Source organism: Ferrovibrio sp. (assembly GCF_002796975.1).
GTDB lineage: Bacteria > Pseudomonadota > Alphaproteobacteria > Ferrovibrionales > Ferrovibrionaceae > Ferrovibrio.
Genome location: NZ_PEKV01000004.1, coordinates 988 through 82,224, shown reverse-complemented (window position 1 = coordinate 82,224; position 81,237 = coordinate 988). Strand labels below are relative to the sequence as shown.

Genomic DNA, 81,237 nt, shown 5'->3' with positions numbered 1-81,237 from the left:
AGCAATTCAGCAGCCAGTTTCTGGCCGATAAAGCCGGCACCGCCGGTAATGACGACATTGAGCATGGATGACCCCAGAAAGACCCTTCGGGAGCATCCACGCTAACCAGCCTGCATCGCTGAGACAAGCGGTGCAGGCTGTGTCGTGAATGGTTCGGCTGGTCTTAGTGACGCGGCGACGGAGATGGGGGCGGCATCTCGTCGCGCTTCTGCTTGGAGCCGTGGCGCAGCATGCGCTCGGCAAATTCCTGGCGCTGTTCCGGCGTCATGGCATCGGCAGCCGCAAGCATGCCGGCCTGCATGCCGGCCTGCAGCTGGTCGAGCCGGCGGCGGTGCTCGTCCAGCACGGCGGCCAGGCGGTTATGGTCATAGGGCTTGGCGCCCAGCGCTGCCGAAAGATCGCGGCGCATTTGATGATGCGAAACATTGCCGCCCTTGCGGCCTTCCTCGAAGGCCTGGCGGAAGGCCTGCCGGGCATTGTCAGGCAAGCGGCGCGCCACCTGGTCCTCGATCTGCCAGCCGCGGCGTTCAGCGAATTCGCGATACTTGAAATAACGCACCGCACCGAACCCGGCGAAACCGAGGTTGATCGCCACCGAGGCGATCAGCGCGACAGCGAGCCAGCGGTTGACCCTGGACTTGGCGGGAGGTGGGGTGACGGTCTCGGACATGGCTTTAGTCCTCACTCAGGAATGGCGTGGCAGATGCAATCTGCACGGTGACGAGGTCGGCCTCCTGCGCATCGAGCAGGCCGAAATTGACGAAGCCGGCGCTGACACCGATCGTCAGCGCAAGGGCCAGCGCAGCAAACTGCGGCATGCGGCGGCCGGTCGGGAACAGCAGCGCGAGTGCTTCGGTCACCTGGGCACGCCAGTCGGTGGCGGGCGCGGCGATCGCCGGCGGCAGGTTGGCGACCTGCGCCAGCACGTGTTGGCGTAGAGCATCGCTCGGCTCGATCTCGGGCAGGTTGGCGCGCAGCAGTTGGGCATCCACCGCGGCAGCGCGACGCTGCGCTTCGCGGGCATCGGAACGGGCGGCAAGAAATCCGGTGGCGGCGGCCTGTTCATTCTGTGGCCAGCGGTCGAGATCGGCGCCATGGGCATCGAGCAGATCGAGGAAGCGTTCGAGGTTCATGGTGTTACTCCCCAGGAGCATTTGGCGGACCGAGCGCGGAGCGCAGGTCGTCGCGCAGCGTGCGTTTGGCGCGGATCAGCAGGGATTCCAGAGCGCCGACGCTGATATCCAGCGCCTTCGCGGCGTCGATATTGCTTTCGCCCTCCCAGAAGCAGAGCAGAATGGCGGCGCGCTGCCGTTCGGGCAGCTTGTGCAGCGCCAGCGCCACGCGGTCGCTGGTCTCAGTCGCCAGCCGGTCTTCATAGGGCGTGGCGCGATCCTCATCGACAATCTCGACCTGGTCGTCCAGCGCGGCCATGCCCGGCCGGCGCTTGCGGTCGATGCACAGATTGACCACCACGCGGTTCAGCCAGGTCTTGAAGCTGGCACCACCATCGGCGCGCCAGCGTGCGGCATGCCGCCAGACGCGCAGGAAGGCTTCCTGCGCCACCTCTTCGGCATCGTTGCGGTTGAACAGCACGCGATAGGCCACGGTGACGGCATGGCGCAGGTATTTGTCGACCAGCAGGCGATAGGCCGCATGGTCGCCGCGTGCGACCCGGTGCATCAGTGCGGTATCGATATCGCTCATGCTGCGGTCAGCCGGGATGGTTTCCAGCCGGGGCAGGGCGAGAGAGGCGAACATGCGGCGATGTCCTGCTCATCGTTGATCTCGATACCCTACACGGCGTCATGGCTGGATTCCTGCGCGGCAAAAGCGGCGGAATTCAGGCCGAAAAAGCAATATCGGCAGGGACAGGAGGTCGGATCAGGCCCTGCCGGCGGCTTCCAGGGCCTTCAGCTCTTCGGTCAGGCGGGCGATTTCGGCGCCGACCGCTTTGGCCATGTCCGGTGCATCCCAGTCGCGGTACTGGCCCTGCTTGTAAGCCAGGGCATTGCGGTAATACAGATAGGCATTCAGGCGGCAGCGCACGTAGTTGTTCTGCGTCTTGATCACTTTGCCGGGGCTGCCCACCACCACCGAATTGTCGGGGACCACTGTTCCCTCTTTAAGGAACGTGTGCCCGCCGATGATGCAGTTGTTGCCGATCACGCAGCCGTCCATGATCGTCGAGCCGATGCCGATCAGGCAGTTGTCGCCAATCGTGCAGCCATGGATCGTGCAGTGATGCGTGACCGAGCAATGCGCACCCACATAGGTGCCGGTCTGGCTGCCGACATGCAGCATCGAGAAATCCTGCACATTGGTGTAGGCGCCGATGACGATTTCGTAATTTTCGGCCCGCGCGGCCACATTGATCCAGACCGAGCTGCCTTCTTCCAGCCGCACCTTGCCGTAGATCTGCGCGGTATCGTGGATATAGGCGGGATTGTTCAGCACCACGTCGGGGCCGTAAACGGGCATCGCTTCCTCCATCTCTGCCCGGCGACCTTAGCCAACCGGGCGAGACGGAGGAAGAGGGGGCTGTGACAGCCCGGCTGGACTGTTACTTCGTTGCGTCCTTGAGGTAAGCGATCAGGTCGGCGACTTCGGTTTCCCGCTTGATGCCGGGAAAGACCATCTTGTTGCCCTTGATGAAGGACTTCGGGTCGGCGAGATATTGCGCGATAGTTTCGTCATTCCAGGTGACGCCGGAATTCTTCATCGCGTCGGAATATTTGTACCCCTCGGCGGTCCCCGCCTTGCGGCCGAACAGGCCCTTCAACGAGGGGCCGACGGCATGTTTGCCGGCATCGAGTTGATGGCAGGCGCGGCATTTGGCGAAAGTCTTGCGGCCTTCCTCCGGGTTGCCGGCGGCCTGGGCGCTGCTGACAGTCAAGGTCAGGGACAGGAGGGCGAGGGCGGAGAGAACGACTCGCAGCATCTGGGAGGCTCCTTAAATATCGGCGTTTTTTGTGTCTGGCAGATCGAATTGTGCTCGGACGGACCGGGAATCCGGCCTGCCAAAAAAATAGCACAGCGACTCGCTCGAACAACCGTGGCGCCTTGTCGCATTTACCACCGCTTAACAGGGCGGCTGCTTAACTGCCCCGCCTGAGTACAGGAGAGCGGTTTCGATGAATATGATGGCCAATCCGGGGACGGTCCGGCTGCAGACAATGGTGGCGGCGGGCGGCGAAGTGTTGAAGATCCAGCAGGATCTGGCAGCCAAGCGCAGCAACTTGGTGGCCGAACTATTGCGCGGCGAGGAGGATTTCTTCGAGCAGCAGCATTACCCCGCTGGCGACGTATTCGATCCGCAGACCGGCGCGCAGTATTACTATCATGCCCATCGCAACGACGGCCGCGAGCATGGCCACTTCCACATCTTCCAGCGCCCGCAGTTTCTGGGAGAACAGTTCGAGCCTGCCCGCTATGTGAAGACAGGCGTCGGTCGCTGTTCACCGAAGCAGAAGGTCGGCGAACACTGGCCGCGCGGTGAACAGGCGCTCGCCCATATCGTCGGCGTGGCGATGGACCATTATGGCCAGCCGATCCGGCTGTTCACCGTCAATCGCTGGGTGACCGACGAAACCTGGTTTGCTGCGCGCGACGTGATCGCCATGCTGGAACGTTTCGAATTGCGCCACACCTGGCCGTCGTCGCCGGTCAACCGCTGGCTCAACGGCCTGTTGCGCCTGTTTCAGCCCGAAATCATCGATCTGATCCGCCGCCGCGACGATGCCGTAGAAGCTCGCGGTCGCGCCAATCCGCGCGGCGATGCGCTGGAAGACCGCAGCCTGGAAGTGACCGCCTCGATCGATATTTCGGTGGAGCGCCAACTGCGCCAGCTGCGCCGCTCTCTCGCCGCTTAGGGCAGGTAGCCGCGTTACGGTAGATAGCCGAGGCCGCGCCATTCGGCGTAGGACTTGCGGAAGCCGTGAAATGACTCCCACACCTTCTTGAATTCCGGGTTGGCGGCACTTTCTTCCTTCACCACCTGGATCCACGAGGATTTCAGCGCATCTATCACCGGCTTGGGCAGGGTATGGACCTTGACCCCGCGCTGGCGGATTTCCTGCAACGCCTGAACCTGCTGTACTTCGCCTTCTGCCAGGCTTTCGCGGATATTGTCGCCGCAGGCATTGTTGATCGTGGCGCGCTGGGCATCAGTCATGCCCTCCCACACCTTGGTGTTGATCAGCATGGTGATCAGCGAACTCTGCTGATGCCAGCCGGGGAAGTAATAGTGGCTGGCGGCCTTGTCGAAACCGTATCGCACGTCGACGAAGGGCAGGGAGAATTCGGCTGCATCGATACTGCCGGTCTGCAGGGCCTGGAAAGTATCGCCGCCATTCAGCGCCACGGTCTCGACGCCCAGCCGGCTGATCACCTTGGCGCCGATGCCCATGAAGCGCATCCGCAGGCCCTTGAGATCTTCCACCGTATTGACCTCCCGGCGGAACCAGCCACCTGATTCCGGCGGCAGCACGGTGCAGACGATCGGCTTGATGTTGAAGCGGGCGAATGTGCCGTCCATCAGTTCCTGGCCGCCGCCATANNACCGAATCGCGCTGGGCAAAGAAATTCGGCGAGGACCAGACGGCATCGATCTCACCATTCGACACCTTGTCGAACAGCTCGGCATTCGGCGCCAGCACATTGGGCTCGAACAGCTTGACTTCGATATTGCTGTCGGAGGCGATCTGCAGCTTCTGGACCATTGTGACTGCCATCGTGCCGATTTGCGGCGCTGATGTAGGCGCTGCACTGGCCATGCGGAGGGTGATGCGCCTGCCTGGAGCCTCGACGACGGCGGGGGCAGCCGTCTGCGCGGTATCGGGTTCTTTGATGGCACGCGCTTCAGGCACCTGCATCGCGCGGTCGAGCGAGACTGCGCCGATGCCGATCAGAATGCCCAATACGAGAGCCAGGCCAGCCACTGTGACCAGACGCGCCAAGCTGCAATCCCTTTATTCCGCGGCGGACCCACCCACCGGTTTCTGCCGGCGCCACAATAGGCGCAAGCCTATGGGCCGTCTACGTATTCAGGCAGTAACCTAATTCTTCGGAAACTCGCCTGGGACGGGCCACCTTGACCTTAGTTACAGTTGTAACTAAACAGGACGCAAGGCAAAATGCCATACTGAACATATCGTCTGGGAGGACGCATCGTGCCAGTCAAATTAACCCGTCTGATCGGCAAATGGGCGCCGGCCGCACTAGCCGTTTCGCTTTTCGCAACCGCAGCATTTCCGACGATGGCGCAGGAAATCGAGCTCAAGATGAGCCATTTTCTTCCGCCCGGCCATGGCATGCATCGCGACTGGTTTGTGCCCTGGGGCGAAGAACTGGCCAAGCGCACCAACGGCAAGGTCAAACTGACCATCTTCCCGGCGGGGAGCGCCTTCGGCAATCCGGCGCGCCAGCTTGAGCAGGCGGTGAGCGGTGTGGTGGATATCGCGCATGGCCTGCGCGGCGTGCCGGCCGGCCGTTTCAACCGCATGGGCATCATCGAATTCCCGTTCCTGGTCGAAACGGCGAATGCCGCCAGCCGTACGCTGTGGGAGATGTATCCCAAGCATTTCGCGAAGGAATTCCCCGATACGGTAAAAGTGCTGGGTCTGCATGCGCATAACGCCGGCCTGATCCATACGCGCGAGAAGCAGGTCAAAACCATGGATGACCTGAAAGGGCTGCGTATCCGTTCCCCCAGCCCGCAGATCAACGCCATGCTGCAGCAGCTGGGTGCCACGCCGGTCGGCCTGCCGCCGGGCGACGTCTACGAGAACCTGCAGCGCGGCGTGATCGATGGCGCGGTTTTCCCGTGGGATCCGATCAACTCCTTCCGTCTCTTCGAGGTGACCAAGTACCACCTCGATGCACGTTCCTATACGGCCAGCTTCTATTTCGTGATGAACAAGCGGAAATACGACAGCCTGCCGGCCGACGTGAAAAAAGCGATCGACGATACCACGGGGTCTGCGCTGACCGAGCGCTTCGGCGACTGGTGGAACCAGTGGGATGCGCCGGGTCTTGAGGCGGCGACCAAGAAGGGTAACACGATGACGTCGCTGAGCGCCGCAGAACGTGCGCGCTGGCGCGATACGCTGAAGCCGACCACCGAGAAGCTGCTCACCGATCTGGAAGGCCAGGGCGTGAAGGATGCCCGCGCCATCTATGCCGAGATGCAGCAGCGCATTGCCAAATATGAAGGCGCCAAAAAGTAATCAGCGCCGATCCTGTACGATCCCGCCGCCTGTCAGGCGGCGGGATATTTTTGTAGTCCCATATTTATCCCGGCGGACCTGTCGATGATCGCTCTTTACCGTCTGGCGGAACGGGCTGCGTCCTGGGCCGGCAAGATCGGCGCTTTTTGCGCGCTGCTGGCCGGTCTCTTCACCTGCCTCGACATCGCAATCCGCAATTTCGGCGGGCAGGGCATTCTCGGCACGGTGGATATCACGCAGCTGATGATCGTCGGCTGCGCCTTCCTCACCATTCCCTATGGCTTCATGAGCGACAGCCATGTCGCGGTCGATATCGTCACCACTCGGTTGCCGTTACGTGCTCGCGCGCTTTGCCGCGCCTTCTCGGCGTTGTTGGGTGGCGCGCTGATGCTGGCCATCGGCTGGTTCGGCATCGGCCAGGCGCAGACGGTTGCCATGATGGGCGACAAATCGCAAACCATCGCATTGCCGATGATCTGGTTCTGGTATCCGCTGCTTGCCGGTGCCTTCTTCACGGTCGCACTGATTGTGCTGATCGTGCTGCGCCATCTGGCGGTCGTATTCACCGGCCGCGAGGTCATCGCGCCGATGGAACAGCAGGCGGAGGTGCTGTGATGTCTGCCGCCTGGCTTGGTGTGATCGGCTTCGGCGTCGTGCTGCTGCTGATGTTCGTGCAGGTGCCTGTTGCGGTGGCGATGGGCGTTGTCGGTGCGGCCGGCTTCTTCTGGTTGCAGGGTTGGGACGGACTGGCCTATGTGATGGGTTCGTCGCCGTTTGAATCCGTCATTCCCTATAGCCTCTCCATCGTGCCGCTGTTTGTGATGATGGGCGTGTTCGCCACCTACGCCGGGCTCTCGCGGCAGCTCTATGACGCGGCCTATGCTTTCGTTGGCCACTATCGCGGCGGGCTGGCGCTGGCCACCATCGGCGCCTGCGCGGCCTTCGGCTCGATCTGTGGCTCTGCGATTGCCACCGCTGCTACCATGTGCCGCGTGGCGCTGCCCGAGATGCGTCGGCACGGTTATGCCGACAGTCTTGCTTCAGCTACCATCGCAGCCGGCGGCACACTCGGGATTCTAATCCCGCCCTCAATCATCCTGCTGATCTATGCGCTGCTCACCGAACAGTCGCTCGGTAAACTCTACGTCGCAGCCCTGCTGCCCGGCCTGCTGGGGACTGGCCTTTACATGCTGGCAATCACGGTCGCAACGCGGTTCAATCCTGCCATCGGCCCGGCAGGCGAACGCATGCCCTGGTCGCAGCGTCGCCGTACACTGAAAACAGTCTGGCCGGTCTTCCTGCTGTTCACCATCGTGATCGGTGGCATGTTCATCGGGGTCTTCTCGCCCAATGAAGCGGCGTCGGTTGGCGCAGTCGGTGCATTGCTGTTTGCGCTGGTCAGCCGTTCGATGACGCTTGGTCGTTTCCGCGACTCGCTTCGCGAGACCGCGGCGACCAGCGCCATGATCTTCCTGATCCTGATCGGTGCCGGCCTGTTCAACTTCTTCCTCGAAGTGACCAATGCGCCGCAATTCGTGGTGCAGCAGATCCAGGCACTGAATCTCAACCCCGTGCTGTTCCTCATTCTGCTGACCGGCTTCTACGTCATCCTCGGTGCGCTGATGGATGACCTGGCGATGATGCTGCTGACGCTGCCCTTCGTTTTTCCGCTGGTGCAGGCGCTCGGCATCGATCCGGTGTGGTTCGGCATCTACATGGTCACCATCGTCGAGATCGGCATGATCGTGCCGCCGGTCGGCATGAACCTGTTTGTCATCCAGGGTGTCGGCAACGTGAAGCTGGAAACCGTGATCCGCGGCATCCTGCCCTTCGTGCTGGCCGATCTGGTGCGCGTCGGCCTGCTGATCGGCTTCCCGGCGATAGCGCTCTGGCTGCCCAGTCTTATGGATTGACCGGCTTCTTCGGCGGCACGACGCCGTAGTCTCTGATCCAGCCGAGACTGTCCACCGTGCTGCCGGCAGGACGATATTCGCAGCCGATCCAGCCGTCATAGCCGAGCCGGTCGAAGGTCTCGAAAATATGGCGGTACTCGATTTCGCCATTGCCCGGTTCCCGGCGGTCGGGTGGGTTGGCGATCTGAACATGGCCGATCCAGGGCATCTGCCGCTCGATGCGTTTGGTGAGATCGCCATGCGTGATTTGCGCATGATAAACGTCGAATTGCAGACGCAGGTTGGGGGCGCCGATATCGGCGATCACCTTCTCGGCGAAATCGAAATCGCTGAGGAAGAAGCCCGGATTGTCGCGCTGGTTGAGTGGCTCGAGCATCAGTATGAGACCCAATCCCGAAGCCTGCTCCGCCGCCCAGGCAAGGTTATCCATGAAGCAGGCTTCCATGGTGCGACGGTCGACACCGGCCGGCTGCATGCCGGCCACCACATGGATACGTGGGCAGTTATAGGCTTCGGCATATTCGAAGGCGCGGGCCATGGCGGCGCGGAAATCCTGCCGCCGGTTGGGCAGGGCAGCCAGTCCGCGCTCACCCTTGGCCCAGTCGCCGGCCGGGGTGTTGAACAGCGCCACCTGCAGTCCGGCGGCCTTCACGGCCGAAGCGATGGCGGCGGCCGAATGATCGTAGGGGAACATGAACTCCACCGCCTGAAAGCCCTGGTCGGCAGCGGCGGCAAAACGGTCGAGGAAGGGCTCATCCTGGAACAGGAAGCTGAGGTTGGCGGCAAAGCGCGGCATGGTTTCCCCCCTCGGATGATGCCCCTGGACGGGCGGTATAGCCGACCTGTCATCGGGCATCGGTTTTCCCAGACTGTCATTTCTGCTAACTGTTCGGCAAGGCTTCTTCTTTCGCGTTTCAGGGACATATGGCCGACGGAAAGCTGCAGGCAGGACGGGATGGACGGACGCTTCGGTTCCGCCTGACAGGCGACTGGACGCTGGCGCATGCCAGTGCGCTGCTCGCCCGGCTGGGCGGCCTGGCGACGGCCGGGCTGCTGCGCGACCATCTCCGCGACGGCGGCGAGCAACATGCCAGGCTCGATACCGGGAACCTGAACCGGCTCGACACCGCCGGGGCTTTACTGCTCGCCCGTCTGCACCGCCAGTTGGAGGATCAGGGCTTTTCGGTGGAATGGCCCGAACCGCGGCATGAGCATCGCGCGCTGGTCGATTATGCGCGCGGCTGCGGCGAAGCGGTCACGGTCTGGCCCAGGATCGACGGCGGCTTTGCGGGCTTTGTGCGGCATCTGGGCTGGCTTACCATGTTCTTCGCGCGCGAGGCGCGCCGTTTCACATCCTTTATCGGCGAAGTGACCGAGACCGCGATTCTCACCGCTTTCCGGCCGGGGCAGATGCGCTTCACCTCCATGGTCCATCACATGGAGGAGACCGGGCTCAAGGCGCTGCCCATCGTCGGGCTGCTGTCCTTCCTGATCGGCATGGTCATGGCCTATCAGGGTGCCAGCCAGCTGCAGAAATTTGGCGCACAGCTTTTTGTCGTCGACCTGATCGGCATCTCGGTGCTGCGCGAACTCGGCGTGCTGCTCACCTCGATCCTGATCGCCGGCCGCTCCGGCAGTGCCTTCACCGCCCAGATCGGCACCATGAAGGTGAACGAGGAAGTCGCGGCGATGCGCACGCTCGGGCTCGACCCGGTGGTGGTGCTGGTGCTGCCGCGCATGTTCGCGCTGATTTTGACATTGCCGGCGCTGACCTTCTTCGCCGACATCATGGGGTTGGCCGGCGGTGCGCTGATGGCCTGGAGCACGCTCGGCATCAACCCGGATCTGTTTTTCGGTCGCCTGCATGATGCGGTCGGCCTGCGCACCTTTGTGGTCGGCATCGTCAAGGCGCCGGTCTTCGCTGCCCTGATCGCGCTGGTCGGCTGCTACGAAGGCCTGCGGGTGAAACGCGATGCCGAAAGCGTCGGCCGGCTGACGACGCGGTCGGTGGTGCAGTCGATTTTCCTGGTGATCGTGTTCGATGCGTTGTTTTCCATCATGTTCAATTTTCTTGGAATCTGAGCATGGCCGAGAACACACTGCAGGATGTCGTGATCAGCGTGCGCGGGCTGGTGAACCGGTTCGACGACAATGTGATCCACCAGGACCTCGATCTCGACGTCTATCGCGGCGAGGTGATCGGCGTGGTCGGCGGATCCGGCACTGGCAAGTCGGTCCTGCTGCGGACCATCATTGGCCTCAATCATCCCGTCACCGGCAGCATCCGGCTGCTGGGCACTGACATGATCAACGGCAGTCCGGAAGACCTGCGCGCGGTGCGCCAGCGTTTCGGTGTGCTGTTCCAGGATGGTGCGTTGTTTTCCTCGCTGACGGTGGCGCAGAATATCCAGGTGCCGCTGAAGGAATTCTACGATCTGCCGCAGGACCTGCTGGACGAGATCGTGGCTGCGAAGCTGTTTATGGTCGGGCTATCGCCTGATGCCGGTGCGAAATATCCGGCCGAACTGTCGGGTGGCATGCGCAAGCGGGCGGGGCTGGCGCGTGCGCTGGCGCTCGATCCCGAGGTCGTGTTCTTCGACGAACCGACCGCCGGACTTGACCCGATCGGCGCGGCGGCTTTCGACCAGCTGGTGCGCGACCTGCAGCGCGCGCTCGGTCTGACGGTATTCATGGTGACGCATGATCTCGACTCGCTGCATGCCATTTGCGACCGTATCGCCGTGCTGGCCGAGAAGAAGGTGCTGCTGACCGGACCGATGGATGTCATGCTGAAGGCGCAGCATCCCTGGCTGGTCGAGTATTTCCATGGGCCGCGGGCCCGGGCTGCCGCCATCACGGCGACGCTGGACGAGAGGATGTGAGATGGAAACGCGGGCGCATCATCTGCTGATCGGCAGCTTCATGCTGGCCTTCCTGGTACTCATCGTCGCCTTTGCGCTCTGGCTGGCGAAGACCGAGGTCGACCGCGAAGTCGGGCGCTACAATATCTATTTCAGCGGCTCGGTCGCCGGCCTCGGTGTCGGCGGCGATGTGCGCTTCAACGGTATCAAGGTCGGCAGCGTCTCGCAGATCCTGATCGACCGCGTGGATACCAGCCGCGTGCGCGTCATCGCGGAAGTCGCCGGAGATACGCCGATCAAGGAAGATTCGGAAGCCACGCTGCAGCTGCAGGGCATCACCGGCGTGTCGTTTGTGCAGATTTCGCCGGGCAGCCGCGAGGCGGCGATCCTGCCGGTGGTGGCCGGCCGTGACATGTCGAAATACCCGACCATCCGCTCGCGCACCTCGGCCATCGAGGCGCTGTTCGAGGCCGCTCCCGATCTGGTCACGCGCGCTGCGCAGGTGTTGAGTGACGAGAATCTGCAGAATCTCGGCGGCTTCATTGCCGACCTGCGTTCGCTGTCGCAGACCCTGGTGCAGCGCCAGGATGCGATTGCCGGTGCGGTCGACAGCTTCTCCAAGACCAGCACCGACATCGCCAAGGCGGCCGCCGCCGCCGAGCAGATCGCCGCCAAGCTGGATCGCGTGATGGACCAGGCCGAGGGCACGCTGAAGACCACCAACCGCTTGCTGGAAGGCGATGCCACGGCGGCGGCGCAGGATGCACGCAAGGCGATGGCGCAGCTCAACGAGGTGCTCGCCATGGCCACGGTGATCATGGAAGAGAATCGCGTGCCGCTGAACGCCATGACCAGCGATGGTTTCGGCGAATTCCGCCGCCTGATGGCGGAAACCCGCCTGCTGGTCTCCAGCCTGGCGCGGGTGGCACAGCGGCTGGAGGATAATCCGAGCGCGGTGCTGTTCGGGAACCGCGATGCCGAATACCGCAATGAAGGGGGGAGTGGACGCCGATGAGCAATACCACCAGACGCAGCCTGCTGCTGGCCGCTGCCGCTTTACCCTTGGCTGACTGTGGCGGCCTGATCCCGCAGGCGCCACCGTCCAACATCTATAACCTTTCACCCAAGACGACCTTCCCGGAAAGTCTGCCGCGCGTCGACTGGCAGCTGGTGGTGGAGGAGCCTTACGCGGCCGGCGGCCTGGATAGCCACAAGATCGCGATCTACACCAATCCTTACGAGGTGAAATATTACGCCGAAGCCCGCTGGGCCGAGCGGGCGCCGCGCATGGTGCAGACCCTGCTGGTCGAGAGTTTCGAAAATACTGGCAAGATCGTCGCCGTCGGTCGCCAGTCGGTCGGTCTGCGCTCGGATTTCAACCTGAAAAGCGACCTGCGCGAATTCCAGGCCATGCTGAAAGACGGCCAGACCGCGCCGGAAGTGGTGATCGTCCTGCAGGCGAAGATGATCGCCCAGCCGCGCCAGCAGATCGTGGCGTCAGCCACCTTCGAGCGGCGCGCCACGGCGAAGTCGGCGGGGATTCTGGACGTGGTCGAAGCCTTCGATGACGCGCTGGGCAAGATCCTGCGCGACACTGTCGCCTGGGCGATGACGGCGGCGAAGAAGCAGAACTAGCGGCCGCTGCGCAGTTCCACGATCGGCTTCGACATCACCGCTTCCATGTCCCAGGGGAACAGGATCCAGGTGTCCTGGCTCACTTCGGTGATGTAGCTGTCGACCATCGGCCGGCCTGAGGGCTTGGCATAGATGGTGGCGAAATGCGCCTTGGGCAGCAGCTGGCGCACGGCCTTGGCGGTGATGCCGGTATCGACCAGGTCGTCGATGATCAGCCAGCCTTCGCCCTGGTCGGGCATGGCGGCAGTAGCATCCTTCAGCACATTCACCTTGGTGCCGCGTTCCAGCTCGTTGTAGGTGGAGCAGGAGATCGTCTCGATCACGCGCACGTTCAGCTCGCGTGCCACGATGGCGGCGGGCACCATGCCGCCGCGGGTGATCGCCACCACGCCTTTGTAGATCGTGCCGTTGTCGAGCAGACGCCAGGCCAGCGCCTTGCAGTGACGGTGCAACTCCTCCCAGGAGACGGGGAAGAATTTGGTATAGCTGTGGCTCTCGGTCATGCTGCGGGTTCCGTGACTAGGCTGTCGTTGCCTGGCGATAGGTTTCGATGGGGCCGCGGATACGCTCCGGGATTTCCACCGATTTCAAAATCTTCTCATCGACGATGCAGGAGATATGTGCCGCCGTGAAGCAGACTTCACCGGCCGCGTTGCGTCCCTTGAAATCGTAGGTGATGGTGGAGCGGCTCAGCTTTTCCACGCGCAGCTCTACCGTGAAGGGCTCGCCGCCCTTCAGGGCGCGCTGGAAATCCAGCTTGGTGCTGACGGTGGGCGAGCCGTAGCCGAGTTCCTTGTGCAGGCGAAGGAAGCTGAAACCGATCACGTCGCGCCAGAAGGCCTCCAGCGTTTCCATCACATAGTCGAGGAACTGCGTGGTGTAGACCATGCCGGCAGGGTCGCATTCGCCCCATTGCACGATACGGGGGCAGGAAAACGGGCGGTCGGGGCTGAACTTGGCTGAATCGGTCATGGCCGGATGATACGGAGCCGGCCCCCAAAAAAGAAGAGCCTGAAAAAAGGGCGTCCGAAGGGGATTCGGACGCCCGGATCAGTCTGGGAGGGAACTGGGACCGCCTTAAGGGCGGACGTATTCGAAGTCGGTCGGCTGGTTGTTGATGCCGCGGGCGGGGGGGGCGATCCAGCCGGCATATTTACCGATCTCGGTCACCGGCTTCATCAGGCTGATCACATAGAGGCGGTCGTCTTCGGTCGGCAGCCAGTCGTGATGCCTGGCGTCCCATTCGGCCTGGCTGACGATCTTGCCTTCGGGGCTGACCTTCAGTTCGGCGAACTGGCCGATCTGGCGGTTGAAGGCGCGATGCGGCAGCGTCAACTCGAAGTCGATGCCATGGCGTTTGATGATCTGGTTCCAGCGCATCACGCCGCGGGCGCAGTCGGCGACATAGTCATCGCGCAGGCGTTCGTTGAGCGCGGTCAGGGCCGAGGCTTCGACTTCGCGGAAACCATCGCCATGCGCTTCCAGCACTTTATACGACGCGTCGGTCAGCTTGTGGTCGTCGCCGATGCGGTTCTCGTCGAAGCGGCCCTTGATGCCCATCGTGTAGTAGTTGGCGGCATTGGTGGAGATCTCAGAACCGAACAGATCGACCGATACCGAGAAGTGGAAGTTGAGATACTTCTGCAGCGTGGGCAGGTCGACCGCACCGTGCTTGCGCACGTCGTCGGTCTTAAAATCGCGCATGATCTCGCAGGTGCGCTGGATCACGCGGCTGATGCCGGTTTCGCCGACGAACATGTGATGCGCTTCTTCGGTCAGCATGAAGCGGCAGGTGCGGGACAGCGGATCGAAACCGCTCTCGGCCAGCGAGGCCAGCTGGAACTTGCCGTCGCGATCCGTGAAGAAGGTGAACATGAAGAAGCTGAGCCAGTCCGGCGTCGCCTCGTTGAAAGCGCCGAGGATGCGCGGCTTGTCGTCGTCGCCCGAGCGGCGCTGCAGCAGGGCTTCGGCTTCCTCGCGGCCATCGCGGCCGAAATAGGCATCAAGCAGATAGACCATGGCCCAGAGATGGCGGCCTTCCTCCACATTGACCTGGAAGAGGTTACGCATGTCATAGAGCGACGGGCAGGTCTGGCCGAGCAGGCGCTGCTGCTCCACCGAAGCCGGCTCGGTATCGCCCTGGGTGACGATCAGGCGGCGCAGCACGCCGCGATATTCGCCGGGCACTTCCTGCCAGGCGGCTTCGCCCTTGTGGTCGCCGAAATTGACCTTGCGGTCGGCTTCCGGCTCGGCGAGGAAAATGCCCCAGCGATAGTCGGGCATCTTCACATAGTCGAAATGCGCCCAGCCCTGGCTGTCGACGCTGATCGCGGTGCGTAGATAGGCCTCGCGCGCCTGGAAACCGGCCGGGCCCATATCGCCCCACCAGTCGAGGAATTTCGGTTGCCATTCTTCCAGCGCGCGCTGCAGGCGGCGGTTGTCGGAGAGATTGACGTTGTTGGGGATGCGAGAATTGTAGTCGATCGCCATGGTGCTTCTCCCTGACTCGATTAAACGCGTTTGCGGTCGTAGCCGGCGCGCTGACCGGTGCCGTAGAGCTTGAGCGCACCTTGATCGCCAACGGCGTTCGGGCGCTGGAAAATCCAGTTCTGCCACGCCGTCAGCCGACCGAAGATCTTGGTTTCCATCGTCTCGGGACCGCCAAAGCGCAATGAGGCTTCCATGCCGGTGAGGGCGTCGGGCGAGAAGGCGGCGCGCTCCTCGATGGCGATGCGCACTTCGTCTTCCCAGTCGATGTCGTCCGGCGTGAAGGTGACAAGGCCGACCTCGTCGGCGGCTTCGGCATCCAGGTCGTTGCCGATCAGCTTCTTCATTGCATCGGTGCGCGACGGATCGTCGAGATTGCGGCTGGCGATACGGCTCAGGCCGTTGCCCATCGGATAGGCGCCGAAATTCATCGACGTCATGCGCACAGTCGCTGCCGGGCGGTTGTCGCCTTCCATCTGGCCGTCCAGCATATACGAGCGGTCGCTTGCCACGACAAGTTCGAGCAGCGTGCCGGTGAAACAGGAGCCCGGCTCGATCAGCGCGAAGGTGGAACGCGACGACACGTCGATGCGCTTGAACACCCGCTTGAGGAACAGGCGGATCTCGCGTACCAGCCAGTGGGCCTTGTGCTGTTCCAGCGCGGCGTCATAAGCCGCGACCTTGTCGGCATCGCCCTCGGTGCGGAACACCCACATGCCGGTGGTTTCTTCGTTGGTGCGCAGATGCAGGATCAGGTCGTCCAGTTCGCGCGCCAGCGCCAGCGACCAGAACTTGTCGCCCTGCGCCTGGATCGCCTCGACGGAAGCGGGCGGGGCTTCCTTCGGGCCATGCACGGTGATCTCGCAGATGCCCTTGGCGCGATCCAGCTTGGCCTCGACATGGCTGTAGCTGATCCTGTCGCCATCGATCTTGCGCTCCAGCTTTGACAGCGCAATGCCCTGGGCGTCAGTGGGGCGGTCGGACTTGGCAGCGAACTTCTGCGCGGTTTCCTTCATCGCATCCGCCAGCTTGGTGCGCGGCACGACCTCGTCGACCAGGCGCCAGTCGACGGCGCGTTTGCCCTTGATGCCTTCCTCGATGGTGCAGAAGAAGTCGGCGCGGTCGCGGCGCACCATGCGCTTGTCGACCAGCCGGGTAAGACCACCGGTACCGGGCAGCACGGCGAGCAGCGGCACTTCCGGCAGCGAAACCGAGGTGTTGCCGTCATCGGCCATCAGGATGTAGTCGGCGGCGAGCGCCAGTTCGTAGCCGCCACCAGCGCAGGGGCCATTCACGGCGGCGATATAGGTCTGCTTCGACTCATGCGTGGCATCTTCGATGCCGTTGCGGGTCTCGTTGGTGAATTTGCAGAAGTTCACCTTCCAGCCATGCGCCGACTGGTTGAGCATGCGGATATTGGCGCCGGCGCAGAAGATGCGCTCCTTGGCGGAGGTGAGGATGACCGAGCGCACTTCGGGATGCTCGAAGCGCAGGCGCTGCACGGCATCATGCAGTTCGATATCGACGCCGAGATCGTAGGAATTCAGCTTCAGCTCATAGCCGGGGCGGAGGCCACCGTCTTCGCGCACATCCATCGCCAGCGTGGCGACGGCGCCGTCGAGACTCAGCTTCCAGTGCTTGTACTGGCTCGGCTCGGTGCGGAAATCGACCGGCGCGTGGCTGCCGTTGATCTGTTCGGCCATTGGGGCAATCCTCCCTGAAACTGTATGTGCATTATAATGCAGTTTCGGGTCGATGCAAGAATTATCTTGCAGCTACTGCCTTACTCAGTGGCCTCTCATTCGGCTGCTTCTCTGGCCAGCCATGCCGGATGGGCGCGCAAAGCCGTCGCCAAATCGGCGGCAGCCTGGGTCACGGCCTTGCCGGCTGTGTCGAAACTCATGTCGGCGCGGGTATAGAGCGCCTCCCGCTGAGCCAGGATGCGCTTCAGGTCAGCCATGGCTTCGGACTGGCCGGCAATGGGCCGCATGTCGCCCTGCGCCACCACGCGACCCATATGTTCCTCGGGCGAAGCCTTCAGCCAGATGGTGAAACAGTGCGACAGCAGATGCGCATAGGTCGCCGGTTCGGACGGCAGACTGCCGCCGGTGGCGATCACCTTCGGCGCAGGATCGGCGGTGACGCGCTCCAGCGCGCGGCGCTCGAAGCGGCGATAGGCCGCCTGGCCGTAAAGATCGAAAATCTCATTCAGCGACAGCCCGGCCTCGATCTCGATTTCCTTGGCCATTTCGATGAATTGCAGGCCGAAAGCCTGCGCCAGCAGTTGGCCCAGCGTGGTCTTGCCGGCGCCGCGCAGGCCGATCAGCGCGATATGGCGCTTCACGCTGGCGGCCACGCCGAAACGGTCGCGCACGAAACCCTGCAGTTCCTGCAGTTGCTCGGGCGAAAGATCTTCGATCTGGCGCAACAGCAAAGCCTGATCGACGCCGAGCGGGGCGCGGTCGCCGAGGAAATCGGTGATCGGCAGATCCATGGCGCGCGCGATCTGGCGCAGCAGCAGGATCGAGATATTGCCGGCCCCACCTTCAAGCTGCGCCAGATAGCGTTCGGAAACGCCGGAATCCTTTGCCAGAATCTTGCGGCTCATGCCGCGGCGGGCACGGGCATTGCGAACGCGCTCGCCCACTGTCTGCAGAAAGGCGGTATCTTCGGGGGCGGTTTTGTCCCGTGTCTCGCTCATGAAGTGCATTATAGTGCAATTTCTTCTGGAGCGCCAGCGAATGATGCGTTATAGTTCGGGCTCACTACCAATTTGAAGCGTTGAGGAGCTGTTCATGCAGGTATCCATTCTGGTCGGCACCATGACCGGCACGGCTGAGCTGGTGGCGGGCGACGTCAAGAAGGCGCTGGAAGGCAAGGGCCACAGCGTCGACATCCTGCTGATGGACAACCTGAAGGCCGACGTGTTCCAGCGTCCCGGCGCCTTCCTCATTGTCACCTCGACCTATGGCCAGGGCGATGTGCCGGACAATGCGCGCGACTTCATCGCCGACCTGCTGGCAGTGCGCCCCGATCTCAGCGGCAAATATATCGGCGTGATCGGCCTGGGCGACACCACCTATCAGGACACTTTCAATCATGGCGGCAAGCAGTTCGAGGATGCGCTGCGCAGCCTGAAGGCCACCATGATCGGCGACCGCATGCAGCATAACGCCTCGGGCGGTTCGCTGCCGGAAGAAGACGGCGTTGTCTGGGCATTGGAATGGGCCGAGCAGGTCGCACCGCTGGCCAAGGCTGCGTAACCGCCTGCTTCCATAGCGGGCGGCATAACAAACAAAATTTTCCGGGAGGATCCCATGCCGCGCTTTCTGGAGCTGCCGCGGCGGTATAACGCCGCGACCCATTTCATCGATCGTCATATCGCTGAAGGGCGCGGCGGCAAGACCGCCTTCATCGACGACAAGGGCAGCTACACCTATGCCGAGCTGGCGGCGCGCGTGAACCGTGCCGGTAACCTGCTGAAGGCGCAGGGCGTGAAGCCAGAGCAGCGCGTGCTGCTGGCGATGCTGGACAGCATCGACTTCCCGACGATGTTCTGGGGCGCGATCAAGATCGGCGCCGTGCCGGTGCCGGTGAACACGTTGCTCACCACGCCGGATTACGACTTCATGCTGCGCGACAGCCGCGCCGTCGTGCTGTGTGTGTCGGATGCGCTGATGGAGCGCTTCCGCCCGATCATTTCCGGCCAGCCCTATCTGGAAAAGGTGCTGATCTCCGGCCAGGTGCCGCCGACAGTCGCGCCGCTCGCCAAGCTGCTGGAGGAACAGTCCGACCAGCTTGAAACGGCTGCGACGACGCCGGACGATATCGGCTTCTGGCTGTATTCGTCGGGCTCGACCGGTTCGCCCAAAGGCACCATGCATCTGCACAGCGACATCGTGCATACCTGCGTGCTCTATGCCGAAGAGGTGCTGGGTATCCAGGAAAACGACGTCGTCTTCTCGGCGGCGAAACTGTTCTTCGCCTATGGCATGGGCAATGCCATGACCTTCCCGCTGCATGTCGGCGCCACCGGCGTGCTGATGGCCGAGCGGCCGACGCCACAGGCAGTGATGAAGCGGCTCAAGGATCATCAGGCCACCATCTTCTACGGCGTACCGACGCTGTATGCGGGCATCCTCGCCGATCAGAACATCGGCAAGGACAGCGGCTCGGCAAAGCTGCGCCGTTGCGTGTCGGCGGGTGAGGCGCTGCCGGAAGATATCGGCAAACGCTGGGAAAAGACCTTCGGCGTCGAAATCCTCGACGGCATCGGCTCGACCGAGATGCTGCATATTTTCCTGTCGAACCGTCCCGGCGCAGTGCGCTACGGCACCACCGGCAAGGCCGTACCGGGTTACGATCTGCGCGTGGTCGGCGATGACGGCAAGGATGTCGCGCCGGGCGAGATCGGCGAGCTGCTGGTCAGCGGGCCGAGCTGCGCCGTTGCCTACTGGAACAACCGCACGAAAAGTCTTGCGACTTTCCACGGGCCATGGACGCGTACCGGCGACAAATACATCTGCGACAAGGATGGCTACTACACCTATGGCGGTCGCAGCGACGACATGCTGAAGGTCAGCGGCATCTGGGTCTCGCCGTTCGAGGTCGAGTCTGCACTGCTGGCGCATCCCAAGGTGCTGGAAGCCGCCGTGGTGGCGCATGCCGATACCGATGAGCTGGTGAAGCCCAAGGCCTATGTGGTGCTAAAAGCGGAGTTCACGGCGGAAGAAGCACTGATCGGCGAGCTGCAGATGTTCGTGAAAGACCGTCTCGCGCCGTACAAATATCCGCGCTGGATCGAATTCGTGCCCGAGCTGCCAAAGACGGCGACCGGAAAGATCCAGCGCTTCAAGCTGCGCGCCTGATCGGCATGGCCGGAGTTCAGTTTGTCGACACGCCGGCGGGCCGCATCGAGTATCGCTGGGCAGGTTCCGCGCTTCGGGATGCTGCGCTGCCGGTGCTGGTCTTCCTGCATGAAGGCCTGGGTTGCGTCACGCTGTGGAAGGACTTCCCGGATCAGGTGGCGCAGGCGACCGGTCTGCCGGCGCTGGTCTACAGCCGCATCGGCTATGGTGGTTCGAGCGCTTGCGCCTTGCCGCGACCGATCACCTACATGCATGACGAAGGCGAAGCGGGACTGCCCGATCTTCTTGCCGCCCTTGGCATCCAGTCGCATATCCTGATCGGCCATTCCGATGGCGCATCCATCTCGCTGATCTATGCGGGCGCAAAAGAGCGCGACGGATTGCAGGGCGTCGCCGTGATGGCGCCGCATGTCTTCTGCGAAGACGTTTCCGTCCGCTCGATCCGCGCCGCCGACAAAGCCTATGCCGAGGGTGACCTGAAGGCGCGGCTGGCGAAGTATCATGGCGACAATGTCGACTGTGCGTTCCGCGGCTGGTGCGACTCCTGGCTCAACCCGGAGTTCCACCACTGGAATATCGAAGCCTATGTCGACCGCATCAAAGTGCCGGTGGTGGTAATCCAGGGCGAAGACGACGAATACGGTACGGCTGCCCAGGTCGAGAGCATTCGCCAGAGGACGGCGGCTGAAACCCTGCTGATTCCCGGCTGCGGTCATTCGCCGCAGCGCGACCAGCCCGCTGCAACGCTGAAGGCGCTGACCGGCTTCATCCACAGCCTTGGGTTTTGATCGCCCGGCTTTTCTGGCGATAAACGCACAGCGATGTGACGGGAATACGCATTCCCGTGGAAAAGAGGGCGTTCCTTTGCCACTGCAATATGGCATGCTGAACTGGTTATGACTGACAACACCTCCCCAGCGATTCCCGCGGCAAGGCGGATTCTCGTCGTCGACGATCATCTCGACTTCGGCAACTTCGTGCGGCGCGTGGCTGAGAAGGAGGGCTTTCACGTCGATCTGGTCGACACCGCGGCCTCCTTCCGCGACGCTTACCGCCAGGCGCAGCCGGCCATCGTCTGCCTCGATATCGTGATGCCGGAAGAAGATGGCATCGAACTGATCCAGTGGCTGATCGGGCAGCAGTGCAAGGCGGCGATCTATGTGATCACCGGCCATAACCCGTCCTATGCACGGGCGGCACTCGAAATCGGCCGCAGCCAGGGGCTGAACATCGCCGGCGTGCTGCAGAAGCCGGTCTCGCTCATCACCCTGCGCGACGTGCTGTCGGCGGCCGGTGAGGGCCGCACGGCCATAGCTGCGGACTAATAGGGCAGCCGACTAATTCCTGACGGCAGGCAGTAAAGCTTCGATCTTCGCCAAGAGGCGCGGCATGTCGACCGGCTTGGTATCATAGTCGGAACAGCCGGCCTCCAGGCTGCGCTCGCGGTCGGTCGCCAGCGCATGCGCGGTCAGCGCGATCACCGGCATGCGTGAGGTCGCCGGGATATGCTTCAGCCGCCGGGTGGTTTCCAGCCCGTCGATGCCGTCGCCCAGGCCGATATCCATCAGCACCAGATCGGGCAGTTCGCGCTGTGCGATGTCGAGTGCGGCTTCGCCGGTTTCGGCGTAGCACAGCGTATAACCGCGATTCTGCAGGCGGCGGCCCAGCATGTCGCGGTTGTGGGGATTGTCTTCGACGATCAGCAGCTTGGTCATGGCGTCAGTCCGCGGCTACGGCAGGTGCGGTGTCGGCGATATGGGCAGGCAGGCGGATGGCGAACAGCGAGCCCCGGCCGGCCGCCGAGTCCAGGATGATGTCGCCGCCGAGCAGGCGGATCAGGCGGCGGCTCAGCGCAAGCCCTAAGCCGGTGCCGCCATGATGACGCGCAGTGTTGCTGTCGCCGCGATGGAAATCCTCGAAGACGGCGGCGTGGTATTCCGGTGCAATGCCGACGCCGGTATCGCGCACCGCGATCTCGACCCACTCGGCGCCGTTGTGCCGGTAACCGCGCGTGGTCAGCGCGATCTCGCCGTCCTTGGTGAATTTGCCGGCATTGCTGAGCAGATTGATGATGGCCTGCCGCAGCTTGGTGACGTCGGTGTCGACAAAGGTCAGCGTGCTGTCGAGTTCGATCGCCAGCTTGTTGCCGTTCTGCGTGACCTGACGGCGGCAGACCGCCAGCGAGTCATCGATCAACTCGCTCAGGCGCACGCGGTCGACGGCGATTTCCATTTTGCCGGCCTCGATCTTGGCCAGATCGAGGATATCGTTGATCAGCGCCAGGATATGCCTGCCTGACGAGCGGATGATCTCCAGATCGCCCTGGCCGTCCTTCTGGCCTTTCGCCTCGGATTCCTCGATCAGCAGCTCGCTGTAGCCGATCACGGCATTCAGCGGCGTGCGCAGTTCGTGGCTCATGCTGGCGAGGAAATCGGTCTTGGCGTTGCTGGCGCGTTCGGCGCTCTGCTTGGCCTTCAGCAGTTCGATGGTGCGTTCGGCCACCATCGCTTCCAGCTTCTCGTTCATGTGGCGCAGCCGCAACGCCTCGGCCTGGGCGCGATTGGCCAGCGTCTCGTCGAACATTGCTGCGACCAGGGCGAGGAACAGGATGCCGAAGGAGGCCGATGCCACCGCGATGGCGAGGATTTCGGAGGAAACGCCTTCGGCCGGTGTCAGCGCGCCATGCAGCGGCGTGTAGCTGGCCGCCGCCATGCCGGTGTAATGCATGCCGGCGACGGCAATGGTCATCAGCACCGAGGCGATGAGCTTGGACCGCAGCGTGCGCGAATTGAACGAGAGCCACAGCGCTGCCACCGAAGCGGCGATGCCGATCGCCACCGACAGTGACACCAGGTTCCAGTCCCACTGGATCAGGGCGCCCATCTGCATCGCATCCATGCCGGTATAGTGCATGGCGCTGACGCCGAGGCCGGTGACGGTGCCGGCGATCGGCAGGCTCCAGCGGCTGTCGGGCCGGATGGCGACGATGGCGAGGCCGAGCGCCACCACCGCCACCGAGACCAGGAAGGACACGATCGTCATGCCCGGTGCGTAGCGCACCGGCATGCCCATATCGAAAGACAGCATGGCAACGAAATGCATGGCCCAGATGCCGCCGCCCAGCGCGATGGCGGCGCCAAACAGCCAGCCGGTGCGGGTGCGGCCGGTGCTGGTCTGGAAACGGCCGGCCAGGGTGAGGGCGGTGAAGCCGGCGAAGAAGATTACCGCCAGGCTGAGCAGAATCAGGCCGGGCTGATAGGTCTCGCGCAGCGGGTCTGCCAAGTAGGGCATTGAATCATTTGCCAGCTTTGAGGTGTCAGCTTCCCGCTGAATACCCCAGCTTCGGGCTGGCATGCACGTTTTTTGTCCGTAACTGGATGGAAAACCCTCTCCGGACAGGGATTTCGATGAGGTATATGTGATTTTTACTCTGCGTTGCAGTCGCAACAAGCCGGTGCTACATATCGTTTGCAAGTCATTCGCAGAAACACCTTCCAGGAGCCATTTATGCTCGCTCGCTTCGTTACCGCTTCGCTTTCCCGACGCTTACTGCTGCTCGGCTTCGCTGCCGGCGCCACGGTCATCCTGCCCCAGGTAGCTGCCGCGCAGGACAAGGTCGTGAATCTGTATTCCTCGCGCCACTACGACACCGACGAGGCGCTGTACGAGAATTTCACCAAGCAGACCGGCATCAAGATCAACCGCATCGAGGCGAGCGAGGATGCGCTGCTGCAGCGCATGCGCGCCGAGGGTGACAAGAGTCCGGCCGACGTGCTGATTACCGTGGATGCCGGCCGCCTGTGGCGCGCGCAGCAGAACGGCCTGCTGCAGCCGATCAGGAACGCCACGCTGGAGAAGGCGATCCCCGCCAATCTACGCGAGCCCGAAGGCCACTGGTTCGGCTTCTCCAAGCGTGCCCGTGTCTTCGTGGTCAACAAGGACAAGGTGAAGCCGGGCGATCTCGCCCGCTACGAGGATCTCGCCGATCCGAAATGGAAGGGCCGCCTGCTGATCCGTTCCTCCACCAACGTGTATAACCAGTCGCTGGTCGGCTCGATGATCGCCACGCTCGGCGCGCAGGCGACCGAAATCTGGGCCAGGCATGTGGTTGCCAACCTGGCGCGTGCGCCGAAGGGCGGCGACACCGACCAGCTCAAGGCAGTCGCAGCCGGCGAAGGCGATGTGGCGGTGTCGAACACCTACTACTTCGCGCGCCTGATCAACTCGTCCAAGGCGGACGAGAAGGACGTGGCCTCCAGGCTGGCGGTGATCTTCCCGAACCAGGGCGACCGTGGCACCCATGTGAACATCTCCGGTGCCGGCGTGGCCAGGCATTCGCCGAACAAGGCGAATGCCATCAGGTTCCTCGAATACCTGGCCTCGCCCGAGGCACAGAATTACTTCGCCAAGGGTAATTACGAGTATCCGGTGGTGGCCGGCGTGCCGCTGCACCCGGTGATCCAGGCCTGGGGCAACTTCAAGGAAGATCAGATCAGCGCCGCTGTCTTCGGCCGCAACAACGAAGAAGCGCTCAAGCTGATGGACAGGGCTGGTTGGAAGTAATTGGCCGGCTGGACGTAACAGCCGGAGATACCGACGACACGAAGGGCGGGGAAAACCCCGCCCTTTTTGTGCCTGCAGCACCCGGCGATTAGACTGGAAGAAAATTTAGTCCGTAGCAGTCAGCTTGCGCAGGGCCGCGGTCACCACGGCGTTGCGCTGATCCATCTTCTGCAGATGCTGCAGCAGCACGGCGCGCAGCGAGTCTGCATCGCTGGTTTCCAGCGGCGTCCAGAAGCGGCGGCTGGGGCGGAAGAAGCCCACTTCGTCCAGAAAGGACACGCCGAAGTAATAGGCCTCGGCCGGACTCGTATAAGGCTCGTCGTCGAAACGGCCGTCTGAGCGGATCGAGATATTGAGCGAACGTGCGACCATGACGGTGAGTTCGGCGGTTGCACGCGCCTGCTGCTCTGCCGTCATATACGGCCAGGTACGGCGCAGCAGGCGGGCGACGTCATAGGCATGATGGTTGTTCTGCTTGCCCTGGTCGCGCCAGCCATAGGGATAGCGGTCGGCGCGCATGGCAAACAGCGTATCGGCCAGTTCGCGCATATGCGGCGGGTCGTCCGAGCGGTAACTGATGGCATGGAAAGTGATGCTGAGATCGTTGGTTTTCTTCAGCTCGCCGTCGATCGTGTACCAGGCACCCCAGAAGCCGGTTTCCGGATTCTGTGCCTTGTTGTCGAGGAAATCCTGCAGCGTGGCGGCCAGTTTCTTCACCGGCGTGCCGTCGGGCAGCAGTGCGGCGACCTTCGGCTTGAACAGGATCTGCGCCAAGCTGGTGATCGCGTAGTTGAGTTCCTTGCGGTTGTCGACCCCGGTTGCCTTGACGTCCGAGATCAGCAGGCTGTCCAGATAGCTGCGCATTTTTTCCGGCGTATTGACCGGTTCGAAGAAGCGCAGCGGATGCGGCGGGCGTTTCCCGGCCTCCACCAGTTCCTTCATCGGATCGACGCTGGCATCGAGCCGCAGATACCAGGCTTTGTAGCAGCCACCCCAGGAGCCATCCTCGGCCGACTGCTCGTAGGCATAATCCTGGTTCGGCTGGCTCAGCGTCGCACGCAGGTCGTCCAGTCGGGCGCGCACGGCCGCGGCGTCATTGGTGTAGTTCATCAGGTCGCGCGCTTCGCCCAGGATCTGCGTCGAGCAGATCGGTTCATGGCCGGTGCTGTGCATGTCCATGACATGGCGGCGCAAATCCTGGATCTCGTCGCGGAACCGGCCGTTCATCTCGCGCTTGAACGGAGATTCCGGGATGAAATTCGGAATCTGGCGAGGGTGGAGCGTGGTCTGCTGGCTGACGGTCATGATCGGTATGGCGCTCCGTTCCGGCAAAGCGACCGGCGCCGGGAACAATACTGGGGCGCCGGTCGCTGCGGACTGCAGCGCCGAGCGTGTGAGCCTGAGCGGATCAGGCGCGGCGGGCGAGCACCATGAAGCATGGCACCGGCTGCCCCATCTCTTCGCGGCCGTGCGTCTGATCGAAGCGCAGAAGGCTGAAGCCGGCCTGCTCCAGCGCCTGTTTCACGTAGGCCTCATCATGCTGGTAACGCCCGGTCGGGCCAAGGCGATAGCCCTCCGCGACATGCATGCCTTCCGGCATCGCCTCGACCGTGAAGCCGAACACGCCTTGCGGGGTCATCTTCGCTGCGAGCGCCGTGAAGCTCGGCGTCAGCGCGCCGAAATAGCAGAACACGTCGGCTGCCACCGAAACGTCGTAACGGTCGCTTGTCTTGGCGAGGAACACGCCCAGTTCGGTTTCGTGCAGGGAGTCGTAAATCTTGCGGGCGCGCGCCTTCTCCAGCATGCCACCGCTCAGATCGACGCCGACCAGCGACTTTGCCGTCGGACGCAGGAAGGGTGCGCAGAGTCCGGTGCCGCAGCCGGCATCCAGCACCGACAGGCCAGTGCGGCCCGGCATTTCATCCTTGATCGCGGTGCAGAGCAGTTCAGGCACGCGATAGCCGAGGCCACCCAACACAGTCTCGAAATCGGCGGCGAACCGGTCGAAGGTCTCGCGCACATAGGTATCGCCGGCGCGCTCCGGCACCTGGCCACCGAGCACGGCCGAGGCCATATGCTGCGCCACCGGGTCGTCCGGGAAAGCAGCTTTCCATTGCGCGGCATGCTCACGCGCCTTGGCTTCGTCGCCGCTGCGCATCAGGCCGTAGAGCATTTCGCCCATGTGATACTGGAAGATCGTGTTGTCGGGCAAAGCATTGAGGGCAAGCAGGGCAACCTGCACGCCTTCGGCAAAACGGCCGAGCTTGTACAGTGACATCGAGACGTTGCGCAGGGCGTCGGGCTGATGAGGGTCCAGCTTCAGCGCAGCGAAGCCGGCTTCCAGCGCCTCGAGATGTTTCTCCTGCGCCGCCAACATGCCGCTGAGGTTGACATATGCACCGGTATAGTTGGGCTGTAGCGCGATGGCGCGGCGATAGCTGGCTTCCGCTTCCTGCAGCTTGCCGCTTTCCCGCAGGGCGTTGCCCAGGCTGAAATGGCTCGGCGCGTAATTGGGGTCGAGAGTGATCGCCGCATTGTAAGCGGCAATCGCCATGGCGACATCGCCCAGCTGCTTCAGGGCCACGCCGTGATTGAAATGCAGCAGCGCATAGCCGGGATGGAACTTCAGGCCTTCGCGATAGGCCTGCGCCGCCTGGCTCGGACGACCGTGGCGCAGATAGGTATTGCCCAGATGCACATGGCCTTCAGGAGCCTGCGGCATGATGCCGACGGTACGCTTGAAAGCCTGGATAGCCGGCTTGAACTCGTTGCGCGAGGCATGAACCTGGCCAAGACGGAACCACGCTTCGGCATGCTTCGGCGTGCGCTTCAGCACATCCTGCAGCATCTGCTGGGCGGCATCGAGATTACCTTGATTGGCAATGGCCACTGCCGCTGCCACCGGGTCGGTACCAACCCCGGCCTGCTGCATAAGCATGTCACTGACTGGATTACTCATGATCTCGAACCCTGCAACTGTTGCGTGATCGGCGGATGTCGCCGGGAGGCCACCTCAGGCCGAATCGCCCGGACGAGATCGCGCCACCACCCTATGCAGCCAGATTACGGGAATCAGGCTCACCGCCACAATGATCAGGGAGCCGGTGGAAGCCTCGGCCAGACGCTCGTCACTGGCCAGTTGGTAAACCCGGACGGCCAAGGTGTCGAAATCGAACGGCCGCACGATCAGGGTGGCTGGCAGTTCTTTCAGAACGTCGACGAAAATCAGCAGGGCGGCGGTCAGCAGGCTGCCGCGCAGCAGCGGAGCATGAACACGGCGTACGACGCCCAGCGGCGTTTCGCCCAGCACGCGGGCGGCCTGATCAAGGCTTGGCCGTATGCGGTGCAGCCCGCCATCCACCGCGTTGAAGGCCACCGCCAGGAAGCGCACCAGATAGGCATAGAACAATGCCGCGACCGTGCCGCTCAGCAGCAGGCCGGAGGAAATGCCGAACAGCTTTTCCAGCCAGTGGTCGATCACATGATCGAACGCGGCGAGGGGCAGCAACACCCCGATGGCGATCACCGAACCCGGTACGGCATAGCCCATGGTCGCGAGACGGATCAGCCAGTTGGCGGCACGATTGCTGGTGATGCGATGCATGTAGGCGAGGCCGAGCGCTACCACGATCAGCAAAACTGCGGAAACGCTGGCGAGGATAAAACTGTTGGCCGTGAAACCGGCGAGCCGGCCAAAGCTGAAGCCGTCGCCTTCCTCCCACGCCAGATGCACCAGCCAGCCGCCCGGCAGCAGGAAGCCGAGCAGGATCGGCAACAGGCAGGCCAGAATCGCCAGCGTCGCCTGCAGCGGCGGCAGCGGGCGCAGCGGCAGCGGTCGCGTGCGTGCCGATGTATGGTGGAAGCGCTTGGCCTGCCGGCTGGCGCGCTCCAGCATGACCGCGGCAAGCACGAAGATCAGCAGTACGGCGGCCAGTTGCGCTGCGGCCGTCACGTCGCCCATGCCGAACCAGGTGCGATAGATCGCAGTGGTGAAGGTTGGGACGCCGAGCCAGCTGACGGCGCCGAAATCGGCCAGCGTTTCCATCAGCACCAGCGCCACGCCGCCGGCGATCATCGGCCGCGCCAGTGGCAGGGCGATGCGCCAGAAGCGCGTCCACGGTCCGAGGCCGAGCGTGCGGCCCACTTCCAGCACGCAGACCGACTGATCGAGGAAGGCGGCGCGCGTCAGCATGAAGACGTAAGGGTAGAAGCCGAAGATGAAGAGCGCGATGGCGCCCTGCAGCGACATGAAGTCGGGGAACCAGTAGTCGCCGCGCTGCCAGCCGAAGGTTTCGCGCAGTGTGGTTTGCACAGGTCCGGCAAACTGAAGCAGGTCGCTGTAGACGAAGGCGCTGACATAAGCTGGCATGGCAAGCGGCAGGAACAGCGCCCAGGACAGCAGGCGCCGGCCGGGGAATTCCGTCATCGTCACCAGCCAGGCGCAACCGGTGCCGATGGCCATCGCACCCAGCCCGACGCCGACCATCAGCAGCACCGTATTGCGCAGCATCTCGGGCAATACCGTCGAGACCAGATGCTGCCAGACATCGGGCGCCGGCCGGCCGAGGTTGACCAGGATGGCCAGGATCGGCGCAGCAATCACCAGGGCGACGAGCGCAGCGAACGCCAGCCAGGTCGCCGTCTGGCGGTTGCGCAGCAGCGGGGCGGTCACGGGGGATGGGGCGGCGGTGTCGGTCACCGCCCTGCTTTAAGCCATATGCGATCCGTTCGCAAATGTTGGGGCACTGGGCCGGGCTGGTGTTGCCGGCCGGGCGGCGCATCACATAGGATACAGCCGAGCAGGAGGGGGCGATGGCCGATAACAGCCGGTTCGTTCGCATGGCTCAGGGCAAGCCGTCGGATGCGCAATTGCGCTATCTGCGTCGAGGCCTGCGCCAGCCGGGTGGAAAACTGCCGCTGTTCGATGAGCACGGCCAGCAGATCAGCGCCCATACCATCGAATCCTGCATCAAGGCCGGTTGGGCCGAACCCTGGTTCGAGAATCCGATCAAGCCCGACTGGCTGGTCTGCAAGCTGACTCCCACGGGCCGCGCGCTGTTCGACATCAGGCATTGAGCATGTTTTTCGGTTTTTCCCGTCGCGCCCGCTTGCTGGCGCTGTCGGTTTCCGTTTTCGCCCTGCTGCTGACCGCTGACGCCGTCGCGCGGCCCAGCGACCGTTTCTCCACGCCGCAGGCGCCTCCTTCCGTGGCACCCGTCGACGATCTGCCCGCCCTGCTGCGGCGGGCCGAGGCAGGCAATGCCGAGGCCCAGTATCAGGTCGGCGTGATCCATCAGTTTTCGCTCGGCGTGCCGCGCGACGATGCGGCTGCCCGCGGCTGGTTTGCCAAGGCTGCGGCGCAGGATCATCCGCGTGCCCTCGGCAGCCTGGGCTATATGCTGATAGCCGGTGCCGGCGGTCCGCCCGATGCTGCAGGTGCCGAACGGGCGTTGCGGCGTGCCGGCGAACTGGGTGAAGCAACCGCCTGGGCCAATCTGGCCGAACTGATCCTGCAGAGCCGCCCGGCAGAGGCAAAAGAGGCCATGGCGTTGCTGGAGCGTGCCGTCGCTGCAGGTGCCGTCAATGCGCGCTACCGGCTCGGGCGCCTGCTGACCGAAGGCGAGGTCGTGCCGGCCGATCCGTCGCGTGGTCGGAAACTGCTGGAGAGCGCCGCCGAGGATGGCAACCCGTTTGCCGATGCCTATCTGGCGTATGTCGTCCTCGAGGCACGCGATGAGGCGCAGGCGGCACGTGGCTTTGCCTGGGCGCGCCGCGCCGCTGCGGCTGAGCTGGCGGCCGGGCTCAACGAACTTGGGCGCTATTATATGGCCGGTTTCGGCACGCCGCGCGATCCGAGCCGCGCTGCGACTGCTTTTGCCGCCGCGGCTGCGCAGGGCGAGCCGAGCGGCTGGTACAATCTCGCGCTGCTGCATAGCGGTCCGCAGTACGGCCTTCTCAACCTGGCGCAGGCGCGTCAGGACGCGATCCGCGCCGCCGATATGGGGCATATCCCTGCCGCTGCGCTTGCCGGGCAGATGCTGTTCAAGGCCGAGGGCGGTCCGCGCGACCGTGCCGGCGCACTGCCTTATCTGCGGCGCGCCGCCGAGGGCGGTATCGACAACGCGCAGAACCTGCTGGCCAGCATTCTGTTCAATGGCGAGGGCGTACCGGCGGACCAGACGGCGGCGATGGACTGGTGGGAAAAAGCCGCCGCGCAGGGGCATGGCGCCGCCGTGAACAATTTTGCCACTTATCTGGCCACCGGACGCGGTCGCCCGGCGGACCCGGCACGGGCGCAGAAGCTGATCGCGGCCCAGGCCGAGGCGGGTTATGCACCGTCGCAGTTCCGCTGGGGGCTGTGGCAGGAACTGGGCTGGCAGGGCACCAGGAAGGATCTGCCGGCGGCGATCGGCTGGTTCCGCCGCGCGGCCGAGAACGGTCATGCCTCGGGCGCTTTCAAATACGCCGCCTATCTGGAGGCCGGCGAGGGTATCGCGGCCGATCTGCCGGCTGCCCGGCACTGGTATGGCGTCGGGGCGGACGGCGGCAATGCGGACGCCCAGTTCCAGCTGGCCCGGATGCTGGAGGCCGGGGAGGGCGGTGCGGCCGATCCGGCCGCGGCGCGGCGCTGGCTCGAACGGGCGGCCCTGCAGGGGCATCCCGAGGCGCTGTTCGTGCTCGGCGACCTGACCTATCGCGGCGAGGCCAATATCAGCGGGGGCCGGCCGGCCGATCCCGTCCGGGGCTGGGCCTATCTGCGGCTGGCCGAGGAGTTCGGCATGACCGAGGCCGCCGGGAACCGTCGTTACATCGAAAGCCGGCTGCTGCCGTCAGAACTGGCCCGGGCGGCGGCGACGGCGCAGCAGCTCGCTGCGGGCATCCGCCGCGAGCGGGAGGATGAATGATGATGCCCTTGATTCTGGCCGCCCTAGCCTGGGTGCTGCTGCATGTCGTGGTGGCCGGTCCGCTGCGGCCGGGACTGGTCCGTCGGCTTGGCCTGCCGGCCTACCGGGGGTTGTTCTCGGTCCTGAGTGCCGTGGCGCTCGCCGCCCTGATCTGGACCTATGTCCGGGCGCCGTATGTCGAATTCTGGCCGGCCAGTTCGACCCTGGCCCTGGTCCCGCTGCTGGTCATGCCGGTGGCCGTGCTGCTGCTGGTCGGCAGCCTGCGTCCCAGCAACCCGACCATGGCCGGACCGGACATGGTCCTGAAAGGCGAGCTGCCGGTGCGGGGCTTCACCAAGATCACCCGCCATCCGATGCTCTGGGCGTTCAGCCTGTGGGCTGGGACTCACATGGTGGCCAACGGGGACGTGGCGCATTGGCTGCTGGCCGGCGCGATCCTGGTGACAGCCGTGAATGGCATGTTTTCCATCGATCGCAAGCGTGCAGCACAATTCGGCGAGCAGTGGCAAGTATTTAGACAGAAAACCTCAATCTGGCCGCTGCAGGCGGTTGTGCAGGGTAAAGTGCGGCTGAAGTGGTCGGATATCGGAATCGTCAATCTTGTAATATCCGCAGTTGTTTATGCAGTGTTCTTGTATGGACATGAGAAGCTTCTTGGGGTACCGGTATTTCATCCATGACCTCAGAAAGTTAAATTACAGATCATGAAAGCATAAATAATATCAATATATTATATTTCTTAAATAATCTGAATTGTGAGATCTGATGGCGCGGCGCGCGGCAGGACGGTTTATTGGCTGGTTCAGGCCCACCAGAGGACCCGGCGATGCCAGCCTGCAGGAGCAGTTATACGCCGCGATCCGCAAGGCGGTGCTGGCCGGGGAATGGTCGCCTGGCGAACGTCTGGCCTCCAGCCGAACACTGGCCACCGAACTGGGGCTCGGCCGCAACACCGTGATGGCCGCCCTCGAACGTCTGGTGGCGGAGGGTTACCTGGAAAGCCGGCGCGGCGCCGGGCTGTTCGTCGCCGCCGACCTGCCCCCGGAAGGCATCGGCGACACGGTCGCCAGACCGGCCGAACCGGTCCTCTCCCGCCGCTCCGACCGGTTCGGCCGGATACACGCGGAAGGCGAGTCTTTCCCCGGCCAGTTTCCGGCGAAGCCCTTCGCGACCGGGCCGCTGGCACTGGATGAATTCCCGCTCGACCTGTGGCGGCGGCTGACCGCCCAGACCCTGCGCGGCCGGGACAGCCTGCGTCTGCTGGCCAACGGGCCGGCGCAGGGACTGCAAGACCTGCGGCAGAATTTGTCAGGTTACCTGACAAATTCCCGCGGCGTCGCCTGCACGCCGGAGACCATCGTCATCGTCTCCGGCGCCCAGCAGGCGCTCGATCTGATCGGCCGGCTGCTGCTCGATCCGGGTGATGCCGTGGCGGTGGAAGACCCCGGCTATGTCGGCCTGCGCGAGGCGCTGGCCGGGGTGGGGGCCAAGCTGCATCCGGTCCCGGTCGATGCCCAGGGCTTCGACCCGGCCGCCTTGGCCCGGCTGCAGCCGACGCCCAAGCTGGTGATGCTGACCCCCTCGCACCAGTTCCCGCTCGGCATGACACTTCCTCTGGCGCGACGGCTGGCCCTGCTGGCGGAAGCGCGCGCCCGCCGCCTTTGGATCGTCGAGGACGATTACGACTGCGAGTTCCGCTATGGCGGTCCGCCGTTGCAGGCCCTGCAGGGGCTGGATGGCGGCGAACGCGTGCTCTATGTTGGCACCTTCAGCAAGGTGCTGTTCCCCGGCCTGCGGCTTGGCTATGTCGTTTTGCCCCCGGCGCTGGTGGAGGGTTTCCTGCGGCTGAAGGCGACGGCGGACGGTTTCGCACCGCCGGCCTCGCAGGCGGTGCTGGCGCGCTTCATCGCCGAAGGCCATCTCGCCCAGCATGTGCGGCGCATGCGGGTGCTGTACCGCAAGCGCCGTGCCGCCCTGCTGGATAGTCTACAACGCCACGCCGCCGACCTGTTCGAGATCGGCGCCACCGAGGCCGGCCTGCACCTGGCGGTGGGCTTCCGCGATGGCCGCGATGACCGTGCCGCCGCTGACGCTGTTCGGGCGGCGGGCCTGAGCGCGATGCCGCTGTCGCGCTATGCCATCGCCCGGCCGGTCAGCGGGCTCGTATTGGGCTTTGCCGCTTTCCCGGAAGACGAGCTGGAGGCCGCGGTTCAGCGGCTGGTCAAAGCCCTGAGGTAGTCCGGGAAGGCCACGCTGGCGGCCAGCTGCGGATCGGGCACCGGGGCCGCGAAACCCTGCGCGAAAGGCAGCACACCGGCCCAGGCCGGAACCGCCATATCCTCCGCGTCGTCCTTCGGCGGACCGCTGCGGATCTTGGCCGAGGCCTCGGTCAGCGGCAGGCGCAGCACCATGGTACCCTTCATCTCCTGCCGGTTCGGCGCGCGGATATCCGCCCAGCGGCCGGGTGCGACGCGTTCGGTGAAAGCTTCCAGCGCCGCCATCTTGTGGTCGTCGGGGATCTTCTCGAACACCCCCATCGCCACCACCGAGCGATAATTCATCGAATGATGGAAAGCCGAGCGCGCCAGCACGAGACCATCCAGCAGCGTGACCGCGACGCTGGCCGGGATGCCGGCAGCCAGTGCTATGGCCATGCGGCTTCTGGTCGAGCCATGGATGTAGAGGTAGTCGCCCTCGCGCCAGTAGGCGGTCGGGATCACCAATGGCTGGCCGTCCTGCACGAAGGCGACGTGGCAGACATAGCCGGCATCGAGGATCGCATGCAGCGTGGCGGCATCGTAATGGCCGCGGTCGCCAACACGCACGACGCGGCTGCGCCGGCTGGGGGCAGGGGTCGGTTTGGGGGTAACCTGGTTCATCTGGAACTCCTTGTCTGCCAATGGGATAGCTTCCATCAGGCCCTAGGATAAGCGCCAGATTTCGTAATAGTGATGGAGCCAGAATGACTGGGGCAGTGTTTGCGCCTCCGGCAGCGGTATGCTACAGGCCAGCACTGCATAATTGTCCGCCGGAACCAGAGCCCGGACGGGCGGCGTTTTTCATCTCTCGGAGTTCGATGCGGTGTGGGACAACCTGCTGATGCTGGGCAAGGGCATTGTGGCAGGGTTCATCATCGCTGCGCCGGTCGGTCCGGTAGGGGTGCTTTGCGTGCAGCGGACGCTGCACCAGGGCCGCATCGCCGGCCTGATGTCTGGCCTTGGCGCCGCCATCGCGGACGCGGCCTATGGCTGCGTCGCCGCTTTCGGCCTCAGCCTGGTTTCGAACTGGCTGCAGGCGCATGAAGCGACATTCCGTCTCTGCGGCGGTCTGTTTCTGCTGTTCATGGCCTGGCGTATGCTGCGCGCCGCGCTGCATCCCGAACCTGCCGTCTCCGCCGCGCGCACCTATAACGAGCGGCCGATCGCCTGCTTCGCGTCCACCTTCATTCTTACCGCCACCAATCCGATCACCATCGTTGCCTTTCTCGGCATTTTCGCCTTTTTCGGCATCGGCGCTTTCGGGCTCTCGAACGCGATGGCCCTGTGGCTGGTGCTTGGCGTTTTCGCCGGCTCGTCGGTCTGGTGGCTGTCGCTGGCCGGTCTGGCCGGGGCCTTCCGCGAACGGCTTGGCAATGGCGGCCTGAAATGGATCAATGGGACTTCCGGTTTGCTGATGCTCAGCTTCGGTTTGTATGGCATTGGCAGTTTTTTACTGAGGTAAAGACAGCAGCATGACGAGTCAGCATCTGGAACTGCCCCCGATCGAAGTGATGCCGAAGGATCTGTCGGCCTATCGCGCCGGCAATCGCGGCGTCGATTACGTACATACCTTCGACTCAGGCCGACCGGGCCCGCATGTGGTCGTGAATGGCCTGACGCATGGCAACGAATTCTGCGGCATGGTGGCGGTCACCCATCTGTTCGAGCAGGGCATTCGCCCGCTGCGCGGCAAGCTGACCCTGGCATTTGCGAATGTGGATGCCTATCACAACTTCGATCCGGCCAGGCCGTTCGAGTCCCGCTATGTCGAACGCGACTTCAACCGCGTCTGGGATGTCGACACACTGGAAGGGCCGGATGCCACCGTGGATGTGAAGCGCGCCCGTGCGCTGAGGCATATCTATGCCGAGGCCGACGGCCTGCTCGATCTGCATTCCACCTCCTATGCCGTGCCGTCGATGCTGATCTACGAGCCGCATGCCAAGCTCGATCCGCTGGTGCGCCACCTGCACGCACCGCTGCATCACGTCATCCTGCCGGGCGTGAAGCATTCCGGCCGGCCGCTGATCCAGTACGGCGCTTTCGGCAATCCTGACGCGAGTCCGCTCGCAGTGGTGGTGGAGTGTGGCCAGCATTTTGCGCGCAGCAGCGGCGAGATCGCCATTGCCGTCGCCATGCGCTTCCTCGACTTCTATGGGCTGATCCCGGCCGATCTTGCGGCGCAATACAAAGCCGAAGCCGGTGCGCCGAAGCGCTATGAAGTGACTGACGCAATGGTCGCCAGGACCGATCATTTCCGCTTTGCCGGCGATTTCATCGGCTTTGAAGAGCTGCCCGCCGGTACCTTGATCGCCACCGATGACGGCGAGGAACTGCGTGCACCCGACGGAGGCTGCACGCTGGTGATGCCGGCTCGCCGGATCGTGAAGGGCAGGGACGCTGTGCTGCTGGCCAGGAGACTCTCCTAGGCCGCTATCATAAGCACACCCGCATTTACCATGTCGTGCGGTGGCCGGAATGTGAACCATTCCGGCGCAGATTGGTCCATTTCCGCACCGCGTTAATCCCGCTTGCAGATGCCTTAAGGGCAGGCACGGGGCCGGTTTTTTGGCTCTGGCGTTTCTACAGTAGCTGTAGACGTATATACGTCCTGCCGCCTATGATCCGCCCAGCGCTGCAGGCACCGCGGGGGCGGGCCTGTCAGCATACGGCCTGAAAAATACAGGTCGATGTCATTCGTTGGGAGAAGGAATAGGGGACGATGCAAAGCAAGTTCTTCAAGGCGTCGCTGGTTGCAGCGGTTGCCACGGTCGCTCTGCTCGGCGCGCAGCCGAGTTCGGCCAAGACGTTCAAGTGGGGCAATGACGGCGACGTCAGTTCGATGGATCCGTACGCCCGCAATGAGACGTTCCTGCTCACCTTCATGGCCAACGTCTACGAGCCGATCGTGCGCCGCGATCGCAACCTGAAGCTCGAGCCGTCGCTGGCGACGAAGTGGGAAAACAAGAGCCCGACCCTGTGGCGCTTCGAACTGCGCCAGGGCGTGAAGTTCGCCGGTGGCGAGGCCTTTACTGCCGACGACGTGGTGTTCTCCTACAATCGCGCGATGGGCAAGGGCTCGAACCTCGGCGGCAACTTCACTTCGGTGAAGGAAGTGCGCAAGGTCAGCGACTTCGTCGTCGAGATCGACACCAAGTATCCGGATCCGCTGCTGGCCGACAAGCTGGCGCTGATCGGTATCATGTCGAAGGCCTGGGCCGAGAAGAACAACGCCCAGTTTGCTGCCGACATGACGAAGAACGAAGAGAACTTCGCTACCCGTAACTCGAACGGCACCGGTCCCTTCGTCGTGAAGACCCGCGAGCCGGACGTGCGTACGGTTCTCGAGCCGAACAAGGGCTGGTGGGACAAACCGGAACATAACCTCACCGAGGTGATCTTCCAGCGCATCGCCAACGACGCCACCCGCGTCGCCGCCCTGCTGTCGGGTGAGATCGACATGATCTACACCGTGCCGCCGCAGGACGTGGAGCGTATCCGCAAGACCGCCGGTCGCCGCATCATCGAAGGCCCGGAAACCCGCATCGTCTTCCTCGGCTTCAACCAGCAGCTCAACGAGCTGCCGGATTCGAACGTCAAGGGCAAGAACCCCTTCAAGGACAAGAAGGTCCGCGAAGCGTTCTATCGCGCCATCGATATCGAGGCGATCAAGCGCACTGTCATGCGTGGCCAGTCGCGCCCCAGCGCCCTGATGGTGGGCCAGGGCCTGAACGGTTACGACAAGGAACTCGACGTGCGTCCGAAGTACGATCCGGCGCTGTCGAAGAAGCTGCTGGCCGATGCCGGTTATCCGAACGGCTTCGAAGTCGGCATGGACTGCCCGAACGATCGCTACGTCAACGACGAAGCGATCTGCCAGGCGTCGGTTGCCATGCTGGCGAAGGTCGGCATCAAGGTGAACCTGCTGGCCCAGACCCGTTCGAAGTATTTCGCGAAGATCCTGCGCACCGCGTCGGATATCGAGAAGTCGCCGAATACCAGCTTCTACATGCTGGGCTGGTCGCCGGCCGCGACCTACGACGTTCATAACGTCTTCGAGTCGCTGATCCAGACCCCGAGTGCGAAGACCAAGAAGGGCCTGTTCAACGCGGGTGGCTATTCGAACGCGAAGGTCGACGAACTGTCTGACAAGATGGAGCAGGAGACCGACAAGACGAAGCGCGACGCGATGATCAAGGAGGCCACCAAGGCTTACCTCGACGACTTCGGCTACATCCCGCTGCATCAGCAGTTCGTGGTGTGGGCCGCGAAGGACAATGTCGATCTCGTGCAGCCGGCGGACAACTACTTCCCGCTGCGCTTCGTCAAGATCAAGTAAGTCTGTTCTCTCATAACGGACGGCCCGGGCTTCCGCCCGGGCCGCGCCGTTAGGGATACTGCCCCAATGATTGCTTTTATTGTACGCCGCCTCGTGCAGGCCGCGCTGGTGATGCTGGCGGTTGCCTTCGTCTCCTTCGCGATGTTCAATTTCGTTGGCGACCCGGTGGCCAACATCGTCGGTCAGGACACGCCGGCCGACCAGATCGTCGAGCTCCGCAAGAGCCTGGGCATCGACGATCCCATGCCGGTGCGCTTCGGCCGCTTCGTGGTCAATGCCGTGCAGGGCAAGTTCGGTCTGAGCTACCGGACCACCGAGCCGGTCGGCCGTATGATCGCCGATCGTCTGCCTGCCACGCTGGAACTCAGTCTGGTCGCCGCCATCTTCGCGCTCGTCGCCGGCATCCCGATGGGTGTGTTCGCCGGCCTGTATCCGAACAGCTGGCTGTCGCGCACCATGATGACGGTGTCGCTGATCGGCGTTTCGCTGCCCACTTTCCTGATCGGCATCCTGCTGATCTACATCTTCGCGGTGATCCTCGGCTGGTTACCGTCGTTCGGTCGCGGCGATACGATCAAACTCGGATTCTGGTCGACCGGCCTGCTCACCGTCAGCGGCCTGAAAGCGATCATCCTGCCTTCGATCACGCTCGGCCTGTTCCAGCTCACGCTGATCATGCGGCTGGTGCGATCCGAGATGCTGGAGGTGCTGCGCACCGACTACATCAAGTTCGCCCGCGCCCGCGGCCTGTCCAATCGCGCCGTCCATTTCGGCCATGCGCTGAAGAACACGCTGGTGCCGGTGATCACCATTACCGGTCTGCAGCTGGGCGCCATCATCGCCTTCGCCATCATCACCGAGACCGTGTTCTCCTGGCCCGGCGTCGGCCTGCTGTTCCTGCAGTCGGTCGTCTATGCCGACATTCCGGTGATGTCCACCTATCTCGTCATGATCGGTTTTGTGTTCGTGGTGATCAATCTTATCGTCGACATGCTGTATTTCGTGGTCGATCCGCGCCTGCGCGCGCAGGGCCGTACATCGGGGAGCAAGTGATGAGCCTGCTTGCCGAATACTGGCGCCGCGCGCGCGACAGCGACATCTGGTACAGCTTTACCCGCAACAAGCTGGTGATGGTGTCAGCCGCGATCACCGCGATCTTCTTCATTTCGGCTTATGGCGCGCCGCTGCTGGCGCCGCATAACCCGTTCGATCTTGCCTCGCTCGATCTGTCCGACGGCTTCAAGCCGCCGGTCTGGGAAGAGGGTGGCGAGGCGAAATTCCTGTTCGGCACCGACGACCAGGGCCGCGATATTCTTTCGACCATCATGTATGGCTCGCGCACCTCGCTCAGCGTCGGCTTCCTCGCCGTGATTTTTGCGATGACGCTGGGCATCGCGCTCGGCCTGATCGCCGGCTACATGGGCGGCGCGATCGATGCCTTCATTATGCGTGTGGCAGACGTTCAGCTGTCCTTCCCTGCAATTCTGATCGCAATGCTGGTCGATGGCGTCACCCGCGGCCTGCTCGGCGCCGACAAGCACAGTCAGGCCGCGATCACCGTGCTGATCGTCTCCATCGGCCTCAGCTACTGGGTACAGTATGCCCGCACCGTGCGCGGTCAGGTGCTGGTGGAAAAGAACAAGGAATATGTGCAGGCGGCCCGCGTGATCGGCCTGCCCGGGCCGCTGATCGCGCTGCGCCATGTGCTGCCCAATGTGCTTGGCCCGGTGCTGGTGATCGCCACCATCAACCTGGCGCTTGCGGTGATCACCGAAGCTACGCTGAGTTTCCTCGGCGTCGGCCTGCCGCCGACCCAGCCGTCGCTCGGTACCCTGATCAATACCGGCCAGCAGTTCCTCCTGTCGGGCGAATGGTGGATCACCATCTTCCCCGGCGCGGCGCTTGCCATTCTCGTCCTGTCGGTCAATCTGCTGGGGGACTGGCTGCGCGATGCTCTCAATCCGAAGCTCCGGTAATTTGTGATGACCAGCCCGAAGCTGCTTGAAGTGAAGAATCTGCGGGTCGAGTTTCCGACCCGGCGCGGCACTCTTGTCGCGGTCGATGACGTATCGCTCGAAATCGCTGCCGGCGAAGTGCTCGGCGTGGTGGGCGAGTCCGGCGCCGGCAAGTCGATGACCGGTGCGGCGATCATCGGCCTGCTTGAACCGCCCGGGCGCATTGCGTCCGGCGAGATCCGTCTCGAAGGCCGTCGCATCGACAATCTGCCGTATCATGAGATGCGCCGCATTCGTGGTCGCCAGATCGGTGCGATCTTCCAGGATCCGCTGACCAGCCTGAACCCGCTTTACAAGGTGGGCGACCAGCTGATCGAAACGATCCAGACGCATCTGCCGCTGACCCATGCGCAGGCGCGCGACCGTGCGGTGAAACTGCTTGAGGATGTCGGCATCCCCTCGGCAGCCGAACGCATCACCCACTATCCGCATCAGTTCTCGGGCGGCATGCGCCAGCGCGTCGTGATCGCGCTTGCGCTGGCTGCCGAGCCGAAGCTGATCATCGCCGACGAGCCGACCACGGCACTCGATGTGTCGATCCAGGCGCAGATCATCCAGTTGCTCAGGCGGCTGTGTCGCGAACACGGCACCGCGGTGATGCTGGTGACGCACGACATGGGCGTGATCGCCGAAACCGCCGACCGCGTCGCCGTGATGTATGCCGGCCGTATCGCCGAGATCGGCCCGGTGCAGGATGTGATCAAGCGCCCGCATCATCCCTATACCGTCGGCCTGATGGGCGCGATCCCGGCGATGGGCCACAAGGCCGAGCGCCTGACCCAGATCGACGGCTCGATGCCGCGCCTGAATGCCATCCCGAAGGGCTGTGCTTTCAATCCGCGCTGTCCGAAGGTGTTCGACCGCTGCCGCGTCGAGCGGCCCGACCCGATGCCGGCCGGCAACAGCAACGCCGCCTGCTGGCTGGTCGCGAAGGAGCCGGCACATGTCTAAGACTCCGATGCTCTCTGTGACCAACCTGAAGCGGGTCTTCGACGTGTCGGCGCCCTGGCTGAACCGCATGCTGGAAGGCAAGGGCCGCAGCATCGTGCGCGCCGTCGACGGCGTGAATTTCTCGATCGACAAGGGTGAGACTTTCAGCCTGGTCGGCGAGTCCGGCTGCGGCAAGTCGACCGTGGCACGCCTGATCGTCGGCCTGTATGAGCCGAGCGACGGCTCGATCAATTTCGAGGGCGTCGAGATCGGCCAGGCCGCGACGCGTGCGAAGCATCCCGAGATCCAGGGTCGTATGCAGATGATCTTCCAGGATCCGTATGCCTCGCTCAACCCGCGCTGGCGCGTCGGCGATATCGTCGCCGAGCCGCTACGCTTCCGCCGCCTGCTCAAGAGCCGCGCCGAGATTCAGACGCGTGTCGGCGAATTGCTGGCCCAGGTCGGCCTGTCGCCGCTGGATGCGCGCAAGTATCCGCATGAATTCTCCGGCGGTCAGCGCCAGCGCATCTCGATCGCCCGCGCGCTTGCCGGCGAGCCGGAATTCCTGGTCTGCGACGAGCCGACTTCCGCATTGGATGTGTCGGTGCAGGCGCAGATCCTGAATCTGATGAAGGAACTGCAGCGCAAGCTGAACCTCACGTATCTTTTCATCAGCCACAATCTTGCCGTCGTCTATCACGTCTCGGACAAGGTCGGCGTGATGTATCTCGGTCGCCTGGTCGAATGGGCCGACACCCAGACGCTGTTCGAACGGCCGCTGCATCCCTATACACGCATGCTGCTGGATGCGATCCCCGACCTCGACATGACCGGCCGGGCGCGTACGCCGGTGGCCGGCGAGGTGCCGAGCCCGCTCAATCCGCCGCCGGGCTGCAGCTTCCATCCGCGCTGCCCGCTGGCCAACGAGCGCTGCAGGCGCGAAGTGCCCAAGGCGCTGCCGGTCGAGGGCGGCGCCGTGGCCTGCCATGCGGTCGAGGAAAACCGCCTGCCGCCGTGGAAGACCCAGGCTGCTGCCTAAAGCCTGATTCGCCGCATAACCGGGATGTAAACCGGGGGCATGCGACGGCATGCCACCTTGCCTCGGCGCGTCCGGCTGCCTAAAGTCATAGTCAGTAGATCATCTGCACTTCCGATAAAGACGGGTCGATGCTGCCGGGGGATAAGCGGCACGGCCATAACCAAGGAGGCCGCGCGATGAGTTACCGCGATATCGTGGTCCATCTTACGCTTGATCCGCGCAATGCTGCGCGCACGCAGATCGCCATCGGCATGGCGCGCCGTTTCGGCGCGCGCATCAGCGGGCTCTATACGGTGCCGCCGCCGAACGTGCCCTACTATATGGGCGAGTATATTCCCACCGAACTGATCCAGAAACAGATGGACGAGGCGCAGAAAGCCTCGGTCGGCGCCAAGGAGGATTTCCTCTCCACCTGCGCCAGTGCCGGCATCGAGCATCGCTGGCTCAGCAGCGACCTCGCGCCGGTGGAAGCCCTGCGCCTGGCGGCGCGCTGCAGCGACATCGCCATCGTCGGCCAGCCCGATCCCAATCCGAGCGATCCGGCCTCGATCCCCTATGGTACGGATGTGCTGCCGCATGAACTGGCTTTGCAGGCCGGCCGGCCGATCCTGGCGGTGCCCTATGCCGGCAGCGCAGCGGACCTCGGTCGCCGCATCCTGGTGGCCTGGAATGGCAAACGCGAAGCAGCGCGCGCGCTGCATGACGCCATGCCGCTGCTGCGCGGTGCCGAGGTGGTGCACCTGATCACGCTCGGTCCGGAGCGCAAGGGGCGTGCGGCGCTGGCGGAAATCGCCGACCATCTGCAGCGCCACGGCCTGCGTCTGGAAAGTGCGGTGATCGCCGCCAACGGCACCAAGGTGGGGCAGGCGCTGCTGAACGAGGCCAAATCACGCGGCTGCGACATGATGGTGATGGGCGCCTTCGGCCATTCGCGCCTGCGCGAGATGGTATTCGGCGGCGTGACCGAAACCGTGCTGGGCAACATGACGCTGCCCGTTCTGCTGAGCAACTAGCCCGGCAGGCCAGTCGCTGCCGGCTGCGCCTCACCGACGATCACGCGGTTGCGTCCGGCGCGCTTGGCGGCATACATGGCACGGTCGGCCTGGTTGACCAGCTCGTCCCAGTTGCCGCCATGCTCGCCGAGGCTGGCGACGCCGATGCTCACTTTCATCGACAGGCGATGTCCGCCGGCCTCGACCGCCAGATTGGCGACCGACTGGCGGATGCGTTCGGCCAGCTGCGCCGCGCCACCGACCGCCGTGCTGGGCAGCAGGGCGCAGAATTCCTCGCCGCCGAGCCGGCCGAATACATCCTCGCGGCGCAGGCAGCGCCGCACGGCGCCGGCGAACTGACGCAAGGCGGTATCGCCAGCGGCATGGCCATACTGGTCGTTGACCAGCTTGAAATGGTCGATATCGAGCAGCAGCAGGCTGAGCGGCAGATCATGGCGCCGGCTGCGCGCCAGTTCGTCCTCCGCCACTTCCTCCATGGCGCGGCGGGTCAGCGCCTCGGTCAGCACGTCGCGGCGGGCGGATTCCTTCAACCGTGTCGCGATCGTCTGGTTGACCAGCAGGACCACGCCGAACACCACCATGATCGACAGCAGCATCGGAATCAGAAACAGCCAGCCGAAGAAGGGAACCTGCGCCAGGGGTTTCTCGACCGGCGGCAGGCTGAACACCGTTGTAGCGAGCACCAGGTAGTAGATGGCCTGCGCGCCCAGCGCCGTACTGGTGAAAAATTGTGAAAATCGCGTGCCGGGCTCCACCTCGCGCAGCAGGCTGTAGATGCGCAGGCCGGCCATCAGCGCGAAGACGCCGAGCAGGAAGATAATGCGACCGCGCGAATTTTCGGTGCCGACAAAATAAGCCGCGCCAACAGCGGTGATGGTGAGGATGACGAGGCCGAGACGATAGCCCGGGCGGCGGCCGAAGAAGGCGTCGATGCCCCACCAGGTGATGGCCAGGCCGGCAACGATCGCGACATTGCTGACAACAAGCGTCGCCGAAGGGAGGGAGCGGCTGAGCAGGAAGGAGCCCATGACGCCAACCGCCACCAGCAGCGCGCCGCCAGCCCAGAAGCCGATGCCACGCATGTCACGATGGATCAGCCAGAGAGCGGTGAGGATGCCGCCCTGTAGACACACCACCAGAACGGTGACAAATGCGACGGTGGGTGTATCGAGAGTCATGGCTACAGTGAAAGCGGACGAATGGGCAATCTTGCACTGTCGGCTCGCTAAAAAGCAATGTCGCACGGCCGGCGCGGTGGCATTTGTCCGGGCAAGGCCCTATTTTTCTCCGGCTTGCAAGGAATTCCGCGCCGCATGCTGCTGTCCGCCGACCAGACCCTGCTGATTGCCATCGATATCCAGGAGCGCCTGCTGCCGGCGATCCACGACGGCGCACGCGTGCAGCGCAATGCCGAAATCCTGCTGCAGGCGGCGAATATTTTGCGGATTCCCGCCCTGCTGACTGAGCAATATCCCAGGGGACTGGGGCGGACCGTGCCGCAGATCCGCGCGGCGGCTGGCGACAGCCCGATGCTGGAGAAGATGCATTTCTCCGCCTGGGGCGATGACGCCATTCGCGCGCATATCGAAGGTGTGCAGCGACCGGCGGTCGTAATTCTGGGTGTCGAGGCACATGTCTGCGTTCTGCAGACTGCGCTCGACATGGCCGCCAGCGGCCGTCGTGTGGCGGTGATCGCCGATGCGGTCTCCTCCCGTCATCCCGACAGCGCAAGGGTGGCGTGCGACCGCATGGCAGCAGCAGGTATTGCCCTCGCCACCACCGAGATGTGCATTTTCGAATGGCTGGGCACGGCATCGCATCCCGCCTTCAAGACCTTGTCGGCTTTGATCAAGTAGCCGCGATGCTGAAAGGACTATTTCATGCGTGAGCCGCTGGTGCTGATTCCCGGCCTGCTTCTGACCGACGATTTCTGGCGCGAGCAGATCGCGCGTCTTTCTGAAGTAGCACAGTGCATTGTACCTACGAGCCACTTCCGCATGGACAGTTTCACCGACATGGCGCGCCTGATTCTGGACGAGGCGCCGGAGCGGTTTGCGCTTTGCGGCCTCTCCATGGGTGGCTATGTCGCACAGGAGATCATGCGGCAGGCGCCGCAGCGGGTGACGCGTATCTGCCTGATGGACACCTCCAGCCGGGCCGATACGCCGGAGCAGACCGAACGCCGCCGGGCGCTGATCAACCTCGGCAAAATTGGCAATTTCAAGGGCGTGACACCGCGTCTGCTGCCGCTGCTGCTGCATCCGGACAATCAGGCGAACAAACCGATTGTCGACCGGCTGATGAAGATGGCGGCCGAGATCGGCAGCGACGGCTTCACCAACCAGCAGACCGCCATCATCAACCGGCCGGACGGCCGCCCCGACCTGAAGAACTACAAGGTGCCGGCGCTGGTGCTGTGCGGCCGGCAGGATGCGCTGACGCCGCTGGAACTGCATGACGAGATGGCGTCGCTGATTCCCAACGCTGTGCAGGTGGTGCTGGAGCATTGCGGCCATCTGCCGCCGATGGAGCAGCCTGACGAGACGGCCGCGGCATTACGAACGTGGCTCGCTGCCTAGGCTGAGCGCTCGAGCAACGCGTCGCTGAGCGGCGCGATTCCGATGCGGTTGCCGCCATCGGTCTTGGCGCGATAGAGCGCCATCTGGGCGCGCTGCACCATTTCAACCCAGTCGTCGCTGTGCAGGCCGAAGGCGGCAATGCCGAAACTGGCAGTCAGCGATAGATTCCCGCCATCCGCTTCGATGGCAGTGGCGGCGATTTCCTGCCGCAGCCGTTCAGCCATCTGCTGTGCGCCCGCCATCCGCGTGCTGGGCAGCAGCAGCGCAAAGCCAGAATGATCCAGCCGGGCGATGAAATCCTCCTGCCGCAAGCTGGCAGTGGCCAGCGCCGCGATACGCCGCAGCACCATATCGCCGGTATCGTAGCCATGTGTGCTGTTCACGGCATCGAAATGGTCGAGTTCCATTACCACCACCGAGAGGCCATAGGCATGACGCTTGGCCCGGGCGACTTCCTTGCGGCCCAGATCGTCGAGCAGGCCGCGGTTGATCAGGCCGGTGAGGGGATCGGTTTGCGCGCCGGCCTGCAGGCGCTGTTGCAGGCGCTGGTTCAGCATCAGGATGCAGGCGGCAGCCGCCAGCAGTGAGGCGATGGTCGGCAGCACGAAGATGCCGGCCCCCAGCGGCCCGCCGCCGAAATCGCTGGGCTGTAGCGCACCGGTTGCGGCTGCCACAGCGCGCAGCAGGTTGAGCATGCCCAGCGCGCCGAACAGCATGCCGATGAAAGCCTGGGTCTGCACGAGGCCGATCTCGATCCGGTACAGCATGGTCCAGGTGATCAGGCCGCAGAGCAAAGCGATTGTGCCGGCCGTAAGAGTGACGCGGACAACGATATCCGGTTGCGCCAGCAGGAACCATGAAAACGCGGCGACATAGGCAAGAAGACCGATGCCGGCCGGATGGTAGGGCACCGGACGGAAGCGGGAGCGCAGAAAACCGCACCACATCAGCAGATAGCTGACGACGAGGATGATGTTGCCGAACAGCGCTACATAGGGCTCTTCCTGCGGCACGCGCATCATCAGCACCGAAACGCCGGTGGCGAACAGCACATTGGCCAGCGCCCAGGTCGCCGGGCCTTCCTCGCGCGGATGTACGATGCTGACCCAGATCCCGACGAGGACGTTGATGCCGAGCAGTGCGAGCGTCACCAGGGCGATAACCGGCAGGTCGTCGGCCCTGATGACGTCCGGCATGGGCTAGACGTCGATATCGGTGGCGAAGGCGGCGCGTTCCTGGATGAACTGGAAGCGCAGTTCCGGCTTGCGGCCCATCAGGCGTTCGACCAGGTCGTCCGCCTCGCGGGCTTCTTCCACCGGCACCTGCACGCGCAGCAGGACGCGGTTCTGCCGGTTCATGGTGGTTTCCTTCAGCTGGCCCGGCGGCATTTCGCCCAGGCCCTTGAAGCGGCTGATCTCTACCTTGCGCGTGCCGAAATGCTGCTTGATCAGCTTGTCCTTGTCGGCATCGTCCATCGCGTAGAAGGTTTTGCCGCCAGCGGAGAGGCGATAGAGCGGGGGCTGCGCCAGATAGAGATGGCCATGCTCGATCAGCTTCGGCATCTCGCGGAAGAAGAAGGTCATCAGCAGCGAGGCGATATGCGCGCCGTCGACATCGGCATCGGTCATGATGATGACCTTGTCGTAACGCAGGTCTTCCTCGCGATACTTGCCGCCGGTGCCGCAGCCCAGCGCCTGCATCAGGTCGGCCAGTTCCTGGTTGGCGGCCAGCTTGCCCGAGCCCGCTGATGCCACGTTCAAGATTTTACCACGGAGAGGCAGCACGGCCTGGGTGCGGCGGTCGCGCGCCTGTTTGGCCGAACCGCCGGCCGAGTCACCCTCGACGATGAAGATTTCCGAACCGTTCGCAGCCTCGTCGGAGCAATCCGCCAGCTTGCCCGGAAGGCGCAGTTTGCGGGTCGCCGACTTGCGGTTGACTTCCTTTTCGGCGCGGCGGCGCAGCCGGTCTTCGGCGCGCTCGATCAGGCGGGTCAGCAGTGCGTTGGCGTGCTGCGGCGCGCCGGCCAGCCAATGGTCGAAATGGTCCTTGATCGCCGTCTCGACCAGCTTCGTGGCTTCCACAGTGACCAGCTTGTCCTTGGTCTGGCCCTGGAACTGCGGATCCTTGATGAACAGCGACAGCATGGCAGCGCCGGCGCCGAGGATATCGTCGGCGGTGATCTGCGCGGCCTTCTTGTTGTTGGCCAGTTCGGCATAGTCCTTCAGGCCACGCAGCAGGGCCGAGCGGAAGCCGGCCTCATGGGTGCCGCCTTCCGGCGTCGTCACCGTGTTCGTATAGGATTGTAACCAACCCTCATCGATATCCGCCGGCCAGGCAATCGCCCATTCCACCTTGCCGCGACCGCCGGCCAGATCGGCGCGGCCCGCGAACGGCGTGGGCGTCACGGTCTGCTGGCCTTCCAGCTGTTCGCTCAGATAGTCCTGCAGGCCGCCGGGGAAGTGCAGCACCGCTTCCTGCGGCGTGCTTTCCTCGCTGCCTTTCAGCAGTTCGGGTGCGCAGCTCCAGACGATCTTCACGCCCGGATAGAGATAGGCCTTTGAACGCGCCATCTTGAACAGTCGCGAGGGGCGGAAATGCGCGCCCTTGCCGAAAATCTGTTCATCGGGATGGAAGATCACGGCTGTGCCGCGACGGTTCGGCGCAGCGCCGACCTTGACCAGTTTGCCCTGCGGCGTACCGCGCGAATACTCCTGCTTCCACAATTCCCTGTCGCGAGCGACCTCTACAGTGAGGCGGTCGGACAGCGCATTCACCACCGAGATGCCGACGCCATGCAGGCCGCCTGCTGTGGAATAGGCCTTGTCGGAGAATTTGCCGCCGGAATGCAGCGTGGTGAGGATGACTTCCAGCGCCGACTTGTCCTTGAACTTGGGATGCCTGTCGATCGGGATGCCGCGGCCGTTGTCATTGACCCGCAGAGACCCATCGGCCAGCAGCTCGACCTCGATACGGTCGGCATGGCCGGCGACGGCTTCATCCATCGAGTTGTCGAGGACTTCGGCAAAGAGGTGGTGCAGGGCGCGCTCGTCGGTGCCGCCGATATACATGCCGGGGCGGCGCCGCACCGGCTCCAGACCTTCGAGAACCTCGATGTCCTTGGCGGTGTAATCGCTGCCGCCCTTGCTTCCCTGCTGGAACAAGTCGTTCATACTATTCACGGATTCAAGATTAAGGGGTGACTCGTATTTGCGCCGCAGTATAGTAGGCCCTCGACCGGAAACAACCAACATCTGGTAGGAATATAGAGGTTCTCATGGGCAAGGATTCGACAGGCGAATCGGCCGCGAAGGCCGCCGATGCTGTGGCAGAACGCGGTGAGCCGCTGATCCGCTCGGCTCCCATGCCGGCCGACATGAACGGCAACGGCGACATCTTCGGCGGCTGGGTGCTGAGCCAGATGGATATCGCCGGCGGTATCGTGGCGGCCCGGCGCGCCCAGGGCCGCGTCGTCACCGTGGCGGTGGATGCCATGACCTTCCACCAGCCGATCAAGGTGGGCGACATCGTGTCGATCTATGGCCGGGTGCTACGTGTGGGCCGCACGTCGATGGCGGTGAAGATGGAAACCATCGTCGCACGCCGGCTCGATCCGACCGAGATCAAGGTGACGGAGGGCGTCTATACTTATGTCGCCATCGACGAGAACGGCAAATCGCGTCCGGTGCCGCAGGAGGGGAAGTGACGTGACCAATGGCGGTACGCGACATTATGCTGCCGACGAGATCGTTGCGCCGGCACTGATCGCCCTGAAGGCCTGGTATGACGAGGCTCGCGGCAGCAAAAGCATGGCTGCCTTCGATACCCTGCCGCCACCGCACGAATTGCCGGGACCGGCCGACCTGGCCCTCATCGAAGTCGCGGGCGATGGCCGCTACGCCTATCTCGCGATGGGCGAGCAGTACCGCCGCACGGCGGCGCTCAAGCCCGATGCCGATGGCGTGACGCGCGAGACGCGGCCGGTGGTGCGCCAGCATCTCGATCTGGCATTCGAGCAGCGTGACGCCTTCCATGTCAGCATCACGCGCTGGGACGGGCCGAAGATCCTGCAATACGACCGGCTGATCCTGCCGCTGACCGATGCCGAGGGTTCAGTGAGCCATCTGCTGGTCGGCGAGGTTTTTCTGCGGGTGGCGAAGCCGGGGTGAAGGGCGTGCCTAGCTGAGGCCATTCAGCGCGGCGGCCTTCCGGTTCAGGAAGGCGACATTGAAGAAAGTGCCGAAGGGAATAAAGGCGAGGATGAGGAGCCGCGCCAGCTCTCCGGTGCTCCAGCCGAGCTGGCCGCGTGTGCTGAAGATCAGCCAGACATAGGCGACGAAGGCGATGCCGTGGATCGGGCCCAGGATCGCCGAGATCGTCGGAATGCCACCAAAGTGCTTCAGCGGTGCGGTGATACAGACCAGTGTCACCAGCGTGCAGCCCTCGATCAGGGCGGCAAGGCGAAGTTGTCGCAAAGACTGCTGGGCGGAGGCATTTTCGGACATATTCATTCGCTTTCGCTGACGGAAGCGATGTTTTACACGCGGAACGGCGCGCTTTCCTGCGGTCGGTTGACGCGGCGCCGGTCTCCCCCTAAAACCCGCCCCAGCAGGGCCGGCGCAGGATGATCGCCATTCCCTGATCGGCCCTAAGATATTGGGTGGGCCGCTGCATTGACCGCCGAACCCCGCATCTCCTGAAAGTTAGAGTAAGACATGACTGAGTCTGTTGGCGCCGCCTTTGCCGGTGCCGTTCCGCCGTTGGCCGCGGCCCTGTCCGCGCGCGGCTATACCACGCTCACGCCTGTGCAGGAGGCCGTGCTGGCGCCTGAACACGCCGAGGCCGATCTTCTGGTGTCGGCACAGACCGGCTCGGGCAAGACGGTCGCCTTCGGCCTCAATATCGCGCCGACCCTGCTGCAGGGTTCGGAGGGCTTCGAGCCGTTTCGTCCCGGCGGCTGGGCACCGCCGCTGGCGCTGATCATTGCGCCGACGCGCGAGCTTGCCTTGCAGGTCTGCCGCGAACTGGCCTGGCTGTATGAGCAGACCAACGCGCGCGTCGTCTCCTGCGTCGGCGGCATGGACATGCGGGCCGAGCGCCAGGCACTGAATGCCGGCGCGCATATCGTCGTTGGAACTCCAGGTCGCCTGAAGGACCATATCGAACGCGGTGCGCTGGATATCGGCAGCCTGCGTGCTGTTGTGCTGGATGAAGCCGACGAGATGCTCGATCTCGGTTTCCGCGAGGATCTCGAATTCATTCTCGATGCGTCATCGTCCGAGCGCCGTACCCTGATGTTCTCGGCCACTGTGGCCCAGCCGATCGCCCAGCTGGCCAAGCGGTTCCAGAAGGATGCGATCCGCATCGCCACCGCCGGTGCCACCGAGCGCCATGGCGATATCTCCTATCGCGCGCTCACCGTGGCGCCGAACGAGCGCGAGAATGCCATCATCAACGTACTGCGCTTTCATGACGTGAAAAGCGCGATCATCTTCTGCGGCACGCGTATGGCGGTCACGCATTTGACGGCGCGTCTGTCCAACCGTGGTTTTACGGTCGTGGCCTTGTCCGGCGAGCTGAGCCAGAACGAGCGCACGCATGCCTTGCAGGCAATGCGCGACGGCCGTGCCCAGGTCTGCGTCGCCACCGACGTGGCGGCGCGCGGCATCGACCTGCCGGGCCTGGAAATGGTGCTGCATGCCGACCTGCCAACCAACGGCGAAACGCTGCTTCACAGGTCTGGTCGTACCGGCAGAGCCGGCAACAAGGGCCTCTGCGTGCTGCTGGTGCCGCATAACCGCAAACGCGGCATTCATCGCCTGCTGGCCGAGCATCATATCGACGCCGCCTGGGGGCAGGCTCCTTCGGCGGTCGAGATTATGGCTGCCGACCGCAAGCGCATCCTGAACGACGAGACGCTGCAGGGCGAACTGAGCGAAGACGAACAGGCCTTCGCCACCAAGCTGCTGGAGAAATATGGCGCCGAGCGCATCGCCGCTGCCTTCCTGCGCTTGCAGCAGAAGAGCCGCCCGGCGCCGGAAGAACTGTTGGATGTCGCCGCTGAAAACGACCGCGGGCCGGAGCCGTCACAGTATGGCAAGAAGGCTCCGCGCGATGGTTTCGCCAGCGAAGGCAAGGGCGGCGTGTGGTTCCGTATCAATGCCGGCCACAAGCAGAATGCCGAACCGCGCTGGCTGCTGCCGCTGATCTGCCGTGTCGGCCATGTCACTCGCAAGGATGTCGGCTCGATCAAGATCTTCCATACCGAGAGCCAGTTCGAGATCACTGTCGACGTGGCCGAACGCTTCATCCAGACGGTCGAGCGCGAAGGGACCGGCGAGAAGAAGATCACCATCACACGTGCCGATGGCCCGCCGCCTGAAAGTGCCGCGCCGCAGCGCGAGAAGAAGGCCTGGATTCCGGAACACGAATTCCGCCAGCAGCGTGCGGCCGGCGGCAAGCCGGGCGGTCGCGATTTCAAGCCCGGCGGCAAGCCGGCCTGGAAAAAGAAAGAGCGCCGCGAAGGCGGGGAGTTCCAGCCCGATCGTGCGCCTGATACAAACAAGGCCGGCTGGTCGAAACCGAAAAAGAAGCATCCCTGACCGGGCTTGCACGACCGGCGCCAGACACCTTCAGCATGATCGGGCTGCGGATGCCATGTTCCTGACCCTGTTCGACTTCGCCGGTACGTTTGTCTTCGCGCTTTCGGGCGCGACGGCCGGCGTGCGTCGGCGGCTCGACCTGTTCGGTGTGCTGGTGCTGAGTTTTGCCGCGGCGGCGGCGGGCGGCATCACGCGCGACGTGCTGATCGGCGCGCTGCCGCCGGTGGCGATCCGCGACTGGGTCTATCCTGTCATTGCCGGCATTGCCGCGCTGATCGTGTTTTTCCGCTATCCGCTGATCGAGCGGCTGAAGCATCCGGTGCAACTGTTCGATGCGGCCGGCCTCGCGCTGTTCGCCGTGTCTGGCACGCAGAAGGCGTTGATCTTCGACATGAATCCGTTGGCGGCCGCCATGCTGGGCGTGCTGAGCGGTATCGGCGGCGGCATGGTGCGCGACATCATGCTGGCGGAAATTCCTACCGTGCTGCGCGCCGAAGTCTATGCCGTGGCGGCGCTGGCCGGCGCGGCCGTGGTGGTGGCGGGCGAATTACTCGGCATCGCGCCGCATATCGGCATGATCGCCGGCGGGCTGTTGTGCTTCGTGTTGCGCGTGCTGGCGATCCGCCATAACTGGCAGATCGCCATTGCCGCACCACCGAGTGAGGACGACCGTCGGAAAGACTAAGCGCTGGCGCGCTCAGAAATGCTGAAGCCGATATCGACGATCTTTTTCTTCGGCATCTGTCCGGTGGCGCGTGCCATCAGCATTTCGGCGGCGATACGCCCGATGGCTGCACCATCGATGCGCACACTCGTCAGCGGCGGATCGGCATCCTTACCGTAGCTCTGGTCGCCATAACCGATCACCTTCAACTGCTGCGGCACAAAGATGCCGCGCGCCTTTGCCTCGACCAGTGCGCCAAGCGCCAGATTGTCGGAGCCGCAGAAGACGCCGTCGATGCGCGGATGATCGTGGAGCAGAGCTGCAAGCCCGGTGCGCCCATCGCCCATCGGGGTTGGCGCCGGCGCCTCCACGCTCGGGACCGCGATCTTCTTTGCCGCATAGAAAGCGGCGAAAGCCTCAGCACGCAGCCGGGCGCGGCGGTCATCGGGCGAGATGATTGCCGGCCGGCGACAGCCACGCTGCCACAGGTAGTCCGCTGCTGCCTTGCCGATGGCCGGATGTGAAAAACCGACCAGCATGTCGATCGGCTTCGGCGTCAGATCCCAGGTTTCGACCACGGGAATGCGCGCGGCGCGCAGTTTCTGCCGCGCCTGGGTGGAGTGCACAATACCGGTGAGGATGATGCCGTCCGGCCGACGACCGATCACCGCCTCCAGCAGGGCATCCTCGCGTGCATCGTCATAGCCGGCCTGGCCGATCAGCAGCTGGTAGCCATGCTGCTGCAGATGTTCGGCGACATTCTGCATGGTGGCAGTGAACATCGCGCCGCTGATGCTGGGCACCAGCGCCACGATCAGCTTCGAGCGGTTGGACGATAGCGAACCGGCCAGAAGGTTCGGGGTGTAGCCGCTGCGCTTGATCGCTGCCAGCACCTTCTCAAGCGTGGCCGGGGAGAGCTGGTCCGGCGTGTTCAGGGCGCGGGAAACCGTGATTTTCGTAACACCGACTTCGGCGGCGATATCGGCCAGCGTGGGCGTTTTCGCAACTGCGGTACGGCCCCGTGGGGCGATCTGTTTGGGCTGCTGCGCGGGTTTCTTCACAAATCGAGTATAGCCAAACGCAGATTTTAACGGTAGGTTCAGCCTTCATGTTACCGGTAACATTTTCTGGGCAACCTGATCAGCAAGGCCGTCCGTGGTAAGTTCAGTCAGTCCAGACCAGCAGCAAAGTACAGCCCCATGATGATCGACCTGCATGCCAAACGCCTGATTGGCCCCGTGATACGCCTTCATCCGGACGACAATACCGTCGTTGCCCGCGTCGATGTCGTGCCCGGCATTCCCGTGGAAGGGGATAATAAGCATCCCGGTTTCCTGATCCGCGACAAGACGCTGGCTGGCTACAAGATCGCTTCCGAGGATATCAAGAAGGGCGATCCGATCCGCAAGTACAATGTCACCGTCGGCTTCGCCAGGGATGACATCCAGACCGGCAGCATGCTGCACAGTCACAATACCGAGTTCCGTGAATTCGACCGCGATTATGCTTATGCGCGTGACTACGAGCCGGTGGAGATGATCCCCGAAGCGCAGCGCGCCACCTTCCAGGGTATCGTGCGGCCCGATGGTCGCGTCGGCACCCGCAACTTCGTCGGTATCGTCTCGACGGTGAACTGCTCGGCCACGGTGGTGCATGCTATCGCCCGGCACTTCACCGAGGAACGGTTGGCCGATTTTCCGAATATCGATGGTGTGGTGGCCTTCAGTCATGCGCTGGGCTGCGGCATGGAAATGACCGGCGAGGCGATGGCGCTGCTGCGCCGTACGCTGGGCGGCTATGTGCGCCATGCCAACCTTGCTGCCGTGCTGGTGATCGGCCTGGGTTGCGAGCGCAACCAGATCGGCGGTCTGATGGAAGAGCAGGGGCTGCAGCGCAGCGACAACCTGGTCACTTTTGTGATGCAGGAGACCGGTGGCACCCGCAAGACCATCGAAGCCGGCATCGAAGCCGTGAAGCGCATCCTGCCCAAGGCGAACGATGTGACGCGCACCACCGTGCCGGCCAGCCATATCACGGTGGGCCTGCAGTGCGGTGGTTCGGACGGATTCTCGTCGATCACTGCCAATCCGGCGCTCGGTGCGGCGATGGACATCCTGGTCCGCCATGGCGGCACGGCAATCCTGTCCGAGACGCCGGAGCTCTATGGCGTCGAGCACACGCTGACGCGCCGTGCGGCGACGCAGGAAGTGGGCGAGAAGCTGATTGAGCGCATCCGTTGGTGGAAGGATGTGTATGCCGTCGGCCGCGACGTGCAGATCAATGGTGTGGTCAGCCCGGGCAATCAGGCCGGCGGGCTGGCCAATATCTTCGAGAAGTCGCTCGGCTCGTCGATGAAGGGCGGCACCGGGCCGCTGATGGATGTCTACAAATATGCCGAGCCGGTCACGACCAAGGGGCTCGTCATCATGGACACGCCCGGTTACGACCCGTGTTCTGCCACCGGGCAGATCGCTGGTGGCGCCAACATCATCGCTTTCACCACCGGTCGCGGCTCAGCCTTCGGTGCCAAGCCGGTGCCGTCGCTGAAGCTTGCCACCAATTCGTCGATGTACCGCCGTTTGGAAGAGGACATGGACATCAACTGCGGCCAGATCCTCGACGGTACCAGGTCGATGCAGGAAATGGGGCAGGAGATCTTCGAACATATCCTGCGCACCGCCTCTGGCGAGAAGAGCAAGAGCGAGCTTCTCGGCGTCGGCGATCATGAGTTCGTACCCTGGCAGATCGGCATCGTGGGGTAACGAAGACCAGCCACCAAAGAGCACAACCGGAGGAAACCAAAAAAATGAAGAAAAATTTGAGAGGACTTGACCGTCGTCAAGTCCTGACGGGAACGCTTGCGTCCATCGCAACCCTGGGGACCGCATCGACGTGGTTCAAACCGGCGCTGGCGCAGGCTTATCCGTCGCGGGCGATCCGCTTCATCTGCCCGTGGCCGGCCGGTGGCACTGCCGACACCACCATGCGCGCATTGTGCCGTGTCGCCAGCGCCGAACTGGGCCAGCCGATCGCGGTGGAGAACCGTTCAGGTGCGGCCGGCATGATCGGCGCCGCCGCCATCGCCACGGCGCAGCCCGATGGCTACACCATCGGCCAGATCCCCTTAAGCGTGACGCGCTTCTCGCAGCTGGGCAATTTCCAGCACGATCCGCGCACGGACTTCACCTTCATCGCGCGTACCGCCGGGCAGACTTTCGGCATTGCCGTGCGTGCGGACTCGCCGTTCAAGACGATCCAGGAAGTGGTGGCCGCTGCCAAGGCCAAGCCCGATACGGTCACCTACGCTACGTCGGGTGTGGCCGGGCAGACGCATATCGGCATGGAGGAATTCTCCTATGCTGCCAAGATCAAGATGAGCCATGTGCCGTTCAAGGGCGGCGCGGACGCCCTGCAGGGCGTGCTGGGTGGCCATGTGCAGATCCTGGCGGATTCCAGCTCCTGGGCGCCGCTGGTGCGCGACGGCCGCATGCGGCTGCTGGCCACCTGGAGCGAGCGGCGGCTGGCCGGGTTCCCTGCCGTGCCGACGCTGAAGGAGAGCGGCTACAACGTGGTGATGCAGGCGCCGAACGGTGTCGGTGCGCCCAAGGGCCTCGATCCAGCGATCACGACCAAATTGCGCGAAGTGTTCAGGAAAGCGGCGCTCAGTGCGGAACATACGGATACCTGCAACCGCCTCGACATGGTGGTGATGTATCTCGACGGCCCGGATTACCAGATGTTCGTGGCCCAGAATTACGAGGAAGAAAAGGTTATTATCAAGCGGCTTAAGCTCAAGGATCTGATCGGTAAAAGTTAAATAGTACTACCGGGGAAGGCAGCGGCCCGCCGCGGCCTTCCTCTTTGTAATGATTACTGTTTTTCAACTGCTGGGCTTGGTCGGGTGGCGCTTAGAATGCGCCGATGACTATCCCTGCCGAAAAGCCGGCTAAGCCCTTCCGCTATCTGCACGCCGCCAATCGCTGGCTCGGGCGCTGTCACGTTGCGCTGGCGACGACGATCCTGGTTGTCGTCTGCCTTGTAGGTGCGCAATTGCTGATCATGATTTTCGGTCGTCTGCTCGACCAGCCACTGACTTACCGCATCTATCTGATTGGTGCGATTGTCACCGTCCTGGCAGCCACGCCGGTGATCCTGTATGCCCAGACGCTGCTGCGTTCGCAGCGTGCGGCCAGATACCAGCTGAAGCTGATGACGCGCGAGTTGGCCATTGCCCTGCACAATGCGCAGGACATCAACAATGCGCGCACGGCACAATTCGCCAATATGAGCCACGAGTTGCGCACGCCGATGAATGCCATCGTCGGATTCTCCGACATTCTGCGCAACGAGCGGTTCGGCCCGATGCAGAATGCGCGCTATCTGGAATTCGCTTCCGACATCAATGACAGCGCCCTGCACCTGCTGGATCTGATCAACAACCTGCTCGATCTGGCGAAACTGGAAGCCGGCGGCTTCGATATGGGTGATGCCACCCCGGTCGAGGTTGAAGACGCTTTGGAACTGGCCATACGTCTGTTGCGCCCGCTGTCGGCCCAGCAGGAGGTGACGGTCGCGACCCGTATCGATACCCCCGGTATCCATATCGTGGCGATTGAGCGAATGCTGCGCCAGATACTGATCAACCTTTTGTCCAACGCGATCAAGTTCACGCCACCGAAGGGCTGCGTCACGGTAAGCCTGCAGCACAATTCAGCAGGCGATGTGGAGATCGCGGTCAGCGACACCGGTATCGGCATGTCGGCGGCCGATATCCGTGCCGCCTTCATGCCCTTCGGCCAGGTCAACAGCATGCTGAGCCGCAAGCATGCGGGCACAGGTCTGGGCCTGCCATTGGCCAAGGCGATGGCCGAGCTCAATCATGGCCGCCTCGACCTGCGCAGCATGCCGGGCGAGGGAACGATAGTGACGCTGACTTTCCCCGCGCTGACACTCGGCCGTACCGAACCGACGCGGCCGGACGAACTCGCCGACCGGGGCGAGGAAGTGTTGTAAGGTCGGCTTTAGCCGGCCTCTTTCTCAGGATTTATAATCCGGCTCTTCGCGATCCAGAATGCGCTGCATGCTCAACAGATGCAGGCGGGCAGATTCATCGTCGCCGGCGCGCATCTGATCGTATGTCGCCTGTGCGATATGTTTCGGCACCGGTTTCAACCGGCGGCCGGTGCTTTCGGCCAGCACCTGCGCCTGGCAGGCGCGTTCCAGGTAGTAGAGATCGTCCCAGGCCTCGGCGATGGTCTTGCCCAGTACCATCACGCCGTGATGCATCATGAAAATGATGTCGGCATCGCCCATGGAGGCCGCGATGCGATCACCTTCATCGGTATCGAGGGCGAGGCCGTTATAGTCGTAGTCAACCTTGGTGCGGCCGTAGAATTTCAGCGAGGACTGGCCGGCGAAGGCCAGCGGTTCGCCTTCGACCATACACAATGCAGTGGCATGTGGCATATGCGTGTGCAATGCGACGCGGGCACGTGGCACATTCTTGTGCATACGGCCGTGGATGAAAAAGGCGGTGGCTTCAGGAATGCCATCCCCGGCGACGACGTTGCCGTGGAAGTCGCAGACGACGAGGTTGGAAGCGGTCACCTCACTGAAAGCGAAGCCATAGGGATTGACCAGGAAGAGGTCATCATGACCGGGCAGCATCGCCGAGAAATGGTTGCAGATGCCTTCGTGCAGTCCGAGCCGTGCCGCCATGCGGAAACAGGTGGCCAGATCGATGCGGGCCTGACGAATCTCCGGCGTATCGAGATCGGGTCGNNCGGCTCCGATGATGGTGACCATATAGCTTCCCATTTTCGTCATTCCCGCGAAAGCGGGAATCCAGAACAATGGCCAGACTGGGTTCCCGCTTTCGCGGGAACGACGAGCAAGGAGATTGCAGCGGGACAATTCTCCGGTTGCGGACTCAAGCCGACCTCCGTCACACTGGCTGTATCCGCGTGACTGGCGAGACAAGGTGGTTCACCACCGGGGAGCGCGGATTCTGCCGCGCCGCTCGCCTGGGCATCTCACAATCCATTGTCGTCCAAACGGGAGGCCGCGATGTCCCTGCAGATCGGTTTTGTGCTGTTTCCGAACCTGACCCAGCTTGACCTTACCGGACCGTGGGAGGTGTTTTCCAAGCTGCCCGGCGCGACTTGTCATCTGCTGGCCCCGACACTCGAGCCGGTAAAGAGCAGCAGCGCCGGTCTGACCATTCTGCCGACCACCACTTATGCCGATTGCCCGCAGCTCGACATTGTCTGCGTACCGGGCGGGCCGGGACACCTGCAGGCCATGGAAGATACGGCCACGCTGGATTTCCTCAAGCAGCAGGCACCGGGCTGCCGTTATGTCACGGCGGTTTGCACCGGCGCGCTGGTGCTGGCAGCAGCCGGGTTACTGCAGGGGTATCGCGCGACCACGCACTGGATGTCGCTGGAACGGCTTGCCGCCTTCGGTGCGATACCGATAGCTGAACGCGTCGTCACCGACCGCAACCGTGTCACCGGTGGCGGCGTCACGGCCGGTATCGATTTCGGTCTGGTCCTCGTACAGGCACTGGCAGGCGAGCAGATCGCGCGGGAAATTCAGCTGCAGATCGAATACGAGCCGCAGCCGCCTTACGGCGGTTCACCCGTGACGGCCAATCCGGCGACCGTCGCCTCCCTGCGCGGCAAGCTCGGGTCTTACGCGATACTAATGCAGGAGGTGGATACCCGCGCGGTGACCAGACTTAAGGGATGAAGGCAGCGGCCTAGCTCTTACCCATCGCCTGCTTTTCGGCAGCGACGATATCCTTTTCGGTGAACAGATATTCCTTGAGCTGTTTCTGGAAATGCTCGTCGTTGCGGCGCAGCCACTCCAGCGCCATGGCGGCATGCTCGATCTCTTCGCGCATATTGTGCAGCAGGATCTGCTTCAGCGCTTCGTCCTCGCAATCGTCGGCCCGCTGGCGGTACCAGTCGACCGCTTCCAGCTCTTCCATCAGTGAGACGATGGCGTGATGCATCGAGATCGTCTTTTTCGACAGACGTTCGCGCGGGGCATGCAGGGATTCGCTGGCCATGGATACTCCTCAGGCGTCTTGGGGCTGGCTGGGAGTAAATGGCGGAAGGCCGCGAAAGTTCCGGTTAGACTGCTCTGGTCCCCCCAATCGGCATCACATCGGCCTCGCCCGGTGCATAGCCGACGGCGGCAGCACCGCGCCGGAAGCGCTCGGCAGCCTCGAAGGGTGGCTCCTCGCTGAGAATGACGGTGCCCCAGTGCATGCCGACCACGCGTTTCGCGCTGATATCGCGGGCCAGCTGCGCGGCCTGTTCGGGCGTGGTGTGGCTGTTGCGCATGATGACCTGTGGTTCATAGGCGCCGATACCGACGAAGGCCGTATCGAACGGGCCGAGCTTTTCGCCGATCTCGCGGAATATCGGTCCATAGGCGGTGTCGCCCGAGAAGAACAGGTTGCGATGGCCGGCAGCATAGGCGAAGCCGCCCCACAATGAGCGATTACGATCGAACAGGCCGCGGCGCGAGAAATGCAGCGCCGGCGTGAAGGTGACGCTGACGCCGTTCTGTTCGGTGCGGTCGTACCAGTCGAGCTCAATCACAGCGCGGAAACCGTGGTGGTGGAAATACCGGCCGAGGCCGAGCGGCACGACGGCGGTGGTGCGATGCTTGTGCGGCAGGGCCTTCAGCGTCGCGAGATCGAGATGGTCGTAATGGTTGTGGCTCACCGTCAGGATATCGACGGGCGGCAGCTCGGCCGGGGCAATGGCCGGCGGCACATAGCGCCGCGGACCGAAGCGGTTGAGCGGTCCGGCATGGTCGGACAGGTAAGGATCCGTCAGGATCGTGGCGCCATTGAGCCGGATCAGAAAGGCGGCATGGCCGAGCCAGGTATAGCTGTCGCTGTTGTGATGACGCTGCAGGCCGGCTTCGACCTCACTGCGCGCAAGCACATGGCCCTCGGGCACCGAGACCTGCTCGCGCCCGCGCCGCGCCATACCCCAGAAGAAGGGCAGGCGATCGCGCAGCCAGCGGTCTTCCGCCGGTGGCATGGCGTGAGGATTGCGAAAGCGGCCGTTACCAGCGTGGTGTGCGCTCATACCATTCAGGATGAGGGGTGTGGTGGCAGCCCGCAATGTCTCGTAAGTGAGGCAGTGACGACGGTCACGCGGGACCCTGAGGCTCAGTTCCGCCAGAAGGAGCGGCTGAACGGGATCAGCAGGATCAGGATTTCCAGGCGTCCGGCCAGCATGCCGAAGGACATCAGCCATTTCACGCCTGCCGGTACCTCCTGGAAGGTGCAGCAGGGACCGCTGTTGGGCCCCAGGCCGGGACCGACATTGCCCAGCGCGGCCGCGGCGGCCCCCAAGCTTTCGGTGAAATTAAGGCCGAACGCGGAAATCGCCAGCGTCAGCATCACCAGCAGCAACAGGTAGGTGAAGATATAGGTGGCGACGCCGGTTCGCACGGCATCGGAAACCGTGTCGCCATTGAAGGTGACGCGGAAGGCACCATGCGGATAAATCTGGCGGCGAACCTGCATGCGCAGGGTTTTCAGCATGATCAGGATGCGGAAAACCTTGATACCGCCGACCGTAGAGCCGGTGCAGCCGCCGATCAGCATCAGCAGGAAGGCGACAGTCTCGGGGAAGCCGCCCCAGAGTGAGTAATCGTGGCCGGTGAAGCCGGAAGTGGTGATAATGGAGACGACGGCAAAGGCGGCACTGCGCACCGCGTCCAGGGTCGCAATATCTTCATGCATCAGGCGCCAGAGTGCGATCGTGGCCGTGGAGGCGGCAATAATGGCGATGAACAGGCGCACCTGTTCATCGCGGAACAGCATGCCGGGGCGGCCGTAGCTGGCAACGATGTAAAGGCCAAAGGGCATGGCGCCGAGCATCATGAACAGCACGGCGACCCACTCGACGGTGCCGCTCTGGAAGAAACTGAAGCCGGAATCATGGGTGGAATAACCGCCAGTCGCGATGGCGGTCATTGCGTGATTGACGGCATCGAAGAAGCTCATACCGGCAATCCAGAAGCAGAACATGCAGATGAAAGTCAGGATCGCATAGATGATGCCGATCTGCCGCACCACCTCGGTGATGCGCGGCAGGAACTTGGCCGAGTTGGGCGACAGGTCGAGGCTGAACAGCTGCAGGCCGCCGATGCGCAGGAAGGGCAGCGCCAGCACGGCGATGGTGACCACACCGAAGCCGCCGATCCACATCAGCAGTGAGCGCCACACCAGCAGCCCGCGCGGCAAATTGTCCAGCCCGACAATCACGGTGGACCCGGTGTTGGTCAGGCCTGAGACAGATTCGAAAACCGCATCGGCCAGTGGCAGCCGCAGTTCCGACAGCATGAAGGGGACTGCGCTGACCAGACAGATCGTCAGCCAGGTGGCCGGAAGCAGCAGCAGGGTTTCGTTCAGTGTGATTTTCTGGCTGCGGTCATAGGTGGCGAAAGCCAGGCCGGTACCAAGAAACAGCGTGCCGGCAGCACAGGTCAGGAAGACGACATAGTCTTCATGATCGTCTGCCAGGTCGATCAGCATCGGCACCAGCATGGCGATGCCGAAACAGCAGCTGACAGCGCCAACAAAAAACAGAATCGGAGCTGGCCGAACCGTGATGTTCTTCTGTGGGCTGACGACGGCGTTGCTCATCGGCGCGGAGTGTGGTCGGCCCGCCCGGCAGAATCAAGGGGGCGGTTCAGCCTTTGGCGGCCTCAGGCGCGGCCGCTATAGACCAGCATATGGCCGTTGCGGCAGGTCGGGCTGTAGCGGGCGATCAGGTAGCGCGGCCGGGCGCCGACCTCCTGGTTGCGCCGTGCGGTGATTTCGCTGCGCAGGCCGTCGGCCTGACGCTGGTCGCCGGCCTCGCGCAGTGCATTGGCGTAATCCTGCAGCGCTTCGGTGAAGGTGACCGGCTCGTCGTCTTCCAGCTTCAGGCGGCGTACCATGGCCACGCCCTGCGAGTAATAGGGTACCGATTCGGTATAGAGGCGGCGGTCGTAATAGAGCCGCCCCAGTTCGAACAGCCGGCGCGACACCTGCGCACTGGCCGGACCGCTGGTGGATTCCTCCAATGCCAGCGAAGTCAGCAGCAGTTCGCGCGCTTCATCGAACTTGCAGGCATGGCCCTTCATGCGGCCGAGATTGTACATGGTGAGCGACAGCAGCGCGGCAGGGACGTGTTCGGTGCCGGCCCAGATCAGGGCGCGGCCATAATACTCTTCCGCTCCGGGGAAATCGCGTGCCGCTTCGGCGCGAGTCCCAGCGTCGTAATACCGCGCCGTGTTCGTCGTGTTGAAATCCTTCGCGCAGCCTGCCGTCAGCACGGCCAGCGCAAGAATGGCGCATATCCGCCACATCGCCTGCTTCCCCTCATTCCCACATCCCATGGGGCCCAGCCCAAGACTAGGCAGGATCAGGGGGCGACGAAAGTAGGAAAATGGTTATGCCGGACAGCTATCAAGGCAATCCGGTAACTCGAAAAAAGAAAGCCCCGCCGGCAGGAACCGACGGGGCTTGTTGGACACGCGGCTGTGAAGCCGCGGCCCAGGGAAGTACGTCTTCGGTGTTAGACCGAGTAGTACATCGAGAACTCGATCGGATGCGGGGTGTGCTCGAAGGCGTACACCTCGTCCCACTTCAGTTCCATGTAGGCGTCGATGAAGTCGTCGTTGAACACGCCACCGGCCTTCAGGAAGGCACGATCCTTGTCCAGGGCTTCGAGCGCTTCACGCAGGCTGCCGCAAACCTGCGGAACCTTCTTCAGCTCTTCAGCCGGCAGGTCGTACAGGTTCTTGTCCATGGCCGGGCCGGGATGGATCTTGTTCTTGATGCCATCGAGACCGGCCATCAGCATGGCCGAGTATGCGAGATAGGGGTTCGCGCCCGGATCGGGGAAGCGGACCTCAACGCGCTTGGCCTTTTCGCCGGCGCCGAACGGGATGCGGCAGGAGGCCGAGCGGTTGCGCGCCGAATAGGCGAGCAGCACCGGGGCTTCGAAGCCGGGGATCAGGCGCTTGTAGCTGTTGGTCAGCGGGTTGGTGAAGGCATTTAGCGCCTTGGCATGTTTGATGATGCCGCCGATGTAGTACAGCGCCATCTCGCTGAGGCCGGCATACTTGTTGCCGGCGAAGAGCGGTTTCCCACCTTTCCAGATCGACTGGTGCACGTGCATGCCCGAGCCGTTGTCGCCCTTGATCGGCTTTGGCATGAAGGTCGCGGTCTTGCCCCAGGCATGGGCCACGTTGTGCACGCAATACTTATAGACCTGCATGCCGTCGGCGGACTTCAGCAGGGTGGCGAACTTGATGCCGAGTTCGTGCTGGCTGTTGGCCACTTCATGGTGATGCTTTTCGACCGTCACGCCCATGGCGGCGATGGTGGAGAGCATTTCCGAGCGCAGATCGCCACCCTGATCGAGCGGGGCGACCGGGAAGTAACCGCCCTTGACCGGAGCGCGGTGGCCCATATTGCCACCTTCGTAGACCTTACCCGAATTGTAGTCGCCTTCGATGTCGTCCATGTAGACGAAGGTTTCGTTCATCGAGGTCTTGAAGCGCACGTCGTCGAACACGAAGAACTCGGCTTCCGGGCCGAAATAGGCGACGTCGCCCACCTTGCTGGCCTTCACAAACGCTTCGGCAGCCTTGGCGATCGAGCGCGGGCAGCGGTTGTAGGGGGTGCCTTCATGCGGCTCGAGCACGTCGCAGAACAGGATCGCGGTGGTCTGCGCCGAGAACGGATCCCAGGTCAGGCTGTCCAGGTCCGGCTTCAGCAGCATGTCGGACTCGTTGATCGCCTTCCAGCCGGCAATCGACGAACCGTCGAACATGATGCCTTCCTTCAGGGTCGGCTCGTCGATCATGGTGATGTCGAAGGCGACATGCTGCCACTTGCCGCGCGGATCGGTGAAGCGGAAGTCGACGTACTTGGCTTCCTTTTCCTTGAGCTGCTTGATGATGGATTTGGCTTCAGCCATGGCTGTTCTTCCTGCTAGTTCTTCCCTGGTTGGTAACAACTCACTGAGATCGGGCCCGGGAGAGGGCGGCACTCGATGAGGGTGAGGAGGCGGAGAATTCCTGCTCCGCCGTTAGACCGCTTCCGTGCCCTTTTCACCGGTGCGGATGCGTATCACGTCTTCGACGGTCGAGATGAAGATCTTGCCGTCGCCGATGCGGCCGGTGCGGGCCGCCTGCGTGATGGCTTCGACGGCCTTCTCGACCATGGCGTCGTCGAGCACGACCTCGATCTTCACCTTGGGGAGAAAGTCGACGACATATTCAGCGCCGCGATAGAGCTCGGTATGGCCCTTCTGGCGGCCGAAGCCCTTGGCTTCGGTAACGGTCAGGCCTTGCAGGCCGATCTCGTGGAGGGCTTCCTTCACTTCGTCGAGCTTGAAGGGCTTGATGATGGCTTCGATTTTTTTCATGGGTGCTGCAACGCTTTGTCGGAAGGGAAATGACAGGGTGGGATATGCACGCTCTGTGCCAGTATTAACCCGGCCTTAACGCGCGGGATTCCCGCTACAGACGGGGGTGTGGATAAGTAGGAAACGGCCGTTTGATCATTTTTTATACCGGATGAACAAAAAACAGGCTGTTTTGTGCCTAATGTTTCGGCTTGGTCTGGCTCAGGAACGTCGCGATGCGGCCCAGGGCCTCGGAGATGGCCTGATCTGAGGCAGCGAAGGACAGCCGGAGGTAGCCCTCGCCATGACTGCCGAAGCTGGTGCCGGCAATGGTGGCGACCCCGGCCTGCTCCAGCAGCCCATCTTGCATCTGGCGGGCGTTCAGGCCGGTCTCGGTGATGTTGGGGAAGGCATAGAAGGCGCCCTCGGGCTTGATGCAGGAGAGGCCGGGGATCTTGTTCAGTCCGGCGACGCACAGATCGCGGCGGCGGCGGAAGGCCTGGCGCATCTCCTCGACGGCGTCTTGCGGCCCCGTCAGCGCGGCGATGCCGGCAAACTGGGTCGGCGCATTCACGCAGGAATGGGTGTTGATCGCCAGCTTGGTGGCCAGTTCGGCCAGCCGCGCCGGCCACAGGCCCCAGCCCAGCCGCCAGCCGGTCATCGCATAGGTCTTCGACCAGCCTTCCAGGATGATCAGCCGGTCGGCCAGCTGATCGAGATAGGGAATGAAACTGGCGTAGGCGCCGTCGCCGTCCAGCACCAGGCGCGAATAGATCTCGTCGGCCATGATGGTGACATGCGGGAAGCGCTGCAAACCCTCGACCAGCTTCTTCACTTCCGAGGCCGGCGCGACGCCACCGGTCGGATTGGCGGGCGAGTTGACGATCAGCAGGCGCGTCTGCGGCGTGATGCGCGCCAGCAGGTCATCGGCGCGGAAGGCGAAGCCGTTCTTTTCCAGCAGCGGATAGCCGGCCAGTTTCGCGCCGGTGTAGTTGACCAGGCTTTCATAGATCGGGAAGCCGGGATCCGGATACATGATCTCGGCGCCGGGTTCGCCGAACATCTCGATGGCGGTGGCCATCGTCACCTTGCCACCTGGCACGATCACGATGCGATCAGGCGAGACATTCACTTTATATCGGCCGGCGATCTCGGCGCAGACGGCTTCGCGCAATGGGAGGATGCCGTTAGCCGGCGTATAGCCGTGATGACCATCGCGCAGCGCCTTGATCGCGGCCTCGACGACATGCGGCGGGGTGGGAAAATCGGGCTGGCCAATGCCAAGGTTGATGATGCTCTTGCCCTGCGCTTCCAGCGCCTTGGCGCGCGCCAGAACCTCGAAGGCGCTTTCCGAACCCAGACGCGACATCCGCGCGGCAATCTGCATGCTTTCCTCCCGGGAATTTATCCTTCCGCTTATGACGGGATTCTGGCGGGCAAACAAGGCAGTGCAGTGCGAAACGCCGCTCGGAACGCCGCTTTCGGCATGATGACATGCCCCGAGCGCATCAGCCGGCGACCGGTGATCCTTTTGGGCTTGTTATTCATTGGTACAAGCTTGCGGGGCCGTGCCGGCTTGCCTAGTGTCCTTTGCCTCACGCAGAGGAAATCCCGCAAATGCTGTTCGACGTCCGCACCTATTCCTGCCGTCCCGGCACCATCAAGCTGCAGCTCGAACTCTACGAGAAGCTCGGCTTCACACCGCAGACACGCCACCTCGGTCAGCCGGTCGCTTTCCTGGTCACCGAGACCGGGCCGATCAACACCTATATCCACATCTGGGCCTACGAGAGCGCCGCCGATCGCGAAACCAAGCGCGCCGGCATGCAGGCCGACCCGGACTGGCAGGCGTTTCTGAAAGCCAGCGCCGAGGCCGGTTATCTGGTTGGCCAGCAGACCCAGTTGATGACCCCGGCCAGCTTCTTCAAGTTCAAGCGCTAATCCATCCGGCAGAGAGTTCTGGTTATGAAACGTAGTGGTGGTCAGATCCTGGTCGAGCAGTTGCGCCTGCATGGCGTCGACATGGCCTTCGGTGTGCCGGGCGAGAGTTTCCTTGCCGTGCTGGATGCGATGCACGATCACACCAACCACATGAAGTTCGTGATCTGCCGTCAGGAAGGCGGCGCTGCCATGATGGCGGACGCCTATGGAAAGACCACCGGCCGCCCCGGCATCTGCATGGTGACGCGCGGCCCAGGCGCAACCAATGCTTCGGCCGGCGTACATGTTGCCTACCAGGATTCGACGCCGATGATCCTGTTCATCGGTCAGGTCGGCCGCGACATGATCGAGCGCGAAGCCTTCCAGGAAGTCGACTACCGCCGCATGTTCGGCCAGATGGCCAAGTGGGTGGCGCAGATCGACGATGCCGCGCGCATCCCTGAATTCATCAGCCGCGCTTTCAGCGTGGCGATGTCGGGCCGGCGTGGCCCGGTCGTGCTGGCGCTGCCGGAAGACATGCTGACCGACATTGCCGATGTGCCTGATGGTCGCGCAATCATTCCGGCCGAGGCGCATCCCTCAATGGAGCAGATGGCGCAACTGAAGGCCATGCTGCAGGACGCGAAGAAGCCTTTCATGATTGTGGGCGGCAGCGGCTGGAGCGAGCGCGTGCGCGAGCAGGTGCAGGCCTGGGCCGGCGCGTCTGATATTTCCGTCGGTGCGGTGTTCCGCCGCCAGGATTACCTCGACAACGACTGGCCGAATTATGTCGGCGATGTCGGTATCGGCATCAATCCCAAGCTGCAGGCACGCGTCAAGGAGGCCGACCTGCTGCTGGTGATGGGCTCGAAGATGGGCGAGATGGCGACCGGCGGCTACACCATGCTGGGCATTCCGGTGCCAAGCCAGAAGATCGTGCATGTGCATGCTGGCGCCGAAGAACTCAACCGCGTCTATTCCGCCGATCTTCCCATTCATGCCAGCAACGCGGCTTTCGCCGCCGCGCTGACCAAGATGGGTCCGCTGGATGGCAAGACCTGGGCCGCGGCCACGAAACAGTCGCGCGCCGACTACGAGGCCTGGCAGCAGCCGGTGATCTCGCCGGGCGATGTCCAGATGTCGCAGATCATGAAGTGGCTCGACGACACGCTGCCGGCCGATGCGGTCTTCTGCAACGGTGCCGGCAACTACGCCACCTGGGTACATCGCTTCCATCGTTATCGCCGCCACAGCAACCAGCTCGCCCCGACCTCCGGTTCGATGGGCTATGGTCTGCCGGCGGCAGTGGCGGCCAAGCTGGTCAATCCGCAGCGCACGGTGATCGCTTTCGCCGGTGATGGTTGCTTCCTGATGACCGGTCAGGAATTCGCCACCGCGCTCCAGTATGGCGCCAACATCATCGCGATTGTCGTGAACAATGGCATGTATGGCACCATCCGCATGCATCAGGAGCGCGAATATCCCGCCCGCATCAGCGGCACCGAACTGCGCAATCCCGATTTCGCGGCTTACGCGCGCGCCTTCGGCGGCCATGGCGAGACGGTCGAGCGGACGGAAGATTTCGCGGCTGCCTTCGAACGCGCACAGAAGAGCGGCAAGCCGGCGATCATCGAGATCAAACTCGACGCGGAAGCGCTCACGCCGCGCCAGACGCTGGCCCAGATCCGCGAGGCCGGGCAGGCCGCCAAGGCGCATCACTCGGATCGGTGAACTTCCAATCTAAGCCGTCATGCCCGGGCTTGACCCGGGCATCCCATTAAATGGGACCCGCGGATCAAGTCCGCGGGTGACAATGAAAAAGTATCACCGCTTCACATTCACCAGCACTACGCCGCCGAGCGCCAGCGCGCCGCCGATCAGGCCGAGCGTGGTCGGCAGTTCGCTGAGCCAGAGCCAGCCGATCAAGGTCGCCACCGGCGGCACGGCGTAGAGCATGTTGGTGGCGCGCGACGCCGGCATGCGGGCCAGCACCATTGCCCAGGTGCCATAGACCACGAAGCTCGGGATGGCGGCGAGATACACGGCAGCGAAGATCGCGTCCGTCGAGGCCGCCTGCATCTGTGCGATGCCGTCCGCCAGCACGGGTGACAGCATCAGCGCGCCGATCACGATATTCCAGGCAGCCACGGTCAAGGGCTTGTGGCGGGCGAAGAGCGGCTTCTGCACGATGCTGTTGATCGCCGTGCAGAAGGTGGCGCCCAACACCAGCAGGATGCCGCTGTCGAATTCAAAACCACCGAGCTTGCCCACCGCGATGAAGCCGACGCCAAGGAAGGACAGCGCCGTGCCAAGCCAGGCGTAGAGACCAAAACGCTCGTTCAGGAACGCCATCGCCAGCAGCGCAGTCAGGATCGGATTGACGTTGATGATGAAGCTGGCGGCAGCAGCAGGCACCGTGCGCTGGCCCAGATTGAGCAGCGCGGTATAGAGCGCGACGAAGACCACGCCGCCGAAGGCGAAGCGCCAGGCGTCGCGCCAGCCGGGCAGGGCCGGCCGGGTGATCGCCAGGAAGAGCGCGGCCGGCACGGCAGCGATGCCGAAGCGCAACGCGCCGAGTTCGAGCGCCCCGAAGCCGGTCAGGCCGAGCCGGATGGCGGGGAAGGCGGAGGCCCAGCCCAGCACGGTGATCGTCACCAGGATCAGGGTGGTGGTACCAAGTCTGGTGTCTGGCCGGACCGGGATCGATCCGGCCGGGGCGGGCTTGGACTGAGTTGGCAGGGCTGCACAAGCGGTGGTCATGTTGAAGGTTCCTTGGATTTCAGTGAGCCAGTTTCATCCCGTGCGGAGCCAGTTCCGTCCCATTCGAGGCCAGTTCCGTCCCGTTTCATCCTGTTTCGTCCCGTTTCGTCCAGTTCTGTCCCGTTTCGTCCCATTGAATCCCGGTTAAGTCCTTGGTTCTGTGTGCCAAGCCCTTGATTTTGCTATTCACAATGTCCAAGAGCGGCGAGAGTCCGGCCAAAGCCGCATCTGTGCGCATAGCATTGCATGCGAACATATGTTCTTTATTATAGGAATAATAGCATAATTCGCTATAAACCACAACAGAGATACCTCGCTTACCGAACAGCCGCAGTGGATACCGGCCCTGAGAATGGGCCGAGGCAAACTGATTGACTATCGAACAGATAATGGGTCAGCTGTGCATATGGATCACAGCTTGCCCAGCACACTACCGCCCCTCGATACGCTGCGCGCCTTCGAGGCCGCCGCCCGGCTGGGCAGCTTTTCCGCCGCCGCCGAGGTGCTGAACCTCACCCATGGCGCGATCAGCCGGCAGGTGGCGAAGCTGGAGCGCTGGCTGGGGCTGAAGCTGTTCCTGCGCGCGGCGCGCGGCGTGAAGCTTACCCCCGACGGCGACCGGCTCTATGTCTCCACTCGTGAGGCCTTCGCGCTGATCGGCGCTTACTCCGACCGCTGGACCGAGCCGCGCGGCAGCTCGGTGGTGCGGCTGAGCGCACTGCCGTCGGTCAGCAGCCGCTGGCTCATGCCGCGTCTGTCCAAACTGGAAGGCGGCGACCTGCGCATCCTGTTCAGCGTCGATCACCGCCAGATCGATCTGGAGGATGAAGGCATCGACCTTGCCCTGCGCTGCGGGCGCGGCGAGGTGCCGGGGCGGGTGTCGCTGCAGCTGTTCGATGAATGGTGTTTTCCGGTCGCGTCACCTGAACTGGCGAAGAAGATCGGCAACGGCGACCCTAAGCGTTTGCTGGGCTATCCGCTGCTCCATGATTCCAGCGCAACCGGCTGGCGCGCCTGGTTCGCGGAGCAGGGGCTGGATTATCGTCCGGCGGTGCATGACCGTCGCTTCGAGGATTACAGCCTGGTGCTGGATGCTGCCGCCTGCGGACTGGGTATCGCGCTGGCGCGGCCCCCGCTGGCGCAACGCGATCTGGATGCCGGCCGCGTCGTGCAGGTCGATCCGCGGATTGCGCGCAATTCAGTGTCCTACTGGCTTGATCGCCCGCCAGGCAAGTTGCGCGGTGCTGCGGCCGAGCTTGCGCGCAGGCTAGCGGCCGAAGCCGGGGTGACACCGACAGCGCTTGCCATCTTCCTTGATACCGACTGAACGCGAGCCTTGCGCTGGTGCCTGTCGCCACGCGTGCACTGATCTTGGCTTCACCGAAGATACGGCTGCGCCGGAAAATGCAGTATATTCACTCTCGCAGGTATTCTGATGTCTATCGCCACGGGCCTGCCGCATTCCTGGGCAATGCTCCGCATGAGATTGAAATATCGTACTATGCGCTGCGGCGATCGGATCGCGCCGGGCCGGACTTCGGGATGAGTTCTGTATGATCGCCACCCTCGCGCCGGTCGGCGCGCTTCTCCTCAGTGTTGCACTGCTGCTGACCGGCAATGGCCTGCAGGGCACCTTGCTGCCGGTGCGGGCCAATCTGGAGAATTTCGGCGCGCTGTCGATCGGCGTGATGGGCTCGGCCTACTACATCGGCTTCGTTGCCGGTTGCGTCCTGACGCCGAAGCTGATCCTCCGCGTCGGTCATATCCGGCTGTTCACCGCCATGGTGGCAGTGGCATCGGTTGTACCGCTGCTGCATGCCATCGCCGTCGGTGGCCCGTCCTGGTGGCTGCTGCGCGCGATGACCGGCATGTGCCTGGCAGGGTTATACCTGATCATCGAAAGTTGGCTGAACGAACGCGCCGCACCGGAAAATCGCGGTATGATCTTCACCACCTACACGACGGTGAATTTCTCCGTCATCACGCTCGGGCAGATGCTCATGCTGGCTGACGACCCACTGCGGTTCCATCTTTTCAGCCTGGCCTCCATCCTCGTCTCGCTTGCCGCCGTGCCGGTGGCGTTGACCCGTTCGCCGCAGCCGGCGCCGATCTCTTCGGCGCGGCTTTCGTTGCGTAATCTGTACCGCGTGTCACCCGTCGGCGTGGCTGGCGTGCTGACGGTGGGGCTGGCCAATGGTGCCTTCTGGGGTATGGCGCCGGCTTTTGCCTCGCAGATGGGGCTGACCGTGCCGCAGATCGCCTGGTTCATGAGCGCCACCGTGGTTGGCGGCGCGTTGTCGCAATGGCCCTTCGGCCGACTTTCCGATCGCATGGATCGTCGCAAGACCATTCTGATTGCCTGCGGGCTGGCCTGCGGCGCGGCACTGCTGTTGATCTTCACCGGCTTTGCGATGCCGGCACTGATGATCGGCGCAGCCTTCCTGTTCGGGGTCTTCTCGTTTCCGCTTTATGCCCTCAGCTCCGCCCATGCCAATGATATGGCGAAGGGTGTCGATTTCGTCGCCATTGCCGGCGGCTTGCTGCTGATCAACGGGGCCGGATCCGTGGTCGGCCCGGTGATCGGCGGCATCGCCATGGATCGTTTCGGGCCGCTCGGCCTGTTCGGCTTCACCGCAATCGTTCATGCCACGATGACGGTCTTCACGCTTCATCGCATGCGCCAGCGCGCCGCGCCGCCGCAGGAACAGAAGGCCGATTTCGTACCGATGCCGGCCACCGCGCCGGTGCGGCCCGACCTGGATCCGCGCGCTGACGAAACTGCCGGGCCGCCGGAGCGATCCGCTGCCGCGTAAAAAACGACCGCCGTCACAGGAAATTGGCGGCGTAGTCGTATAGGCTGAGGGCATGATGATTCCCAATACCGAGATGATGCCGGCCAGCGACGTGCCGGTGGCGATGTGGTTGATCAAAGCCGGGCTGGAGGACGTATCTTCCGATGTCCTGATCACCGATTTCTGCGCCAGATCGGTGGAGGCGGGGATTCCGCTGCAGCGGGTTTTCGTCGGCATGGCGACGCTGCATCCGCTGTTGCGAGCGCGTGGCTATACCTGGATGCGCGATGGCGGGCTGGTCGGCAACGACGCCATGCCGCACCGCGACCCCAATGACGAGCCGGAAGCCTGGGTCGCCAGTCCGCTGCGGCACATGCTCAGTAACGACGTGCAGGAGATGCGTCGCCTTCTGGTTGGCGACAAGGCGGTCTACGATTTTTCGGTGCTGCGTGAATTCGCCGATCAGGGCCTGACCGACTGGTGTGCCATGGCGCATAGCTTCGGCTGGACCTTCGAGGACAGCCGTCACATTACAGATCGCTATGCCGGTATCGGTATGATCAGTTCCTTCACCACGGCGCAGGCTGGCGGCTTCACTGACGACCAGTTGACGCGCCTGCGCCGTCTGGTGCCGCTGCTGGCGCTGGCGGTCAAGGCAGCGACGCTGACGCAGATGAGCCGCGACCTGACGGCGGCCTATATCGGCGGCGATGCGGCGCATCGCGTGCTGAATGGTGTGATCCGGCGCGGCCAGGCAGAACGCGTGGAAGCGGTCATCCTTTATGCCGATCTTCGCGGCTTCACCGCGCTGGCCGATCGGCTGGCGATCGAGCCCCTGGTCGAAACACTGAATGCCTATTTCGACTGTCTCGGCCCAGCCATTGAGGTTGGTGGCGGGCAGGTATTGAAATTCCTTGGCGATGGTCTGCTGGCCAGCTTCCAGCTCGATGGGCGGCGGGCGGGCAGGGATGTCGGCACGGCGGCACTGAAAGCCGCCCGCGATGCGCTCGATGCGGTGGCAGCGCTGAATGCCGAGCGCGCGGCCGTCGGCCTGCCGGTGCTGGCGCTCGATATCGCACTGCATGAAGGCCTGGTGATGTATGGCAATGTCGGCACCGGTGCGCGGCTCGATTTCACGCTCATCGGTCCCACAGTGAATGAAGCGGCACGGCTGGAAAATCTGTGCGGCGCGCTCGACTGCAATCTGGTGGCCTCGGAAAGCTTCGTGCGCCTCATCGGCAGTGACGCCGGACTGGTCTCCCTCGGCCGACATGTATTGCGCGGCGTAGCCGAAATGCGCGAAGTGTTCGGCTTGGCGAAGTAAAGCGCGCCAGTCACTGGCAGCGGCATACCACCTGTAGCGTCGGCAAAGGCCAAATGCGGCAATATTGTGAAATTTATTCGCTGTGCGCTTAGTAACCTTGAATTAACGGTAATGGTGATTATCTTCAGTTCTGGTCGTTGAGACTAACGATGATCGCCGTCCGCAAAGCGGGATGCAGTGGCCCGCCGGCGCATCATCACCTTTCTCCTACAATCCGGACCGGTTCAGCAGCCTGCGGTTACGCATGGCTGAATTTTAATGCGTGCGTCATCCTGTGGCCGTGCCATTCTGCCACAAACAGATATGAGACCGCCTTCAATGGGACCGGCACAGGATCCGCGCCGGCGAGACGGTGACAAGCCTTTCGTCAGTGATCCCGAACTGAATTTCTGGTCAGCGCGACCGCGTGCGTTTGCTGCTACCTGGCGGGCGCGTATCCCTGCCGGCCTGACTATCCCACCGCGCCAGGTCTTCGCGCCGGAAAGCCTGGTCGAATTTCTGCCTTATCTACTGATCGTCGAAATGGACGAAACGCAGCAGCGCTATCGCAATCGCCTGGTCGGTACCGAAGTGGTCGCTCATGCCGGACGCGATACGACCGGCAAGTGGTTTGACGAAATCTACTCCGAGGCCACGCAGTATGGCCATCATCGGGCACATCAGTGGGTGCTGCAGCACCGACGGCCTTTGCGCGTGCACGGCACGATGGCATATGTCGATCGCGGCTATATGGCGGTTGAGTCGGTGGTAGTGCCGGTGTCGCTCAACCGGCCCGACAGCATCGAGCAGTTCATGATCTGCGTCGCATACGGCGACCTGCAGAAGAATGATATCTGATTTTTATGCAGTCGGTTCTGGCCTTCGCCGAACCAATGTACCAATCGAAGCCATAAATCGTATATTCCTTGCGGATTTCTGGTTACCCGCTGTTGCCTCGCGCCCTCGCTTAGGCGGACAATCCGGACCCGTTTTCCCAGTCGAGTCTTTCTTATGATCCTTGGCATTCCCTATACCGAGTTGGCCCTGCTTGCCGCCGCCCTGCTCGCGGCTGGTGCCGTGACCGGCGTTCTCGCCGGTGTTTTTGGTGTGGGCGGCGGCGCGGTCATCGTGCCGGTGCTCTACGAACTGTTCGCCATGCTGGGCGTGCCGGAAGAGGTGCGGATGCCGCTCTGCGTCGGCACCTCGCTGGCCGTGATCATTCCCACCTCGATCCGTTCGTTCAACGCGCACCGCGCCAAAGGCATGGTCGACATGTCGATCGTGAAGCTCTGGGCCGTACCGGTGGTCATCGGTGTGCTGGGCGGCGGCGTCATTGCACGCTACGCCCCGGCCGATGTGTTCAAGACCGTGTTTGTCGTCGTCGCCGGTTTGTCGGCTTTCCGCCTGCTGCTCGGCAAGGACAGCTGGAAGCTGGCCGACGACATCCCGGGGAACTTGGTGATGCGGCTGTTTGGCCTGGTGATTGGCGTGCTGTCGGCCCTCATGGGCATTGGCGGCGGCCAGCTTTCCAGCCTGTTCATGACCTTCTATGGCCGGCCGATCCATCAGGCGGTCGCGACGTCCTCCGGCCTGGGTGTGCTGATCTCCATCCCCGGGGCGATCGGTTATATGTATGCTGGGTGGCCGAAAGCCGCGGAATTTCCGGACGTCGCGGTCCTGCAATTGCCGCTTGCGCTGGGTTATGTCTCGCTGATCGGCTTTATTCTCTTCGTGCCGACCAGCATCTGGACCGCGCCGATCGGCGCGCGGTTGGCGCATTCGCTGCCCAAGCGGAAGCTCGAAATTCTCTTCGGGTTGTTCCTCGCGACAGTCTGTTTGCGGTTCGTACTGAGCTTCTTCTGAGATTCCGGTCGGGAGCCGGGGTTCGGCGCCTTGTGGCGGCGCCAAATTTCCCGGTCCGACCTCTGTACGGGGTACCCGTGCAACGGGTATCTGTGGTGCAGGGGTTCAGTTCGAAGCTGGTGTCTTGATGAGGTTTGTCCTGGGTGACAAGCGGGTGCTGGTGGCAACGGTGACGTTGCTGCTGCTGGTCGGCTTTCTGGCGACATCGCTGGCGAGTTACTTCGTGTCGCGCCAGTCGCTGCGCGATGCGGTGATCGAGACCGAACTGCCACTGACCTCCGACAATATCTATTCCGAGATTCAGAAAGATCTCATCCAGCCGATCGTCATTTCATCGGTGATGGCCACCGATACGTTTCTGCGCGACTGGGTGATCGACGGAGAGAAAAATCCCGATCGCATCACGTCGTATCTGAATGCGATCAAGGAACGTTACAACGCCTTCACCAGCTTCTTCATTTCCGATCGCACGCATATTTATTATCACGCCGATGGCATTCTGAAACATGTCGACGAAAAAGAGCCGCGCGATGAATGGTATTTCCGCGTGCGCGACATGAAGCCGCCATATGAAATCAATGTCGATCCCGATCTCGCCAATCAGGATGCCATGACGATCTTCATCAATTATCGCGTCATGGACTATTCCGGGAATTTCCTCGGTGCGGCGGGCATCGGTCTCACTGTAAATGCCGTGCGTACCTTGATCGACGATTATCAAAGCCGCTTCGGGCGCACGGTTTATTTTGCCAACGAGCAGGGGCAAATTGTCCTGGTGGGGGCAGACAATTCGGTGCCTGAAGATGAGATCGGGCAGCGTGGAAATCTTGGCGATTTGCATCGGAAATGGTCACGTCAGGAGACGCGGACTTTGGAATACGATTACCGCGGCAGCACGCGTTTTCTCAACGTGCGCTTCATTCCTGATCTTGGCTGGTATCTGCTGGTCGAAAAGGAAGCCGACCGCGATATCGCGCAGATCAGGCGCGCGCTTTACGTCAATTTGTTCATTTGCGTCGTCATCACCGTGCTGGTGCTGCTGGCGACATGGTTCTCCATCGGCCGCTATCAGCGCCGGCTGGAAGCGATGGCGACGACCGACAAGCTTACCGGTCTCGCCAGCCGTCATGCCTATGATATTCTGATCGATCAGGCGCTGCGTGATGCGCGGCGCCTCAATCAGCCGCTGTCTGTGGTGATGGTCGATGCGGACCATTTCAAACCGATCAACGATGAGGCCGGTCATCTTGCCGGCGATCGCGTATTGGTCGGCATCGCCAATGCCATCCGTGCCAGCCTGCGTTCATCCGATTTGATCTGCCGCTGGGGCGGCGATGAATTCCTGGTCGTGCTGCGCAACTGCGACCTGTTCAACGCCGAGCGACTGGGCGAAACCATCCGGCAGACCGTCGAAAATGCTGCATTCACCTTCAATGGCAATGCCATTCCCGTCACGGTGAGTGTGGGACTCGCGGTCCTGCGCGCGGATGACGATGCCGACACTTTCATTGGGCGTGCCGATGCCGCGCTCTATAACGCGAAGCAGGATGGCCGGAATGTCATGCGGTCCGATACCCGTATGCAGGCCGCGGATTGAGCTTGTCCGATTCGGTTCCGCTCCGCTGTTGCCGGAATCATATCAGCGCTTGTGCGGACTTAACTGCCCCGGTAGCTTTGCGAATCGCCGCTGTGACGGCATGGGTTCCAGGGGGACGGAATGCGTGATTCAGGACGGGTTCTCATCACCGGTGGTGCAGGCTTCTTAGGCTCACATCTGTGCGAGCGCCTGATCGGCGAGGGGATGGACGTCCTCTGCGTCGACAACTACTTCACCGGACGCCGCACCAATGTTGAGGCGCTGCTGGAGCATCCGCGTTTCGAGATCATGCGGCATGACGTGACCTTCCCGCTCTATGTGGAGGTCGATCAGATCTACAATCTGGCTTGCCCTGCATCGCCGGTCCACTATCAGCACGATCCGGTGCAGACCACCAAGACCAGTGTGCATGGTGCGATCAACATGCTCGGTCTTGCCAAGCGTGTGCGCGCCACGATTTTCCAGGCTTCGACGTCGGAAGTGTATGGCGATCCGCAAATTCACCCGCAGACCGAAGAATACTGGGGCCATGTCAATCCGATTGGCCTGCGCTCGTGCTACGACGAAGGCAAGCGCTGCGCTGAAACGCTGTTCTTCGATTACCACCGCCAGCATAAGTTGAAGATCAAGGTTGGCCGCATCTTCAATACCTACGGTCCCCGCATGCATCCCAACGACGGCCGCGTGGTGTCGAATTTTATCGTGCAGGCGCTGAAGGGCAGGGACATCACCATTTACGGGAAAGGCACGCAGACGCGCTCGTTCTGCTATGTGAGCGATCTGATCGACGGTTTCGTGCGTCTGATGGCGACCGGGCCGGAAGTGACCGGTCCGATCAACCTGGGTAATCCGGTCGAATTCACGATGCTCGAACTGGCCGAACTGGTCCTGAAGCTGACGGGCTCGTCGTCGAAGCTGATTTTCGAACCGCTCCCGTCAGATGACCCCAAACAGCGCCAGCCAGACATCTCGAAGGCTAAACAGGCGCTCGGATGGGAGCCGAAGGTGAAGCTGGAAGACGGTTTGAAGGAAACGATCGCCTATTTCCGCTCGGTCGTCTGAGAGATTCTCACGAAAAATTGCAGGTTAATATTCCTATCTTTATGATGGGGGAGTCGCTTTTTGGTTGTGCGACTGTCTCGCGCTGCGACAAATCTGTGACTGAAAATCGCCCCTCGGCACTACCCATAACCCACTGTTTTTAAAATGTTATTTAGCTACAGAGGATGAGGCCGATTCGTCTCGTCCGGGCTGCAAATATGGAAAACCGCTGTTTTCAGAAATACCCCTCCCTGCTTTTGATTACAGGACTATGAAACTGTCGCGTGCAAGAATCCCCTTGCGTTAACCAGGAAATTCATTTAGCCCTATGGCACGCGTACAGAAAGTTATTGCGAAACGCTACAGAAAGTGAGCGCTAGCCATGGGTACCTACCGCGAAGCGGCCCCAGGCCGTAGATTCGCCCCTAGATGGCAAATCGTCCTGCTGAACGAGCTAATTGGACCGGATTTTATCCGGGCCGTAGTCGCTCGTTTCTATAGCATTTCCACGGTTTTCAGCATTTTTGCGTCGTTCTGGTGTGAGGCTCACCGGAATGGCGATGTCGTGTACGCAAGCCTATTCCATTGTCGAGTCGGGCGTGAAGCACGCCAGACTCGTCGCATCGCATACACGACCATCGGCTAGCGCTAAGGCGCTTTGGGGGAGGATTTCTCATGTCTGGTATTAGCTTTCTTTCGACTGCGCAGATCGCCAATCTAACTGCGACCGCGATCCAGAATCTCACAACGACTGACATTCAGTCGCTGAAATCGACCCAGATCGCCGCGCTCTCCGAGACTGGCATCGATGCGCTCGACTCCACGCAGGTTGATGCGCTGCTGACCACGCAGGTCAAAGCGCTCACCGCGACCCAGGTCGGCTACTTTGAATCGGCGCAGTTGGTAAGCCTCGACGCGGGCCAGATTGCGGTTCTCTCCTCGGCGCAGATTGGTGCGTTGAGCACCGACAATCTCCTCGCCCTGGACACAACCCAGATCCAGGCGCTGAACACCACGCAGATCCGGTCGCTGACCACCACGCAGATCGCTGCGATCGAAACGGCCGATATCGTTGAATTCACCTCGACGCAGCTCAGTGCGCTGAATTCGACCCAGTTCGGCGCCATCAGCACCACCGCCCTCGGTGAACTGACCACCACGCAGATCTCCGGCCTGGCTTCGAGCACGATTCAGAGCTTGAGCACGGATCAGCTGGATGCGCTGACCTCGACCTTCATCAATGCGCTGGGTTCGACCCAGGTGAAGGGTTTCACGTCGACGCAGGTCGAATTGCTGGATGAAACCCAGATTGGCGCGCTGACCACCACTGCTATCGGCGTCTTGACTTCGTCGCAGGTTGCCGCAATCAGCACCACGGCGCTGATTGCGCTGGATTCCGACCAGACGCGGGCTCTGACTGCCACCCAGATCAAGGGGCTGACCACGGCGCAGGTCGCTGCGCTGGAAAGCACTGACATCCTCGACTTCACGACGACCCAGATCGCGGCGCTGACCGCGACGCAGATCAAGGTGCTGTCGACCACCAACCTGAATGCCCTGGACACCACCCAGACGCAGGCGCTGACCACCGCGCAGATTGCTGGCCTGACCACGACGCAGATCGGCGCGCTGGAAAGCAGCGACATCGCGGATCTGACCACGACGCAGATCAAGGCCCTGACCTCGACGCAGATCGGTGCGCTTGAGACGACCGATCTGAACGCCCTGACCTCGACGCAGGTCGGTGTTCTGTCGACGGCGCAGCTGAAGGGTCTGACCACGACGCAGGTTGGCGCGCTGGAAAGCACGGATCTGCTCGAACTGTCATCGACGCAGGTGGGTTCGCTGTCCTCGACACAGTTCAAGGCACTCAGCACCGCGGCGCTGACTGAACTGACCTCCACGCTGGCTGCCGGCCTCACCTCTTCGCAGCTGGGTGCGCTGACCACCGAGCAGCTCGATGTGCTGTCCTCGACCGCGGTCAGCGGCCTTGGCAGTACCCAGTTGAAGGGTCTGACCACGACCCAGGTGAGCTCGCTGGATGAGACGCAGATCGGCGCCCTGACCAGCACGGCGATCAAGGGCCTGACCTCGTCGCAGGTCGGTGCCATCACCACGACAGCACTGAATGCTCTGGACACGACCCAGACGCAGGCGCTGGCGTCCTCGCAGATCGCGGGTCTGACGACGACGCAGATCGGCGCGCTGGAAAGCACCGACATCGGCGAACTGTCCTCGACGCAGGTCAAGGCGCTGAACACCACGCAGGTGCGGGCGCTGTCGACCACCAACCTGAATGCCCTGGACACCACCCAGGCGCAGGCGCTGACATCCTCGCAGATTGCGGCTCTGACGCAGACCCAGATCGAGGGTCTTGAGACGACCGACATCGCGGATCTGACCACGACGCAGATCAAGGGCCTGAACACCACGCAGATCGGCCAGCTTGAGACGACCGACCTGAATGCCCTGACCTCGACGCAGTCGCAGGCTCTTTCGACGGCCCAGATCAAGGGTCTGACGACGACGCAGATCGGCGCGCTGGAAAGCACCGATATCGTTGAACTGACTTCTTCGCAGCTGGGTGCGCTGAATGCCACGCAGGTGCAGTCGATCAGCACCACGGCGATTGCGGAAC

77 protein-coding genes and 1 riboswitch are annotated in these 81,237 nt (G+C 63.0%); of the genes, 45 read left to right on the top strand and 32 right to left on the bottom strand.

All coding sequences use genetic code 11. The annotated features are described in order from the left end of the window. Window positions 1-163: 163 nt before the first annotated feature. From CTR53_RS03035 to CTR53_RS03015, 5 genes are all read right to left on the bottom strand, one after another. A complete protein-coding gene (locus CTR53_RS03035) occupies window positions 164-670 on the bottom strand; it encodes a periplasmic heavy metal sensor (protein ID WP_290809321.1) in 507 nt (168 codons plus the stop codon). A gap of 4 nt (window positions 671-674) precedes the next feature. Then, window positions 675-1,133, bottom strand: a complete 459-nt coding sequence (locus tag CTR53_RS03030; RefSeq protein ID WP_290809320.1) for a hypothetical protein — start codon at window positions 1,131-1,133, stop codon at window positions 675-677. Window positions 1,134-1,137: 4 nt separating this feature from the next. Further along, window positions 1,138-1,758: a sigma-70 family RNA polymerase sigma factor gene (locus CTR53_RS03025; protein WP_290809319.1), complete on the bottom strand. Its 621-nt coding sequence runs from the start codon at window positions 1,756-1,758 to the stop codon at window positions 1,138-1,140. 123 nt (window positions 1,759-1,881) lie between these two features. Beyond that, window positions 1,882-2,478 (bottom strand): gamma carbonic anhydrase family protein, encoded by a 597-nt coding sequence (locus CTR53_RS03020; protein WP_290809318.1) that lies wholly within the window; start codon window positions 2,476-2,478, stop codon window positions 1,882-1,884. 82 nt (window positions 2,479-2,560) lie between these two features. Further along, window positions 2,561-2,938: a cytochrome c family protein gene (locus tag CTR53_RS03015; protein ID WP_290809317.1), complete on the bottom strand. Its 378-nt coding sequence runs from the start codon at window positions 2,936-2,938 to the stop codon at window positions 2,561-2,563. Window positions 2,939-3,131: 193 nt separating this feature from the next. On the opposite strand from CTR53_RS03015, the gene CTR53_RS03010 reads away from it, so the two are divergent. Next, window positions 3,132-3,869 carry a hypothetical protein gene (locus CTR53_RS03010; protein WP_290809316.1) on the top strand — a complete coding sequence of 246 codons (738 nt, stop codon included), beginning with the start codon at window positions 3,132-3,134 and terminating at the stop codon, window positions 3,867-3,869. A 14-nt stretch (window positions 3,870-3,883) separates the two neighbouring features. Here CTR53_RS03010 and CTR53_RS03005 read toward each other — a convergent pair whose 3' ends face one another. Continuing rightward, on the bottom strand, window positions 3,884-4,534 hold the full coding sequence (locus CTR53_RS03005) for a TRAP transporter substrate-binding protein (protein ID WP_290809315.1): 651 nt from the start codon (window positions 4,532-4,534) through the stop codon (window positions 3,884-3,886). Between the two features lie 745 nt (window positions 4,535-5,279). On the opposite strand from CTR53_RS03005, the gene CTR53_RS03000 reads away from it, so the two are divergent. From CTR53_RS03000 to CTR53_RS02990, 3 genes are all read left to right on the top strand, one after another. After that, window positions 5,280-6,224 (top strand): TRAP transporter substrate-binding protein, encoded by a 945-nt coding sequence (locus CTR53_RS03000; protein ID WP_290809314.1) that lies wholly within the window; start codon window positions 5,280-5,282, stop codon window positions 6,222-6,224. Between the two features lie 84 nt (window positions 6,225-6,308). Then, window positions 6,309-6,839 carry a TRAP transporter small permease gene (locus CTR53_RS02995; protein ID WP_290809313.1) on the top strand — a complete coding sequence of 177 codons (531 nt, stop codon included), beginning with the start codon at window positions 6,309-6,311 and terminating at the stop codon, window positions 6,837-6,839. Beyond that, complete coding sequence (locus CTR53_RS02990; protein WP_290809312.1) at window positions 6,839-8,137, top strand: TRAP transporter large permease; 1,299 nt, start codon at window positions 6,839-6,841, stop codon at window positions 8,135-8,137. The genes CTR53_RS02995 and CTR53_RS02990 overlap by 1 nt, the downstream gene beginning before the upstream one ends. On the opposite strand, the gene otnI is transcribed toward CTR53_RS02990, so the two are convergent. Next, on the bottom strand, window positions 8,127-8,933 hold the full coding sequence (gene otnI, locus CTR53_RS02985; protein ID WP_290809311.1) for a 2-oxo-tetronate isomerase: 807 nt from the start codon (window positions 8,931-8,933) through the stop codon (window positions 8,127-8,129). The genes CTR53_RS02990 and otnI overlap by 11 nt on opposite strands. A 128-nt stretch (window positions 8,934-9,061) precedes the next feature. Between otnI and CTR53_RS02980 the strand changes: the two genes are divergently transcribed. From CTR53_RS02980 to CTR53_RS02965, 4 genes are read left to right on the top strand one after another with little or no spacing between them, the layout of a single operon-like run. After that, window positions 9,062-10,219 carry an MlaE family lipid ABC transporter permease subunit gene (locus CTR53_RS02980; RefSeq protein WP_290809310.1) on the top strand — a complete coding sequence of 386 codons (1,158 nt, stop codon included), beginning with the start codon at window positions 9,062-9,064 and terminating at the stop codon, window positions 10,217-10,219. Window positions 10,220-10,221: 2 nt separating this feature from the next. Continuing rightward, window positions 10,222-11,019: an ABC transporter ATP-binding protein gene (locus CTR53_RS02975; RefSeq protein ID WP_290809309.1), complete on the top strand. Its 798-nt coding sequence runs from the start codon at window positions 10,222-10,224 to the stop codon at window positions 11,017-11,019. A gap of 1 nt (window position 11,020) precedes the next feature. Next, entirely contained in the window at window positions 11,021-12,013 is a 993-nt protein-coding gene (locus tag CTR53_RS02970; RefSeq protein ID WP_290809308.1) for an MlaD family protein, read from the top strand. Further along, window positions 12,010-12,633, top strand: a complete 624-nt coding sequence (locus tag CTR53_RS02965) for an ABC-type transport auxiliary lipoprotein family protein (RefSeq protein ID WP_290809307.1) — start codon at window positions 12,010-12,012, stop codon at window positions 12,631-12,633. Before CTR53_RS02970 ends, CTR53_RS02965 begins: the two co-directional genes overlap by 4 nt. Here CTR53_RS02965 and gpt read toward each other — a convergent pair. The 5 genes from gpt to CTR53_RS02940 form a co-directional block, all read right to left on the bottom strand. After that, entirely contained in the window at window positions 12,630-13,136 is a 507-nt protein-coding gene (gene gpt / locus CTR53_RS02960) for a xanthine phosphoribosyltransferase (protein ID WP_290809306.1), read from the bottom strand. The two genes, CTR53_RS02965 and gpt, sit on opposite strands and share 4 nt — an antisense overlap. A 16-nt stretch (window positions 13,137-13,152) precedes the next feature. Next, window positions 13,153-13,605 carry a thioesterase family protein gene (locus CTR53_RS02955; protein WP_290809305.1) on the bottom strand — a complete coding sequence of 151 codons (453 nt, stop codon included), beginning with the start codon at window positions 13,603-13,605 and terminating at the stop codon, window positions 13,153-13,155. Between the two features lie 105 nt (window positions 13,606-13,710). Then, a complete protein-coding gene (boxB, locus tag CTR53_RS02950; protein WP_290809304.1) occupies window positions 13,711-15,123 on the bottom strand; it encodes a benzoyl-CoA 2,3-epoxidase subunit BoxB in 1,413 nt (470 codons plus the stop codon). Window positions 15,124-15,143: 20 nt separating this feature from the next. Continuing rightward, window positions 15,144-16,823 (bottom strand): 2,3-epoxybenzoyl-CoA dihydrolase, encoded by a 1,680-nt coding sequence (gene boxC / locus CTR53_RS02945; protein WP_290809303.1) that lies wholly within the window; start codon window positions 16,821-16,823, stop codon window positions 15,144-15,146. Between the two features lie 95 nt (window positions 16,824-16,918). Continuing rightward, entirely contained in the window at window positions 16,919-17,821 is a 903-nt protein-coding gene (locus tag CTR53_RS02940; RefSeq protein WP_290809302.1) for a helix-turn-helix transcriptional regulator, read from the bottom strand. A 94-nt stretch (window positions 17,822-17,915) separates the two neighbouring features. Between CTR53_RS02940 and CTR53_RS02935 the strand changes: the two genes are divergently transcribed. The 4 genes from CTR53_RS02935 (at window position 17,916) to CTR53_RS02920 (ending at window position 21,313) form a co-directional block, all read left to right on the top strand. Further along, complete coding sequence (locus CTR53_RS02935) at window positions 17,916-18,383, top strand: flavodoxin domain-containing protein (RefSeq protein ID WP_290809301.1); 468 nt, start codon at window positions 17,916-17,918, stop codon at window positions 18,381-18,383. Between the two features lie 54 nt (window positions 18,384-18,437). Further along, a complete protein-coding gene (locus tag CTR53_RS02930) occupies window positions 18,438-19,988 on the top strand; it encodes a benzoate-CoA ligase family protein (protein WP_290809300.1) in 1,551 nt (516 codons plus the stop codon). A 5-nt stretch (window positions 19,989-19,993) separates the two neighbouring features. After that, the gene (locus tag CTR53_RS02925; RefSeq protein WP_290809299.1) at window positions 19,994-20,776 is read left to right on the top strand and encodes an alpha/beta hydrolase; all 783 of its coding nucleotides are present in this window, start codon (window positions 19,994-19,996) and stop codon (window positions 20,774-20,776) included. Window positions 20,777-20,884: 108 nt separating this feature from the next. Next, window positions 20,885-21,313 (top strand): response regulator, encoded by a 429-nt coding sequence (locus CTR53_RS02920; RefSeq protein ID WP_290809298.1) that lies wholly within the window; start codon window positions 20,885-20,887, stop codon window positions 21,311-21,313. Between the two features lie 12 nt (window positions 21,314-21,325). Here the strand turns inward: CTR53_RS02920 and CTR53_RS02915 are convergent, their stop codons facing one another. Together CTR53_RS02915 and CTR53_RS02910 are read right to left on the bottom strand one after the other, a co-directional pair. Further along, window positions 21,326-21,703, bottom strand: coding sequence for a response regulator (locus CTR53_RS02915; protein ID WP_290809297.1), 378 nt, complete (start codon window positions 21,701-21,703; stop codon window positions 21,326-21,328). Between the two features lie 4 nt (window positions 21,704-21,707). Then, the gene (locus tag CTR53_RS02910) at window positions 21,708-23,279 is read right to left on the bottom strand and encodes an MHYT domain-containing protein (RefSeq protein WP_290809296.1); all 1,572 of its coding nucleotides are present in this window, start codon (window positions 23,277-23,279) and stop codon (window positions 21,708-21,710) included. A gap of 216 nt (window positions 23,280-23,495) precedes the next feature. Here CTR53_RS02910 and CTR53_RS02905 point away from each other — a divergent pair, with 216 nt between their 5' ends. Continuing rightward, on the top strand, window positions 23,496-24,551 hold the full coding sequence (locus CTR53_RS02905) for a Fe(3+) ABC transporter substrate-binding protein (protein WP_290809295.1): 1,056 nt from the start codon (window positions 23,496-23,498) through the stop codon (window positions 24,549-24,551). Window positions 24,552-24,656: 105 nt separating this feature from the next. On the opposite strand, the gene CTR53_RS02900 is transcribed toward CTR53_RS02905, so the two are convergent. From CTR53_RS02900 to CTR53_RS02890, 3 genes are all read right to left on the bottom strand, one after another. Beyond that, complete coding sequence (locus tag CTR53_RS02900; RefSeq protein WP_290809294.1) at window positions 24,657-25,856, bottom strand: hypothetical protein; 1,200 nt, start codon at window positions 25,854-25,856, stop codon at window positions 24,657-24,659. 103 nt (window positions 25,857-25,959) lie between these two features. Then, on the bottom strand, window positions 25,960-27,510 hold the full coding sequence (locus CTR53_RS02895) for a tetratricopeptide repeat protein (protein ID WP_290809293.1): 1,551 nt from the start codon (window positions 27,508-27,510) through the stop codon (window positions 25,960-25,962). Window positions 27,511-27,564: 54 nt separating this feature from the next. Next, window positions 27,565-29,250 (bottom strand): iron ABC transporter permease, encoded by a 1,686-nt coding sequence (locus CTR53_RS02890; protein ID WP_290809292.1) that lies wholly within the window; start codon window positions 29,248-29,250, stop codon window positions 27,565-27,567. A gap of 113 nt (window positions 29,251-29,363) precedes the next feature. On the opposite strand from CTR53_RS02890, the gene CTR53_RS02885 reads away from it, so the two are divergent. The 4 genes from CTR53_RS02885 to CTR53_RS02870 all read left to right on the top strand — a co-directional run bounded on the left by CTR53_RS02885 (window position 29,364) and on the right by CTR53_RS02870 (window position 33,694). Then, complete coding sequence (locus tag CTR53_RS02885; RefSeq protein WP_367158935.1) at window positions 29,364-29,627, top strand: hypothetical protein; 264 nt, start codon at window positions 29,364-29,366, stop codon at window positions 29,625-29,627. A gap of 2 nt (window positions 29,628-29,629) precedes the next feature. After that, a complete protein-coding gene (locus CTR53_RS02880; protein WP_290809291.1) occupies window positions 29,630-31,456 on the top strand; it encodes a tetratricopeptide repeat protein in 1,827 nt (608 codons plus the stop codon). Window positions 31,457-31,464: 8 nt separating this feature from the next. Continuing rightward, on the top strand, window positions 31,465-32,136 hold the full coding sequence (locus CTR53_RS02875) for an NnrU family protein (protein WP_290809290.1): 672 nt from the start codon (window positions 31,465-31,467) through the stop codon (window positions 32,134-32,136). 85 nt (window positions 32,137-32,221) lie between these two features. Next, window positions 32,222-33,694 carry a PLP-dependent aminotransferase family protein gene (locus CTR53_RS02870; protein ID WP_290809289.1) on the top strand — a complete coding sequence of 491 codons (1,473 nt, stop codon included), beginning with the start codon at window positions 32,222-32,224 and terminating at the stop codon, window positions 33,692-33,694. Here the strand turns inward: CTR53_RS02870 and CTR53_RS02865 are convergent. Further along, window positions 33,667-34,335, bottom strand: a complete 669-nt coding sequence (locus CTR53_RS02865) for a pyridoxamine 5'-phosphate oxidase family protein (RefSeq protein ID WP_290809288.1) — start codon at window positions 34,333-34,335, stop codon at window positions 33,667-33,669. The two genes, CTR53_RS02870 and CTR53_RS02865, sit on opposite strands and share 28 nt — an antisense overlap. 202 nt (window positions 34,336-34,537) lie before the next feature. Here CTR53_RS02865 and CTR53_RS02860 point away from each other — a divergent pair, with 202 nt between their 5' ends. From CTR53_RS02860 to CTR53_RS02825, 8 genes are all read left to right on the top strand, one after another. Then, a complete protein-coding gene (locus CTR53_RS02860) occupies window positions 34,538-35,176 on the top strand; it encodes a LysE family translocator (protein WP_290809287.1) in 639 nt (212 codons plus the stop codon). A 10-nt stretch (window positions 35,177-35,186) separates the two neighbouring features. Further along, window positions 35,187-36,143: a succinylglutamate desuccinylase/aspartoacylase family protein gene (locus CTR53_RS02855; protein ID WP_290809286.1), complete on the top strand. Its 957-nt coding sequence runs from the start codon at window positions 35,187-35,189 to the stop codon at window positions 36,141-36,143. A gap of 293 nt (window positions 36,144-36,436) precedes the next feature. After that, on the top strand, window positions 36,437-38,053 hold the full coding sequence (locus CTR53_RS02850) for an ABC transporter substrate-binding protein (protein ID WP_290809285.1): 1,617 nt from the start codon (window positions 36,437-36,439) through the stop codon (window positions 38,051-38,053). Between the two features lie 66 nt (window positions 38,054-38,119). Then, window positions 38,120-39,106 (top strand): ABC transporter permease, encoded by a 987-nt coding sequence (locus tag CTR53_RS02845; RefSeq protein ID WP_290809284.1) that lies wholly within the window; start codon window positions 38,120-38,122, stop codon window positions 39,104-39,106. Beyond that, window positions 39,106-40,029 carry an ABC transporter permease gene (locus CTR53_RS02840; RefSeq protein WP_290809283.1) on the top strand — a complete coding sequence of 308 codons (924 nt, stop codon included), beginning with the start codon at window positions 39,106-39,108 and terminating at the stop codon, window positions 40,027-40,029. The genes CTR53_RS02845 and CTR53_RS02840 overlap by 1 nt, the downstream gene beginning before the upstream one ends. A 6-nt stretch (window positions 40,030-40,035) precedes the next feature. Beyond that, complete coding sequence (locus CTR53_RS02835) at window positions 40,036-41,019, top strand: ABC transporter ATP-binding protein (RefSeq protein WP_290809282.1); 984 nt, start codon at window positions 40,036-40,038, stop codon at window positions 41,017-41,019. Further along, window positions 41,012-42,037, top strand: coding sequence for an ABC transporter ATP-binding protein (locus CTR53_RS02830; RefSeq protein ID WP_290809281.1), 1,026 nt, complete (start codon window positions 41,012-41,014; stop codon window positions 42,035-42,037). The genes CTR53_RS02835 and CTR53_RS02830 overlap by 8 nt, the downstream gene beginning before the upstream one ends. 176 nt (window positions 42,038-42,213) lie before the next feature. Next, the gene (locus CTR53_RS02825) at window positions 42,214-43,050 is read left to right on the top strand and encodes a universal stress protein (protein WP_290809280.1); all 837 of its coding nucleotides are present in this window, start codon (window positions 42,214-42,216) and stop codon (window positions 43,048-43,050) included. Here the strand turns inward: CTR53_RS02825 and CTR53_RS02820 are convergent. Continuing rightward, window positions 43,047-44,228, bottom strand: a complete 1,182-nt coding sequence (locus tag CTR53_RS02820; RefSeq protein WP_290809279.1) for a GGDEF domain-containing protein — start codon at window positions 44,226-44,228, stop codon at window positions 43,047-43,049. The two genes, CTR53_RS02825 and CTR53_RS02820, sit on opposite strands and share 4 nt — an antisense overlap. 135 nt (window positions 44,229-44,363) lie before the next feature. Between CTR53_RS02820 and CTR53_RS02815 the strand changes: the two genes are divergently transcribed. Then, window positions 44,364-44,906, top strand: a complete 543-nt coding sequence (locus CTR53_RS02815) for a hydrolase (RefSeq protein WP_290809278.1) — start codon at window positions 44,364-44,366, stop codon at window positions 44,904-44,906. 24 nt (window positions 44,907-44,930) lie between these two features. Next, on the top strand, window positions 44,931-45,629 hold the full coding sequence (locus CTR53_RS02810; RefSeq protein WP_290809277.1) for an alpha/beta hydrolase: 699 nt from the start codon (window positions 44,931-44,933) through the stop codon (window positions 45,627-45,629). On the opposite strand, the gene CTR53_RS02805 is transcribed toward CTR53_RS02810, so the two are convergent. Both CTR53_RS02805 and parE read right to left on the bottom strand, forming a co-directional pair. Continuing rightward, a complete protein-coding gene (locus CTR53_RS02805; RefSeq protein WP_290809276.1) occupies window positions 45,626-46,825 on the bottom strand; it encodes a GGDEF domain-containing protein in 1,200 nt (399 codons plus the stop codon). The genes CTR53_RS02810 and CTR53_RS02805 overlap by 4 nt on opposite strands. Before the next feature lie 3 nt (window positions 46,826-46,828). After that, window positions 46,829-48,799 (bottom strand): DNA topoisomerase IV subunit B, encoded by a 1,971-nt coding sequence (gene parE / locus CTR53_RS02800; RefSeq protein WP_290809275.1) that lies wholly within the window; start codon window positions 48,797-48,799, stop codon window positions 46,829-46,831. A 104-nt stretch (window positions 48,800-48,903) separates the two neighbouring features. Between parE and CTR53_RS02795 the strand changes: the two genes are divergently transcribed. Next, window positions 48,904-49,332, top strand: a complete 429-nt coding sequence (locus CTR53_RS02795; RefSeq protein ID WP_290809274.1) for an acyl-CoA thioesterase — start codon at window positions 48,904-48,906, stop codon at window positions 49,330-49,332. Window position 49,333: 1 nt separating this feature from the next. Next, a complete protein-coding gene (locus tag CTR53_RS02790) occupies window positions 49,334-49,795 on the top strand; it encodes a hypothetical protein (protein WP_290809273.1) in 462 nt (153 codons plus the stop codon). Window positions 49,796-49,804: 9 nt separating this feature from the next. On the opposite strand, the gene CTR53_RS02785 is transcribed toward CTR53_RS02790, so the two are convergent. Further along, window positions 49,805-50,137: a DUF3817 domain-containing protein gene (locus CTR53_RS02785; protein ID WP_290809272.1), complete on the bottom strand. Its 333-nt coding sequence runs from the start codon at window positions 50,135-50,137 to the stop codon at window positions 49,805-49,807. A gap of 204 nt (window positions 50,138-50,341) precedes the next feature. Between CTR53_RS02785 and CTR53_RS02780 the strand changes: the two genes are divergently transcribed. Together CTR53_RS02780 and CTR53_RS02775 are read left to right on the top strand one after the other, a co-directional pair. Next, the gene (locus tag CTR53_RS02780) at window positions 50,342-52,228 is read left to right on the top strand and encodes a DEAD/DEAH box helicase (RefSeq protein WP_290809271.1); all 1,887 of its coding nucleotides are present in this window, start codon (window positions 50,342-50,344) and stop codon (window positions 52,226-52,228) included. A gap of 55 nt (window positions 52,229-52,283) precedes the next feature. Then, window positions 52,284-52,913: a trimeric intracellular cation channel family protein gene (locus CTR53_RS02775; RefSeq protein WP_290809270.1), complete on the top strand. Its 630-nt coding sequence runs from the start codon at window positions 52,284-52,286 to the stop codon at window positions 52,911-52,913. Here CTR53_RS02775 and CTR53_RS02770 read toward each other — a convergent pair. After that, window positions 52,910-53,953 carry a LacI family DNA-binding transcriptional regulator gene (locus CTR53_RS02770; protein ID WP_290809269.1) on the bottom strand — a complete coding sequence of 348 codons (1,044 nt, stop codon included), beginning with the start codon at window positions 53,951-53,953 and terminating at the stop codon, window positions 52,910-52,912. The genes CTR53_RS02775 and CTR53_RS02770 overlap by 4 nt on opposite strands. 138 nt (window positions 53,954-54,091) lie before the next feature. On the opposite strand from CTR53_RS02770, the gene CTR53_RS02765 reads away from it, so the two are divergent. From CTR53_RS02765 to CTR53_RS02755, 3 genes are all read left to right on the top strand, one after another. Next, complete coding sequence (locus CTR53_RS02765) at window positions 54,092-55,654, top strand: UxaA family hydrolase (protein ID WP_290809268.1); 1,563 nt, start codon at window positions 54,092-54,094, stop codon at window positions 55,652-55,654. Window positions 55,655-55,698: 44 nt separating this feature from the next. Then, entirely contained in the window at window positions 55,699-56,709 is a 1,011-nt protein-coding gene (locus CTR53_RS02760) for a tripartite tricarboxylate transporter substrate binding protein (RefSeq protein ID WP_290809267.1), read from the top strand. Between the two features lie 104 nt (window positions 56,710-56,813). Continuing rightward, a complete protein-coding gene (locus tag CTR53_RS02755) occupies window positions 56,814-57,905 on the top strand; it encodes a HAMP domain-containing sensor histidine kinase (protein WP_290809266.1) in 1,092 nt (363 codons plus the stop codon). A 24-nt stretch (window positions 57,906-57,929) separates the two neighbouring features. Here CTR53_RS02755 and CTR53_RS02750 read toward each other — a convergent pair whose 3' ends face one another. Next, the gene (locus CTR53_RS02750) at window positions 57,930-58,709 is read right to left on the bottom strand and encodes an aldolase (protein ID WP_290809265.1); all 780 of its coding nucleotides are present in this window, start codon (window positions 58,707-58,709) and stop codon (window positions 57,930-57,932) included. Window positions 58,710-58,845: 136 nt separating this feature from the next. Continuing rightward, a riboswitch (ZMP/ZTP riboswitch) is annotated at window positions 58,846-58,928 on the top strand. 30 nt (window positions 58,929-58,958) lie between these two features. On the opposite strand from CTR53_RS02750, the gene CTR53_RS02745 reads away from it, so the two are divergent. Next, on the top strand, window positions 58,959-59,642 hold the full coding sequence (locus tag CTR53_RS02745; protein WP_290809264.1) for a DJ-1/PfpI family protein: 684 nt from the start codon (window positions 58,959-58,961) through the stop codon (window positions 59,640-59,642). Window positions 59,643-59,652: 10 nt separating this feature from the next. On the opposite strand, the gene CTR53_RS02740 is transcribed toward CTR53_RS02745, so the two are convergent. The 7 genes from CTR53_RS02740 to CTR53_RS02710 all read right to left on the bottom strand — a co-directional run bounded on the left by CTR53_RS02740 (window position 59,653) and on the right by CTR53_RS02710 (window position 66,710). Then, window positions 59,653-59,964 (bottom strand): ferritin, encoded by a 312-nt coding sequence (locus tag CTR53_RS02740; protein WP_290809263.1) that lies wholly within the window; start codon window positions 59,962-59,964, stop codon window positions 59,653-59,655. A gap of 64 nt (window positions 59,965-60,028) precedes the next feature. Further along, the gene (locus CTR53_RS02735; protein ID WP_290809262.1) at window positions 60,029-61,000 is read right to left on the bottom strand and encodes an MBL fold metallo-hydrolase; all 972 of its coding nucleotides are present in this window, start codon (window positions 60,998-61,000) and stop codon (window positions 60,029-60,031) included. Between the two features lie 83 nt (window positions 61,001-61,083). Next, a complete protein-coding gene (locus CTR53_RS02730) occupies window positions 61,084-62,568 on the bottom strand; it encodes a TrkH family potassium uptake protein (RefSeq protein WP_290809260.1) in 1,485 nt (494 codons plus the stop codon). A gap of 62 nt (window positions 62,569-62,630) precedes the next feature. Next, window positions 62,631-63,275, bottom strand: a complete 645-nt coding sequence (locus CTR53_RS02725; protein WP_290809258.1) for a tetratricopeptide repeat protein — start codon at window positions 63,273-63,275, stop codon at window positions 62,631-62,633. A 209-nt stretch (window positions 63,276-63,484) separates the two neighbouring features. Next, window positions 63,485-64,894 carry a type I glutamate--ammonia ligase gene (gene glnA, locus CTR53_RS02720; protein WP_290809257.1) on the bottom strand — a complete coding sequence of 470 codons (1,410 nt, stop codon included), beginning with the start codon at window positions 64,892-64,894 and terminating at the stop codon, window positions 63,485-63,487. A 111-nt stretch (window positions 64,895-65,005) separates the two neighbouring features. Next, the gene (locus CTR53_RS02715; RefSeq protein WP_290809255.1) at window positions 65,006-65,344 is read right to left on the bottom strand and encodes a P-II family nitrogen regulator; all 339 of its coding nucleotides are present in this window, start codon (window positions 65,342-65,344) and stop codon (window positions 65,006-65,008) included. A gap of 178 nt (window positions 65,345-65,522) precedes the next feature. Then, window positions 65,523-66,710, bottom strand: a complete 1,188-nt coding sequence (locus tag CTR53_RS02710; RefSeq protein WP_290809253.1) for a pyridoxal phosphate-dependent aminotransferase — start codon at window positions 66,708-66,710, stop codon at window positions 65,523-65,525. Between the two features lie 230 nt (window positions 66,711-66,940). Between CTR53_RS02710 and CTR53_RS02705 the strand changes: the two genes are divergently transcribed. Beyond that, on the top strand, window positions 66,941-67,264 hold the full coding sequence (locus CTR53_RS02705; protein ID WP_290809251.1) for an NIPSNAP family protein: 324 nt from the start codon (window positions 66,941-66,943) through the stop codon (window positions 67,262-67,264). Window positions 67,265-67,288: 24 nt separating this feature from the next. After that, entirely contained in the window at window positions 67,289-68,974 is a 1,686-nt protein-coding gene (locus CTR53_RS02700) for a thiamine pyrophosphate-binding protein (RefSeq protein ID WP_290809249.1), read from the top strand. Between the two features lie 93 nt (window positions 68,975-69,067). Here the strand turns inward: CTR53_RS02700 and CTR53_RS02695 are convergent, their stop codons facing one another. Further along, window positions 69,068-70,003: a DMT family transporter gene (locus CTR53_RS02695; protein WP_290809247.1), complete on the bottom strand. Its 936-nt coding sequence runs from the start codon at window positions 70,001-70,003 to the stop codon at window positions 69,068-69,070. Between the two features lie 418 nt (window positions 70,004-70,421). Here CTR53_RS02695 and CTR53_RS02690 point away from each other — a divergent pair, with 418 nt between their 5' ends. The 8 genes from CTR53_RS02690 to CTR53_RS02655 form a co-directional block, all read left to right on the top strand. Further along, window positions 70,422-71,330 (top strand): LysR family transcriptional regulator, encoded by a 909-nt coding sequence (locus CTR53_RS02690; RefSeq protein ID WP_290809245.1) that lies wholly within the window; start codon window positions 70,422-70,424, stop codon window positions 71,328-71,330. Between the two features lie 226 nt (window positions 71,331-71,556). After that, entirely contained in the window at window positions 71,557-72,816 is a 1,260-nt protein-coding gene (locus CTR53_RS02685) for an MFS transporter (RefSeq protein WP_290809243.1), read from the top strand. A 52-nt stretch (window positions 72,817-72,868) separates the two neighbouring features. After that, on the top strand, window positions 72,869-74,119 hold the full coding sequence (locus CTR53_RS02680) for an adenylate/guanylate cyclase domain-containing protein (RefSeq protein WP_290809241.1): 1,251 nt from the start codon (window positions 72,869-72,871) through the stop codon (window positions 74,117-74,119). Window positions 74,120-74,437: 318 nt separating this feature from the next. Next, a complete protein-coding gene (locus CTR53_RS02675) occupies window positions 74,438-74,956 on the top strand; it encodes a PAS domain-containing protein (RefSeq protein ID WP_290809239.1) in 519 nt (172 codons plus the stop codon). Between the two features lie 153 nt (window positions 74,957-75,109). Then, the gene (locus CTR53_RS02670; protein ID WP_290809237.1) at window positions 75,110-75,961 is read left to right on the top strand and encodes a sulfite exporter TauE/SafE family protein; all 852 of its coding nucleotides are present in this window, start codon (window positions 75,110-75,112) and stop codon (window positions 75,959-75,961) included. Window positions 75,962-76,088: 127 nt separating this feature from the next. Next, window positions 76,089-77,558, top strand: a complete 1,470-nt coding sequence (locus CTR53_RS02665; RefSeq protein ID WP_290809234.1) for a sensor domain-containing diguanylate cyclase — start codon at window positions 76,089-76,091, stop codon at window positions 77,556-77,558. Window positions 77,559-77,678: 120 nt separating this feature from the next. Further along, window positions 77,679-78,620, top strand: coding sequence for a UDP-glucuronic acid decarboxylase family protein (locus CTR53_RS02660; RefSeq protein ID WP_290809232.1), 942 nt, complete (start codon window positions 77,679-77,681; stop codon window positions 78,618-78,620). A 654-nt stretch (window positions 78,621-79,274) separates the two neighbouring features. Beyond that, the coding region (locus CTR53_RS02655) for a beta strand repeat-containing protein (protein ID WP_367158934.1) at window positions 79,275-81,237 on the top strand (1,963 nt) is incomplete at its 3' end.

What these genes read in the sequence shown, in the direction of transcription:
- CTR53_RS03035 (WP_290809321.1), bottom strand. Translation starts at nt 670, where the DNA reads ATGTCCGAGACCGTCACCCCACCTCCCGCCAAGTCCAGGGTCAACCGC.
- CTR53_RS03030 (WP_290809320.1), bottom strand. Translation starts at nt 1,133, where the DNA reads ATGAACCTCGAACGCTTCCTCGATCTGCTCGATGCCCATGGCGCCGAT.
- CTR53_RS03025 (WP_290809319.1), bottom strand. Translation starts at nt 1,758, where the DNA reads ATGTTCGCCTCTCTCGCCCTGCCCCGGCTGGAAACCATCCCGGCTGAC.
- CTR53_RS03020 (WP_290809318.1), bottom strand. Translation starts at nt 2,478, where the DNA reads ATGCCCGTTTACGGCCCCGACGTGGTGCTGAACAATCCCGCCTATATC.
- CTR53_RS03015 (WP_290809317.1), bottom strand. Translation starts at nt 2,938, where the DNA reads ATGCTGCGAGTCGTTCTCTCCGCCCTCGCCCTCCTGTCCCTGACCTTG.
- CTR53_RS03010 (WP_290809316.1), top strand. Translation starts at nt 3,132, where the DNA reads ATGAATATGATGGCCAATCCGGGGACGGTCCGGCTGCAGACAATGGTG.
- CTR53_RS03005 (WP_290809315.1), bottom strand. Translation starts at nt 4,534, where the DNA reads ATGGACGGCACATTCGCCCGCTTCAACATCAAGCCGATCGTCTGCACC.
- CTR53_RS03000 (WP_290809314.1), top strand. Translation starts at nt 5,280, where the DNA reads ATGAGCCATTTTCTTCCGCCCGGCCATGGCATGCATCGCGACTGGTTT.
- CTR53_RS02995 (WP_290809313.1), top strand. Translation starts at nt 6,309, where the DNA reads ATGATCGCTCTTTACCGTCTGGCGGAACGGGCTGCGTCCTGGGCCGGC.
- CTR53_RS02990 (WP_290809312.1), top strand. Translation starts at nt 6,839, where the DNA reads ATGTCTGCCGCCTGGCTTGGTGTGATCGGCTTCGGCGTCGTGCTGCTG.
- otnI (WP_290809311.1), bottom strand. Translation starts at nt 8,933, where the DNA reads ATGCCGCGCTTTGCCGCCAACCTCAGCTTCCTGTTCCAGGATGAGCCC.
- CTR53_RS02980 (WP_290809310.1), top strand. Translation starts at nt 9,062, where the DNA reads ATGGCCGACGGAAAGCTGCAGGCAGGACGGGATGGACGGACGCTTCGG.
- CTR53_RS02975 (WP_290809309.1), top strand. Translation starts at nt 10,222, where the DNA reads ATGGCCGAGAACACACTGCAGGATGTCGTGATCAGCGTGCGCGGGCTG.
- CTR53_RS02970 (WP_290809308.1), top strand. Translation starts at nt 11,021, where the DNA reads ATGGAAACGCGGGCGCATCATCTGCTGATCGGCAGCTTCATGCTGGCC.
- CTR53_RS02965 (WP_290809307.1), top strand. Translation starts at nt 12,010, where the DNA reads ATGAGCAATACCACCAGACGCAGCCTGCTGCTGGCCGCTGCCGCTTTA.
- gpt (WP_290809306.1), bottom strand. Translation starts at nt 13,136, where the DNA reads ATGACCGAGAGCCACAGCTATACCAAATTCTTCCCCGTCTCCTGGGAG.
- CTR53_RS02955 (WP_290809305.1), bottom strand. Translation starts at nt 13,605, where the DNA reads ATGACCGATTCAGCCAAGTTCAGCCCCGACCGCCCGTTTTCCTGCCCC.
- boxB (WP_290809304.1), bottom strand. Translation starts at nt 15,123, where the DNA reads ATGGCGATCGACTACAATTCTCGCATCCCCAACAACGTCAATCTCTCC.
- boxC (WP_290809303.1), bottom strand. Translation starts at nt 16,823, where the DNA reads ATGGCCGAACAGATCAACGGCAGCCACGCGCCGGTCGATTTCCGCACC.
- CTR53_RS02940 (WP_290809302.1), bottom strand. Translation starts at nt 17,821, where the DNA reads ATGAGCGAGACACGGGACAAAACCGCCCCCGAAGATACCGCCTTTCTG.
- CTR53_RS02935 (WP_290809301.1), top strand. Translation starts at nt 17,916, where the DNA reads ATGCAGGTATCCATTCTGGTCGGCACCATGACCGGCACGGCTGAGCTG.
- CTR53_RS02930 (WP_290809300.1), top strand. Translation starts at nt 18,438, where the DNA reads ATGCCGCGCTTTCTGGAGCTGCCGCGGCGGTATAACGCCGCGACCCAT.
- CTR53_RS02925 (WP_290809299.1), top strand. Translation starts at nt 19,994, where the DNA reads ATGGCCGGAGTTCAGTTTGTCGACACGCCGGCGGGCCGCATCGAGTAT.
- CTR53_RS02920 (WP_290809298.1), top strand. Translation starts at nt 20,885, where the DNA reads ATGACTGACAACACCTCCCCAGCGATTCCCGCGGCAAGGCGGATTCTC.
- CTR53_RS02915 (WP_290809297.1), bottom strand. Translation starts at nt 21,703, where the DNA reads ATGACCAAGCTGCTGATCGTCGAAGACAATCCCCACAACCGCGACATG.
- CTR53_RS02910 (WP_290809296.1), bottom strand. Translation starts at nt 23,279, where the DNA reads ATGCCCTACTTGGCAGACCCGCTGCGCGAGACCTATCAGCCCGGCCTG.
- CTR53_RS02905 (WP_290809295.1), top strand. Translation starts at nt 23,496, where the DNA reads ATGCTCGCTCGCTTCGTTACCGCTTCGCTTTCCCGACGCTTACTGCTG.
- CTR53_RS02900 (WP_290809294.1), bottom strand. Translation starts at nt 25,856, where the DNA reads ATGACCGTCAGCCAGCAGACCACGCTCCACCCTCGCCAGATTCCGAAT.
- CTR53_RS02895 (WP_290809293.1), bottom strand. Translation starts at nt 27,510, where the DNA reads ATGAGTAATCCAGTCAGTGACATGCTTATGCAGCAGGCCGGGGTTGGT.
- CTR53_RS02885 (WP_367158935.1), top strand. Translation starts at nt 29,364, where the DNA reads ATGGCCGATAACAGCCGGTTCGTTCGCATGGCTCAGGGCAAGCCGTCG.
- CTR53_RS02880 (WP_290809291.1), top strand. Translation starts at nt 29,630, where the DNA reads ATGTTTTTCGGTTTTTCCCGTCGCGCCCGCTTGCTGGCGCTGTCGGTT.
- CTR53_RS02870 (WP_290809289.1), top strand. Translation starts at nt 32,222, where the DNA reads ATGGCGCGGCGCGCGGCAGGACGGTTTATTGGCTGGTTCAGGCCCACC.
- CTR53_RS02865 (WP_290809288.1), bottom strand. Translation starts at nt 34,335, where the DNA reads ATGAACCAGGTTACCCCCAAACCGACCCCTGCCCCCAGCCGGCGCAGC.
- CTR53_RS02855 (WP_290809286.1), top strand. Translation starts at nt 35,187, where the DNA reads ATGACGAGTCAGCATCTGGAACTGCCCCCGATCGAAGTGATGCCGAAG.
- CTR53_RS02850 (WP_290809285.1), top strand. Translation starts at nt 36,437, where the DNA reads ATGCAAAGCAAGTTCTTCAAGGCGTCGCTGGTTGCAGCGGTTGCCACG.
- CTR53_RS02845 (WP_290809284.1), top strand. Translation starts at nt 38,120, where the DNA reads ATGATTGCTTTTATTGTACGCCGCCTCGTGCAGGCCGCGCTGGTGATG.
- CTR53_RS02840 (WP_290809283.1), top strand. Translation starts at nt 39,106, where the DNA reads ATGAGCCTGCTTGCCGAATACTGGCGCCGCGCGCGCGACAGCGACATC.
- CTR53_RS02835 (WP_290809282.1), top strand. Translation starts at nt 40,036, where the DNA reads ATGACCAGCCCGAAGCTGCTTGAAGTGAAGAATCTGCGGGTCGAGTTT.
- CTR53_RS02830 (WP_290809281.1), top strand. Translation starts at nt 41,012, where the DNA reads ATGTCTAAGACTCCGATGCTCTCTGTGACCAACCTGAAGCGGGTCTTC.
- CTR53_RS02825 (WP_290809280.1), top strand. Translation starts at nt 42,214, where the DNA reads ATGAGTTACCGCGATATCGTGGTCCATCTTACGCTTGATCCGCGCAAT.
- CTR53_RS02820 (WP_290809279.1), bottom strand. Translation starts at nt 44,228, where the DNA reads ATGACTCTCGATACACCCACCGTCGCATTTGTCACCGTTCTGGTGGTG.
- CTR53_RS02815 (WP_290809278.1), top strand. Translation starts at nt 44,364, where the DNA reads ATGCTGCTGTCCGCCGACCAGACCCTGCTGATTGCCATCGATATCCAG.
- CTR53_RS02810 (WP_290809277.1), top strand. Translation starts at nt 44,931, where the DNA reads ATGCGTGAGCCGCTGGTGCTGATTCCCGGCCTGCTTCTGACCGACGAT.
- CTR53_RS02805 (WP_290809276.1), bottom strand. Translation starts at nt 46,825, where the DNA reads ATGCCGGACGTCATCAGGGCCGACGACCTGCCGGTTATCGCCCTGGTG.
- parE (WP_290809275.1), bottom strand. Translation starts at nt 48,799, where the DNA reads ATGAACGACTTGTTCCAGCAGGGAAGCAAGGGCGGCAGCGATTACACC.
- CTR53_RS02795 (WP_290809274.1), top strand. Translation starts at nt 48,904, where the DNA reads ATGGGCAAGGATTCGACAGGCGAATCGGCCGCGAAGGCCGCCGATGCT.
- CTR53_RS02785 (WP_290809272.1), bottom strand. Translation starts at nt 50,137, where the DNA reads ATGAATATGTCCGAAAATGCCTCCGCCCAGCAGTCTTTGCGACAACTT.
- CTR53_RS02780 (WP_290809271.1), top strand. Translation starts at nt 50,342, where the DNA reads ATGACTGAGTCTGTTGGCGCCGCCTTTGCCGGTGCCGTTCCGCCGTTG.
- CTR53_RS02775 (WP_290809270.1), top strand. Translation starts at nt 52,284, where the DNA reads ATGTTCCTGACCCTGTTCGACTTCGCCGGTACGTTTGTCTTCGCGCTT.
- CTR53_RS02765 (WP_290809268.1), top strand. Translation starts at nt 54,092, where the DNA reads ATGATGATCGACCTGCATGCCAAACGCCTGATTGGCCCCGTGATACGC.
- CTR53_RS02760 (WP_290809267.1), top strand. Translation starts at nt 55,699, where the DNA reads ATGAAGAAAAATTTGAGAGGACTTGACCGTCGTCAAGTCCTGACGGGA.
- CTR53_RS02755 (WP_290809266.1), top strand. Translation starts at nt 56,814, where the DNA reads ATGACTATCCCTGCCGAAAAGCCGGCTAAGCCCTTCCGCTATCTGCAC.
- CTR53_RS02745 (WP_290809264.1), top strand. Translation starts at nt 58,959, where the DNA reads ATGTCCCTGCAGATCGGTTTTGTGCTGTTTCCGAACCTGACCCAGCTT.
- CTR53_RS02740 (WP_290809263.1), bottom strand. Translation starts at nt 59,964, where the DNA reads ATGGCCAGCGAATCCCTGCATGCCCCGCGCGAACGTCTGTCGAAAAAG.
- CTR53_RS02735 (WP_290809262.1), bottom strand. Translation starts at nt 61,000, where the DNA reads ATGAGCGCACACCACGCTGGTAACGGCCGCTTTCGCAATCCTCACGCC.
- CTR53_RS02730 (WP_290809260.1), bottom strand. Translation starts at nt 62,568, where the DNA reads ATGAGCAACGCCGTCGTCAGCCCACAGAAGAACATCACGGTTCGGCCA.
- CTR53_RS02725 (WP_290809258.1), bottom strand. Translation starts at nt 63,275, where the DNA reads ATGTGGCGGATATGCGCCATTCTTGCGCTGGCCGTGCTGACGGCAGGC.
- glnA (WP_290809257.1), bottom strand. Translation starts at nt 64,894, where the DNA reads ATGGCTGAAGCCAAATCCATCATCAAGCAGCTCAAGGAAAAGGAAGCC.
- CTR53_RS02715 (WP_290809255.1), bottom strand. Translation starts at nt 65,344, where the DNA reads ATGAAAAAAATCGAAGCCATCATCAAGCCCTTCAAGCTCGACGAAGTG.
- CTR53_RS02710 (WP_290809253.1), bottom strand. Translation starts at nt 66,710, where the DNA reads ATGCAGATTGCCGCGCGGATGTCGCGTCTGGGTTCGGAAAGCGCCTTC.
- CTR53_RS02705 (WP_290809251.1), top strand. Translation starts at nt 66,941, where the DNA reads ATGCTGTTCGACGTCCGCACCTATTCCTGCCGTCCCGGCACCATCAAG.
- CTR53_RS02700 (WP_290809249.1), top strand. Translation starts at nt 67,289, where the DNA reads ATGAAACGTAGTGGTGGTCAGATCCTGGTCGAGCAGTTGCGCCTGCAT.
- CTR53_RS02695 (WP_290809247.1), bottom strand. Translation starts at nt 70,003, where the DNA reads ATGACCACCGCTTGTGCAGCCCTGCCAACTCAGTCCAAGCCCGCCCCG.
- CTR53_RS02685 (WP_290809243.1), top strand. Translation starts at nt 71,557, where the DNA reads ATGATCGCCACCCTCGCGCCGGTCGGCGCGCTTCTCCTCAGTGTTGCA.
- CTR53_RS02680 (WP_290809241.1), top strand. Translation starts at nt 72,869, where the DNA reads ATGATGATTCCCAATACCGAGATGATGCCGGCCAGCGACGTGCCGGTG.
- CTR53_RS02675 (WP_290809239.1), top strand. Translation starts at nt 74,438, where the DNA reads ATGGGACCGGCACAGGATCCGCGCCGGCGAGACGGTGACAAGCCTTTC.
- CTR53_RS02670 (WP_290809237.1), top strand. Translation starts at nt 75,110, where the DNA reads ATGATCCTTGGCATTCCCTATACCGAGTTGGCCCTGCTTGCCGCCGCC.
- CTR53_RS02665 (WP_290809234.1), top strand. Translation starts at nt 76,089, where the DNA reads ATGAGGTTTGTCCTGGGTGACAAGCGGGTGCTGGTGGCAACGGTGACG.
- CTR53_RS02660 (WP_290809232.1), top strand. Translation starts at nt 77,679, where the DNA reads ATGCGTGATTCAGGACGGGTTCTCATCACCGGTGGTGCAGGCTTCTTA.